The 111,499-nt window shown below is 61.3% G+C and carries 107 protein-coding genes, 1 tRNA gene and 2 pseudogenes (2 of these 110 cut by a window edge); 40 read left to right on the plus strand and 70 right to left on the minus strand.

Going from position 1 to position 111,499, the window contains the following annotated elements; genetic code table 11:
* The 3 genes from AC3WTO_RS16905 to AC3WTO_RS16915 all read right to left on the minus strand — a co-directional run.
* Positions 1 to 1,214 carry the 5' portion of a type I secretion system permease/ATPase gene (locus AC3WTO_RS16905; RefSeq protein WP_492461901.1) on the minus strand. Its footprint begins 991 nt before the window's first position, so 1,214 of the gene's 2,205 nt are visible here — the first part of the coding sequence; the start codon lies at positions 1,212 to 1,214; its stop codon lies off the left edge, out of view.
* A 24-nt stretch (positions 1,215 to 1,238) separates the two neighbouring features.
* The gene (locus AC3WTO_RS16910; protein WP_492461902.1) at positions 1,239 to 3,362 is read right to left on the minus strand and encodes a hypothetical protein; all 2,124 of its coding nucleotides are present in this window, start codon (positions 3,360 to 3,362) and stop codon (positions 1,239 to 1,241) included.
* A 100-nt stretch (positions 3,363 to 3,462) separates the two neighbouring features.
* The gene (locus tag AC3WTO_RS16915) at positions 3,463 to 5,322 is read right to left on the minus strand and encodes a hypothetical protein (RefSeq protein ID WP_492461903.1); all 1,860 of its coding nucleotides are present in this window, start codon (positions 5,320 to 5,322) and stop codon (positions 3,463 to 3,465) included.
* 529 nt (positions 5,323 to 5,851) lie between these two features.
* Between AC3WTO_RS16915 and AC3WTO_RS16920 the strand changes: the two genes are divergently transcribed.
* Complete coding sequence (locus AC3WTO_RS16920; RefSeq protein ID WP_492461904.1) at positions 5,852 to 6,334, plus strand: hypothetical protein; 483 nt, start codon at positions 5,852 to 5,854, stop codon at positions 6,332 to 6,334.
* A 468-nt stretch (positions 6,335 to 6,802) separates the two neighbouring features.
* Here the strand turns inward: AC3WTO_RS16920 and AC3WTO_RS16925 are convergent, their stop codons facing one another.
* Entirely contained in the window at positions 6,803 to 7,729 is a 927-nt protein-coding gene (locus AC3WTO_RS16925) for a DMT family transporter (protein ID WP_492461905.1), read from the minus strand.
* 64 nt (positions 7,730 to 7,793) lie between these two features.
* On the opposite strand from AC3WTO_RS16925, the gene AC3WTO_RS16930 reads away from it, so the two are divergent.
* The gene (locus tag AC3WTO_RS16930; RefSeq protein ID WP_492461906.1) at positions 7,794 to 8,675 is read left to right on the plus strand and encodes a LysR substrate-binding domain-containing protein; all 882 of its coding nucleotides are present in this window, start codon (positions 7,794 to 7,796) and stop codon (positions 8,673 to 8,675) included.
* An 80-nt stretch (positions 8,676 to 8,755) separates the two neighbouring features.
* On the opposite strand, the gene AC3WTO_RS16935 is transcribed toward AC3WTO_RS16930, so the two are convergent.
* The 3 genes from AC3WTO_RS16935 to AC3WTO_RS16945 form a co-directional block, all read right to left on the minus strand.
* Entirely contained in the window at positions 8,756 to 9,085 is a 330-nt protein-coding gene (locus tag AC3WTO_RS16935) for an Lrp/AsnC ligand binding domain-containing protein (protein ID WP_492461908.1), read from the minus strand.
* 309 nt (positions 9,086 to 9,394) lie between these two features.
* Positions 9,395 to 10,174 carry an aldolase gene (locus AC3WTO_RS16940; RefSeq protein WP_492461909.1) on the minus strand — a complete coding sequence of 260 codons (780 nt, stop codon included), beginning with the start codon at positions 10,172 to 10,174 and terminating at the stop codon, positions 9,395 to 9,397.
* 48 nt (positions 10,175 to 10,222) lie between these two features.
* Positions 10,223 to 11,125, minus strand: coding sequence for a dihydrodipicolinate synthase family protein (locus tag AC3WTO_RS16945; protein ID WP_492461910.1), 903 nt, complete (start codon positions 11,123 to 11,125; stop codon positions 10,223 to 10,225).
* A 207-nt stretch (positions 11,126 to 11,332) separates the two neighbouring features.
* Between AC3WTO_RS16945 and pdxR (AC3WTO_RS16950) the strand changes: the two genes are divergently transcribed.
* Positions 11,333 to 12,808, plus strand: a complete 1,476-nt coding sequence (gene pdxR, locus AC3WTO_RS16950; RefSeq protein ID WP_492461911.1) for a MocR-like pyridoxine biosynthesis transcription factor PdxR — start codon at positions 11,333 to 11,335, stop codon at positions 12,806 to 12,808.
* Here pdxR (AC3WTO_RS16950) and AC3WTO_RS16955 read toward each other — a convergent pair.
* From AC3WTO_RS16955 to pdxR (AC3WTO_RS16970), 4 genes are all read right to left on the minus strand, one after another.
* Positions 12,797 to 13,885: an aminotransferase-like domain-containing protein gene (locus AC3WTO_RS16955; protein WP_492461912.1), complete on the minus strand. Its 1,089-nt coding sequence runs from the start codon at positions 13,883 to 13,885 to the stop codon at positions 12,797 to 12,799. The two genes, pdxR (AC3WTO_RS16950) and AC3WTO_RS16955, sit on opposite strands and share 12 nt — an antisense overlap.
* Before the next feature lie 44 nt (positions 13,886 to 13,929).
* Positions 13,930 to 14,928: a D-cysteate sulfo-lyase gene (gene cuyA, locus AC3WTO_RS16960; RefSeq protein WP_492461913.1), complete on the minus strand. Its 999-nt coding sequence runs from the start codon at positions 14,926 to 14,928 to the stop codon at positions 13,930 to 13,932.
* Between the two features lie 28 nt (positions 14,929 to 14,956).
* Entirely contained in the window at positions 14,957 to 15,901 is a 945-nt protein-coding gene (locus tag AC3WTO_RS16965; RefSeq protein WP_492461914.1) for an acetamidase/formamidase family protein, read from the minus strand.
* Positions 15,902 to 16,139: 238 nt separating this feature from the next.
* On the minus strand, positions 16,140 to 17,639 hold the full coding sequence (gene pdxR, locus AC3WTO_RS16970; protein WP_492461915.1) for a MocR-like pyridoxine biosynthesis transcription factor PdxR: 1,500 nt from the start codon (positions 17,637 to 17,639) through the stop codon (positions 16,140 to 16,142).
* Positions 17,640 to 18,013: 374 nt separating this feature from the next.
* Here pdxR (AC3WTO_RS16970) and AC3WTO_RS16975 point away from each other — a divergent pair, with 374 nt between their 5' ends.
* Positions 18,014 to 19,090 carry a D-alanine--D-alanine ligase family protein gene (locus AC3WTO_RS16975; protein ID WP_492461916.1) on the plus strand — a complete coding sequence of 359 codons (1,077 nt, stop codon included), beginning with the start codon at positions 18,014 to 18,016 and terminating at the stop codon, positions 19,088 to 19,090.
* Positions 19,091 to 19,736: 646 nt separating this feature from the next.
* Here the strand turns inward: AC3WTO_RS16975 and AC3WTO_RS16980 are convergent.
* Complete coding sequence (locus AC3WTO_RS16980) at positions 19,737 to 20,498, minus strand: LysR family transcriptional regulator (RefSeq protein WP_492461917.1); 762 nt, start codon at positions 20,496 to 20,498, stop codon at positions 19,737 to 19,739.
* A 113-nt stretch (positions 20,499 to 20,611) separates the two neighbouring features.
* On the opposite strand from AC3WTO_RS16980, the gene AC3WTO_RS16985 reads away from it, so the two are divergent.
* Positions 20,612 to 21,358: a sulfite exporter TauE/SafE family protein gene (locus AC3WTO_RS16985; protein ID WP_492461918.1), complete on the plus strand. Its 747-nt coding sequence runs from the start codon at positions 20,612 to 20,614 to the stop codon at positions 21,356 to 21,358.
* A gap of 902 nt (positions 21,359 to 22,260) precedes the next feature.
* Here AC3WTO_RS16985 and AC3WTO_RS16990 read toward each other — a convergent pair.
* Both AC3WTO_RS16990 and AC3WTO_RS16995 read right to left on the minus strand, forming a co-directional pair.
* Positions 22,261 to 22,915: pseudogene (locus tag AC3WTO_RS16990) on the minus strand (peptidoglycan L,D-endopeptidase MepK); the annotation flags it as partial.
* Positions 22,916 to 23,335: 420 nt separating this feature from the next.
* Positions 23,336 to 23,411, minus strand: a tRNA-Ile gene (locus AC3WTO_RS16995).
* 131 nt (positions 23,412 to 23,542) lie between these two features.
* Between AC3WTO_RS16995 and AC3WTO_RS17000 the strand changes: the two genes are divergently transcribed.
* A complete protein-coding gene (locus AC3WTO_RS17000; protein ID WP_492461919.1) occupies positions 23,543 to 24,253 on the plus strand; it encodes an SIMPL domain-containing protein in 711 nt (236 codons plus the stop codon).
* 103 nt (positions 24,254 to 24,356) lie between these two features.
* Here the strand turns inward: AC3WTO_RS17000 and AC3WTO_RS17005 are convergent, their stop codons facing one another.
* Both AC3WTO_RS17005 and AC3WTO_RS17010 read right to left on the minus strand, forming a co-directional pair.
* Entirely contained in the window at positions 24,357 to 24,755 is a 399-nt protein-coding gene (locus AC3WTO_RS17005; RefSeq protein WP_129413949.1) for a hypothetical protein, read from the minus strand.
* 193 nt (positions 24,756 to 24,948) lie between these two features.
* Positions 24,949 to 25,398, minus strand: coding sequence for a YcgN family cysteine cluster protein (locus tag AC3WTO_RS17010; protein ID WP_492461920.1), 450 nt, complete (start codon positions 25,396 to 25,398; stop codon positions 24,949 to 24,951).
* A gap of 158 nt (positions 25,399 to 25,556) precedes the next feature.
* Here AC3WTO_RS17010 and AC3WTO_RS17015 point away from each other — a divergent pair, with 158 nt between their 5' ends.
* Together AC3WTO_RS17015 and AC3WTO_RS17020 are read left to right on the plus strand one after the other, a co-directional pair.
* Positions 25,557 to 27,824: an OmpA family protein gene (locus tag AC3WTO_RS17015; RefSeq protein WP_492461921.1), complete on the plus strand. Its 2,268-nt coding sequence runs from the start codon at positions 25,557 to 25,559 to the stop codon at positions 27,822 to 27,824.
* Positions 27,825 to 28,178: 354 nt separating this feature from the next.
* Positions 28,179 to 28,700, plus strand: a complete 522-nt coding sequence (locus AC3WTO_RS17020; protein WP_492461922.1) for a TIGR00645 family protein — start codon at positions 28,179 to 28,181, stop codon at positions 28,698 to 28,700.
* Between the two features lie 39 nt (positions 28,701 to 28,739).
* Here AC3WTO_RS17020 and AC3WTO_RS17025 read toward each other — a convergent pair whose 3' ends face one another.
* The 3 genes from AC3WTO_RS17025 to AC3WTO_RS17035 form a co-directional block, all read right to left on the minus strand.
* Positions 28,740 to 29,606 (minus strand): SDR family oxidoreductase, encoded by an 867-nt coding sequence (locus tag AC3WTO_RS17025; protein WP_492461923.1) that lies wholly within the window; start codon positions 29,604 to 29,606, stop codon positions 28,740 to 28,742.
* 193 nt (positions 29,607 to 29,799) lie between these two features.
* Positions 29,800 to 30,387: a helix-turn-helix transcriptional regulator gene (locus AC3WTO_RS17030; RefSeq protein ID WP_492461924.1), complete on the minus strand. Its 588-nt coding sequence runs from the start codon at positions 30,385 to 30,387 to the stop codon at positions 29,800 to 29,802.
* 8 nt (positions 30,388 to 30,395) lie between these two features.
* Entirely contained in the window at positions 30,396 to 31,265 is an 870-nt protein-coding gene (locus tag AC3WTO_RS17035; protein ID WP_492461925.1) for a S1C family serine protease, read from the minus strand.
* Positions 31,266 to 31,434: 169 nt separating this feature from the next.
* On the opposite strand from AC3WTO_RS17035, the gene AC3WTO_RS17040 reads away from it, so the two are divergent.
* Positions 31,435 to 32,388, plus strand: a complete 954-nt coding sequence (locus AC3WTO_RS17040) for a S1C family serine protease (RefSeq protein WP_492461926.1) — start codon at positions 31,435 to 31,437, stop codon at positions 32,386 to 32,388.
* Between the two features lie 2 nt (positions 32,389 to 32,390).
* Here AC3WTO_RS17040 and AC3WTO_RS17045 read toward each other — a convergent pair whose 3' ends face one another.
* On the minus strand, positions 32,391 to 33,404 hold the full coding sequence (locus tag AC3WTO_RS17045) for a zinc-binding alcohol dehydrogenase family protein (RefSeq protein WP_492461927.1): 1,014 nt from the start codon (positions 33,402 to 33,404) through the stop codon (positions 32,391 to 32,393).
* Between the two features lie 87 nt (positions 33,405 to 33,491).
* Between AC3WTO_RS17045 and AC3WTO_RS17050 the strand changes: the two genes are divergently transcribed.
* Entirely contained in the window at positions 33,492 to 33,875 is a 384-nt protein-coding gene (locus AC3WTO_RS17050; protein ID WP_492461928.1) for a winged helix-turn-helix transcriptional regulator, read from the plus strand.
* Here the strand turns inward: AC3WTO_RS17050 and AC3WTO_RS17055 are convergent.
* Positions 33,872 to 34,807, minus strand: coding sequence for an arginase family protein (locus tag AC3WTO_RS17055; protein WP_492461929.1), 936 nt, complete (start codon positions 34,805 to 34,807; stop codon positions 33,872 to 33,874). The two genes, AC3WTO_RS17050 and AC3WTO_RS17055, sit on opposite strands and share 4 nt — an antisense overlap.
* 110 nt (positions 34,808 to 34,917) lie before the next feature.
* The gene (locus AC3WTO_RS17060) at positions 34,918 to 35,343 is read right to left on the minus strand and encodes a VOC family protein (RefSeq protein WP_492461930.1); all 426 of its coding nucleotides are present in this window, start codon (positions 35,341 to 35,343) and stop codon (positions 34,918 to 34,920) included.
* A gap of 68 nt (positions 35,344 to 35,411) precedes the next feature.
* Between AC3WTO_RS17060 and AC3WTO_RS17065 the strand changes: the two genes are divergently transcribed.
* A complete protein-coding gene (locus tag AC3WTO_RS17065; protein ID WP_492461931.1) occupies positions 35,412 to 36,014 on the plus strand; it encodes a TetR/AcrR family transcriptional regulator in 603 nt (200 codons plus the stop codon).
* Here AC3WTO_RS17065 and AC3WTO_RS17070 read toward each other — a convergent pair.
* Positions 35,957 to 36,958 carry a LysR family transcriptional regulator gene (locus tag AC3WTO_RS17070; protein ID WP_492461932.1) on the minus strand — a complete coding sequence of 334 codons (1,002 nt, stop codon included), beginning with the start codon at positions 36,956 to 36,958 and terminating at the stop codon, positions 35,957 to 35,959. The two genes, AC3WTO_RS17065 and AC3WTO_RS17070, sit on opposite strands and share 58 nt — an antisense overlap.
* Positions 36,959 to 37,078: 120 nt before the next feature.
* Here AC3WTO_RS17070 and AC3WTO_RS17075 point away from each other — a divergent pair, with 120 nt between their 5' ends.
* Positions 37,079 to 37,726, plus strand: coding sequence for an FMN-dependent NADH-azoreductase (locus AC3WTO_RS17075; RefSeq protein ID WP_492461933.1), 648 nt, complete (start codon positions 37,079 to 37,081; stop codon positions 37,724 to 37,726).
* 72 nt (positions 37,727 to 37,798) lie between these two features.
* Here AC3WTO_RS17075 and AC3WTO_RS17080 read toward each other — a convergent pair whose 3' ends face one another.
* On the minus strand, positions 37,799 to 38,095 hold the full coding sequence (locus tag AC3WTO_RS17080) for an HlyU family transcriptional regulator (RefSeq protein ID WP_492461934.1): 297 nt from the start codon (positions 38,093 to 38,095) through the stop codon (positions 37,799 to 37,801).
* A 143-nt stretch (positions 38,096 to 38,238) separates the two neighbouring features.
* Positions 38,239 to 38,895 carry a PadR family transcriptional regulator gene (locus AC3WTO_RS17085; protein ID WP_492461935.1) on the minus strand — a complete coding sequence of 219 codons (657 nt, stop codon included), beginning with the start codon at positions 38,893 to 38,895 and terminating at the stop codon, positions 38,239 to 38,241.
* Between the two features lie 264 nt (positions 38,896 to 39,159).
* On the opposite strand from AC3WTO_RS17085, the gene AC3WTO_RS17090 reads away from it, so the two are divergent.
* The gene (locus tag AC3WTO_RS17090; protein WP_492461936.1) at positions 39,160 to 39,423 is read left to right on the plus strand and encodes a DUF2798 domain-containing protein; all 264 of its coding nucleotides are present in this window, start codon (positions 39,160 to 39,162) and stop codon (positions 39,421 to 39,423) included.
* A 60-nt stretch (positions 39,424 to 39,483) separates the two neighbouring features.
* On the opposite strand, the gene AC3WTO_RS17095 is transcribed toward AC3WTO_RS17090, so the two are convergent.
* Positions 39,484 to 39,909 carry a secondary thiamine-phosphate synthase enzyme YjbQ gene (locus AC3WTO_RS17095; protein ID WP_492461937.1) on the minus strand — a complete coding sequence of 142 codons (426 nt, stop codon included), beginning with the start codon at positions 39,907 to 39,909 and terminating at the stop codon, positions 39,484 to 39,486.
* A gap of 15 nt (positions 39,910 to 39,924) precedes the next feature.
* Positions 39,925 to 40,539 carry a LysE family translocator gene (locus AC3WTO_RS17100; RefSeq protein WP_492461938.1) on the minus strand — a complete coding sequence of 205 codons (615 nt, stop codon included), beginning with the start codon at positions 40,537 to 40,539 and terminating at the stop codon, positions 39,925 to 39,927.
* Positions 40,540 to 40,919: 380 nt separating this feature from the next.
* Between AC3WTO_RS17100 and AC3WTO_RS17105 the strand changes: the two genes are divergently transcribed.
* A complete protein-coding gene (locus tag AC3WTO_RS17105; RefSeq protein WP_492461939.1) occupies positions 40,920 to 41,651 on the plus strand; it encodes a DUF930 domain-containing protein in 732 nt (243 codons plus the stop codon).
* Between the two features lie 166 nt (positions 41,652 to 41,817).
* Entirely contained in the window at positions 41,818 to 43,989 is a 2,172-nt protein-coding gene (locus tag AC3WTO_RS17110) for a right-handed parallel beta-helix repeat-containing protein (RefSeq protein ID WP_492461940.1), read from the plus strand.
* A gap of 127 nt (positions 43,990 to 44,116) precedes the next feature.
* On the opposite strand, the gene AC3WTO_RS17115 is transcribed toward AC3WTO_RS17110, so the two are convergent.
* The 4 genes from AC3WTO_RS17115 to AC3WTO_RS17130 all read right to left on the minus strand — a co-directional run bounded on the left by AC3WTO_RS17115 (position 44,117) and on the right by AC3WTO_RS17130 (position 49,348).
* On the minus strand, positions 44,117 to 44,368 hold the full coding sequence (locus AC3WTO_RS17115) for a putative hemolysin (protein WP_492461941.1): 252 nt from the start codon (positions 44,366 to 44,368) through the stop codon (positions 44,117 to 44,119).
* Positions 44,369 to 44,509: 141 nt separating this feature from the next.
* On the minus strand, positions 44,510 to 46,534 hold the full coding sequence (gene rpoD / locus AC3WTO_RS17120; RefSeq protein WP_492461942.1) for an RNA polymerase sigma factor RpoD: 2,025 nt from the start codon (positions 46,532 to 46,534) through the stop codon (positions 44,510 to 44,512).
* A 299-nt stretch (positions 46,535 to 46,833) separates the two neighbouring features.
* Positions 46,834 to 48,774, minus strand: coding sequence for a DNA primase (gene dnaG, locus AC3WTO_RS17125; protein WP_492462122.1), 1,941 nt, complete (start codon positions 48,772 to 48,774; stop codon positions 46,834 to 46,836).
* Positions 48,775 to 48,919: 145 nt separating this feature from the next.
* Positions 48,920 to 49,348 carry an RcnB family protein gene (locus AC3WTO_RS17130; protein WP_492461943.1) on the minus strand — a complete coding sequence of 143 codons (429 nt, stop codon included), beginning with the start codon at positions 49,346 to 49,348 and terminating at the stop codon, positions 48,920 to 48,922.
* Positions 49,349 to 49,797: 449 nt separating this feature from the next.
* On the opposite strand from AC3WTO_RS17130, the gene AC3WTO_RS17135 reads away from it, so the two are divergent.
* Complete coding sequence (locus tag AC3WTO_RS17135) at positions 49,798 to 51,462, plus strand: Na/Pi cotransporter family protein (RefSeq protein ID WP_492461944.1); 1,665 nt, start codon at positions 49,798 to 49,800, stop codon at positions 51,460 to 51,462.
* Between the two features lie 108 nt (positions 51,463 to 51,570).
* On the plus strand, positions 51,571 to 52,758 hold the full coding sequence (locus AC3WTO_RS17140) for an MFS transporter (RefSeq protein ID WP_492461945.1): 1,188 nt from the start codon (positions 51,571 to 51,573) through the stop codon (positions 52,756 to 52,758).
* 12 nt (positions 52,759 to 52,770) lie between these two features.
* Here AC3WTO_RS17140 and AC3WTO_RS17145 read toward each other — a convergent pair whose 3' ends face one another.
* The 4 genes from AC3WTO_RS17145 to AC3WTO_RS17160 all read right to left on the minus strand — a co-directional run bounded on the left by AC3WTO_RS17145 (position 52,771) and on the right by AC3WTO_RS17160 (position 56,599).
* On the minus strand, positions 52,771 to 54,210 hold the full coding sequence (locus AC3WTO_RS17145) for a TRAP transporter large permease (protein ID WP_492461946.1): 1,440 nt from the start codon (positions 54,208 to 54,210) through the stop codon (positions 52,771 to 52,773).
* Positions 54,207 to 54,710, minus strand: a complete 504-nt coding sequence (locus AC3WTO_RS17150; RefSeq protein ID WP_492461947.1) for a TRAP transporter small permease — start codon at positions 54,708 to 54,710, stop codon at positions 54,207 to 54,209. Before AC3WTO_RS17150 ends, AC3WTO_RS17145 begins: the two co-directional genes overlap by 4 nt.
* A 52-nt stretch (positions 54,711 to 54,762) precedes the next feature.
* Complete coding sequence (locus AC3WTO_RS17155) at positions 54,763 to 55,818, minus strand: TRAP transporter substrate-binding protein (protein ID WP_492461948.1); 1,056 nt, start codon at positions 55,816 to 55,818, stop codon at positions 54,763 to 54,765.
* Between the two features lie 298 nt (positions 55,819 to 56,116).
* Positions 56,117 to 56,599, minus strand: coding sequence for a GNAT family N-acetyltransferase (locus AC3WTO_RS17160; protein WP_492461949.1), 483 nt, complete (start codon positions 56,597 to 56,599; stop codon positions 56,117 to 56,119).
* A gap of 88 nt (positions 56,600 to 56,687) precedes the next feature.
* Here AC3WTO_RS17160 and AC3WTO_RS17165 point away from each other — a divergent pair, with 88 nt between their 5' ends.
* Positions 56,688 to 57,692: a polysaccharide deacetylase family protein gene (locus AC3WTO_RS17165; RefSeq protein WP_492461950.1), complete on the plus strand. Its 1,005-nt coding sequence runs from the start codon at positions 56,688 to 56,690 to the stop codon at positions 57,690 to 57,692.
* On the opposite strand, the gene AC3WTO_RS17170 is transcribed toward AC3WTO_RS17165, so the two are convergent.
* The 3 genes from AC3WTO_RS17170 to AC3WTO_RS17180 form a co-directional block, all read right to left on the minus strand.
* Positions 57,693 to 58,931, minus strand: a complete 1,239-nt coding sequence (locus AC3WTO_RS17170) for an RNA polymerase sigma factor (RefSeq protein ID WP_492461951.1) — start codon at positions 58,929 to 58,931, stop codon at positions 57,693 to 57,695. It lies immediately after the preceding gene.
* Between the two features lie 7 nt (positions 58,932 to 58,938).
* Entirely contained in the window at positions 58,939 to 59,313 is a 375-nt protein-coding gene (locus AC3WTO_RS17175) for a YciI family protein (RefSeq protein WP_492461953.1), read from the minus strand.
* A 141-nt stretch (positions 59,314 to 59,454) separates the two neighbouring features.
* Positions 59,455 to 59,904, minus strand: coding sequence for a GatB/YqeY domain-containing protein (locus tag AC3WTO_RS17180; protein WP_492461954.1), 450 nt, complete (start codon positions 59,902 to 59,904; stop codon positions 59,455 to 59,457).
* Between the two features lie 242 nt (positions 59,905 to 60,146).
* Here AC3WTO_RS17180 and carA point away from each other — a divergent pair, with 242 nt between their 5' ends.
* Entirely contained in the window at positions 60,147 to 61,349 is a 1,203-nt protein-coding gene (gene carA, locus AC3WTO_RS17185; RefSeq protein ID WP_492461955.1) for a glutamine-hydrolyzing carbamoyl-phosphate synthase small subunit, read from the plus strand.
* Between the two features lie 51 nt (positions 61,350 to 61,400).
* Here carA and AC3WTO_RS17190 read toward each other — a convergent pair whose 3' ends face one another.
* From AC3WTO_RS17190 to ypfJ, 3 genes are all read right to left on the minus strand, one after another.
* The gene (locus AC3WTO_RS17190) at positions 61,401 to 62,669 is read right to left on the minus strand and encodes a TCR/Tet family MFS transporter (protein WP_492461956.1); all 1,269 of its coding nucleotides are present in this window, start codon (positions 62,667 to 62,669) and stop codon (positions 61,401 to 61,403) included.
* A 179-nt stretch (positions 62,670 to 62,848) separates the two neighbouring features.
* A complete protein-coding gene (locus tag AC3WTO_RS17195; RefSeq protein ID WP_492461957.1) occupies positions 62,849 to 63,766 on the minus strand; it encodes an aldo/keto reductase in 918 nt (305 codons plus the stop codon).
* A 13-nt stretch (positions 63,767 to 63,779) separates the two neighbouring features.
* On the minus strand, positions 63,780 to 64,709 hold the full coding sequence (gene ypfJ / locus AC3WTO_RS17200) for a KPN_02809 family neutral zinc metallopeptidase (protein WP_492461958.1): 930 nt from the start codon (positions 64,707 to 64,709) through the stop codon (positions 63,780 to 63,782).
* A gap of 225 nt (positions 64,710 to 64,934) precedes the next feature.
* Here ypfJ and AC3WTO_RS17205 point away from each other — a divergent pair, with 225 nt between their 5' ends.
* Positions 64,935 to 65,825 carry a polysaccharide deacetylase family protein gene (locus AC3WTO_RS17205; protein WP_492461959.1) on the plus strand — a complete coding sequence of 297 codons (891 nt, stop codon included), beginning with the start codon at positions 64,935 to 64,937 and terminating at the stop codon, positions 65,823 to 65,825.
* A gap of 31 nt (positions 65,826 to 65,856) precedes the next feature.
* On the opposite strand, the gene AC3WTO_RS17210 is transcribed toward AC3WTO_RS17205, so the two are convergent.
* From AC3WTO_RS17210 to mntR, 3 genes are all read right to left on the minus strand, one after another.
* A complete protein-coding gene (locus tag AC3WTO_RS17210; protein ID WP_492461960.1) occupies positions 65,857 to 67,074 on the minus strand; it encodes an MFS transporter in 1,218 nt (405 codons plus the stop codon).
* Positions 67,075 to 67,168: 94 nt separating this feature from the next.
* Positions 67,169 to 68,437 (minus strand): low temperature requirement protein A, encoded by a 1,269-nt coding sequence (locus AC3WTO_RS17215; RefSeq protein ID WP_492461961.1) that lies wholly within the window; start codon positions 68,435 to 68,437, stop codon positions 67,169 to 67,171.
* An 82-nt stretch (positions 68,438 to 68,519) separates the two neighbouring features.
* Complete coding sequence (mntR, locus tag AC3WTO_RS17220) at positions 68,520 to 68,975, minus strand: manganese-binding transcriptional regulator MntR (protein WP_379067905.1); 456 nt, start codon at positions 68,973 to 68,975, stop codon at positions 68,520 to 68,522.
* Positions 68,976 to 69,240: 265 nt separating this feature from the next.
* Here mntR and AC3WTO_RS17225 point away from each other — a divergent pair, with 265 nt between their 5' ends.
* Positions 69,241 to 70,608, plus strand: coding sequence for an Nramp family divalent metal transporter (locus tag AC3WTO_RS17225; protein ID WP_492461962.1), 1,368 nt, complete (start codon positions 69,241 to 69,243; stop codon positions 70,606 to 70,608).
* On the opposite strand, the gene AC3WTO_RS17230 is transcribed toward AC3WTO_RS17225, so the two are convergent.
* A complete protein-coding gene (locus AC3WTO_RS17230; RefSeq protein WP_492461963.1) occupies positions 70,581 to 70,796 on the minus strand; it encodes a hypothetical protein in 216 nt (71 codons plus the stop codon). The two genes, AC3WTO_RS17225 and AC3WTO_RS17230, sit on opposite strands and share 28 nt — an antisense overlap.
* On the opposite strand from AC3WTO_RS17230, the gene AC3WTO_RS17235 reads away from it, so the two are divergent.
* Positions 70,795 to 71,661, plus strand: coding sequence for a protein-L-isoaspartate O-methyltransferase family protein (locus tag AC3WTO_RS17235; protein ID WP_492461964.1), 867 nt, complete (start codon positions 70,795 to 70,797; stop codon positions 71,659 to 71,661). The two genes, AC3WTO_RS17230 and AC3WTO_RS17235, sit on opposite strands and share 2 nt — an antisense overlap.
* Before the next feature lie 2 nt (positions 71,662 to 71,663).
* Here AC3WTO_RS17235 and AC3WTO_RS17240 read toward each other — a convergent pair whose 3' ends face one another.
* Positions 71,664 to 72,839 carry an MFS transporter gene (locus tag AC3WTO_RS17240; protein ID WP_492461965.1) on the minus strand — a complete coding sequence of 392 codons (1,176 nt, stop codon included), beginning with the start codon at positions 72,837 to 72,839 and terminating at the stop codon, positions 71,664 to 71,666.
* Positions 72,840 to 73,070: 231 nt separating this feature from the next.
* On the opposite strand from AC3WTO_RS17240, the gene AC3WTO_RS17245 reads away from it, so the two are divergent.
* Positions 73,071 to 73,424, plus strand: coding sequence for an ArsR/SmtB family transcription factor (locus tag AC3WTO_RS17245; protein ID WP_492461966.1), 354 nt, complete (start codon positions 73,071 to 73,073; stop codon positions 73,422 to 73,424).
* A 26-nt stretch (positions 73,425 to 73,450) separates the two neighbouring features.
* On the opposite strand, the gene AC3WTO_RS17250 is transcribed toward AC3WTO_RS17245, so the two are convergent.
* Positions 73,451 to 74,497 (minus strand): ABC transporter substrate-binding protein, encoded by a 1,047-nt coding sequence (locus tag AC3WTO_RS17250; protein ID WP_492461967.1) that lies wholly within the window; start codon positions 74,495 to 74,497, stop codon positions 73,451 to 73,453.
* Positions 74,498 to 74,656: 159 nt separating this feature from the next.
* Between AC3WTO_RS17250 and AC3WTO_RS17255 the strand changes: the two are divergent.
* Positions 74,657 to 75,121 (plus strand): annotated as a pseudogene (locus AC3WTO_RS17255) (2'-5' RNA ligase family protein); the annotation flags it as partial.
* A gap of 114 nt (positions 75,122 to 75,235) precedes the next feature.
* Here AC3WTO_RS17255 and AC3WTO_RS17260 read toward each other — a convergent pair.
* The 3 genes from AC3WTO_RS17260 to AC3WTO_RS17270 all read right to left on the minus strand — a co-directional run bounded on the left by AC3WTO_RS17260 (position 75,236) and on the right by AC3WTO_RS17270 (position 77,062).
* Complete coding sequence (locus AC3WTO_RS17260) at positions 75,236 to 75,433, minus strand: hypothetical protein (protein WP_492461968.1); 198 nt, start codon at positions 75,431 to 75,433, stop codon at positions 75,236 to 75,238.
* A 63-nt stretch (positions 75,434 to 75,496) separates the two neighbouring features.
* The gene (locus AC3WTO_RS17265; protein ID WP_492461970.1) at positions 75,497 to 75,952 is read right to left on the minus strand and encodes a DUF5662 family protein; all 456 of its coding nucleotides are present in this window, start codon (positions 75,950 to 75,952) and stop codon (positions 75,497 to 75,499) included.
* 3 nt (positions 75,953 to 75,955) lie between these two features.
* Entirely contained in the window at positions 75,956 to 77,062 is a 1,107-nt protein-coding gene (locus tag AC3WTO_RS17270) for an OmpA family protein (protein WP_492461971.1), read from the minus strand.
* A 171-nt stretch (positions 77,063 to 77,233) separates the two neighbouring features.
* Between AC3WTO_RS17270 and AC3WTO_RS17275 the strand changes: the two genes are divergently transcribed.
* Positions 77,234 to 78,100 carry a protein-L-isoaspartate O-methyltransferase family protein gene (locus AC3WTO_RS17275; RefSeq protein WP_492461972.1) on the plus strand — a complete coding sequence of 289 codons (867 nt, stop codon included), beginning with the start codon at positions 77,234 to 77,236 and terminating at the stop codon, positions 78,098 to 78,100.
* Positions 78,101 to 78,133: 33 nt separating this feature from the next.
* Here AC3WTO_RS17275 and AC3WTO_RS17280 read toward each other — a convergent pair whose 3' ends face one another.
* Positions 78,134 to 78,499 (minus strand): hypothetical protein, encoded by a 366-nt coding sequence (locus AC3WTO_RS17280; protein ID WP_492461973.1) that lies wholly within the window; start codon positions 78,497 to 78,499, stop codon positions 78,134 to 78,136.
* A 229-nt stretch (positions 78,500 to 78,728) separates the two neighbouring features.
* On the opposite strand from AC3WTO_RS17280, the gene AC3WTO_RS17285 reads away from it, so the two are divergent.
* The 4 genes from AC3WTO_RS17285 (at position 78,729) to AC3WTO_RS17300 (ending at position 81,789) form a co-directional block, all read left to right on the plus strand.
* Positions 78,729 to 79,802, plus strand: coding sequence for an ABC transporter substrate-binding protein (locus AC3WTO_RS17285; RefSeq protein ID WP_492461974.1), 1,074 nt, complete (start codon positions 78,729 to 78,731; stop codon positions 79,800 to 79,802).
* Positions 79,803 to 80,008: 206 nt separating this feature from the next.
* Entirely contained in the window at positions 80,009 to 80,659 is a 651-nt protein-coding gene (locus AC3WTO_RS17290) for a hypothetical protein (RefSeq protein ID WP_492558423.1), read from the plus strand.
* Between the two features lie 20 nt (positions 80,660 to 80,679).
* Positions 80,680 to 81,315, plus strand: a complete 636-nt coding sequence (locus tag AC3WTO_RS17295; RefSeq protein WP_492461976.1) for a hypothetical protein — start codon at positions 80,680 to 80,682, stop codon at positions 81,313 to 81,315.
* 177 nt (positions 81,316 to 81,492) lie between these two features.
* Entirely contained in the window at positions 81,493 to 81,789 is a 297-nt protein-coding gene (locus AC3WTO_RS17300; protein WP_492461977.1) for a hypothetical protein, read from the plus strand.
* A 217-nt stretch (positions 81,790 to 82,006) separates the two neighbouring features.
* Here AC3WTO_RS17300 and AC3WTO_RS17305 read toward each other — a convergent pair whose 3' ends face one another.
* The 4 genes from AC3WTO_RS17305 to AC3WTO_RS17320 all read right to left on the minus strand — a co-directional run bounded on the left by AC3WTO_RS17305 (position 82,007) and on the right by AC3WTO_RS17320 (position 83,833).
* Positions 82,007 to 82,258, minus strand: a complete 252-nt coding sequence (locus AC3WTO_RS17305) for a hypothetical protein (protein WP_492461978.1) — start codon at positions 82,256 to 82,258, stop codon at positions 82,007 to 82,009.
* A 36-nt stretch (positions 82,259 to 82,294) separates the two neighbouring features.
* A complete protein-coding gene (locus AC3WTO_RS17310) occupies positions 82,295 to 82,567 on the minus strand; it encodes a DUF982 domain-containing protein (RefSeq protein ID WP_492461979.1) in 273 nt (90 codons plus the stop codon).
* A 121-nt stretch (positions 82,568 to 82,688) separates the two neighbouring features.
* Positions 82,689 to 83,129, minus strand: a complete 441-nt coding sequence (locus tag AC3WTO_RS17315) for a hypothetical protein (protein WP_492461980.1) — start codon at positions 83,127 to 83,129, stop codon at positions 82,689 to 82,691.
* Between the two features lie 113 nt (positions 83,130 to 83,242).
* Positions 83,243 to 83,833 carry a TetR/AcrR family transcriptional regulator gene (locus AC3WTO_RS17320; protein WP_492461981.1) on the minus strand — a complete coding sequence of 197 codons (591 nt, stop codon included), beginning with the start codon at positions 83,831 to 83,833 and terminating at the stop codon, positions 83,243 to 83,245.
* Between the two features lie 125 nt (positions 83,834 to 83,958).
* On the opposite strand from AC3WTO_RS17320, the gene AC3WTO_RS17325 reads away from it, so the two are divergent.
* From AC3WTO_RS17325 to AC3WTO_RS17335, 3 genes are all read left to right on the plus strand, one after another.
* Positions 83,959 to 84,969: an NADP-dependent oxidoreductase gene (locus AC3WTO_RS17325; RefSeq protein WP_492461982.1), complete on the plus strand. Its 1,011-nt coding sequence runs from the start codon at positions 83,959 to 83,961 to the stop codon at positions 84,967 to 84,969.
* A 143-nt stretch (positions 84,970 to 85,112) separates the two neighbouring features.
* Positions 85,113 to 85,775 (plus strand): dihydrofolate reductase family protein, encoded by a 663-nt coding sequence (locus AC3WTO_RS17330; protein WP_492461983.1) that lies wholly within the window; start codon positions 85,113 to 85,115, stop codon positions 85,773 to 85,775.
* A gap of 166 nt (positions 85,776 to 85,941) precedes the next feature.
* Positions 85,942 to 87,252 (plus strand): tetratricopeptide repeat protein, encoded by a 1,311-nt coding sequence (locus AC3WTO_RS17335; RefSeq protein ID WP_492461984.1) that lies wholly within the window; start codon positions 85,942 to 85,944, stop codon positions 87,250 to 87,252.
* Positions 87,253 to 87,262: 10 nt separating this feature from the next.
* Here the strand turns inward: AC3WTO_RS17335 and AC3WTO_RS17340 are convergent, their stop codons facing one another.
* Complete coding sequence (locus AC3WTO_RS17340; protein ID WP_492461986.1) at positions 87,263 to 87,529, minus strand: hypothetical protein; 267 nt, start codon at positions 87,527 to 87,529, stop codon at positions 87,263 to 87,265.
* Between the two features lie 91 nt (positions 87,530 to 87,620).
* The gene (locus AC3WTO_RS17345) at positions 87,621 to 88,949 is read right to left on the minus strand and encodes a S8 family serine peptidase (RefSeq protein ID WP_492461987.1); all 1,329 of its coding nucleotides are present in this window, start codon (positions 88,947 to 88,949) and stop codon (positions 87,621 to 87,623) included.
* Positions 88,950 to 89,310: 361 nt separating this feature from the next.
* Between AC3WTO_RS17345 and carB the strand changes: the two genes are divergently transcribed.
* Complete coding sequence (gene carB, locus AC3WTO_RS17350; protein WP_492461988.1) at positions 89,311 to 92,799, plus strand: carbamoyl-phosphate synthase large subunit; 3,489 nt, start codon at positions 89,311 to 89,313, stop codon at positions 92,797 to 92,799.
* Between the two features lie 55 nt (positions 92,800 to 92,854).
* Here carB and AC3WTO_RS17355 read toward each other — a convergent pair whose 3' ends face one another.
* The 3 genes from AC3WTO_RS17355 to AC3WTO_RS17365 form a co-directional block, all read right to left on the minus strand.
* Complete coding sequence (locus AC3WTO_RS17355) at positions 92,855 to 93,307, minus strand: GFA family protein (RefSeq protein ID WP_492461989.1); 453 nt, start codon at positions 93,305 to 93,307, stop codon at positions 92,855 to 92,857.
* Between the two features lie 228 nt (positions 93,308 to 93,535).
* A complete protein-coding gene (locus AC3WTO_RS17360; RefSeq protein ID WP_492461990.1) occupies positions 93,536 to 94,027 on the minus strand; it encodes a GNAT family N-acetyltransferase in 492 nt (163 codons plus the stop codon).
* Between the two features lie 31 nt (positions 94,028 to 94,058).
* Positions 94,059 to 95,216, minus strand: coding sequence for a transglycosylase SLT domain-containing protein (locus tag AC3WTO_RS17365; protein ID WP_492461991.1), 1,158 nt, complete (start codon positions 95,214 to 95,216; stop codon positions 94,059 to 94,061).
* Between the two features lie 184 nt (positions 95,217 to 95,400).
* On the opposite strand from AC3WTO_RS17365, the gene AC3WTO_RS17370 reads away from it, so the two are divergent.
* Positions 95,401 to 96,006 carry a methylated-DNA--[protein]-cysteine S-methyltransferase gene (locus tag AC3WTO_RS17370; protein WP_492461992.1) on the plus strand — a complete coding sequence of 202 codons (606 nt, stop codon included), beginning with the start codon at positions 95,401 to 95,403 and terminating at the stop codon, positions 96,004 to 96,006.
* A 253-nt stretch (positions 96,007 to 96,259) separates the two neighbouring features.
* Here the strand turns inward: AC3WTO_RS17370 and AC3WTO_RS17375 are convergent, their stop codons facing one another.
* A complete protein-coding gene (locus tag AC3WTO_RS17375; RefSeq protein ID WP_492461994.1) occupies positions 96,260 to 96,586 on the minus strand; it encodes a hypothetical protein in 327 nt (108 codons plus the stop codon).
* 270 nt (positions 96,587 to 96,856) lie between these two features.
* Here AC3WTO_RS17375 and AC3WTO_RS17380 point away from each other — a divergent pair, with 270 nt between their 5' ends.
* On the plus strand, positions 96,857 to 97,066 hold the full coding sequence (locus AC3WTO_RS17380) for a cold-shock protein (protein WP_024925349.1): 210 nt from the start codon (positions 96,857 to 96,859) through the stop codon (positions 97,064 to 97,066).
* A gap of 232 nt (positions 97,067 to 97,298) precedes the next feature.
* Here AC3WTO_RS17380 and AC3WTO_RS17385 read toward each other — a convergent pair whose 3' ends face one another.
* The 3 genes from AC3WTO_RS17385 to AC3WTO_RS17395 form a co-directional block, all read right to left on the minus strand.
* On the minus strand, positions 97,299 to 97,925 hold the full coding sequence (locus AC3WTO_RS17385) for a glutathione S-transferase family protein (protein ID WP_492461995.1): 627 nt from the start codon (positions 97,923 to 97,925) through the stop codon (positions 97,299 to 97,301).
* A gap of 146 nt (positions 97,926 to 98,071) precedes the next feature.
* A complete protein-coding gene (locus AC3WTO_RS17390) occupies positions 98,072 to 98,683 on the minus strand; it encodes a glutathione S-transferase family protein (protein ID WP_492461996.1) in 612 nt (203 codons plus the stop codon).
* A 237-nt stretch (positions 98,684 to 98,920) separates the two neighbouring features.
* Positions 98,921 to 99,820 (minus strand): EAL domain-containing protein, encoded by a 900-nt coding sequence (locus tag AC3WTO_RS17395; protein WP_492461998.1) that lies wholly within the window; start codon positions 99,818 to 99,820, stop codon positions 98,921 to 98,923.
* Positions 99,821 to 100,017: 197 nt separating this feature from the next.
* Here AC3WTO_RS17395 and AC3WTO_RS17400 point away from each other — a divergent pair, with 197 nt between their 5' ends.
* Positions 100,018 to 101,220, plus strand: coding sequence for a pyridoxal phosphate-dependent aminotransferase (locus tag AC3WTO_RS17400; protein WP_492461999.1), 1,203 nt, complete (start codon positions 100,018 to 100,020; stop codon positions 101,218 to 101,220).
* Positions 101,221 to 101,291: 71 nt separating this feature from the next.
* On the opposite strand, the gene AC3WTO_RS17405 is transcribed toward AC3WTO_RS17400, so the two are convergent.
* On the minus strand, positions 101,292 to 101,687 hold the full coding sequence (locus AC3WTO_RS17405; RefSeq protein ID WP_492462000.1) for a (R)-mandelonitrile lyase: 396 nt from the start codon (positions 101,685 to 101,687) through the stop codon (positions 101,292 to 101,294).
* Positions 101,688 to 101,870: 183 nt separating this feature from the next.
* Here AC3WTO_RS17405 and AC3WTO_RS17410 point away from each other — a divergent pair, with 183 nt between their 5' ends.
* Both AC3WTO_RS17410 and AC3WTO_RS17415 read left to right on the plus strand, forming a co-directional pair.
* Positions 101,871 to 103,922, plus strand: a complete 2,052-nt coding sequence (locus AC3WTO_RS17410) for an elongation factor G (RefSeq protein WP_492462001.1) — start codon at positions 101,871 to 101,873, stop codon at positions 103,920 to 103,922.
* Positions 103,923 to 104,916: 994 nt separating this feature from the next.
* On the plus strand, positions 104,917 to 105,420 hold the full coding sequence (locus tag AC3WTO_RS17415) for a methyltransferase family protein (protein WP_492462002.1): 504 nt from the start codon (positions 104,917 to 104,919) through the stop codon (positions 105,418 to 105,420).
* 27 nt (positions 105,421 to 105,447) lie between these two features.
* Here AC3WTO_RS17415 and AC3WTO_RS17420 read toward each other — a convergent pair whose 3' ends face one another.
* Both AC3WTO_RS17420 and trxB read right to left on the minus strand, forming a co-directional pair.
* Positions 105,448 to 106,344: a LysR family transcriptional regulator gene (locus tag AC3WTO_RS17420; RefSeq protein WP_101937785.1), complete on the minus strand. Its 897-nt coding sequence runs from the start codon at positions 106,342 to 106,344 to the stop codon at positions 105,448 to 105,450.
* A gap of 54 nt (positions 106,345 to 106,398) precedes the next feature.
* On the minus strand, positions 106,399 to 107,373 hold the full coding sequence (gene trxB, locus AC3WTO_RS17425) for a thioredoxin-disulfide reductase (RefSeq protein ID WP_492462003.1): 975 nt from the start codon (positions 107,371 to 107,373) through the stop codon (positions 106,399 to 106,401).
* A gap of 261 nt (positions 107,374 to 107,634) precedes the next feature.
* Here trxB and AC3WTO_RS17430 point away from each other — a divergent pair, with 261 nt between their 5' ends.
* Both AC3WTO_RS17430 and AC3WTO_RS17435 read left to right on the plus strand, forming a co-directional pair.
* Positions 107,635 to 108,126, plus strand: coding sequence for an Lrp/AsnC family transcriptional regulator (locus AC3WTO_RS17430; protein ID WP_492462004.1), 492 nt, complete (start codon positions 107,635 to 107,637; stop codon positions 108,124 to 108,126).
* Between the two features lie 46 nt (positions 108,127 to 108,172).
* Positions 108,173 to 108,991 (plus strand): glycosyltransferase family 2 protein, encoded by an 819-nt coding sequence (locus AC3WTO_RS17435; RefSeq protein WP_492462005.1) that lies wholly within the window; start codon positions 108,173 to 108,175, stop codon positions 108,989 to 108,991.
* Here AC3WTO_RS17435 and AC3WTO_RS17440 read toward each other — a convergent pair.
* The 3 genes in view from AC3WTO_RS17440 to rfaE1 are tightly spaced (at most 8 nt apart) and all read right to left on the minus strand, a layout consistent with a single transcriptional unit that may run on beyond the window.
* Positions 108,975 to 109,568 (minus strand): D-glycero-alpha-D-manno-heptose-1,7-bisphosphate 7-phosphatase, encoded by a 594-nt coding sequence (locus AC3WTO_RS17440; RefSeq protein WP_492462006.1) that lies wholly within the window; start codon positions 109,566 to 109,568, stop codon positions 108,975 to 108,977. The two genes, AC3WTO_RS17435 and AC3WTO_RS17440, sit on opposite strands and share 17 nt — an antisense overlap.
* An 8-nt stretch (positions 109,569 to 109,576) precedes the next feature.
* The gene (locus AC3WTO_RS17445; RefSeq protein ID WP_492462007.1) at positions 109,577 to 110,158 is read right to left on the minus strand and encodes a D-sedoheptulose-7-phosphate isomerase; all 582 of its coding nucleotides are present in this window, start codon (positions 110,156 to 110,158) and stop codon (positions 109,577 to 109,579) included.
* A gap of 7 nt (positions 110,159 to 110,165) precedes the next feature.
* Positions 110,166 to 111,499: the 3' portion of a D-glycero-beta-D-manno-heptose-7-phosphate kinase gene (rfaE1, locus tag AC3WTO_RS17450; RefSeq protein ID WP_492462008.1), read on the minus strand. The gene runs 154 nt beyond the window's last position; 1,334 of the gene's 1,488 nt are visible here — the last part of the coding sequence; its start codon lies off the right edge, out of view; it ends in the stop codon at positions 110,166 to 110,168.

A 111,499-nucleotide genomic window follows, 5' to 3' on the forward strand; every position in this document is an offset into this window, starting at 1 on the left:
CGTATTCCCTTGGAGATGGAGGCGGAAATGACGTTGCGGTCCTGCGCGAGTACCTGTGCCTTCAGGGATCCCGCGGTATCCTGGCCCCAGATCTTCACCGCCTCCGGGATCATCGCGAGCGCGTTGATGATCTGGGAATTGCGCGACATGGAATCGAGATGCAGGTTCGCCCTGCTCTGGAAATTGTTGGCTTCATGGAATGACGCGGCGGTCATCCGTTGATTGATGAATGCAATCACCAAAAGCAGAATGGCGGCGACCACCGTGATGAAGCCGAGGTGGGGATGCACCAGAAATACCGCCACCATGAACAGCGGCGTCAACGGCGCGTCGAGAAAGGCAAGGAGCGTGCCTGAAACGAGGAACGATCGCAATTGCTGCAGATCCCCGAGCGTTTGATATTCACGCCCGTTGCTATGAAGGGAGGCGCGCGCGGCGGCCCCAAGAATGGGGGCACCGAGCTGGACCGCAACCTCGACCGCCGTTCGCATCAGGATGAAACGGCGGATGGCGTCGAGCAAGGCATTCAGGACGACAGCGCCTGCGATCAATATTGTCAGCATCACCAGCGTGTCGATCGAACGGCTGGTCAGCACGCGATCGGAAATCTGGAAGAGATAGACCGGGATCGCTAGAACCAGGACGTTGGTCGCCACGGTGAACGCCATGACCACGGCGAGGTTGCGGCGGACGGCACGTACTCCAGCCTTCAGATTGTCGGCGAGATTGATTGGCCCGAGACGGCGATGGAACACGTCGGCAGTTCCGGCGCCCGCACTTGCGGCGTGCTTTTTCGGCGTTTTGGAACCAGAGAGAAGTGCCTCCGCTCGTATTGGAGCATTGTCGGCATCTATCAATTTGAGGTTGCCGGCAGCTGTATCTCGCTCCCCTTGCTGCCCAGAACGGCGGTCTCGCCCGGATCCCGGTTCGTCCATTTCCTCCGCCTGGTTCTTATCCTCGCCTCCCGGATCGTCTCGATCGGATGCCCGCGCCGCTTCGTCGTCATTGGCCGGACGAAACCAGATCGAATTTACCTTATTCCTCCTCAGCTCCGCGGCCGCCCGATCGACCTCCGCCATGAAGACTGTGAAGCGCAGGTCCAGCTTGTCCTCGGCATCCGACGGCGTGGCGCCGGTTCCAGCATCTTCGCCAAAATCAGATTCGACAGCAGGCGCAGCCGTCATTTCCGAATGATGTCCCGAACGCTCGTCCATGGCTCCCTCGACAAGTTGTTGGCCTTAGGAAACTACGGACTGCATGATGTCGCTGTGCCCGGGATGCACATCGAGTGGGTCCCTCAGATGCGAAACCGGGTCGCCTTGGACCTGGCCGGCCATATCGTCGCTCAGGAACACCACTGCCTCATTGACAAGATAGTCGGCGTTCCGTGTTTCCATCAGATGGTCGGTGCGGATAACATCGGTCTGAACCAGCAATTCATCCGTGTAGTGGTCGCCGCCGACATAGATCCTGCTGCCTGGATCGACATCGACGATCTGGGCCGAATTGACCAGAACATTGGAACCGGTGGTTATCGACCAATTGGCGTCCATGGCCTGACGGGCAGTGCCCATCGCCAGCGCGACTTCGTCGGCGTCGCCGAGCACATTGGTCTGATGGATGTATTGCAGGTCGTAGATGTTGCCCGAGATATAAAGAACTTTGAGGCCAGGCAGGCCGAGGAAGGCGCTGTCGTTCAACACGTCTGGAGAAAGCGTCTTGTTGCCGTTGGCAAATTCCTGGATCGCGTGCAGGAAGCTGTTCGGCAATCCCTCTGCTGCAGCGGTGCCGATTGAAGTGATGCTGGCGCTGTTCCACAAAAGGTTGTCACCGGTCATCACCGAGCCATGACCGAAAGTGTGAAACCCGGCCACCGCTCCCACGATGTCGTCGTCAAGAAGCACGTTCGTCTGGGATATTATGTTCGCGTCGTAGTAGTTTCCGCCGATCAGCACGAGGTCGTAGCTTCTGCCGATATCGGTGATCGAGAGGCCGTTGAACGCCTGGTTCCCACCGGTGCCGACCTGTGTCGTTACTCCGAAGGAAGCGGAAACGACTGCGGTGTCGTGATCTAGGACGAAATTGAGTTGCTGTATCCAGTTCAGGGAAATGAAGTCACCGCTGATCTCGGTGACAACCCAACTGCGTGGAAATCCAGCGGCTGCGTGATCGTCAGCCCCGACTTCAGTTCCAGCGTCGATACGCACCATCTCGGCGATGTTATAGGCTGAGGTGACCGCCTGATGCGCTGCGGCGTTCCAGCCGTTCACGCTCGACCCGATCGCATCGGAGTCACTCCACGCATTGATCTGGATGATGGCATCGAGCGAAAAATGATTGCCGGCCACCGCAAAGACCCCACCGGTGAGCGCGGCGTTGATCACTGTTGCGGAATTGACCAGGGCGTTGCCGCCGGTGCTGAGCTCTACCGAGGGAACTGCCGGCAATAGTCCCTCTCCGTAGACGGTGCCGCCGGTGACTGTCGACCCGATATTGCCGCCATTCGCATCGCTGGTGGACACAGTCCCCGCCGATTCATGGAGAAGTGGGGATGCCGCAGGAAGCTTGTCATCCAGTTCCGGCTTTTCCGCCACCTGCCCGTTGACATATGTCCCGCCTCCAACCGGGTCGGTGACGACCGAGACATGCGCGTAGACCGAAATGCCGTCGGCATCATCAGGGGCGTTGCCCGACGTGTCCGGGGCAGGTTCCTGCGCCATCTTGCTGGCTGCCTCGGCAAAGCGGTTGAGCGACGCCGCCGTGTCGGTGATGAACGTACCGATGTCCGCGGGGTTGTCCAACGATAGCGGCTGGATCGGAAGCAATTGCAGTGCGTCGTGATGCAGCGTTTCGAGAACGAGGTTCGGCGAACCGATCGGATGGAAATCGATGCTTCCGGCACCGACATTGACGAAATCATTGTCGAAAAGGGTGTTGATCTGCGCGACATGCACAGCGACCGATCCGACGGGTTGGAGCTTGAAGGCCGAAGCGCCGGAATGGGCCGTGTGATGCGCCGCGAGAGAAAGGTGCGGTGCAAGCGCAAGGTAATCCGGATAAACCACCGGCGGCACCTCGGCACCGATCGGGATCCCCATCCGGACGTAAGCCAGGTGGGTGAGCATGGACTGCGTTTCGAGCTCCGGGCCCGCTGGAACATAGTGCAGACCCGGATCGGGGTTGTTGAAATCATAGTGAGATCGAAATGCGATCGGCAGATGTTCGTCCGGCTGCGCCGGATCCGATGGCACCTGCCGGGCTTTGAACTCAAGGTAATTGTCGCGCAAACGCGCCTGTTCCGCTGCAATGTGGAACAACCCTACGAAGTGGGCGATCGCCTCGCTTATCCTATCCAAATACACGGAGCCGTCCTTCCAACTTCCGCCACGTCCTCCCCGCCGACAGGCGGTTGGCGGCTACGCGGCAGAAGCCGCGTAGCCGCCGTTCGTGCTTGCACCGTACTCAGGAATCGTCGCCGCTATTCATGCTGTCGTAGTTCCCGCCGACAATCGTCTGGCTGAGCAGGTTTTCCATCAGATTGGCGCCCGTGACGATACTCTGGTTGAAGGCGCTGGTGTCGACGGCGGCATCAGCGTGGGCTTGCGACAGGCCGTTGACATAGCTGTCATGGCCGTTGTTGGACCCCCACATGCCGCCATCACCACCATCACCGCCGGCTCCGTTCGTTACGATACCGCCTGCGCCGCCGGCGCCGCCATTGCCGCCGGTCGCAGCGCCACCGGTGCCGTCGCCGCCGGTCGGCACCACGATCGTGTCACCGCCCCAGGCGAAACCGCCAATCCCACCGGCGCCGCCGAGACCAGCGCCGATGCCTGATCCAGAGCCATGACCGGCACCGAGGCCGAGCGCAGACGCGTCGCCGCCGTCGCCGGCAGTGCCACCCATGCCGCCATCGCCGCTATTACCGCCAATGCCAGTACCCAGTCCAAGCGAGTAGGCGCCACCGCCATCACCCGAATTCGCATTGCCGCTATCGCCGCCAAGGCCGCCGCCGAGGCCCAGACCGCTCGCATCGCCGCTGTCGCCACCCGAGGCATTGCCGCTGTCACCACCAGTGCCTGTAGCAGAGCCGCTACCTGAACCAGTGCCACTACCACCTGAACCTCCTGCAGCATCCGCGGCATCGCCGGCAATTCCGACGCCTATACCGAGCAAGCCCAGCCCGAGACCGCCGGCGTCACCACCGGTGCTGGCGGCATCACCACCACCACCACCGGTACCCGCGCCGGAGCCGGTACCCGTGCCTGAACCATCACCGGCGTCGCCGCTGTTGCCGTTGCCGGCATTGCCGCTGCCGGCTGCGCCAAAGCCAAGACCCGCCGCATCGCCACCATCGCCCGAATCCGCATTACCGCTGTTCCCGGCTGTCGCCGTGGAGGCACCCGAACCGGAACCGGAACCACCATTGCCATTGGAATCGCCACCGTCGGCGTTTCCGCCTGCAGCACCTGCCGCACCGGCGAGCCCCAACCCGACGCCGAGCCCGAGTCCAAGGCCGAAGCCAGTTCCGGAACCGCCGGATCCGCCAGCGCCGCCAGCCGCGTCACCGCCGCGTGCCACAGCGGCCGCATCGCCGCCGAAACCGAAACCACCGAGATTGTGGCCGTTGCCGCCATCGCCGCCATTGGCGTGGCCGGAGCCGCCGCCACCACCGCCGCCACCACCAGCCGTGAGGCCATCACCAGACCGGGCGTTGCCGCCAGTGGCGTCGCCATTCTGCTCGAAGGTACCGGTATTCGAAACCGATGCGCTTTCGATCGAGTCGTCGTCGCTCAGATTGTTGACCTGGGCGAGCGAAACTGCGGTGTCGTTGCCTTCGCCGTTGAGCGAGCCGTTCAGGAAATCGTTGAACGAGGCGCCGTCGCCTGGATTGTAGAAGATCTGGCCATCGTGATTGACCAACAGCTTGTCGATCTGTGCGCCCCTGTCGAGCTTGATATCGGCAAAATCATCGTCGCTCGGCCGATAGCCGGAAAGGTCCAGTCCCACATCCACGTTCACATGCGTGGTGCTCGTGTTGGTGTTCGAGTTCGTGTTGGTACTCGAATTCGAATTGGTGTTCGTGCTTTCGTTGATGGCTTTGTTCAGATTGGCATTGCCATTCAGGTTGAGATTTCCATTTCCATTGCCATTGCCGTTTTCATTGCTGGAATAGCTGGATTGATGCTGGCCTTGACCCTGGCCTTGCCCTTGAGCTTCTGCCTGAAGCTGGGCTTGAGCTTCGCTCTGTTCCTGGTCCTGTTCCTGACTGGGATCGAGCGGGAAAAACGTCGAGTGTTGGGAAGAGTTTCTGGGAGCCATGGTTCCATCTCGTGGGTTAGGCCGATCCAGCGTGACCCCGCTCATCTTTCAAGAGGTCTTAGGCCGCATCGGCGGTTGCAGATCAGGGCAGTCGCACCTCCAGTACTCGGAACAAAGCAGTCGCCACGGATCAAAACGCTCTGGAAGCAAGACCCCCCTCGGAAACGGCATCATCCTCATTCAGCGAAATGGAAGATCAGGCTGAACATCGTTCGGGAGCTTCGACGCTAAAAACAGGAAAGCCGTGCCCCTGACATTTCGAGGCGCGGACAGTCTGTGACCGCAGCGAACCGGCGCCTAGATATGCGTTGGAGCTAATTCACGGCGCCAAATTGATGAAAAACCCACGCCTGGCCGGCGATATTCAACCAGGCACACAGCCTATTGGTCGATCCCGTACCGCCAAGGGGGAGACCTCGATCACCTCCATCGACCACACCTTCCGGAGGAGGACGCAGCGTGGTTGAACAGGACAGGAGCATGATGCACAGAATAGTGGTGTCGAAAGGCGATGACGCGGGGATCGAGAATGGACGACTTCCAGCGAATACTACTTCTGATTGGGCGTCTGAATTACACATGGACGAACACGGAAAGCCTGCTCATCCACCTGATCGCCGGCTTGGCGAAGGTGGACAAGGAGACTGCCATCGTCATATTCCTGACGCTCAACACGACGCGTGCAAGGATCGATCTCGTCGAGCGGCTTACGAAGATGAAGAAAACCCCCAGCAAACATCGGGAAGAAATTCTTCCACTTCTCCAGCGGCTCAATGAGCAATCCAAATTGCGGAACAAATACAATCACTGCATCTATTCCTTCGACAGCAAGGGAGATATCTCCCATACGCATCTGATGCGCATCTTTGATGGCAAAGATTCAATAAAATACGGGAAAATCGAAGCGATGAACGATACGGAAATCGCCAGAATTTCCGAGTGTATCGACGATGTTGCTGAGGTGAACAAGGGGATATGGGACGTCGTGCGCACCAATGGATTCCCGCAGTAAGTTCCCTCCCCTGAGCCTAGGCCCCTGTAAACAGACCAGCCAATCCTGTCCGACTATTTCATCAGAACTCCGTCGCCAACTGCTCCCATTGAGATGTGTCGTTTCATCGTCTGCCGATAGACATAGCGCGTCAGATGCGTGCTCACGCGTACGAACCGTACTCGGCAAATTCCGCGTACGTTCAAGGCACGGCCAGTTGCGGGTCGAAACGAGTTCCCACTCGTGTATGCACTGTTTCAAATACGGTGGATCTTGGCGAACCGCCCTCTAGCGACTGGAAAAAACGATAATGGTGGGCCCGGAGGGTGTCGCTTGGGCAAGAAAATCAATGGTTTGGTGGCTGGTTAGGCAGCCCGTATCCTTCATACGATCTCGTATGGTTAGGCGAACCAAAGGATCAAAACCGGGAATGACTTCGAATTGATGGCAGCCGAACTGGTGGCGGAGGAGCCGCCACATGTTTGAAGGCTACTTGCCGGAACCCGGAGATGGTTCGCCTATCGCTGCCCTGAACGCCAAGTCTTTCTTCTTGCCGCGCTTGTTAACGATGAAGACGCCCACAAGGATGAGCAAACCACCAAGCATCGTGCTTGTTTGGGGTGCTTCGGATGCGACAACCCAAGAAATCAACATCGCCAGTGGAGCGACCAGGTAGAGAAAATTTCCGGCACGCGCGACGCCAAAATGCCCAAGTGCGTAGGCCCAGCACACCAAGCCGATGGCCGTTGGAAAGACGCCAAGAAAAACAATCCAGGCGCGTATTTCTATCGAGGCACTGCTCGTCTGTATCAACGCCTCGGGTAGCCATGGAATCAAGGTGACCGCTGCAGCGATGAATGTGATTGCGGTCACGTGAAGAGCTCCGTAGCGCGCGACCAGTCCGCGTTGCAGAGTGAAACCGCTCGCCGAGCACAATGCGGCTGCGAGCACAAAAGTGGCTCCCTGACTCCAGCTCAAGCCTCCGGACTGCGCGCTTGCGATCAGCGCAATCCCAAGAATGCACAATATGGTCCCGGCCCAAGCCAGGAGCGGAAATTTCTCCTTGAGCAGCAGTACAGCGAATGTGGCCATCCAAAGGGATTCAGTCTTGATCAGAAAACTTGCGGCACCCGCCGCGACAGTTTGTTCGCCGAAGTTCAGAAGAACACTGTAGCCAACCCCGATTATGCCGCAGATGGCGCAAATCAAAGTGTCTTTGAAGGGCATGCGTGTTGGGCGCCTCCAGATCAGCCAGAGCACCGCCAGCAGCGCGGCGATGGCATAGCGTATCGACGCGAGCGGCAACGGCTGCAATTGCGTCAACGCAAGCTTGATTGCCGGAAATGCAGTCGCCCAGACGAATATCGTCGCAGAGACAGCAAGCGAAGGCATGAATGAGGTGCGGGGCTGGGTCATGGCAAGGATATTAAGACGGATGGAAGCCTTGACATAGAACGCTGAAATATCATGAGCTGTGAAAATGGATCACACCTTTCCATCATTCGATGCTCTGCAAACCGTTCTGTCGGCTAGCCGCACAGGCTCATTTTCAAGCGCCGCAGAAGACCTCGATATTACACACGGGGCCGTCAGCCGACGCGTTACATCGGTGGAAGAGTGGGCAGGAACGCCTCTATTTGAGCGACACGGGCGAGGTGTCCGTCTGACAGTCGAAGGCCAGCGTCTCGTTCGGTTGTTCGAACAAGCGTTCGAGCTGCTTGAGAGCGGCGCGGCCGAATGGCGGGAAAACCGGGGACCGGAGACGATCAGGATCAGCGTCCTACCGTCTTTCGCTCGTCTCTGGATCCTGCCAAATCTGCCAGCCCTAGAGGGCATCGAGATGCGACTGGAACTGGAGCTCGATCGCCGCTTTGCACAACTGACCGAGGTGGATATCGCCATTCGCTACGGCCGAGGAGACTGGAAAGATGGCGTGTCAGCGCCGCTTTTTGACGAGCTTCTCATTCCGGCCGCTTCGCCAGAGATCGCCAATGCGCTTGGTGAAGACCCGACAGTCGCTTCGATCCTCGGATGTCCGCTGCTTCACGATGCATATCCGGACTCCTGGCGCCTTTGGCTCGGCGAGCGAGGGCATCGCTACAGGCCACGTGTGCAGGACAGACGATTTCCAGATTATGACCTCTGCCTGCATGCCGCTGCCGCGGGTGGCGGTTTAGTTCTCTTGCGACGGCCCTATGGGGAAGTGTTTGTACGAGAAGGACGGCTGGTTCCACTATCCAATGACGCCACGATCAGCCCGATGAGGTTCTATGCAGTAACCGAGCGAGGTCCTAAACGTCACGCGGTTCGATTGCTGATCCACCGCCTTATGGCTTTGTCTAGGCTGGATACCAGAAGTTGATCACACATCCTGGCACCTGGGTACGGCCATACGTGCTCACCAAACAAGGAACGGATCTGGTCAAACGATGCTGCCGAAGGTCAAAAAACTTTGACGTTCCGCAGCGAAACGGTTGACCTAATTCTTTTCATTCTTGGCAGCCTGGTAATTACATCCCTGTGTATGCGTGTGAAATCCTCGAACGATTTAGACACGACAACCAGCATGTAGTGGGCGGCTCCCGATATCGCGTAGCATTGATGGATTTCCGCATGGGAGTTAACTGCACACTCAAATCTGGCGACACTAGGCTCTGAGAGATCCATCAGAGTGACTTCTACAAAGGTGGCAGCGACCTCCAGCCGGTTTTCTGCGAGCGAGGATTGGCTGTTTGTCGCAAGGAAACCTTGTTTTGTTCGACGTTTTTCCATGCGCTTTCAGCTGGTTTCAGCGGGGACGAGCGTTGCGCAAAAATGACCGAGCAGCTGCATGTTCCCATGAACGCATGCAGATGTCAGCGTATCACATACCTTGAAGGCGGCCTGCTCGTTCAATGAAGGCAGGTCGATGCTGGCGTCAGCCGCAAAAGTCTGAAGCCAACACAAAGCTCGCGATTTTATCACGGGCGTTGCCGTCAGAGCGTCTGGCGGCACACGGCACGGCAGATGCTTAGACATCCGCTTCAAGCGTAGCTGTCAGATACGCTTGCCTTCGTTTGATGCGATGGCCCTTCCGCCAAATTAGGCAGAGATTGAGACTGACATCGCGCGTGTCTGACGGCACCAATATTCAAAGGTCGCATTTACGATCGAGGGCTTCAACAAATAGTCATGCGCTTCGCGAGCAAGCGCATCATCCACCTGGGTAAGTGGACCAAATGCCCGCGCCCGCACTTGCATACGGGCGGCGCGCTCGAGATAGACCGACAGATAAGTGGCCTCCTCGACCGACTTACCTGCTGTCAGATAGCCGTGATGCGCAAGGATGATCGCACGCTTGTTGCCGAGGGCCTCCGAGATGATGACGCCTTCTTGGTCGGCAATCGGAACACCTGGCCAATCGGCAAGAAACGCACAGTCGTCGTGCAAGGGCGTCATATCCATCTGAGAGATCACCAGGGGTTGGCGCGCTGCAGCCAATGCCGACGCCCAGGGCGAGTGAGTGTGTATGATCGAGTTTACATCCGGGCGCGCGTCATAAACCCAAAGGTGGAACCGGGTGGCAGGATTGGGCATGCCATTTCCGGTCAAGGTATTAAGATCGGCATCGACCTCGATGAAATCGTCCGGCGTCGCTTCATCGAAGCCCAATCCGAACCGGAGTGTCCAATAGGCCTTCGGCCGCTCCGAACGGGCTGTAAGCTGCCCAGCGAGGCCTGCTTCCTGCTCTGTCAGGGCCAGAATTCGCGCCGAATATGCGAGCGTTTCCTGTATGCTACGCTTGCTGCCCTGGAGATGCTTCTTCATCTCCCGGGTCGCACGATCGTCGAAATACTTCTTATCCCTAAGCTGCTGTGTCACGCTTGATGCTCCAGAACAATTCGTTTCGATTTTAAAAGGGGTTGCCCGCTATCGCGCGATGTCCGCCGGCAGTTGTGCGAGCACTTCGTGCAGGCGCTTTGTTGCTATGTCCGACAACCCTTGAAGCGGCTTCGGAAGAGGTGTTCGGTTCACGCCGATATGCTCAGCAATCGCGTAGACGGTTCGGACACTCGAAAATTCTTTGAAGAGGTCGAATAGGGGAGAGAGCACCTTCGCCAGTTGGCGCCCTTCCTCAACATCACCGCCCTGTATCGCCTTGACGAGCCGCAAGCATGCGTCGGGAAAGATGCCAGCGAGCACGCTGTGCCAGATATCAGCTCCGGCAATCAACGCCTCCGTTGTGCTCCAGTCGCCGCTGTATCCGAGAGAAAAGCCCTGAGGAACAACCTTGCGCAAAGAAGCAAGGTGGCCCGCAATCTCCGATGGAGATTGCGCCGGGCTTTTGAGCGCGACGACACCATCGACCTCTGCGAGGCGACGGACGAGATCCACCGTAAAACGGAAATGGGTCGTGCCCGGATTATCATAGATGCAGATCGGAAGACCGCTTTCACGCGCTACCGTCGCGTAGTGATCGAACACTTCGTCTTCGGTCAAAGGTTGATATGAAACGGGCGCAAGCAGCCCGGCTCTAGCCCCCATCGCTTCAGCGTCCTGCGCCAGCTTTACCACTTGATCGGTACGGAGAGCACCAATCCCGACCATGATTGGGACTTGCGATCCGACCTCATCAAACGCTGCCTCAATAGCCCGCCGCCGCTCCTCACGAGTCAGATAGGCGTAGCTGCCCGTACTGCCCAGGACGGTGATTGAACCAACCCGCGCATCGCGAAGGCGACCAATCAAAGATCGGAACGCGGCTGCATCGACAGTCCCGGACTCGTCCATGGGCGTTATGGGGTACGCCGAAAGCCCTTGCGGCAGTATCATTTCTACAAATTCCTCATTTACGACCAAATAAACTTCACATTGGTCTGGATAGACCGTCAAATCCCCAGCAGATACTGAAATGCGATCCTACTTGATCCGGAAGACAGCATCATTTACTCGCGCGATCATTGACTTGCTTCGCGAACATATTACGCTACTGGATGATACAAAACGTCCAGTTTTGACAATTCATAACAGGCCAGTTTGATGAAACGCGATGCGCGAGCGGGCGCAATGGGTGCCCGGAAAATCTACGAAGCCCTTCGGGATCAAATCGTAAGCGGCGTCTATGGTTATGATGGACTTCTGCCATCCTCGCGGGCTCTCGCCGCTGAGCTCGCCGTATCCAGAACAACCGTCACAGCCGCGTATGAACAATTGAGTGCTGAAGGCTTCATCGATGTCCGCCAGGGTGCGCGGCCGTGTGTAGCGCCAGCGGTAGTCGACAAAGGTGACGCAGTACAACTGAGCCGGGCGGGTGGTCCGACACGCCTGTCAAACTATGGCGACAGGCTGAAGAGCATCGTACCGCGCTATCAGGAGCGACGGCCTAACCTGATTGTCGACTTTAAGTATGGCGACCTGGCGCTCAGCGACTTACCTGCCCTGGCATGGAAACGAGTCGTGATTGCCACGATGGCAAGCTCTCCTGACCGCCTGAGTTACAGTGACCCCAAAGGTTCGCGACGCCTGCGCATCGCGCTCCAGGGATATTTGTGGCGTGCAAGGATGCTGCGCTGTGACCCGGAACAAATCATCATCGTGAACGGCTCGCAGCAAGGGCTGGATATCTGCGCCAGGCTTCTGCTCAACGAGGAGGACAGCTTTGTCGTCGAGAACCCATGCTACACCAGTGCCCGATATGTGTTCAGCGCGACCGGAGCAAAACTTATTGCGATAAACGTTGACAAGGACGGTCTGGAAACACAGCTCCTCGCGGGCCAGGACGCCAGGCTTGCCTACGTTACCCCATCGCATCAGTATCCGCTGGGCGGCGTCATGCCAATCGGCCGGCGTCACCACCTGCTCTCCTGGGCCCGCAAGCAGGACGCATACATCATCGAAGACGACTACGACGGTGAATATCGCTATGATATCAACCCGGTGCCGCCACTGTACGGCCTGGAGAGCGACGAAAACGTCATCTATCTGGGCACGATTTCCAAGACCCTTTCACCCGCCCTGCGTCTTGGCTATCTAGTTGTGCCGTCCCAGTTGCAAGATGCGTTTGCCCTGGCGAAGCAGCTTACCGACAGACATACCCCGACGATGGAACAGGAAGCTCTCGCCGCTTTGATGGAAAGTGGTGGCTATGAGGCTCACGTTCGGCGTGTCCGCCGGAGAAATGGCGAGCGCCGGGAGGTTCTTTTGAATGCCCTGCGTGCAAACTTTGGCGACCGTATCATCATTGAAGGTGCCGATGCCGGGTTGCACATCGTTGTGTGGTTCCGCGACTTCCAAAGTTCATTGGAGGATGACTTGGTCGAAGCCGCCCTGGAGCGATCCGTGGGCGTTTATTCCGTGACCTCGTTGTACCAGCCTGACCATTTCACCGCACGTCCAGATCACGCAGGCCTCGTTCTGGGATATGCTGCGCTCAATACGAACCGGATAGAGCGTGGCATTCGGTTGATGGGTCAAGCTTTCGACGTGGTTCGCAAGCGCAAGGGTTTATCGACGTAGGCCCACCGCGCGTTCCAGCGCGCTGAAAATCCGGGGATCCTTCAACAGTGCAGCATTGAAACGAAGGAAGTTGCCTGCGGTCTGGGAACTGCTGAAGGCGTTTCCAGGCGCCAGGATAACCGCCTCCTCTGCGCATTTGCTTGCTATCAGGGTTGAATCGCATCCGTCCGGGAGGCGGCACCACAAAAAGAACCCGCCCGTTGGAATGCACCATGGGACAATGCCGAGCGGCGCAAGCCGAGAAATAGCGGCTTCCCTGTCCAAGGCCAAGCGGTCGCGCAGGACAGACATGTACCTCCAGTAGGCTGCGTTTGAGAGTACGTCGGAAACAACCTCAGCAGCAACGGGACATGCACCAAGGGCGCCGGTTGCAGCCTGGAGATTGAGGAGGCTTTCGATCCAATGTTTCCTGGCAGCAATATAGCCGCAACGGACGGATGGCGAGATGGTTTTCGAAAAGCTTCCGACACGAATGACTCCCTGCAAGCCATCCAGGGCAGCCAGACGAGGCGAGCGTTTCAGTTCGAAGTCGGCAAAAACATCATTCTCAACGATCAAGACATCATGCGCTGCGGCCAGACTGACGACTTTGTGCGCAACACGTGGCGAGAGGCTTGCGCCCGTTGGATTATGGATCGCCGTGTTGGTGATATAGATTTTTGGCTTCTCGGAAATCAACGTTGCTTGGAAAGCAACCGTATCGGGGCCTACGGGAGTATATGGAACTCCTACTATTCGAACCTGATGCGTTCGAAGCAGCGGGAGAAGACTGCGGCAGCAAGGATCATCAACAAGGACAGTGTCGCCAGGATCGAGGAGATGGCGGCATAGAAAATCCAGGGCCTGCATGCAGGATCCCGTCAGTATGACTTGGTCAAGAACCGCCTCAACACCTTCCCTGCTCAAACGGGCCAGCAGGATTTTCCGGAGTGTCGCCGACCCGTAGCCATCTTCCTGACGGGCGTGAATGCCATCGCCTGCACACCTGATGTTTTGGGCCGCACGTCTCAGTGCGTGAACTGGCATGGTTTCGACTGGCAACCAGCCAGAGCCCGAATCGAGAGGCATTGGAAACATTTTACAGCAATATCAAAATGATAATCTCATCCTGCTATGTGCTCTTACCTACCCATTATTTCTTCATAACCAAACAGCGAGGCGGCTCCGCCGGTGTGAAGAAACACGATCCTGTCCTCACGTCTGAAGCGGCCACGCCGACAATAATCGATCAGTCCAGCGGCACTCTTTCCCGAGTACACCGGATCCAATATCACCCCTTCAAGCTGAGCAAACATCCGCAGGGCCTCCAGCGTGTCTTCGCCGGGTACGCCATAACCGGGACCTACGTAATTGCTGTCGGTCACCACGTCATTGCGCGTCAGCGCATCTGACTCTCCGACCAAACGCGAGGTCTCGACTGCGAGATTGAACACATTCTCCTGCTGCACAGTCCTGGCCTGCTTCACGCTTATTCCGGTTACGCGAATTCCGGCACTTGCAGCCTTGAATCCCACAATCAGTCCCGCCTGAGTTCCACAACTTCCGGTAGCCATGACCAGATTGTCGATCGACAACTGCCGATCGCGTGCTTGCAAGACAAGTTCCAATGCACAGTCGACATAGCCTAATGCACCCAGCGCGTTCGAACCGCCCACTGGGATGGCAAAAACCTTGCGCCCTTGCTTTGCGAGCCTTTCCGACAATGCAGTCAGCTCGACATGGATATCGGCTTCGGGAGCACAATACTCGACGGTCGCGCCAAGAAGGTGGTTCAAAAGCACGTTTCCGTTGCTGTGGTAGACTGTGCCTTGCAACCCCGTTCGATCTTGAAGGAGGATATGACAGCCCATCCCCAGTTTGGAGGCAAAGGCCGCAGTCTGCCGCACATGGTTCGACTGGATGCCGCCGCAGGTGACTACCGTGTCGGCCTGCACGGCTTGCGCTTCCGCCATCAGAAATTCCAGCTTCCGGGTCTTGTTGCCGCCGGTGGAGAGACCCGTACAGTCATCACGCTTGATCCAGATTTCGGGACCGCCCAGTTCCCTTGAAAGGCGGTCCAGTCGCTCCAATGGGGTGGGCAAATGAGCAAGCGAGATACGAGGAAAGCCGAACAGATTCATCGCGGAACTCCCAAATCGGACCTGGGCCTCAGCGGAATACGATGCGAGGAAAGTAGAACGACACCACCCAGTTCGGTCGGTTCACGACTGCGCTCACGCGAAGGTCACCACAGACAGAACACAACATGTATGCGTCCATTGGATTGAGACCGTGCTGAGCAGCCAACAGATCGATCATCCGCATAACCGCTTCGCGAGCGCCGACCATCAAGTCAGGGCCGATACCAGTGGTGATCTCGTAACCCTCGGCATCAAGATGCCGCGTCACCGGTCCGGGCGTCACACACCGCGGTGCCTGGAGCTTCGCTCCCTTGACGACATTTATCCGGATTTCGACATCCATTTGGGTTTCGATCGCGGATCCGGCAATTTCCCCATCACCTTGTGCCGCATGCGTGTCTCCGATGGACAGCAGGGCACCATCCACTTCGACTGGCAGGTATAGAGTGGCTCCTGCCGTGAGATCGCGAATGTCGATGTTGCCCCCGACATTGCGGGGAGGAACAACGGAGTGGACCCCAGATTCGGATGGCGCGACACCAACCGTGCCAGCAAAGGCCTTGAGCGGAACTTTACCGCCAGGCCCATAAGCACAAGGCTTCATGCTGACCGCATCGTAGTTCCAGAAATAGAGCGCTGGATCCTTGAATTGATCCGAAAGCAAACCAAAGCCCGGGATGTTACCACTCCAGCCTCTTCCCGAAGGATGATACTTAAGGAAAGTGACTTCCAGGGCGTCGCCAGGTTCCGCGCCTTCGACGTAGACTGGTCCAGTCAATGGGTTGATTTTGCTGAAATCAAAACTGGCGATAGTGTCCACGGTTGAATCAGCGTTTATCAATCCACCGGACGAGTCCAAACACTGGAATAAAATGGTTTCTCCCGGCTTCGCTATCAATTCAGGAGCGTGATCGCGACACCAACCAAAATTATACTGATGCCTATGTATCGTATGAGTGCACGATATACACATGCCACACCCCTCCAGAGCAAAATCAAAGAACAGAGAAAGTAACGGCACGCGGAAATTGTTTATCCGTAATTTGCCGCCCGATATTTGATTAGACCATAGTCATCAACTGGAGCAGAGATAAGGTCCAGTTTTCGATCATTTTGCCAAGCCAGTTCATAGGCAGGCACCGCAAAGCTCTGGTCCGGAGCGGCAGTCGTGTTCAGCAGCCGGCCAATCATTTTCAGGGGCCGGGCCGGTGCTAGACGGCAGACCATCTGCCATTCTTGAATACGTCGGCCAAAAGCTTCGTCCCCAGATCGGCTTCCCTTTCAGAAAGCCCCGAAAATCCCAACATCAGCCTTGAGGTGTCGGAAGATGCGACATTCATTCGGGAAAGGGGCATGACAACAACGCCTTTTCCCAACGCAGCTTTTGATATCTCGGTATCGTTGCTCCAAGTCCCGGTACTGAACGCGGTCAGATTGATACCCTGATCGGGGAGCACGACAGCCAGATGTTCGCTGGTGCGTTCGGCCAAAAAGCCAGCAAGCAAGTCCCGGCAAGCCCGCAGCCGCTCCCTGAGCCGGCGCAGATGCGCCGGAAAATATCCTTCGTTGAGAAAATCCGCGACCACCCGCTGCTGGAATGTCGGTGGGCATCGGTCGAGCGCAGGACGTATCGCCCTGAACACCGGAACGAGGTCTATCGGGACAACGAGATACCCAAGACGCAGGCTTGGCAACAAGGCTTTGCTGAAAGTGCCTGAGTAAAGTACTCGATTGGCCTGATCGAGGCCCTGCAGCGATGCGATCGGATGTCCGTCATAGCGAAATTCGCTGTCGTAATCGTCCTCTACAATCCAGCAGCCATGTTCCCGAGCATAAGAAAGAAGCTCCAGTCGTCGCGGTAGCGAAAGAACGGAACCAACTGGATACTGGTTCGAGGGTGTCACGTAGAACAATGCTGGCGGTCGCAAAGCCCCGTCAGTCAGCTTCTCCAACACGATCCCTTCGCGATCCACGGGAAGACCGACGATCTTTGCACCATTGAGGTTTAAGCATTGTCGGGCTGGCGGATAACAGGGATCCTCAACGATGGCGGTATCATCAGGCGACGCAAGCACACGAAATGCGAGATCGAGCGCCTGTTGCGTCCCAGCCGTGACAAACACCTGTTCAGCCGTGCACTTTACGCCTCGCGAAACCGCAAGATGGGCAACGATAGCGCTTCGGAGTTTCGGTTCACCCTGAATGTCTCCGTAGCCTTCGAAAGCATAGTTTCTATGTCTGCTGGCAATTCGGTTCAGCAATCCCGCTGTCCGCTCGTCATGAGCAATTCGGCCAGTGACAAAGGGCAGTGTCTTCTGCGGCTCCAGACTGGGCCCGGAAGTAAGGACCCTGGTGACAGCTCTGGAAAGGACGCGGGTTGTCGAGCAGGATGTCGGCTCGTTGTACTCGCCAGTTTTCGGCTGTCCGTCGGGAACGCCCGCTGAAATGTAGGTTCCTGACCCATGGCGGGCCGTGGCATACCCTTCCGCGATCAGTATTTCGTATGCCTCAGAAATCGTACCTCGAGACAGTTTCCATTCCAGGGATGCCAGGCGGGTAGAAGGCAGCCTCTGGCCTGCATTCAATCGCCCATCGGCAATTGCCTTGCGCAGAGCAACGTAAAGCTGCCGCGCCAGCGGAGCTGTTGAAGACGGCTCAATGTCCGGTTGGAAAACGGCCGACGGGGCTTCCCCTCGCCTTTTCATATGCATCGTCGCTTCGTCCAAGTGGCTTATGGCGAACTTTTACAGTGGCTCTTTAAAATGAATCAATGATGATCTTTTAGTGGGCCACTTACAGATTCACCGCCAACGACCTCGCGGAAAGCAGAATGGAATGCCGTCCGCCAAAGCATCATTTTCAACCCTCCGGAAACCCTCGGCACCACTCCCCCTTGTTATGTTCTGAAGGTTGAGAAAGGCCCCTCACGGAGGCGCCAAAAACCTTCCGGTCATACCCGATCTCAACCGTGCAGTGGCCGAATTGCCAGCAAAAACATGCTGCCATTCACCGTCTGCGACAGCCCGGCAATCCCCGGTTCGCCATTGGTCTTCGACCTCCTTTCAAAACAGCCTTTGGAGTTTCAATGCCTATCTCCTCAACAAGACTGCGGATCGCCGTGCTTTTCGGCGGACGCTCCAGCGAGCACGATATTTCCGTGCTTTCGGCAACCAATGTCATGAGGGCTTTGGCTCCTGCGAAGTACAATCCCATTCCCATCTTCGTTACCCGCGAAGGACGATGGCTGCTGAGCCGTTTCGAGGGCGGGGTCCTCGCGACGCCGGAAAGTGGCACAGAGATTTCTCTCCTTCCTGGCGGCCGCGGTCGAATGATCGCGATTGAAGCCGATGGCAGAATGGCTCCGGCCGAAACGATCGACATACTGTTTCCCATGTTGCACGGGCTCCACGGCGAAGATGGTTCGGTGCAGGGACTTGCGGAAGTCGCACGCGTACCGCTTGCGGGCTGTGGCATTCTTGGCTCCGCCGCAGCACTGGACAAAGTTGTGGCCAAACAATTGCTGCGAGCCGCCGGCATTCCTGTCGCTCGAGCGGTGACGATTACCCCCGAGACGGAACCCGACCCCGTGGCACTGGAGGGTGAACTGGGACTTCCGATCTTCATCAAACCCAGCCGACAGGGATCCTCGGTCGGCGTCAGGAAAGTCCTCGAACGCCAGGAGTTGGTGGCAGCATTGGCCGAGGGTTTTAAACATGACCGCTGCGTGCTCGCCGAGGAATTCATTCCTGGACGCGAGATTGAGTTCAGCGTGCTGGAGGACACATCCGGTGAGGTATTCGTTTCCTGTCCTGGAGAGATTGTTCCGGCCACGAGCCACGGTTTCTACAGCTTCGACGCAAAATACATCGACAAGGATGGCGCAGCACAGAAGGTACCTGCCGAACTGCCAGACGAGATCGAAGCGGAGATGCGGGAAATGGCAGCCAGGGCCTTCCGGGCAGTCGGCTGCGACAGCATGGCACGCGTCGACTTTTTTCTAACCCCGGACATGAAGTTCATTGTGAACGAGGTAAACACCATTCCGGGCTTCACCGACATCAGTATGTATTCAAAGGCTCTGGTAGCGAGCGGGATCAGCTATCCCGAGATTATCGACTGTATCGTTGCCCACGGCTTCACCCGGGCTGGCCGGGCAGCCTGAAGCTGCCCGCAACAAAGACTCGGGCGAGGATTGCTCATCGAGCGTTGTGACGTGAGACCGCACGATATCGAAACGTGAGGCCCCCAGCGGCGATCTTTGCTCGACATCGTAGTTTTGGCGATTTCCAGATAAAGAGGCAGGACATTCATTCCATGGAAAATGAGACAAAGCTCCCCAAAGGGCGAAGAACATCCGCCTATGTCACAGGAGTGGGCCTTATCGCTGGGGTCGTGGCAAGTGCAATGACTGGGCAATGGTGGCTTGTAGCCGTCGGCCTTGTTCTGGGGGCTGGCATCGGACAGGCTCTCAAACGATAACTGAACGTCGAGGCACATCGTTCTACGCTCATGCCTTACATCTGACCGCCACATTTCTGCGTTCGGGTCTCCATGGAACGATAGACGTCGTCCTCGGAGCTAAGCCAATCGCCATAGCGCACTCGCGCGGAAGGTACACGCAATCCCTCTGCTGGACGCAACGGACAACAACTTGAACTTCCGAGGCGACTGCGCCCGTCGCGCGAAAGTTAAGGTCAAACTTTTCCCTTGCTTTCCAGATGATCCAGCAGACCCTGTGCCAACGGGGTAAGGCCGTCCTCCGCTTTTGTGCAAAGTGACAGTCGCCGCATCGCCCAGTTTTCTGAAAGTCAGATAATCACGATCGCTGCCGCCTGCCGATAACGGCGGGCTGCAGATTCTGGGACGATGCCAACCCCAACGCCACGGCCCGCCATGTGGCAGATATCTGCGAAACTGTGCAGTCCAATGCGCGTTCTCAGGTGCAAACCGATCCTCGCGGCCTGCATGCCAAGATGTTCCCGCAACGCCCCGCTGGCCAAGGCGATGAAGGGCTCGCCTGCCAGATCGGCAAGTCGTATCTGCCGCACGCGAGCAAGAGTATGACCCCTCGCTGCCACCACTACCAGTCTGTCAGACGCGAAGGGGCGCAATAGCAGGCCTGCCGTTTCGACAGAATCTGAAAGCACGCCTATTTCCGCAAAGCCTAGGGTAACGCTGCGAGCGATGTCGGCGCTCTGGCGTTCCTTCAATTCGATATCCGCCTGCGGATGTGCGGCCAACCATGGCGCAAGACGAGAGGGCAAGACCTCAGTGATCGCCGCTGTGTTGGCCATCAGACGGATCTTGGTACGGACACCTTTGGCAAATTGACCTATTTCACCGCGCATCAGTTCCATCTGATGCAAGATCAGACGGGCGTGATGCAGAAGGGTTAGCCCAGCTTCCGAAGGCTTGACGCCGCGCCGATTTCGTTCGAGCAAACGTGCTCCGCTCACGTCCTCCATCTCGCGCAACCGTTCACTGGCGGCAGCAAGCGACAGGCCAACAGCCGCCGCACCGTGGGTGATGCTGCCAGCTTCAGCCACCGCAAGGTAGAGCCGCAGATCCATGTGGTCGAATCTCATCAGGAGAGAGTAACGCCGAATCAGCCTTCGGAATAGCCAAAGGCAAACATGGGAACTTCCGCATTGCGCAGCGGCCGCGACAGGCTAGCGTGGCAGACATGAGTGCCTTTTCTCTATCTCTCGTTCTTGCCGTAACCACGACCTTTTTCGCCGCCGGGATTGTCAAAGGTCTAACGGGCATGGGCTTGCCTACGGTTGCAATGGGAGTCTTGGGGGCGTTCATTTCGCCGCTGACGGCCGCCACCCTGTTGATCATGCCCTCATTCGTCACCAACCTGTGGCAGTTGATCGCCGGGCCTGCTTTCGGGACGGTTTCGCGCAGGCTTTGGTCGATGATGCTGGCTATCTGCGCAGGTACCGTACTGGGCGCAACCTGGCTGGCGAATAACGACACCGGAGCGACCACTGCCCTGGGGTTAGCGCTGGTATTTTATGCCGGGTACACGCTATTCGGACGACAGCTCCACATTCCCAAACGGGCTGAGCCATGGCTTTCGCCTCTGATCGGCGCGATGACCGGTGTCGTAACCGGTTGCACAGGAGTTTTTGTCATTCCGGCGGTGCCATACCTGCAAGCTCTCGGATTTTCGCGGGACGATCTGGTTCAGGCGCTGGGATTGTCGTTCACCGTCTCGACGGTTGCCTTAGCCGTAGGGCTCGGGAGTCATGGCGCATTTGAACTAGAGGTAATGGGTTTCTCGCTATTGGCCCTTGTTCCCGCATTGATTGGAATGTGGGTGGGCCAAAACCTCCGCAGCCGGATCAGCCCGGCTTCGTTTCGCAGAGTGTTTCTCTGGTGCCTCTTACTTCTGGGCACCGAGATGATTTTTCGGCCGCTTTTCTAGGCGCTAGATCGCGAGCATTGATCGGACGTAGCTCTATCGGACTGAGAAGATGTGACGACGCGATCATATCCCAGATTAGAACGGAAACGCCTCCTTAGGGGGATATTGTCTCCAGACGGCTACGCGTCCAGCCCTTCTTCTGGGCTATGCGGGCATTCCGCCAAATGACATAAAGAAGCCGGTGAAGCGCCTAAGCACAGTGTTTCAGCAGGCCAGGGTTACCAGTTGACAGGTCGCGTGCTGGGGCCTTGATCTTCAGCTTTCTCGCCCGCCCGTCGTTCGCTTGTCGCCGCTGAGCGGAGAGATCTCGACGGCGGGAGCAAGAATGATCACGAGCACTCAACCGTCCGACCAGAAGTCACCATCAAGCGGCTTCTGCGGGTCGGCAGGTGTGTTGTTCGATCCCGGTGGACTGCGAACCTCCTCAATGCTTGCCACGGCACTCCGCAGGCCAGCCGGAAGGCGCATCCGATTCAGTTCCTTGGCGGTCGCAAACGCCCACGCAAGGAGCGCGGCATCCGAAATCGCCCATTGCGCTTGCACGCCAGCCGATCCTGAAGCAGCGAGCTGGGACTCCATTGAATTTGGCTGCCGCAGGAAACCCGTCTTGTGCGCGCGAATGAACGATGCGGAAGGAACAAAGGCAGTCATACTCAGCGGACGCACGTTGTCAGCGGCAGTGGATCGGAATGTCGGGATCGGCGCGCCAATCGCCGCGAGATCAATGAAAGAGGGCTCCGAGGTAGCCTTGACACCGGCGATCTGCAAGGCGGCAGCCTCAAGCGCACGGCTCTTGCGGGTTGGCAGCATGGCGGTGAGCAGCGTGCCTCTGGACGGCGACGCGTCGTCTGTCGATTTCGGTTTTCCTGCGGTGCTGGCGGCTATAGCAGGCCCCGCTTTGATGCGCCGCCTGTAGTCCGCCATCGCAAGATCATAGGCTGGCAACGCCTTGCCATCGGCGGGTAGATGCAATGTCCGACCATTCGGGAAAATGCGCGCGAGTTCCTGGCGCGACATGCGCGGCCAGGCGCGCACGTTCCCCACGTCGAGGTGGACGAAGGGGGATCCTGAGGTCGGATAGTAGCCGACGCCACCGATCTGCAACTGCATGGCGATCTCCCGCAGCCGCGAAAGCTTGACGCCGGGAATATAGAAATCCATCGCCTTGCCCAGCATATGCTGGCTGTTCTTTGCGACCCCGCTGCCGCGAGAGCGGCCGCGCAGCATGTTGTTGGTGGCCGGCGAGCGATAGGCTGAAACGATGTTGATGTAGTCCCTCGCTCCGGCGCGCTGATAGACTTCCCACACCAGGTCGAGCAGCCGCGGGTCCATGCGAGCGGGCTCGTTGCGACGCCAATCACGCAGGAGGCGATTGACCTGTGCGAGCCCTTTCGCGTCATATTTGCCGTTGCGTTTGTAAATGATCGTCTCGCGTTCACCGGTATGAGTGAAGAACAGCTTGAGCGAACGAACCTCCGCGAGGGCTGTCGACGCAGCAGAGATCGAAGCAAAAGCGGCCATCGCAGCAATCACACCTGCCCGGGCGGCACCGTGCATGACCTTTCCAAGCCCTCTTATATGCGCCCGAGACAGAGGCGATAAACACTCGAACACAACACGTTCCGATCAAGCAGGTAGAGCCATTGACAAAGGGAGGCGGCGCCTGAGGCTCGCCAGACTTTATGGTCAACGAAGGGTTAACAAGCCGTTGCTAGGGGAAAGGCAATGGCCGGCATTGGCCCGGGCTCGCAAAATGCTACGGCTGCGCAGATGTGAAGCCGAAGCCTCGACCAGGCAGCTCACGGATGCGCTGGGCCACGATGATATCGATCACGCTGAACTCTATTCGCCTGAAGCATCTCAGGTTCGTCTTGCGAAACAGGGAGTGGACCGGATTGTGCGTCTGGTGACGCGCAAACCGCTGTCTGGCGAACCTTTTGGCGACCCGCCCTCCAGGCAATCGATGAACAGCGATATTGGTGGGCCCGGAGGGACTCGAACCCCCAACCAAGCGGTTATGAGCCGCCGGCTCTAACCATTGAGCTACAGGCCCCACGCGGGCTGGATAGTGTTTTTCCTGTCCCCGCACAAGGCTTTACGAGCGCTCTCGCCAACATCGCCCAAATCAATCCATATTCGACGCTTAATCGGGCCATCGCCACGTGGCGAACAACGGAGTTTTCGATGACCAGAGCCTTTTTGCCCCTCGCCCTTGCCGCCGCCGTCGCACTGCCCTCGATCGCCAGCGCAGCCGAAGCCCCTCAGCCGCCGCGCATCATCGTGTCCGGTGAAGGCGAAGCCACCGTCGCGCCCGATCTCGCTTTGTTGTCGCTCAGCGTCATGCGCGAAGCCAAGACGGCGCGCGAAGCGCTCAACGCCAACAACGATGCCATGGCAGCTGTGATTGCGGCCATGAAGGCCGCCGGCATCGCCGAGCGCGACCTGCAGACGGCAGGCATCCAGATCAGCCCACGCTACAACTACACCAACAAGCCTGACGGCAACCAGGAAGCGGAACTCATCGCCTACCAGGTCACCAACACGCTGTCGGTGCGCGTGCGCGACATCTCCAAGACCGGCGAGATTCTCGACAAGGCCGTCTCGCTCGGCGTCAACCAGGGTGGCGGTATCTCCTTCACCAACGAGAACCCGGCCACCGTCGTCAATGAGGCGCGCAAGAAGGCTGTGGCCGACGCGATTGCCAAGGCCAAGACGCTTGCCGAGGCTGCCGGCGTCAGCGTCGGCAAGGTCGTGGAGATCACCGACCAGAACTATGCGCCTCCGCCCATGCCGATGAATGCCAAGGCTTTCGATGCTGCCGGCGCTTCCGTGCCGGTGCAGGCGGGTGAGAACGCCTACAAGGTCATGGTCAACGTCACCTTCGAACTGAAATAGTGCCGTACGGAGACCGGACGCCGGCCTCCTTTTTCGGACCACGCAAAGGAAAACCCCGCAGGATCGCTCCTGCGGGGTTTTCTTTTGAAGCCTTGGTCGCAGCTTAACGGTAAAGCACCGGGCAACCACGCTCGCGGCCGAACACGACCATGGTGCGTTCGCCATCCTGGCGGCCGGCAACCTTGATCACGCGACGGTTCACGTCGACGATGCGGGCGCGCCAGATGCCCATCCGCTCGGCCTTGTTCAGCGCCCATTCCGGCGAACAGCCGGGACGATCGCGATCCCAGCCACGGTCGCGGCGATCCCAGCCCCGCTCGCGATCCCAGCGATCGCGACGCCAGTCGCGCTGGTCACGATCGCCGGCATAGACACCGAAGCGCGGCTCACCGCTGCCGAGGTTCAGGTAGATGCCGTCGGCCTGCGCCGTGGCGGGGACAGCGGCGAGAGCGCCAAAAGCGACGAAAGCTGAAAGCGCGGCAGCCTTGATCTTGGTCAACATGATCTTCTCCTTGGAAGCGTGTTTGCTTTGAACCCTGTTCGCCGAAGCGATGATCAAACCATAGAGGGAGCAGGCTGAACCGAACGGGAACCGCTCGTTCATGCGAGGTTCATTTCGCTGATGGCTTTAGTCGGGCATGGAAAATGAACGGTGGTGTCACCGCGCACATGCCTGTTCGACGGCACGCCCGGTCTCAGGGCTCCTCGTCGAGCACGTAGTCGAAATAGTCTTCCGGTTCGGCAAGATCGGTTTCGCTCGCGCGCACGCGTCCGCGCATCGAAATGCCGGCTTGATGCACCGTCTCGGCGCTGCCGGAAACCAGCCGATGCCACCAGTAGAGGTCATGCCCTTCGGCAACGAGCCTATAGGCGCAGGTCGAGGGCAACCAGCTGATGGTCCGCACATTCTGCGGCGTGAGGCCAACGCAGTCGGGCACCTTGGCCAACCTGTTGGCGTAGTCATGACACCGACAGGTGCCGGCATCGAAAAGACGGCAAGCGACGCTTGTCCAGTAAATGTCGCCGGTGTCCTCGTCCTCAAGCTTCGACATGCAGCATTTGCCACAGCCGTCGCACAGCGATTCCCATTCAGCCGGAGACATTTCCTCCAGCGTCTTGGTCTTCCAGAACGGTTCGCTTTCCATTCGGCGCATGTGGCGCGCTATGGCGGCCGCGTCAAGCACCTCCCGTCGGCGTCATCAAAACGCCCGTTCGATTCCTCTATTCTCACCGCTGCGGCTCTTGCCGGCCGACCCGGCCGCGCATACGGGCCTCAGCAGCGTCCCCGCAAAGGAGATTCGATATGAAACGCCAACAACGGATTCTGACAGGAACCGCTCTCGGCCTGCTGATGGCCTCGACGCCTCTCGCTGCCCTGCCACTCAAGAACGACCCGACGGCTGGCGTGCCATCCTCGCTGATCCTGGCACAGGCAGAAGGTGACGGTTCGGCCGAAAACGGCCAGCCGCCAGCGGAACAGGCTGCTCCGGAGCCGCAGTCCGAGCCCGTTGCCGCACCTGAACCGCCGCCGCCCCCTGCGCCTGAACCACAACCAGTTGCCGCCCCCGAGCCGGTGGCGGCCCCTGAACCCGCGCCGGCTGTTGAGCAGCCCCCGGAACCAGTACAGGCCCAGCAGCAACCGGAAGCGGCCGAGCCGCCGGCGGAACCTGAACAACCACGCAAGAAACGCAAGCAGAGCGAAGAACAGGCCGAACCGGCGCCCGCAGAGCAGCCCGCGCCAGCTGAAGCCACTCCCGCACAGCCGGAAGCCCCTGCCGCCGAACCGGAACAGCCACGCAAGAAGCGCAAGAGCGAGGAACAGCCTGCGCCGGCAGAGCAGCCTGCACCGGCTGAAGTCACTCCCGCGCAGCCGGAAGCCCCGGCCGTCGAACCGGAACAGCCGCACAAGAAGGGTAAGAAGGAGCAGACCGAGCCTGCGGCCGAGCAGCCGGCTGAAAAGGCGCCTGAGGCCAAGCCTGCCGAACCCGAGCAGAAAGCCGTCGAGCCTGAGCAGAAGCCTGCTGAAAAGCCTGCCAAGGAAGAGCCGGCGGCCAAGCCTGCGGAAGAGCCGACACAGGCGAAACCAGCCGAAAAGCCAGCTGAGCCCGAAGCAAAACCAGCGGACAAGCCGGCAGAACAGCCTGCTGCCAAACCGGCAGAGCAGCCAGCGCAGGGTGGCGACAAGCCTGCCGCGGAGCAATCCAAGCCCGCAGAACCTGCAAAGGATGGCGAGAAGCCAGCGACCGGCGAAAAACCGGCCGATCCAAACGGCACGGCAACCAAGCCCGCCGAGCAGCCTGGCGAACAGCCGAAACCCGGCGAGCCAACGCAGGGTGGACAGCAACCGGCGCCAACCGGTCAGCAACCAGCGACCGGAGAACAGAAGCCGGGCGGACAAACAACCGATGCGCCGGCCGATCCCAATGCCGCGCCGATCTTCGACAGCCAGAAGGAAACCCAGCCTGCGGTCGAGGGACAGAAGGGCGGCAGCACCCAGCCGCAGCAGCCTGGCCAGCCTCCAGCCGGACAACCGGCGACACAGCCTGCGCAGCCGGTTCAGCAGCCGGCGGAAAAGGCGCCGCCGCCCAAGGACGACAAGGCGGCACAGGTGACAATCCAGCCGGAGAAAATCGCTCCAGTGACGGAGGAGAAAGGCACACGGCTTGAACGCGCGCCTGATTTCGACGGACGCCGGCGCCCGCGTCCGGAAGGGGCAGATATCGTCAAGAACTACGGCGACCGCACGATCATCCAGTTCAACAACCAGATCATCGTCGAAAGCAACGACCGTCCCCGCATCACCCGTGACGCGCAGGACGTCTACTATGAAGACCTGCCGCGCGGGCGTACCCGCGAAACGATCGTGCGCGACAACGGCAACCAGATCATCACCATCCGCAACCGCAATGGCGATATCATCAGGCGGTCACGCATCACACCGGACGGTCGCGAATATGTGCTGAGCTACGTCGATGAGCGTTATTATGAAGACATCAGCGAGTGGCGTGACCCAGGCGACGAACTGCCGCCGATCTACATCGACATTCCGCGCCGGGAATACATCCTGGAGTCGGAATACGTCCAAAGCCCCGACGACTATTATGTCTTCCTGGAACGGCCGCCGGTGGAAAAGGTCAAGCGTCTGTATTCGATCGATGAGGTCAAGCGCTCGGCACGCGTCCGCGACATCGCCCGCCGCATCGATCTCGACACGCTGAACTTCGAGTTCGGTTCGGCAACCATTCCCGAAAGCGAGGTCGAGAAGCTGCAAGGCGTCGCCGAGGCCATGCAGAAGCTGCTGGCCAAGAATCCGGCAGAGACCTTCCTGATCGAAGGCCACACCGACGCCGTCGGCTCTGACGTCGCCAACCTGGCGCTGTCCGACCGCCGCGCCGAGGCGGTCGCCAATGCACTGAGCAGCGTCTTCGACGTCCCGCCGGAGAACCTGAGCACGCAAGGCTATGGCGAACGTTACCTCAAGGTGAAAACGCAGAAGCCGGAGCGCGAGAACCGGCGCGTCGCCATCCGCCGCATCACCCCGCTGGTGGCGCCGGTGGCGAGTGCAAAATAGGCACCGTGTCGATACAGCGGTCCGCCGCCGGCGGACCGCTGTATCCTCCTGTTTGTTGCAATGAGCCGCTGCTCACTTTTCCTGGGATTACGCGATCTTCTGCCGGACGCAATTCCGCACGAAAAACCGCTACGGCATTGATTCGCCACATTGGGAGTCCCAGATATTAACGGGGTTCCCTGCCCCGTCCCGTCCTGAACGGGACGTCAAGAGGCCCGGCCGGCTTACTCCACCGACCGGGTCTTTTGTTAGGATCAATTGGCATCGACGGATTCGGCTTGGCGCATTTCGCGTCTTGCCAAGACCGCACCGCCCACTACAAGACCACGCCGACTGGAAGCACGGACGCATCTTATGAAACGCCTCGAACTCGCCATCGAATCCATCATTCTGGCTTCGCGCTGGCTATTGGTGGTCTTCTATCTCGGGCTCGGCCTGGCGCTCGCCATCTATGCACTCTCCTTCGGGAAGAAACTCTACGAGTTCGTGAGCACCGTTATGGTGCTGGGCGATACGGACACGATCCTGAAGATCCTCGGGCTCATCGATGCTGCCCTGGTCGCCTCGCTGGTCGTGATGGTCATCATCTCCGGCTACGAGAACTTCGTCAGCCGTTTCGACGAGCATGAAGGCAAGGTGCACTGGCTGGGCACGATCGATGTCGGCTCGCTGAAGGTCAAGGTCGCCTCGACCATCGTGGCGATCTCATCGATCCATCTGCTGCAGGTGTTCCTGAACTCCTCATCCTATTCCACCGAGCAGTTGATGTGGCTGACCATCATCCACCTCACCTTCGTGCTGTCGGCACTGATGCTGGCCTATATCGACCGGCTGATGGGTCATGGAAAAGGCGACAAGAGCGAGGCGCCAGACTGAGCTGGAGCGTTTCCGTCTTTACCGGAAACGCCTCGATTCTCAGAACAGCCCCGTCACATTGGTGTCCGTCCTGGCGAACACGTCGTCCGGCACGAAGAAATCGCCGGCGAGCGCTCCCTTGGCACCAGGCGCATATTTCGAGAAATCGCTGACACCTTCAGCGCGCAGCACCTCTTCGTCGATGTAGAAATTACCGGTCGCCTCGCGCGACGGCCGCGTCAGGATCGCATGCGCCGCATCGGCCATGATCTCGGGCGAACGGCTCATCGCCGCGACCGTTTCGCCACCGAGAAGATTGCGCACTGCTGCCGTGTCGATCGCCGTCAACGGCCACAGCGAATTGACCGCAATGCCCGCCGAAGCAAACTCCGCACTCATGCCCAGCGTGCACATCGACATGCCGAACTTCGCCATGGTGTAGGCAACGTGGCCCTTGAACCATTTGGCTTTCATGTCGAGCGGCGGCGCCAGATTCAAAATATGAGGGTTCGACGCTAACTTCAGATGCGGAATGCACATTTTGGAAACGAGAAACGTGCCCCGCGTATTGATCTGATGCATCAGATCATAGCGTTTCATGTCGGTCTCGAGCGTACCGGTGAGCTGGATGGCGCTGGCATTGTTGATGCAGATGTCGATGCCGCCGAAACGCTCCATCGTGCGGGCCACCGCTTCCGCGACCTGTGCTTCTTCACGAATGTCGCACAACACTGGAAGCCCCTTGCCACCCGCCTTTTCAATCTCCTCTACCGCAGTGTGGATGGTACCGGGCAGCTTAGGATGTGGCGTATCGGTCTTGGCAGCGATGGTGACATTGGCGCCATCGCGCGCTGCACGCAGCGCGATCGCCAGCCCAATGCCGCGCGACCCACCGGAGATGAACAATGTTTTTCCCTTGAGCGACATGCATCGGCCTCCCTGCAACGAGGCTCGATCCTTGCCCGACCAGGACAAGGATGCAAGGCGCAAGACCGCCGCCGATGCTGACGCTGGGGAGTGTCCAAGCAACTCCAGAAAAAGTGTGTTTCTGTTCGGAATGGCGAAAAACAAAGACTGAGAGCGTTCCCGCATTTCCGTGAAAAACGGAAACACTCTATCACTAAACCAAAACCAACCCCTGTCGCATGGCGATCGCGATCGCGTCGGTGCGATTGGCGGCTCCAAGCTTGGTCAGGATCGCCGCGACGTGGAACTTGGCGGTGTGCACGGAAATATCCAGCCTGCGGGCGATCACCTTGTTGGGCGCGCCTTCGGCAAGCAGCGCCAGCACCTCTGCCTCGCGCGGCGACAATGACGGCCGCGTCGCGGCCTCGTCGTCGCTAGGGTGGTCTCTTGCCTCAGCCGGGAAGTCGGCCGCATCCAAGGCCTCTTCGTCGCGCACTGCATGATATCCGGCCGCCGCCAGTCGCGCCGCGGCGGCGATCAGCCCATCCTCGGCATTCAGCGGCAAAACGGCAAAGACACGGCCCGCATTGCCATTGACGGCGGCGACGGGGCGGGACGACAGGAGCACCAGCGGGATGTCGAGCTGGAGGGCGACGTTGTCGACGATGGCCACGTCGATGCCTGCCACACTGCCGGCCGGAACGGGCATCAGCTCCTCGCCGGCAGCCAGCGACGCGGACAGCCGTTCAGCCCGCCCGGCATCGCCGAGCGCGATCAGCACCGTCAGTTGTCTGCCTGCCATCGATCCTCTCAGTTCAGCGGTTTTTCGCCGATCGTCACCGCGACCTCGCTGCGGCTGCCACCGCGCAGGATGCCGAACGTGACCTCAGCGCCGGCACTGTCCGGGCCCAGCCGGCGCATCAAACCACGCGGCCCTTCCACCGGCTCGCCGTTCCAGGCCACGATGATGTCGCCGACATGCAAGCCGGCAGCCTTGGCCGGACCATTGTCGTCCAATCCCATCACCATGGCACCGACGGTATCGCCATCACGGGCGGGATGCAGGGCAGCTCCCAGATAACCGCGCACGACATGGCCCTTTTCCTTGAGCACAGCCACAGTACGCTCGATCGTCTCGAACGGGATCACCAGCGCGCGACGACGAGGCCCGAACAGAAGCATGCCGATCAGCCCGCCTCTGGCATCCAGCACTGGGCCGCCTTCGAAACGGCCGCCGGCGCCGATAGCCAGATTGATACGCCGGTCGATGGTGCCGCCACGCATCGAACGCCAGGCGGGGCCGACCTCACCGACCGTTCCAAGCACGGCAAGGGCAGCGCCTTCGCTGTTGCCTACTGCAACAGCGACATTGCCAGGCCGCACCGCCCCAGCTTGCGTCAGCACCGGCAGACCGGCGCGGTCTGTCTTCAACAACGCGATGCCCGTCGATGGGTCGCGACCGGCGAGTGTCGCCTTGGCGCGTTCGCCGGAGCTCAATGTCAATTCGATCTCTTCGTCGGCATCGAGTATCTCCTCAGCTGCTACGAAATAACCGGCGCTCCAGTGAAAAGCTGAAGCCGTGCGACCATGATGCACATTGAGACCGGCAAGGGCTGGTGCCGCGCCTTGCGCGATATCTGCGACTGCGTCCGAGAAGGCGCCAAGATTGAAGTCGTTCATGATGACCTCCAGGATTGTTGGTTCCCCAGATATCGCTGGCTGGCATCGGCAATGATACTCGCCTGACGGCTAGGAACACCGGCTGCTGGCCATCTGGTCAGGTCGCGATGAAAGCTCGTGCTCCGCACATATATGCATCGATCCGCTCTTTCACATGGGGAGACCTGTCATGGCGTTGCCAGCTCTCGATTCCACCTCGGCCGATGACAATTTGCTCGATACATATTCCGTCACGGTCGCCGACGCCGTCGACCGCATCGGCCCTGCCGTCTGCCGCATCGAGCGGATCGGCGGACGCGGCGGGCATGGCTCGGGTTTCGTCATTTCACCGGACGGCCTGATCGTCACCAATTTCCATGTCGTCGGCGACGCAAGGGCTGTACGCGTTGCGATGCCTGACGGCAGCGTCGACGAAGGCCGTGTGCTCGGCTCCGACCCGGACACCGACATCGCATTGGTGCGCGCGGGCGGCTCTTTCGCCAATGTCGCGCCGCTCGGCGATTCCAAGCGGCTGCGGCGCGGTCAGATCGCGATCGCCATCGGCAATCCGCTGGGGTTTGAATGGACGGTCACTGCCGGGGTGGTCTCGGCGCTCGGCCGCTCCATGCGCGCCACCACCGGCCGCCTGATCGATGACGTCATCCAGACCGACGCCGCGCTCAATCCCGGCAATTCCGGCGGACCACTCGTGTCTTCCGCCGGCGAGGTCATCGGCGTCAACACCGCCATGATCCCGGGCGCACAAGGCATCGCCTTCGCAGTGGCTTCCAACACGGCCAATTTTGTCATCTCCGAAATCATCCGCTTCGGTCGCGTGCGCCGCGCCTTCATCGGTATTTCCGCCGACACCACCAACCTGCCGCGCCGCGCCGCGCTGCTCTCCCAGGTCACCAGCAGCACCGCGGTGCGACTGCGCAGCATCGAGCCCGGCGGTCCTGCTGCGAAGGCCGGCTTGCAGGAAGGCGATATCATTGCCGCCATCGACGGACGGCCGGTGACCGGCGTCGACGATCTGGTCCGGATGCTCGATGCCGAACGCATCGGCCGCGAGACGGTCTGCACCGTGCTGCGGCGCACCGGCATCAGCCGCATCGCGGTAACGCCGGTGGCCAGGGCTGGTTGAGTTTACCAGCCCGCCAACACGATCTTGCCCAGCGTCGTGCCGGATTCGATCTGGGCATGCGCGCGCTTCAAGTTCGCCGCCGAGATTTTTCCGTAGTTGTCGGTGATGGTCGAGTTGACCTTGCCGGCATCGACCAGTCCGGCAACCTTGGTCAGAAGCTCGTGCTGCCGGATCACATCCGCGGTCTGGTGCACAGGCCGCGCAAACATCATTTCCCAGTGCAGAGACAGCGCCTTCGATTTGAACAGCATGATGTCGAAGGATTTCGGGTCATCGATCAAAGCCACCCTGCCCTGTGGCGCGATCAGCTTGGCGATCTCGGCTGCATGCGCATCGCTGTGGGTCAGAGAAAACACGAAAGCAGGTGCCCCGATCCCAAGTGCCGCCACCTGATCCGCCATCGCCTTGTTGTGGTCGATCACATGATGAGCGCCGCGCGCTTTCACCCATTCGACCGTCTCTGGCCGCGATGCGGTGGCGATGACCGTCAGGTCGGTCAGCGCGCGCAGAAGCTGAATGGCGATCGAGCCGACCCCGCCGGCAGCGCCGACGATAACGATGGCGTTGGCCGCGCCGGCGACCAGCCGGGTTACATCGAGACGATCGAACAGCGCCTCATAGGCCGTGATCGTCGTCAACGGCAGGGCCGCAGCTGCAGCGAAGTCGAGGGAGCGGGGTTTCAGCGCCGCGATGCGCTCGTCGACGAGATGGAACTCGGCATTCGAGCCCTGCCGGTTGATGGCTCCGGCGTAAAAGACCTCGTCGCCGGGTTTGAACAAGCTGACCTCAGGACCGGTTTCAACGACAACGCCGGCGGCATCCCAGCCAAGCACCCTGTGCTGTCCGTCGGTGGGTTGCGCGTTAGCGCGGATCTTGGTGTCGACCGGATTGACCGAAACGGCCTTGACCTCGACCAGTATGTCTCTGCCCGCAGCCTTGGGGCGTGGCAGTTCGATGTCGACAAGGGATGAAGGGGCCGAAATCGGCTGCGGTTCCAGATACCCGATGGCACGCATGGCATGTCTCCTGTTTTGCGTACATGCCAGATGTGCTCTATGTGCGATTGTCGCAAGAATGCACATTTAATGCATATAGTGTCGAAAATGATACCGTGGAGTAATCCCGTGGGCCGCATCCGTCATCAAGATCTGCGCAATTCACCCGCATGCCCTGTGGAGGGCACGTTGGAACTCATCGGCGGCAAGTGGAAAGGCGTCATCCTCTACCACCTCATCCAGCAGGGCACGCTGCGCTTCAACGAATTGCGCCGCAAGATGACCGTCACCCAGCGCATGCTGACCAATCAGTTGCGCGAACTGGAGACGAGCGGCCTCATCGACCGCAAGGTCTATGCGGAGGTGCCGCCGAAGGTCGAATATTCGCTGACCGAGCGCGGACGATCACTGGAGCCGATCATCCTCGCGCTGAAGCGCTGGGGCGACGACAACATCCTCGCCGACGGTTATGTCGCGCCAGGTAGTTGCTAGCGATCTTGTGCTCCTGCGGGCGCGTTGAATCCGTCGAACACGCGACGCAGGAAATCCACCAGCCAGACCGCCAGTTCACCGGTCGGATCCAGGTCCGGATCGAAGATCGTCACATTCATGCCGATGCAACCCGGCCTGGCGACCAGCGCGGCCAGGATGGCGACGAGCTCATCCGGATCGATGCCCGGGCTTCCAGGGGAATCGACAGCCGGCATCACCGTCTGATCGAGCGCGTCGACGTCGAAATGCAGCCAGTGACGACCGCTGCGCGCGAGCGCGGGCTCGGCTTTGCGGAGCACCCCTGCCGCGCCAATCTCCCGTGCGCTGAAGACATCGATCCGTGTGATCTCCGTAGCTTCGATGTCATGCCAGGCATAGTCGGCATCGCGGTTCTCGCGTTCGCCGATCTGGACGACATGATTGTCCTGCAGCAGCGGCCCTTCTATGCCGGGCCACTGTGTGACCAGGGCTTCACCACGGCCGGTCGCAGCCGCCAGGTCCATGCCGGCGGCCGATCCAAGCGGCAGGTCGTCATCGTCATTGCCGGGGTGACGGAAATCACTGTGGCCGTCGACATGAACCAGCGACAACGGCCCTGAACGCCGTGCACCGGCCAGAGCGCCGAGCAGGATCGTGCAATCGCCGCCGATGATCAGCGGAAACGCTCCTCGGCCAACCATATCCGCGACGATATCGGCCAGTCGCAGGTTGAAGCTCCGGAGCGCCGGACCATTGCGCAGCGTCGTGCCTGGCTGCGGTTCGGCGCTGTAGACAGGTCTTTCCAGATCGACGACCCGCAGGGGTACCAACGCTTCGACCAACCCAGCCTCCGTCAGCGCCTGCGGCGCCCGCCAGGTACCGGGCTCATGGCCGGGCCGCAGTGGACGCAAACCGAGATTGAAAGGAGCTCGGATAAGAATGACATCGCGCATGGAAAGGGCCCGGTTCAACGGGCTCAGCATAGGTTGCGCGTGATGCCGGCGCCATTGCGGGCGGGCAGCCTTCCGGATCACTACCGACAGCTTCTGTCAGTTGACCTGCCTTATGCCCCGACAGCCTCCGGCGCGAACTGCGCCAGGAACTCCTCGCTCGGCGGGATCGGCTTGATCACGTCGATCAGAACGCCGTTCGGATCGCGGGTGATGAAGTGGCGCTGGCCGAACGGCTCGTCGCGCAGCGAACGCAGGATCGGCAAGCCGGCCGACGCAATCCGCTCGTGCACGGCATCGACATCCTTCACCTCGAAGTTGATGAGCAAGCCGGAAGCGCGTCCCCTTCCCTCCGCCGGGATGGTCTCGTGATCACCCTGCACGATGCCGAGGTTGACGCGTTTGTCCTCGGACGACTGCAGATGCACATACCAATCGCTTTCGAACAGCGGCTTGAAGCGGAAATGCTCGACATAGAAGGCAGTGGTGCCGGCGACATCACCGGTCATGAGGACGGGATAATAGCTGGTGGTTTTCATGGCTTTCTTTCCTCTCGAAATAAACATACAGTCTGCATGTAGATTGAATTAACATACAGGCTGCATGTATGCAAGAGACGAATTCGCGTCGGTCCAACCGTGACCGCACCGAGGCTACGCGCGGCGATCTGATCGCCGCCGCACGGCGGCTTTTCACCGAAAAATCCTATGCGGAGACCGGTACCCCTGAAATCGTGGCCGCAGCCGGCGTCACGCGCGGCGCGCTCTATCATCACTTCGCAGACAAGCAGGCGCTGTTCCGCGCCGTGGTTGAGGCCGAGGCGGCAGCGGTCGCGGAAGCGATCGAACGGGCCGCGCCGCGCGCACTTTCCGCACGCGACGCGCTGCTGTCCGGCGGGGAGGCTTATGTCACGGCCATGCGCCTCCCCGGCCGCAGCCGGCTGCTGCTGCTCGACGGACCGGCCGTGCTTGGCCGCGTCGAAATGGACGCCATCGATGGCCGGCACGGCAACCGCACCCTGCGCGAGGGGCTGGCGGCAACGATGCGGGCAGGTGATTTGCCCAAGCTGCCGTTGGAAGCGCTGACATCGCTTTTGGGAGCGGCATTCGATCGCGCTGCGCTCGCGGTCGACGCTGGCGCGCCGGCCGAGGACTATCGCGCCGTGCTTGCCGCCGTCATCGACGGGTTGCTGAGCAAGGACCGTTCCTGATCTTCTCTTCTGCGCGCTTCGTCGGTCATGTGCTCGAGTTTCGAACAGACATTCGGCAGTTCCTGACTGAACCGCTCGATCAGCCAGGCGCCAGCCGGCCCGGGCGGTGAATCCGCCCTGTAAAAGGCATGCAAGGGGTAAGGCCGTTCCGGATAAGGTTCGAGATCGAGCACCTTCAAGCGCCCCAGCCGAACATCTTCAAGGATCATCCATGTCGGCAGGCCGCCCCAGCCGAGACCCGACAGGATAAGGTCCCTTTTGGTCGACATGTCCGTCATGCGCCAGGTACGATAGGCAAAGACACTGAATTCCTTGCCCTCGGTGACCTTGCTGACATCGGAGACGACGAGCTGGATATGCTCGCGCACGAAGGCCAGCGGAACCCGACCCTTGTAGGTTGCCAATGGATGGTCAGGGGCAGCAACCGGCACCATTGAAGCCTCGCCGATCCGTACCGACACCAATTCGTCGCCCAGATCATGCGTTTGCCCGCCGAAGCTCAGATCGCTGAGCCGCTGTGCCAGTTGGTCCCAGATCACGCCAAGGGCACCGATATTCAGCTTCAGCGACACGGATGGGAATTCTGCTTCAAAGGCAGCCAGCGTCCTGACCAGCGCGGGCGAAGGCACCGTCACATCGACGGCAATCGTCACTTCTGCCTCCAGGCCGCGTTTCAGCCCGTCAGCACGGGCACGGATATCCTGCAATACACTGACCATGCGGCGCGCGTCCGCCAGCATCGCCTTGCCTTCGACGGTCAGCATCGGCTCGCGCGTGCCCTCACGGGTGAAGAGCCTGAGTTCGAGTTGCGCCTCCAGATTGGCGATGGTGTAGCTGATCACCGACTGCGCGCGATTGAGATGCCGTGCAGCAGCCGAGAAACTGCCGGTTTCCGCCACCGCCAGGAACACCTGCAACTGGTCGAGGGTCGGGTTAGCCAGCATGACCTATCCAATCAATAGATATATTCGATAGATATTTTCCCAATTTTTTAGATCAATGTCGAGCGCTATCTGTTTCTCCGAAAGTAGGCGGTTGCCCGCCAACACCAACGGAGAGCTGAAATGTCCAACATCCTTCTCGTTACCTCGAGCCCACGCGGCGAGGCCTCGCATTCCACGCGGGTCGCGACCGACCTGGCCAGCAAGCTGCAGGCAGCCCTACCCGGCTCCACGCTGACCAGGCGTGACCTCGTCGGCAATCCCCTGCCGCATATCGAACCGGACTACGCCACCGGTATCTACACGCCTGCCGAAGCTCGCACGCCGCGCCAGACCGATCTGGTCGGTGTCTCTGATGCTGCCGTCGACGAACTGTTTGCGGCTGACCACATCGTGCTCGCCACCGGCTTCATCAACTTTTCGATTTCCTCGACCTTGAAGTCCTGGATCGACCACATCTCGCGTTCGGGCAGGACTTTCTCCTACAGTGCAAACGGTCCGAAGGGCCTGGTCACCGGCAAGAAGGTCTATGTCGTGCTGGCCTCCGGCGGCATCTATTCCGAAGGCCCCGCCTCGGTGATGGATTTTGCCGTGCCCTACCTGAAGAGCGTGCTCGCTTTCAACGGCATGACCGATGTGGAAGTCATTCGCGTCGAGGGTGTCGGTATGGGTGAGGACGCTTTGAACGCCGCGCTCGCCAAGGCCGGAAAACAGGTCGACACGCTTGCCGCCTCGGTGGCCGGATCAGCTCTCCAGGCTGCCGCGGCCTGACACGGTCGACCAAAAGCAACAGCCGCCGTGTCGCCACGGCGGCTGTTGTGTTTTTGAAGCCAGAACGGCAGGTCAGCTGAAAATGCGCTCACCTTGTTCGTCGATGAGCTGGACGCCCTTCTTCAACGTGATGTCGACAGCATCATCAAGCCCGGCAAAACGGTCGGCGCGGATGAAACGATGTTCCTTCACGACGCCGTCAATCTCTTTCGAAATGATGCCACAGGTCTGGTACTGACCGTCCGCCTTGTAGGGCGTCGCCGCGATGACGAAGCCCTTATGTTCGATCTCCTTGACCGGCTTGGCCTTGCCGGGCGTTTCCGGCTCACTGCCACCGCCACCACCGAAGAGACGTTTCAGAAAGGACATGGGCGACCTCCACCGGTTCGAGGATGCGACAACTCAAAGCAGTCGGCGCAACTTCCATCCGTTCAGTAGCCGTCCTGAAGACGACGGGCAAGCATGGCGGGGTTCCGCCAACCTGCCCGACTTTTTTGAAAGGCTGACGGGAGTCAGCGCTTGACCAGCGTTTCCAGGGCGTCGGCGGCATCCTTCAGAATGCTGGCGGCCTCGGCCTGCTTGTCTGCCGGTGCTTCAAGGATCTCGGCAAGCGCGGCACGCAGGCGGCGTCGAAGCAGCTTCAGTTCCGGATTGCGACGGTCGTCGCGGTCATGCCGCCGATCGCGATCGTCATCCCAGCCAAACCACTCGCGTGCCTTGGCCATCTTGGCGCTGACTCGCTCGAGGTGTTCGAGCGCGCGCTCGACCATATCGCGGTTTTCCTCCAGATGCGCCTCGCCGGTCTCCGTGATGGAAAACACCTTCTTGGCGCCTTCGGTGGACGAGACCGCATAACCGGCCTCCTCCAGGAAGGTCAGCGTCGGATAAACCACACCCGGGCTTGGGCTGTAGATGCCCGAAGACCGTTCCTCCAGCGCCTTGATGATGTCGTAGCCGTGGCGCGGCGCGTCCGACAGCAGGGAAAGAACGATCAGCTTGAGGTCGCCGTCGCCGAACATGCGACCGGCCCTCAGCATTTCGCCGGGGCCGCCGTGGCCGCGCCGGCCGTGACCGAAGGGGCCCTGACCGCCACGCCCGCCGCCGAAACGGCCGGCCATATGCCAGAACGCGCGCTCGGCGCGCTCCCCGAATGAATGATGTCTGTGCATTGATAACTCCTTACGTTATGTCTTACGATATATCTTAATTAGGAGCGAGCCCTCGACGAGTCAAGATATATCTTACGATGCATCTTATGCGATTTGAAGCGGATGTTGATTTACAGGCGCGCCGCCGCTATATGGGCGGCGAAGGCAATCGCCTCTCCGTAAGCGTCTGACGTCAAGCAACGCATCCAATCCCGGTTCATCCGGGCTGGGCCCATGAGGCCAAGGATGCCCTGCCATGAACCGGACCTTTTTCGGAAAATGTCCATGACAACCTCAAATGCCGCCACGCAGAGCAGGAAGCTTCCTGCGCGCTACGCTTCCGTCATCAGCCCACTCGTTCTTTCGCTGCTGATGACCTTCATCGTTTCATTGATCTCGACGCTGAAGAGCCTCGGTTTCCATCCATCCATGCCAGGTATCTGGATGGTTGCCTGGGGACTGTCCTGGCTGGTCGCCTTCCCGACCCTGCTCGTCGTTCTGCCGGTCGTGCGTCGCATCGTCGGCGTGATCTGCGAGCCCGCACGCTGAGTGGAGGTGCTTCGGCACCTCCGTTTTTTCAGGCCCCTCCCATTTCAGGCCCCTCCTTTTTCAAGCAAGGTGAAGCAACACATCCCGCCGGTGCGGGAGGCTGCGATGCTCGAAGAGATAGATGCCTTGCCATGTGCCGAGCCCGAGCCGGCCACCGACGACCGGGATCGATATCGAGACCAGCGTCAGCGCACTCTTGATGTGCGCCGGCATGTCGTCCGCCCCCTCGAAGCGATGGACAAGATAGTCCATCGCGGGATCATCCGCCGGCGGCACCAGCCTGTGAAAGAAAGCTTCCAGGTCGCGCCTCACATCCGGGTCGGCATTCTCCTGGACGATGAGCGAGCAGGACGTGTGCTGCACGAAAGGGGTCAGCAATCCCGTGTCCATTCCCGAAGCTGCGACGAAGCGCGCAGCCTGGTCCGTGAATTCGTAGAGCCCTGGACCGCTGGTCGCGATGGTGAGTTGTTTCTGCGTACCCGCCACAGTGTCTCGATGCCTCTATTGCTGCGTGGTCAGGGCCAGCTTTGCGCTGAGCGCCACAAAGGCAGCGGCGAAGCTGCGCCGCAGCCAGGTCATCACACGCACGCTACCGATGATGCGATCACGCACCGAAGCCGCGCACAGGCCATAGATGGCGAAGATGATGAAGGTTGCAGCCATGAACACGCCCGACAGTTCCAGCATGCGCGCCAGCACATTGGGTTCGTTGGGGGCGATGAACTGCGGCAGGAAGGCCACGAAGAAGATCGACAGCTTCGGATTGAGCAGGTTGATGAGCACGCCATCGATCAGGACCTGGCGGACGCTGCGTGCATCCGGCTTCGCCTCCACCTTCAGCGCGCCATGCTCGCGCAGGCTCTGCCAGGCCATGTAGAGCAGATAGGCAACGCCGGCATATTTCACGATCTCGAAGGCGATGGCGCTGGCATGCAACAGAGCCGCCAGTCCGGTCAATGCGGCGACCAGATGTGGCACGATGCCCAGCGTGCAGGCGAACGCCGCCAGCACACTCGCCCGACCGCCGCGCGAAAGCCCGGCGGCAAGCGTGTAGACGACGCCGGTGCCCGGCGAGGCGACGATGATCAAAGTGGTGAGCAGGAATTCGGGCGACATGAGCGGGCTCCGGCCGATCGGGTGAGTAGCGCTATCACAGGAGAGACGCCGTGCCTATGCGGCGGCCTCAATGGGTTGCAGTCAGTTCAATGATATCCAAGATTTCCGGCCATCGCATCAAGCGATGCGCCGACGACAACTCCAAGCAATCTTTTCGGCAGCGGACACGGCCGACCAAAAGAAAACCCGGCCAATGACTTGGCCGGGTTTTCCGAATCTGTTCCCCAGCGTGTTGAATCAATTTCTCTAACCTGGTTGCGGCCGTTCCGGCAGAACGTTCCATGCCCTGCAAAGCATCGCTTCCATTCATCACCAAACCGCCGCAGTGTTGCCCTTGGGTCTTGGGTGTCGTTGTCCTCGTGTTTTGACGAACCACTCCCTTGCGCCCTCCATTTGTCACGATCGAGCCAACCGCTGATACCCGAAAAGCTGCTGCCGTCCCTTTCTCGGCGTCGTCGCTGGGCATGAATGCCGAGTTGCGCCTGAGCGTCGGCGCATCCTGCCTGCTGCATCTGCTGCTGTTGGCCGGCCTGATGCTGCTCCCGATCCCGCTGCCACTGCGGTTGCCGCCAATCGAAAGCATCAAGGTCGAGTTCGTGCCGCCGCAGCCGCCTGAACCAGCCCGGCAACGCGAAGCTGCGGCAACGGCCGCGCCGAGCGCTCCGGTAACGCAACCGGTTACCCAGTCGCCGCGCACAGCACCCGCCCCGCCGCCGATGGTCAAGGCCGAGAAACTCTATTCCGCGCAGGTTCTCGCCGATCCCCGCAGCCGTGGCGCGCGCAAGGCCCTGCCCCAATTGGCGCCGCAGGAGCGGATCATCCAACTGTGCAACATAGAGGCCCTTGCACAACTGCGCCGACAGGGAACCGGTTTCCAGCCCGACATGGTCGTTCCATACGCGATGAAAGACATGAAGGTGACAGGCTATGCGCTTGAGGCGAAAGGCGCGGCAATGCGCAGCAGAAAGCATTGGTACGGGCTCGCTTTCAACTGCGAGGTGGCTGAGGATCTGACGTCCGTCGTCGCCTTCGAATTCCTTCTCGGCGCGGAGATCCCGCAAGATCAATGGGTCGACCACAATCTGATCCTGGACGACGGCCCCGACGATTGAGCCAAGTGCGGCCCTTCCTGGGCTAACGGTGGTCGATCCGACAACCCGTTGAATCGGCGATGAAAACGGGCACCGACATTGGCTTTGTATATCTTCGGATATAACTAGACTCTTTTAATCATGTATAATATCCGGACGCCGTTCAATCGGAATCCAAAAGCCTATCATGAAGTTCCCAAGTCTGTTCGCAGCGGCGCTGGTCACCGGCACCGCCCTCTCCAGCCATGCCTTTTCGCAAGTCCAGCAACCGATCCTGGAAGTCGACGGCAACCTTGCTTATGGCAGGGGAACCGGTGGCATCGGCCTGTTCCTGCCCTGGCAGATCGACAACGGCAACGCGGCCTTCTTCGATGCCAGCGGCAGTTTCGTCGAAGGCTCGGCGCGCCAGGGCTCCTTCGGCCTCGGCTATCGCCATCGCGCCGCGAATGACTGGGTCTATGGGGCCTACGGCTATTTCGACAGCTTCAACAGCGAATACGGGCACAACTTCAAGCAGCTGTCCTTCGGCGCGGAAGCGCTCGGACCACTCAAAGAAGCCCGCGCAAACATCTACCTGCCGCTGACAGACGAGAAGGCCATCGCCGGCCTCAGCCGTGTCTTCGTCACCGGTGACGAGTTGAAATTCCGCGCCGGCGGCGAAATCGCCCGTGGCGGTTTCGATGCGGAAGCGGGTGTCCGGTTGCCGTTGTTCCCGGAGGACATGGCCGCCCAGATGAAGGTCTTCGGCGGCACCTACTGGTATGGCGGCAAGGGCGCGATCGATGACACGCTCGGCGTCAAGGCACGGGCAGAGCTGAGCTTCGCCGGTCTCCCCGGTGTTTCAGGCTCGACCCTGGCGCTCGGCGCTTCCGTATCCTACGACAAGCAGGATCGCACCGAGTTCGCCTTCACCGCCCGCCTGCGTGTTCCGCTCGGCGGATCGAGCCGTGTCGGCCAGGCCGCCTTCGACCCGATGTACCAGCATGTCGAACGCGCCGATCTCATCCGCACCTATGCCGGCGCGACCGGAGCCGTGGAAGCGGCCGAATTCGCCTCTGATGGCCGCAAGATCGGCAAGGTGGTGGCGGTCTCCGCCGCAAGCGGCGATGCCAACGCCATCAACACGGCATTGGCGACCGCAGGCAAGGATGCGCTTGTGCTGGCCAGTGGCGACATCTCGCTCGGGCAGACCCTGCAACTTGGCACCGGGCAATATATGCTCGGCGGTGGCGGCGTCATCGGGGTGCGTGGCACCACCAGCCGCTTCGAGGCGGCCTTCCGCAACGATGGCACAGCAGCACGCCTGAGCGGCTCAAACCCACTCGCCAACGTGGTCGCCATGGCCTCAGGCAGCACGATCGATCATCTCGCCATCAGCGGCGGGCTGAGCGCCATCGCCAGCAGTGGCGCGACCGGGATCACGGTTCGCGACGTCCAGATCAGCAAGACCGCCGGCGACGGCATCCGCCTCGACAATGTCACGGGTGCGCTCATCGAAAAGACATCGATCCGCGATCTCTACATCTGCAGCAACAATTCGGACTGCGAGTTCGCGGTCGGCAACCCGAACCGCGCGCCTCATGCTGCAATCAGCGCACTTGGCACCAGCGGGTTGACCGTGCGCGACACGACCATCGACAGCGTCACTTACGGCATCTTCGCCGGCAGCCGCATTGACGACAACGACTGGCCACCGGTCATTACCCATGCCGCCAGCGGCATCACGCTCGACAATGTGACAATCAGCAAGTCACGCCGGGAAGGCGTTCTGCTGGTCGCAGCGAGGGACGTGACCATGAACAAGCTGACGGTCGACAACTCCGCGCAGGGGCTCGACATGGACCTGGTGGTGCTGCAAGGCACGTCGAACGTTGCCATCACCGATATGACGCTCAAAGGCGGTATCAACGGCCTGATGCTGGTCACGGCATCGACCCTGCCCGAGGAAGCCAAGACCACCAATGTGCGCGTCAACGGATTGACGGTCGACAGCACCCGCAATGCCGGCATCTTCTTCAACCCGGTCTCCGACATTCATTTCAAGGACGTCCTGATCACCAATGCCGGCACCTACGGCGCCTTCATCTATGGCAGCGACTGGGACTTCCTCGGCGGGCCGGTAAAGAACATCACTTTTAAGAACACGCGCATCGAGAATGCCGCGAAAGCCGGTCTTTATTTCATGGGACCTGCCATCGACGTCGGCGGCGATGTCGCGATCAAGGGTACGCCACGCAATTGCCTGGTGTCGAGCTTCGGATCCTATGTGAACGGGTCGCTGACCCAGTCGCCGGGCACTTCGCTGCTCCTCAACGGCCGCGAACTTAACGCCGGCAATTTCAAGGCCAATTGTCTTTGAGACCCACAGCGTTTCCGTTTTTGGCGGAAACGCTCCAACTTTGGTTTTTAGGCAACTCCGGACGGAAAACCGCTACGCACTTTTCCTGGAATTGCTCTCGTGATCCCCGTGCTTTCCGGCGCGGGGATCAGCCTTTCGGCCTGACGCACTTCTTGTCGCGGAACAGCGCCCATTCCTCGCAGATGCGGCCGTCGGGAAGGTGGCAATAGCCGGTCTGGTTGCCGCTGGCATCGGTGCGGATCCTGGATTTGCCGCCGATCTTCACACAATGAACCGAAGCCGGATTGGCCATGCCGATCTTCTTGGCAGCTTGTGCATTCCCGATTGCCATAAAAGGCAAGGCCGCAACACAGACCGCTGTCATGAGGATAGTGCGCATTGGTGACCTCCGGAGCATTTCCGCTTCTGTCGGAAACGCGGAAGCACTCTAACTCTACGCCATTCCCAGTGCAAAGGCGCTGCTCACGGTTGCTGGGAGGCTCCAAAGAAAAAGCCCGGGACGTGCCCGGGCTTGGTTGTCTTAGCTGTCGAGGAAGCTTCTCAGCTTGCGGCTGCGGCTCGGATGCTTGAGCTTGCGCAGCGCCTTCGCCTCGATCTGGCGGATACGTTCACGCGTCACCGAAAACTGCTGGCCGACTTCTTCCAGCGTATGGTCGGTGTTCATGCCGATGCCGAAGCGCATGCGCAGCACGCGCTCTTCGCGCGGCGTCAGCGAAGCCAGCACCCGCGTGGTGGTCTCGCGCAGGTTAGCCTGAATTGCGGCATCGATCGGCAGGATCGCGCCCTTGTCCTCGATGAAGTCGCCGAGATGCGAATCCTCCTCGTCGCCGACCGGCGTTTCGAGCGAGATCGGCTCCTTGGCGATCTTCAGCACCTTGCGTACCTTTTCCAGCGGCATGGCCAGCTTTTCGGCCAGCTCTTCCGGGGTCGGCTCGCGACCGATCTCATGCAGCATCTGGCGCGAGGTGCGCACAATCTTGTTGATCGTCTCGATCATGTGCACCGGGATACGGATCGTGCGGGCCTGGTCGGCGATCGAACGTGTGATCGCCTGCCGGATCCACCAGGTGGCATAGGTCGAGAACTTGTAACCGCGGCGGTACTCGAACTTGTCGACCGCCTTCATCAGGCCGATGTTGCCTTCCTGAATCAGATCCAGGAACTGCAGGCCGCGGTTCGTGTACTTTTTTGCGATCGAGATGACGAGACGAAGGTTCGCTTCGACCATCTCCTTCTTGGCGATCGCTGCCTCGCGCTCGCCCTTCTGCACCTGGTTCACGATCTTGCGGAATTCCAGGATCGAGATCGCCGTCTCGGTGGCAAGGTTCTGGATCTCGGAGCGCAGGTCCAGGATCGCATTCTGCTCGTTCTTGGTGAATTCCTTCCAGCCGCGCGTCGTCAGGTTGGCGATGTTGCGGATCCAGTTCGGGTCGAGCTCGGAACCCTGATACTCCTTGAGGAACTCCTCACGGCGCACGCCGTAGCTTTCGGCGAGACGAAGCAACTTGCCTTCATTCTGCACCAGGCGCTTGTTGATGTCGTAGAGCTGCTCGACCAGTGCCTCGATGCGGGCCTGGTTGAGCGACAGCGACTTCACCGCCGTGATCAGCTCGTCCTTGAGCTCCTTCAGGCGACGGTCCTGGCTCGGCGAAAGCGTGCCGGCAGCGGCGAGACGGTTCTCGACCTGCTGATCCTGCAGCTTGCGCAGCTTCTTGTAGGTGTCTGCGATGACGTCGAGCGTCTCCATCACCTGCGGACGAAGCTCGGCTTCCATCGCCGCCAGCGACAGGCTCGCCTCGTCCTCGTCCTCTTCATCCTCTTCGAGGCCGCGGGTATCGCCGCCGACATTGGTGATGTCGTCCTCGTCGTCGCCACGACGGCGCCCAGCCTTGGGCTCGTCCTTCGGCTTGGCGTCTTCCTCGACGCGCTCGACGACCGGCGCCTGCTTGCCCTCGGGGCCGGCATAAGTGGCTTCGAGATCGATGATCTCGCGCAGCAGGATCTTGGCTTCGTTGAGTTCGTCGCGCCAGATGATGATGGCCTGGAAGGTCAGCGGGCTTTCGCACAGGCCCGCAATCATGGTCTCGCGGCCAGCCTCGATGCGCTTGGCGATGGCGATTTCGCCTTCGCGCGACAGCAGTTCCACCGAACCCATCTCGCGCAGATACATGCGCACAGGATCATCGGTGCGGTCGGTCGGCTCCTTCTTGGCGACGGCGGCGACGGCCGTGCCGGTCTGCTCGGCGAGCTCGTTGGCATCATCTTCCGACGAATCGGCGCTCTCGCCTTCAGCGTCGTCGCTCTGCTCGTCGTCCTCGACAACGTTGATGCCCATGTCGCTGAGCATCGCGTTGATGTCTTCGATGCGATCGGGATCCGTCTCTTCGGACGGCAGCACCGCATTCAGCTCGTCGAGAGTGACATAGCCGCGCTTCTTCGCGGCCTTGATCATCTTCTTGACAGCATCATCGGAAAGGTCGAGCAACGGGCCGTCAGTCGTGCCCTCGCGTTCGGTTTCGACCTCTTCCTTTTCCTTAGTCGCCATTCTAAGTCTTCTCCAGACGGCCATCCAAAGGGCCGCTTCGCTGCTGACAAATCAGTTGCGCTCGTTCACAAACGCGCCAGTCATGCCAGTACCTGCTTCTCACTTAAGTCCAGATTAACCCTGATATCTGTGGCGGGTTTCCCTTCCCGTCCAGTGCATACATCGTCTTTTAACGCCGATGCTGGGCATGGGTTAACGTTTCGAATCGTCCTGATTCCGTCATTCTGCCAGAAGGTCAAGCGCCTCTCGCATGATTCGCCTTAAAAAAGCGAATCAATTAGGCGCGCCTGATTGATTGGCTATGCCCTGCCCACCCGGCCGGAGGATACGCCAAACCCTTCGATCAATGCCTCTGTTGCCTGCACGTCGCGGAACTGCGCCTGGATTTCGACCAGATGCCGGTAGTTCTCATCCGTGGGATCGCTGGCGAGCGCCGCTTCGGCCTGCTTCAGTTCCCTATGTAATGTGCGTTGGCTGCGGTGCAAGTGCAACACCTGGTTGAAGGCGTCGCGTGCATCGTCGATCGCCGCGCTTTCCAGCGCCGGCCACTGTCTGGTGCGGCGGATCAGCGCCACGGCGCGCTCCCACACCTCTCGACAGCCGATACGGTCGATCGCCTCGATGATGGTGTCGCGATCGCTGGCCTGCTCGTGCGCGAGCGCATCCAGCAGCGCGGCGTGCAGCCGGCGCAGGTCGCTGTTGGCAAGGTCAAGGAACTCGACATGCTCGAAATTCTCGTCGATCAGCGCCGGATGGTTGACCAGCGCCACCATGACGGTCGCCTCGCGAACCGACATCACCTCACCGGCGCGCTTCACCAGCGCCGAGCGGCCGAGGCTCTCGGTAATGGCATTGCGTCCGGCAGCGGCAGCCCCGCGCGACCATTGGCCACCCTGCCTGCCGCCCTGGCCGCGTTCACCACGTTCGCCAGGCCGTGACGGACGCGAGCCACGCTGCGGCGCAAAGAAGCTTTGCACGCGTTCGCGCATTTCCTGCTGGTAGTGATAACGGACGCTTTCGTCGCGGATGCGGCTGGTGATCTCGCGCAGCGTCTTCTCCAGTTCGGCGCGGCGTTCCGGCGTCTCGAACACATTGCCGGCGGTCTCTCGTGTCCAGATCAGGTCCGCCAGCGGCCGCGCCTCGGCAAGCACGGCACGGAAGGCGTCCGGCCCGTCGGCCTTGACCAGGTCGTCGGGGTCTTTGCCCTCGGGCAAAAGCGCAAAGCGTGCGGTACGCCCCGGCTGGATCGAAGGCAGGATAAGATCGGCCGCGCGCCATGCGGCCTTGAGTCCGGCGGCATCGCCGTCGAAACACAGGACAGGTTCCCCCGACAAGCGCCACAGCAATTCCATCTGGTTTTCGGTGAGCGCCGTGCCGAGCGGCGCCACAGCGTTCTCGAAACCGGCCTGCGCCAGGGCGATCACGTCCATATAGCCTTCGACTGCGATCACCGTCCCGCCACGCGCCACATCCTTGCGGGCACGCGCGAAATTGTAGAGCACATTGCCCTTGTGGAAGAGCTCGGTCTCTGGAGAATTGAGGTACTTCGCCGAAACGTCCGCCGACATCGCGCGACCGCCAAAGGCGATGATGCGCCCTCGCGAATCCGGGATCGGAAACATGATGCGGTCACGGAAACGGTCGTAGGAGACCGGGATATCGTCGCCGAACACCACCAGTCCGCAGGCCTCGATCTGCGCTTTCTCGGCACCTCTTGAGGCCAGGAATTCCTTCAGTGCATTGCGGCTATCCGGCGCGAAACCCAGCCGGAACGACTGCTGTGTCGCCGGCGTCAGGCCGCGCTCACGCAGATAGGCGCGCGCCCTGGCTCCGTCGGAACCCTGCAGTCGCTCCTGGAAGAACACCGTCGCCATTTCCATGACATCGGTCAGGCTGGCGCGCTGTCTTTCACGCTGCTCCGCCTGTTCGTCGCGCGCCGGCATCGGCACGCCGGCCATGTCAGCGACGCGTTCGACCGCCTCCGGGAAACTCATGCCGTCGAGTTCCGTCAGAAAGCGGAAATGGTCGCCCGAAACGCCGCAGCCAAAACAATGGTAGCGACCCTTCTTGTCCTCGCAGTGGAACGATGGCGTCTTCTCGCCATGGAACGGACAGCACCCCCAATAGTCGCCGCGCGGCGCATTGGTCTTCTTCCTGTCCCATGCAACGCGTTGGCCGATCAGCGAGGAGATCGGCACGCGGTCGCGTATCTCATCGAGGAAGGTCGGGGGAAAGCGCATGGCGATCATATAAGCACGGCCGCCTGAACTGGCTATCGCAATCGCCGGCAATGCCCGATTTTCACAGAGGGCCCCGTTTTTCACAAACGGCAATGCAAAGAGGCGGCCCTGCCGGACCGCCTCTCACTTTTGCTAGACCTTTGGCCTAGCGCGCGGCAAGCACGCCCGCGATCAGGCCCGTGGCGATGCCGACAAGCAGATACTCGTCGCCGACGCGGATCCATTGCTGGCCGGCACTTGGGCGACGCAGGCCGTAGCGATGATAATCGCGAATGCCCTGGTAACGTTTCCATTCCCGGTAACGCTGGCCTTTCTTCCAGTGTGGCTCGCGCACCACTTCCTTGCGGATGATCACCCGCTTCTCAACGCTGCGACGGTCGTAACGATTGTCGTAGCGCCGGTCGCCGTGACGCCGCTCTTCATAGCGGCGGTCCTTGCGGATCGGCTCCTGCCACTGGACAGTGGTGACATTCGACTGCGGAACGCTGATCGCAGCGACCGGCGCAGCAAAGCCCTGCAAGGTCGACGCCGCCAGCATCGATACGGCCATGGCCGAAAGAACAAGACGTTTCATGGGTGACTCCTCGTTTATACACACGATGGAAATAGAGTTCACAACATGAACCAAAACTGAATGTTCTCATTACAATTTCGTAATGAACACGGATGGTTAGAGGCGTTTTTGCACCTTCAAGGACGAGGCAACTCGTCCTCTCGCGCAGACGCAAAAGCCCACATTTGCAACGGGTGTCCGGCTTGCGCGTTACATGCCGCACAGTGACGACAGCAGTTTCGCTCATGTCCAAATCCGACACCGGCCGCCGCTTGTCGGAGCACGACGACATCAACAGCAGATTATTATCCGGCTAATGTCAGAATCGCCCGATTTGCCCTATATGTAACGTTCATGATCAACGCCGTTTCAAATCAGGCCGACGCCAGTTTGACGCCACCGGCCACGTTTCCATCCACAAATCCTGACGGATTGGGGCACGCCGCACGTCGTGTATCGAGGATACAGGCATGAGCGGCTCGGTCGTGCTCCTGCATCTGGCCGGTGCCGTGGCGCTGATGCTGTTTGCCACCCGCATGGTGAAGACCGGTGTCGAGCGCGCCTATGGCGACGTGCTGCGGCTGAAGCTGCGCGGCACGATGAAGAACCCGTTGCTGGCGGTGCTGGCAGGCACCGCGCTGGCAATCGCATTGCAGAGCTCCACCGCAGTCACGCTGCTGGTCGGCTCCTTCGCCGGTGCAGGCATTGTGTCCGGCATGGCTGGACAGCTCGCCGTGCGCGGCGCCGAAATCGGCTCGGCGCTGGTCGTCAAGCTGCTCACCTTCGATCTGACGCTGATCGTCCCGATCTGCCTGATCACCGGCACGATCATGTTCATGGCGACCGAGCGACGCGACTGGCGCCAGATCGGCCGTATCCTGATCGGCGTCGGCCTTCTGCTGCTGTCGCTGGAGATGATCGGCCAAGCTTCCGAGCCGCTGCGCGAAAGCCAGCTGCTGCCCGTCATCATCGACTATTTCAAAGGCGATCCCGTCACTGCCTATCTGCTCGCGGCCGTCGCTACCTGGCTGTTCCAGTCGAGCATTGCCGCAGTGCTCCTGATGACCACGCTCGCCGGGCGCGGCTTCATCCCGCCGGAGCTCGGCATCGTGCTGGTGCTGGGCGTCAACCTCGGCTCCTCGATCATCGCGCCGCTGCTCACCCGCAACGCCGAGCCTGCCGTGCGTGTCGTTCCGGTCGGCAACCTTCTGATGCGCGGGCTCGGCTCGCTGGTGATGCTCACATTGTTCCTGGCCTTTAAGCCGCCGGTGACATTCCTCGGCAGCACCGGGCCGGACCAGATCGTCAACGCGCACATCCTGTTCAACGTCATCATCCTGCTCGCCGGTTTGCCTTTGGCCGGCCTTGTCTACAGGGTCTCGCAGAAGATCGTCGCAATGGGCGCCAAGGAAGCTCCCGCGGATGCCTTCCAGGTGACGGAGCTCTCGGCATTGAACGAAGCCGCGCTCAACACGCCCGCGCAGGCGCTCGGTAACGCTACCCGCGAGGTCGTGCGCGTCTGCGAAACCGTCGAGATCATGCTGAAGCGTGTCATCGACCTCTACGAGCAGGCCGACGAAGACAAGATCAAGGCGCTTGCGGCACTCGACGACCGGGTCGATCAGAAACATGCCGCCATCAAACTCTACCTCGCCAAGGTCACCAAGAATTCCCTGACCGAAGATGAGGCCTTGCGCTGCCAGGAATTGATCGGCGCCTGCGTCAAGCTGGAGCAGGTCGGCGACATCATCGTGCGCAACATGCTGCCGATGGTGCGCAAGAAGATGGAGCGCGGACTGGAATTCACGCCTGAGGGTTGGCGTGAACTGACCGCCTTCCACGCCTCCGTGCTTGCCAATGCGCGGCTCGCTTTCAACGTGCTGGTTTCCAGCGACGCCGAAACCGCACGCCAGATCGTCGAGGAAAAGGACCGGCTGCGCGACCGCGAGAAGCAGACGAGCCAGGCACATTTCCTGCGCCTGCGCGATGGCTCGCCCAACTCGATCGAGACCAGCACCATCCATCTCGACACAATCCGCGACCTGAAGCAGATCAACTCACTGCTCGCCTCGATCGCCTATCCGGTGCTCGAAAAGCGTGGCCTGCTCAGCGATTCCCGCTTGCGCGCCAGCTGATCGCCAGGATGGCTATCCAGAAAAACTAAACCCCGGTCCACGATTTCTGGATTGCCTGTCAGGTCCAATCGTGTTCAGAGGCCGTTCATAAGCCCTTTGAGCATTGCCATGCCACTTCCCCTGATTGCGCTTTTCCTTGCCGCCTTCGCTTTCGGCACGACCGAATTCGTCATTGCGGGTGTGCTGCCGCAGGTCGCGGAAGGCTTGAGCGTCTCCATCCCGAGTGCCGGCTATCTCGTCTCCGGCTATGCGCTCGGCATCGCGATCGGCGGCCCGTTGCTGACACTCGCCACATCCAGAGTACCGCGCAAGACGCTGCTGATCGCTCTCGCGATTGCTTTCACCATTGGTCAGGTTGCCTGCGCCGTGGCACCAGACTTCCTGTCGATGCTGGCGCTGCGCGTTGCGGTTGCCGTCGCGCACGGCGCCTATTTCGGCGTCGCCATGGTGGTCGCCGTCGGCCTGGTCCGGCCAGAACAGCGTGGCATGGCGATCGCGCTTGTGCTGTCCGGCCTTACCGTCTCCAATATCATCGGCGTGCCGGTCGGCACCGCGGTCGGCAATCTCTGGGGTTGGCGCGCCACTTTCTGGGTCATGAGCCTGCTGGGTGTCGCCTCCCTTCTAGCCATGGCGCTGCTCATTCCCCGCGCCACCGGAACCTCCGCAAGACCTGCCGGGCTCGCTCGTGAAGTGCGTGCGCTTGGCCGTCAGCAGGTCTGGACCTCGCTTATCCTGATGCTGATGCTGATGATGGGCCAGATGACACTCTACACCTACATCACTCCCTTCCTTGAGGAAGTGACAGATCTGACCAAGGCGCAAGTGCCGTGGGTGCTGCTGCTCAATGGCGTCGGCGCGACCATCGGTGTGTTCGTCGGCGGCCGGTTGGCGGACTGGAAGCTGATGCCGTCGCTCATCACCATGCTCGCGCTGCAGGCGGTGATGCTGACGATCGTCTATCTGGTCAGCCCCTACCCGCTGCCGATGGTCGTCGCGATCACACTGTGGGGCGCACTCAACTTCTCCATCGGCGCGCCAATCCAGGCCCGTATTCTGTCCTGGACGGCCGATGCTTCAAACCTTGCTTCATCGCTGATCCCGTCAGGCTTCAACATCGGCATTGCGCTCGCCTCTTCGATCGGCGCCATGGTGCTCAGCGCGGGCTACGGTTATCGCATCCTGCCTGTGCTCGGTATCATTGCGATGGTCGTGGCTTTTGCCGTAGCCGTCATCTCTTACGCCGCCGAGCGCCGCAGCGGCCTGCGCCCGCCTTTGCCCGCGGGTGCAGCCGAGTAAACGATCTTCGCCTCAGTTGAGAACGCGTACCAGCCATAGCGACAGCACCGGCAAGGCCGTCAGCAGCGCCAGCCGAATTACGTCGGCGATCACGAAGGGCATCACTCCGCGATAGGTGCGGGTGATCGGCACGTCGCCGGCAATCTTGTTGATGATGAAGACGTTGAGGCCGATCGGCGGCGCAGCAAGACCGATACCAACCACCACCAGCACGAGGATGCCGAACCAGATCGCCACATCCTCCGCACCCATGCCGAAATCCAGCGCCAGCACGATCGGTACGAAGACCGGCAGGGTCAGAAGGATCATTGCCAGCTCATCCATGACCGCGCCCAGCACGATGTAGACCAGCAGCATGCCGATCAGCACCGCATAGGGCGCCATCCCGGAGTTGCCGATCATCTCCGCAACGGTGGAAGGCATGCGCGTCAGCGCCAGGAAGGCACCGAAAACTTCCGCTCCGAGCAGGATGAGGAAGATCATGCCGGACGTCTCCGCCGTCTGCAGCAGCGCCTCGCGCATGTTGCCGACATTCAGTTTGCGCTGCGCGAGTCCGAAAACCAGCATGACGATGACACCGACCGCCGCCCCTTCCGTCGGGGTAAAGACACCGCCATAAATGCCGCCTACGACAATGACCGCGACGGCGGCCGCAGGCACCAGTGCGAAATCTGCAACCAACAGCACCAGTCCGATGATCGCTGCCAGCACCGCGACCGTGACGCTGACCAGCCCGAAGTAGCCGGCGCCGATGGCAGCCAATGCGACAAGACCGCCGATGGGCCGCGCCCAAGCAGGTTGTGGCAGGCGTTCGACCTCACGCTCGACCGGCGGAGCAAGTTCCGGTCGCCGCCGCACGACGACGGCAATCGCAATGCAATAGAACGCAGCAGCGAGCAGGCCGGGAATGAGTGCTGCCTGGAACAGCTTGGCGATGTTCTGCTCGGCGGTGATGGCGTAGATCACCAGGATGACCGAAGGCGGAATGAGAATGCCCAGCGTCCCGCCTGCCGCAATCGTACCTGTGGCGAGGCCGAGATCGACCTTGGCGCGGCGCAGCTCCGGCATGGCCGCGCGCCCGAACGTCGCGGTGGTCGCGACCGAGGAGCCGCAGATGGCGCCGAAGCCCGTGCAGGCGAGGATGACCGCCATCGGCAGGCCGCCGCGCGTCTTGCCCAGCCGCCGCTCAGCCGCCTGGAACAGCGTCGCTGCCATACCGGACCGTTCTGCCAGCGCGCCCATCAGGATGAACAGCGGGATGACCGAAAGCGTATAGGAGGCGAATTGCCGGTAGGTATTGGTCTGCAGGTAGTAGAACAGCGCGTTCCAGCCAGAAAGATAAGCGTAGCCGCCTGCCCCCACCACCAGCATGGCAAGTGCGATCGGCATGCGGATCGCGATCAGGACCAGCATCACCGCGAAACCAAGAAGGGCTAGTTCGACGCCGCTCACGCGCGGCCTCCGAATTTCAGGATGGCAACTGCCAATGCCCCCAGGAAAGCCACCGCCGAAAGAGCCGCGCAAATGGCGTAGACCGGCCAGATTGGCCAGGAAATCTGGACCATGGTTTCGTTGTATTGGAAGGATTCCTGTGCGCCCGATACGAGTCCCCAAGCAAAGAAACCGAGGAAAGCGGCGAGCACGAGATCCCATGCTGCATCGATTGTGGCGTTCGTCCTCGCCGGCAGGCGCTGCGTGAAGGTATCGACCGCGATGTGGCCGTTGCGCATCTGCGTGTAAGGCAGGAACGCGAAAACGGCGACACCGATGCCGATCTCGACGAATTCATAGTCGGCCGGGATCGGCTTGTTGAAAAGCCAGCGGCCAACCACGCTCGTGGTGACAATTCCGGCCACGATCAGGATCAGGATACCGCCGGCAATCGCCACGGCCGCCGTTGTCGCCTCCACAGCCCGGGCGAAGCGCCCCGGCGATCCCGATTGCGCCTCCATCAGACCTCCCTCACCCGGATCCGCGCAAAGACGCAACCGACTCTAGCGGACATCAAGCCGCGCTGTACTTGGTGATCAGCGCCTTGGCCTGCTCGAGCAGCGCGGCACCATCAAGGCCCTTGCCTTTCATGTCCTCGACCCATTTGTCGCGTACGGGTTTCGTCGCCTCGACCCAGCGGGCCTTTTCTCCTTCGCTGATCTCAGAGACCGTATTCTTGCCGCTGGCCTTCACCTTGTCGGCCACTTGCGAGCCGACATCGTCCCACATCTTGCCGGCGAGCTTGGCAAAGGTCATCCCCGAATTCTTGTCGAGCACCGCCTTTAGCTCGTCCGGCAAGCTGGCGTAGCGGTCCTTGTTCATGGCCAGGAAGAAGGTCGCGGTGTAGAGCGTCGGGGTGCCCGGAACAGAAGTATGATAGCGGGTCAATTCATCGACCTTGATGGAAGGTACAACTTCCCACGGGATCACGGCGCCATCGATCACCTTCTGCGCCAAGGCTTCCGGAGTCTGCGGAACAGGCATCGATACCGAGACCGCGCCCAGTGCCGAAAGCGCTTCACCGGCCAGCCGCGTCGGGTTGCGCAGCTTGAGACCGGCCAGATCCTCCATCTTGGCGATCGGCTTGTTGGTGTGGATCAGGCCTTGGTCATGCGCCCAGAACGACAGCAGTTTGACGTCCGCGGTCTCCTTGGCGAGGTTGGCTTCACCATACTCCTGTGCCGCCGGCGCATTGGCGGTAGCCTTGGATGCCGCGACGAAGGGCAGTTCGAACACTTCGGTCGACGGGAAGCGTCCCGGCGTATTGCCAGGCAAGGTCCAGACGATATCGACGACACCATTGCGTGCCTGATCGTAAAGCTGCGGCGGCTTACCGCCGAGTTGCATGGCGGGATAAATCTCGATCTTCAGCTTGTCGCCGCTGTCGGCGGCCACCTGCTTTGCCCATGGCTCCAACAGCTTGGAATGCACGTTGGAGACCGGCGGCAGGAAGTGATGCAGTTTGAGCGTCACGGTCTCCTGGGCGCGGGCGCCCGTTGTACCGAGCAGTGCCGGCGCCGCCAGAAGCGAAGCGGAACCCTGCATGAATTTCCGACGCGAAATGGCCATTCCCATCCTCCCTGGAACAGTCGATAGTTAACGCGTTATTTAGAGCGCGGAACTTGTGGGCTGGACCGAGGCTTGTCAAGCAGATGTGCTCCGAACCGCCGTCCAAAATTTCGCAATGTGAAATTGGTAGCGTCCTTCTTCGCATAAGCCAATGCCGTCTCGAGCGTTTCGAACGGCCAACTGACACGAGAGCCTTCCGTTTTCACGGAAACTCTGAAACACTCCAACTCGTTGTTTTCACGCCATTCCGGACAGAAGACCGTTGCGAACTTTTCCTGAAATTGCTCTGGCGTATGCGTCAGTCCCTTAACCCCAGCACCATGACCAACGCCTTGCCCAGCAAGGTCTCGGTCTCTCCCACCAGTTCGAAACCGCAACGGCGGTAGAAGCCTTCCACTTCCAGCGCAGCCACGACCTTCAGCGAGACAGCGCCGGAGATTTGTGCGTGTCGCCTGGCAGCCTCGACCAACGCCTTGCCGACACTCCTGCCTGCCACTTTCGGCTCGACGAACAGTCCGTCGAGCTCCGATACTCCGTCGCCGATCGGCAGCACGATGGCAAACCCCGCGATATTGCCGTCGACTTCGGCCACGATGGCGCGTCCATCGTCCAGGTGCTCCGCAGGCAGATGCACGATGTTACGATCCCCGAGCAAGGCATCACGATAAGCCGGATGCACCAGCGAGGCCCGCCACTGCAATTCTTCAAGGGCCAGACGCTCGCTCTGACGGGCATCACGCAAAACGATGGACGCAGGTTCCAGTGCTGTTTTCTCTTCCATGAAGCTGCTGCCAATTCTTCAGCGCAATGCAGGCGCAATGAACATGCTCGAACACAGCACAGGATGCCCACAGCAACTCGATGCGGAAATGACCCAGACCAGAAAGACCATTGCCCAGGGCAGGCTTGCAGCAGTTGCCGCAATCCTTGTCGGCTTTGCGCTGTTTTCCCAATGTGGCCCCGGTGGATTGCAGGCAGCTGAATCGGCCGCAGACCGGACGGTCGCGATCACTTTCGACGACCTGCCGCACGTCAATGCGGCCGACCCCGAAGCGCCGCGGCCGCCGACTTTCGATGCCGTTCGGCAGGTGAATCGCGATATTCTCGGTACACTGAAATCGCATGCAGCCCCTGCGACGGGCTTCGTCGTTGAAAAACGCGTGGAACAGCTTGGAGCGATCGGCAAGGAGGTCTTGGCAGACTGGATTGCCGCCGGACTTGAACTCGGCAACCACACCTACTCCCATGCCGACAGCAACGGGCTCGATATCGACGCTATCGAGAAAGAAATCGTCGACGGCGAACGCAGCATCGGCCCACTCCCGGTCCGCTCTGCGGTCTCAAAACCGCGCTTCTTGCGCTTTCCCTACAACCATGTCGGCAACACGCCGGAGAAACAGCAAGCGATTGCTGCACTTGCTGCGAAACACGGTTACACGCTGGCCGCTTCGACCATCGACACATCCGACTATCTGTTCGACCGGGCTTATGAAAAGGCGCTCGCGGCGAAGGACCCCGCCAAGGCCGAGCGCATCGTCGCTGCCTATCTCGAGCACAGCAGGGAACAGATCGCCTACTATGCCGATCTCAACCGCCAGGTACTGGGATACGAACCGCCGGCGATCATGCTCTTGCATGTGAACAGCCTGAACGCCGCCACTCTTGATCGCATCCTGGTCCTGTTTGAAGAAGCCGGATACCGCTTCGTCACGCTGGAAACGGCACAGGCCGATCCCATCTACGGCAAACCGCTGACCGCAGCGACCAAGTTCGGCCCGATGTGGGGATATCGCTGGGCGCGGCAATACAACGTCAAGGTCAATGGCAGCGCCGAAAAGGAACCCGCGGACTGGGTCGTGCAGTACGGGCAGTAGTCAGCCGCGGTCGATCTCGGCCAGCCGCGCTTCCAGAAAACGCCGCTCGGCGGGTTGCCTGACAAGTTCCAGCGCACGTCGATAGGAGATCCTGGCGGCATCCCCCTGCCCCAGCCTGCGCTGCATGTCGGCGCGGGCAGCGTGCGCAAGATGATAACCCTCGAGCCCGCCCGAGCCTAACGCCATCTCAATCGCCGCCAGTCCAGCCGCCGGCCCATCCCGCATGCCGATCGCTGCAGCACGGTTGAGCGAAGCCACTGGGGAAGGATCGACACGCAGCAGCGTGTCGTAGAGACCAACAATCTGCGCCCAATCGGTGTTCTCAATGCTGGGTGCGCTGGCATGGACAGACGCGATCGCCGCCTGCAGCAGACAAGGTCCGGCCCTGCGCATGGCAAACCCGCGTTCGACAAGGCCAAGGGCCTCAGCGATCAGATTCCTGTCCCATAAGGAGCGGTCCTGGTTTTCCAGCAGCACAAGGTCTCCGGCTGCGTCGACACGTGCCGTCCGCCGGGACTCATGCAGCAGCATCAGAGCGAGAAGACCGATCGGCTCCGGTTCCTCGAGCAGTCCCATCACCAGTCGCCCGAGACGCATTGCCTCGGCACCCAGATCGGTCCGGGTCAGTTGCGGCCCTTCGGTCGCGGCATAAGCTTCGTTGAAGACGAGATAGATCACCTTCAGCACGCTTTCGATACGAGCCGGCAGTTCGGCACGGCCAGGCACCTCATAGGGAATCGCATCGTCGCGGATCTTCGCCTTGGCGCGCACGATGCGCTGCGCGATCGTCGGCGCCGGCGCCAGATAGGCGCGGGCGATTTCTTCCGTCGTCAGTCCGCCAACCTCCCGCAATGTCAGCGCGATGCGTGCGTCCGGCGCCAATGCCGGGTGGCAACAGGTGAAGATCAGCCGCAGCTCATCATCGTGGATCGTTTCCGGAAACACGGTTTCGGCTGTCGTATCGGCCAGGGCGATAAGTTCCGGCACGGCAGCGGTGAGCCTGGCCTGCCTGCGCCAGCGGTCGATGGTCTTGAAACGACCCGTCGAAACCAGCCAGGAATAGGGATTGGCTGGAACGCCTTCGACCGGCCAGCGCTGCGCGGCGGCGGCAAAAGCCTCATGCAGGGCCTCTTCCGCCGCCTCGAATCCGCCGAGCAGACGGATCAGCGTTGCCAGCACGCGCCGCTTTTCGCTGCGGTAGACCGCCTCGACGGCAGCGCGTGCCTCGGCTTCGGTCACCGTCGCCTCAAAGATCGGCCAGCGTGGGAGGTGGCGTCGAGAAATCCACCGCCGGCCGCACTTCGATCGAACCGATACGTGCCAGCGGATGGGTGCTGGCGACACGCGCTGCTTCGTTGAGGTCGCGGGCGTCGATGACGATGATGCCGCCCAGCATCTCGCGGGTTTCCAGGAACGGTCCGTCGGTGGACGACATCTTGCCGTCGCGCACTTGCACCGTCATAGCGGTGGACGGCAGTTCGAGTGCCTCCCCGGCGACGAAATGGCCGCTTTCCTTCAGCTTTTCGTCATGGTCCGCGCATTCGGCGAGCGCAGCGTTGGATTCGGCACTGCCATCGAACAGCTTCTTGGCATCGTAGTAGATCAGGCAGATATAGCGCACGGGTCATCTCCTTGCGGTGCGTTGTTGACGCCCTTTGTCGAACGGCCGGATCCGGATTCGACATCGCCCGAAAATTTTTTCGAAAAGTTCCAGCCTCTTTGGAAGGCGCGCCCGAACCGCCGCCTTCTCTGAAACGGGAGGCTAGCCCAAAAGCGCTTTCACCACGCCGCTGGCTTTGCCGAAATCCATCTGCCCCGCGAACTTCTCACGAAGCGCTGCCATCACCTTGCCCATGTCCTTGACCCCGGCAGCTCCGGTTTCGGCGATCACGGCGCGGATCGCCGCCTCGGTCTCGGCGGCATCCATCTGCGTCGGCAGGAAATCGCGAATGATCGTGATCTCGGCACGCTCATTGGCAGCGAGCTCTGGCCGGCCGCCATCCTCGAAGGCCTTGGCCGATTCCTCGCGCTGCTTCACCATCTTGGCCAGGATCTGCAGGATCTCGTCGTCGCTGGCGGCGTCCTTGCCATTACCGCGGTTGGCGATGTCGCGATCCTTGATCGCCGACTGGATCAGCCGAAGCGTTGTGAGCCGCGGCTTGTCGCCGGCTTTCATGGCTGCCTTGACCTCTTCGGTGACCTTCTCGCGCATCGTCCTGCTCCTTGGTTTCGACCTGATAAATGGCATTTCAGTCGAAATCACAAGCTTGCGGTACGAATCCTGTCCTGCCGCACCTTGCAGCGATTGACCCTGCCCGCCCCTTCACTTAAGGGAGGGCCTTGCAACCAAACTGGTTACATGGATTGGCGTGGGCAAAGCTGCCCGGCGCTTCTTGGCGCGCAATCTGGGACCGGCATGGTTGCCATTTGTTCGTCTCTTGATGGAGAGCCGCCATGGCCGCGACCGCCCCCTGGACCACCGAAACGCCAACCGCCGTTCTGGTGCTGGCCGATGGCACGGTCATCGAAGGGCGCGGCCTCGGCGCCACCGGCTCTGCCGTTGCCGAAGTCTGCTTCAACACCGCGCTCACCGGTTATGAGGAAATCCTCACCGACCCTTCCTATGCCGGCCAGATCGTCACCTTCACCTTCCCGCATATCGGCAATGTCGGCACCAATGATGAAGACATTGAGGACCTGAACCCGGCCGTGCGTGCCGGGGCCGTCGGCGCCATCTTCAAGGCCGATGTCACCGACCCGTCCAGTTTCCGCGCCGCCGGACACCTCGACCAGTGGCTGAAGCGTCGCGGCATCGTTGCCCTGTCCGGCATCGACACGCGTGCGCTCACCGCACTGATCCGCGAAAAGGGTATGCCCAACGCCGTCATAGCACATGCTCCTGACGGCAAGTTCGACATCGATGATCTCAAGCGCCGCGCCGCCGCATGGTCGGGCCTCGTCGGCCTCGACCTCGCCAAGGACGTGACATCCGGCCAGTCCTCAGTCTGGAAGGAAACTCCCTGGGCCTGGAACGAAGGCTATGGCGAACAGGCAGAACCGACCATGCACGTGGTGGCGATCGACTATGGCGTGAAGCGCAACATCCTGCGCCTGCTCGCCGGCCTCGGCGCCAAGGTCACCGTGGTCCCGGCCAAGACAGGCGCCGACGAGATCCTGGCCATGAAGCCGGATGGCATCTTCCTGTCCAACGGCCCCGGCGATCCCGCTGCCACCGGTGAATATGCGGTTCCGGTCATCCGTGACCTGCTCAAGACCGACATCCCGGTCTTCGGCATCTGCCTTGGCCACCAGATGCTGGCACTGGCGCTCGGCGGCAAAACCGAGAAGATGCACCAGGGTCATCACGGCGCCAACCATCCGGTCAAGGATCACACCACCGGCAAGGTTGAGATCGTGTCGATGAACCACGGCTTCGCGGTTGACTCCAAGTCGCTGCCCGAAGATGTTGAAGAGACTCACGTTTCACTGTTCGACGGTTCGAACTGCGGCATCACGCTGAAGGGCCGTCCGGTGTTCTCCGTGCAGCATCATCCCGAAGCTTCGCCCGGACCGCAGGATTCACACTATCTGTTCCGCCGCTTCGCCAATCTGATCCGCGCAAAGAAGGGCGAGCCAGCGCTGACCGAACGGGCTTGACGACAAGATTTCAGGGACAAAAAAAGGCGGCCTAGGCCGCCTTTTTAATTCTCAGTGACCGCCGGCCGCGCCTTCCTGCGTGTGCATCTGCTCGACCTCCTTCGGTGTCGGTTTTGCCACCTTGGTAACAAAGACGAGTACCGACATGGCCAGGAAGAACGCCGCCAGCAGATAAGGCGCACCGCCGAACGTTATCGGCGCATCCGGTCCGGTGAACCACGAGAAGATTGCCGTATAGAGCAGCGGCGTGATGATCGAGGTGATCGAGAAGATCGACGTCATCGCCCCCTGCAATTCACCTTGCGCCGACGGTGGTACCTTGGCGGCGGCAAGGCTGCGCAGCGGCGGATCCGCAAGTGCTTCCAGGCAGCCAGCCACGACGACGGCATAGATCATCCAGCCCTGCATCGCGAACGCATAGCCGATAGCGCTTGCCGCCGTGAACGACAGTCCGATTGCCGCCGTTTTCCACTCGCCTAGCGCGGGAATGACACGCGGGAGGATCGTCGCCATGACGATCGCGCCACACAGACCGAAGGCACCGAGCGAAAAGCCGATCTGCTGTTCGCTCCAGCCGTAACGATAGGTGGAAACAAACGACCACACAGCCGGGTAGACCATGTGGCCAAGCGTCATAAGAAAGAACGCCAGGCCGATCCAGCCGATGCCGTCATAGTTGCGCATCTGCATGAGCGTGCCGACTGGGTTCGCCCGCTTCCATTCGAAGCGGCGACGGTGCTTCTTGTCCAGCGTTTCCGGCAGCAGGAAGTACCCGATGATGAAATTGAGCAAGGCGAGCCCAGCCGCGAAATAGAACGGTACGCGCGGCCCGAACGTGCCTAGCAGGCCGCCGAGCACCGGACCGATGACGAAGCCGACGCCAAAGGCGATGCCGAGCAGGCCGAAATTCTTGGCCCGGTTCTCGTCGGTGGAGATATCGGCGATGAAGGCCGACGTGGTCGAGTAGCTGGCGCCGGAAATGCCGGCAAGCACACGCCCGATGAACAGCATCGGATAGGACCAGGCGATGGCGCAGATCAGATTGTCGATGGAGAAGGTCAGCACAGAGGCGAGCAACACCGGCCGACGGCCGAAGCGGTCGCTAAGGCCACCGATGATCGGCGCGAACACGAATTGCATGGCTGCATAGACGAAGAACAGCCAGCCGCCCTCGATCGCGGCTTCGGAAACACCGACGCCAGTCAACTCCTGCAGATAGGCCGGCAGCACCGGCATGATGATGCCGAAACCGATAATATCGAGCAAAAGCGTGGTGAAGACGAGGATCAGGCCTCGTCTGGCGGTCTTGGCTTCCAGCATGGTGGCTCATCCCTCATCCGCCGGTCTGCAGCGGGACGGCCCTTATAGGGGAAGCTTGCGATAAGAACAATGAAAGAACGGCTTCTCGGCCTGTCTCCTGACAGTAGCCGTCACCAGACATGGCATTTGCGAATGTAATTCGGCGAACATGGATCGATAGGACCGCAGACTGTTGCCCGTTAAGGCACAGGTCTGCCTTCGCTGGCTTCGAGGATCGCGAACCAATGCTGGCGGTCGAGTTCGATGTCGAGCGCCTTGGACATTTGGGCAAGCCGTTCCGGTTTCATCGTGCCGAGCACTGGGATCAGCCTGGCGGGGTGACGCAACAGCCAGGCAATCGAGATTGCCGAAATGTCGCCGGTGCCATGCGCCTCCGCCGCCTTCGCCAGCGCCCGCCGTACCCGATCCTCGCGATCGCTGTCACCGGTGAACAACGACCCGCCCCCGAGAGGCGACCAGATCATCGGGGCGTAACGCAGACGCTGCGCGTGATCGAGCCGGCCATCATAGAGCGCGGAAGTCTCCAGAACGGAATGCTCGATCTGGTTGGTGACGATCGGGAACGGCAGCCGCGAGGCGAGCAGATCGATCTGCGAAGGCGTGAAATTGGAAACGCCGATCGCACGCACCTTGCCGGCGCCCACCACGTTTTCCAGGCCGCGAGCCGTGTCGTCGGCATCCATCAGCGGGTCCGGTCGGTGCAGCAGCAGGAGATCGAGATAGTCGGTGCCGAGGTTTGCCAGCGAGCGCTCCACCGAGGCCTCGATATGGGCCGCACCGGTGTTGTAATGCGTAACCCAATTGCGCGGACGGTTTTGCGAGACCAGCATGATATCGCATTTGGTGACAATCTGGATGTCCTGTCGCCGGCCCTTCCAGGCTGCCAGGCCAGCGCCGAATGCCGCCTCGACGCCGTGGTCGCCATAGATATCGGCATGGTCGAAGCTCGTCAGACCAAGATCGACCGCCGTACCGATAAGACGCGCTACACTCTGTGCGTCGGGACGCTCTGCCGTGTCGAGCAGCCGCCACGCCCCAAAGACCAGGCGTGACAGTGAAAGCTGCGCGTCGAGCCTGATACGCTTGTCGACCGCCATCGCAAGGCGGCCGTCAGATCGGGTTGTTGAAAGTGTCGCAGGACGACAGCTTGCCCGAGTCGAAACCGGCCTTGAACCAGCGCTGGCGCTGCGCCGAAGTGCCATGATTGAAGCTTTCCGGCACGACGTAGCCCTGCATCTTCTTCTGCAGCGTGTCATCACCGATCTGCTTGGCAGCATTCAGCGCTTCTTCCAGGTCACCCTGCTCCAGAATGCCCTTTTGCGCAGTGAAGCGTCCCCACACGCCGGCGAAACAGTCGGCCTGCAGTTCGACCCGCATCGACATCTGGTTGGCGTCGGCCTCGCTCATGCGCTGCCGCATCTGGTTGAACTTGGGCAGCACGCCAGTGAGATTTTGCACATGGTGGCCGACCTCGTGCGCGATCACATATGCCTCGGCGAAATCGCCGGAAGCGCCGAACTGCCGTGAAAGCTGGTCGAAGAAGGCGGTGTCCAGATAGACCTTGTGGTCGCCCGGGCAATAGAACGGGCCTGATGCCGAGCTGGCAAAACCGCAGGCCGAGCGGATCTGGCCGGTGAACAGGACCAGCTTCGGCTGTTCATAGGTCAGGCCGTTGGCCTGGAAGATACCGGTCCAGACATCCTCTGTTTCGGCCAGGATGGTCGCGACGAACTGCTTCATCTCGTCATTGGCCTGCGCGCTCTGGCCTGGCTGGTCGGACTGGGTGATCTGGCTGTTGTCACCCGGCATCAACCCGCCGCCACCGCCCAGGACCTGCATAGGATCGATGCCGAGGAACTTCAGCCCGAAATAGAGCACCACCAGGATGATGATGGTCGACAGCCCGCCGCCACCGGCGCGTCCACCGATCGGGATACGAAACTGGCCGGGGCCGCCGCCGAGACCGCCGGGCAGACCACCGCCACCGTCACTGCGGTTATCCTCGATGTTGTCACTCTGCCGGCGACCCTTCCAGAGCATGGCAACTCCTCGCATGAACTCGTTTCGACCGTCAGGCCGAACCCCATTAGTGTTATCGCAACGGTTGCGGCAAGTCACAGTATTTTTCGTTCTGCGAGCGGACGCCCTGGACCATCAAAACGCGCTCCGTGACCGCTCAAACACCTCCCCTAACGACCCTTTGTAAACCATTCAGTAACCATAATCGCAATAAAACACACGCATTCTCAAAGGGATAGCTTGGCTGTGGTTTGGTCTGGGTGCCGTCTGGCGCGTATCTTCACTTTTGGCTTCATCGCTGTAACCAGCGCTGCCTGTGGCACCGCCAGGCACAACATGGCGGGCAATGAAACCAAGCTTGCCTTTGCCGCCGAACCAGCACATGCAGCAGGCAAGGAAGCCGGCAGTGCTCCATCCCTGTCCTTCGGCGACCTTGCCGGTCGCACGGTGACGGTGAACAACGTCTCTGACCTCAGGCTGCGCAAGCACGAAGTGGCCCTGGCCTTCGACGATGGTCCCGTACCCGGTCGCACGCCGGCTGTGCTCGACGCACTCGACAAGGCAGGCGTGAAGGCGACTTTCCTGATGGTCGGCCAGATGGCGCGCTCCTACCCGGGACTGGTGCGCGAGGTGGCCATGCGCGGTCACACCATCGGCACCCATTCGCAGAGCCATGCCAATCTCACCCAGATCAGCACGGCAAATGCCGAAACGCAGATCAACAGCGGCATGAAGAATGTCTCGGATGCGCTGGTGCCGACGCGCTATCGCGCTGCTCCCTTCTTCCGCTTCCCCTATCTGGCCTCGACACCGGCGCTGCGCCGGCAACTGGCAGCCCGCGGCATCACCGTCATCGACGCCGACATCGATTCCAAGGACTACTTCCAGTCGAGTCCCGAACAGGTGCGCCAGCGCACCCTCGCCCGCGTCGAGGCACGCGGCTCCGGCATCATCCTGATGCATGACATCCATGCCCGCACCGGCAAGATGCTGCCGGCCCTGCTGGCCGATCTCAAAGAGCGTGGCTACAAGGTGGTTCGTCTGGTGCCGAACAGCCGGGCCGAAAACCTTCTGGTGTCGTCGCTTAGCCATCGCGCGAACGCCGGCTACCCTGTGCCGGAGACCATGAGGAACTAGCGCAATTCGCAGCGGTTCTACATGCGGAACATCAAACGCCCTGGTGTCGTTCAGCTGCCACAGCAGCCGATGGCCGACGGCTCCTGAGCAGGATCAGGCTTGCCAGTGCTATCGTCGAGCATATCGCCGTCAAGGCAAGCACCGCATTGCCGCCGAAGCGGCTGAGAAGCGCCGCCAGGATCGGCGGAGATGACGCCGAAAGCAGATTGAGTGGCAATGCGATGCGCGATGCCGCTCGTGCGTAGGCACCTTTGTCGTAGAAGACCAGGGGGATGGTCGCTCGCGCCACCGCGAGCGCGCCGCTGGCCAAGCCATAGAGAACCACGAAAGCGACGAGCCCCGCGTACCCATCACCGCCGGCGATCAGCAAAACCATCGCCAATGGCAGTGCGGCCCCGGCAACGATGGCGGTGGTGATGCCGTCCCAGCGTCCGCCGCCCATGAAATCCAGCCCACGCGCCAGAACCTGGATGACACCCAGCATCGACCCGAGGCCGACAGCTTGCGCCAATGTCAGCCCGCGCGCCTTGAACAGTTCGATCAGGATCGCCGACAGGCCGTAGGTGACAAAGGCATTCAGCGCGATCGCGGACGCAATGAGATAGAAGGTGGCCCCTCCGACGGCCGAATGGCCAACGCCCGGCACCGCCGGCTCCAGCGCGTCAGCGCCGGACGATCGGGCAGGCAGACCAACGCCGTAAAGCGGCAGGCAGACGAAAACCATGACACCGGCAAAAGCCAGGCAACTCGAACGCCAGCCTAGATGTTCGACCAGGAATGCCGTCAGCGGCCAGAAGATGCTGCTGGACAAGCCGGTCATCAGCATCAGGGCGCTGATCGCGCTTTTGGCTTGCCGTCCCAGCACTTCATTGAGGTAGATGTAGGCTGCGGTCGACAGCGTCGCCGCGCCCGCGACACCAAGGACCGCCCAGGCGGCAAAATAGGCGACCGGGCCTTGCGAAAAGCCGAGGACAACGAAACCGGGCGCAGCAAGCATCGACCCGGAAATCATTATCCTGCGCGCACCGAAGCGCGTGAAAACCGGACCGAGAATCGGTCCGCAAAGTCCCATCAGCACGTAGAGAACCGAGGTTCCCGCGAAGATGACGGGCAGACTCAGTTGCAGTCCGGCGGCCATCGCCGAACCGGCGACGGCCGGCAATCCAACGGTGCCCCAGCCGGCGATCTGAGCAATGGCCAGCACGGCAAGCAGCCGAAAATTGCGTCTTGAAGGGTGACGGAAACGCATGCGCGATCTGGACGGTTAGGTCCCTCGCTTACCCGTCTTCGATTTCAGATCGATGACGGGTACGAAATCCGCCGGCTCCGCGGTTCTTCCGAGCTCAATGAGACGCCCGGTTTTCGTCGCCGGCCAGCGCATCCGCCTGATGACGATGCCCGAGCACTTCATAGCCCACGACCGTGACGACCGGCGCCAGCATGACGATGATCAGGCAAGTGGCCATGCCGATGCCTGAAGCTGCTGCTGCGATGGCCACGGCCATCACGCCGACGCTGGCAAGCAGCAGCCAGAAATGGAGTGAATCGAAGCGGCGCACGAGATAGTAGTAGAGCGCGTAGACCGAGATTATGAAGATCGACACGGGAACCGCCGTGGCAAGCACCGTCGCCAGGGGACCGATCTGGGATTTGCCGTCGATAAAGGCTGCCGCCACGTCCAGTCCTGCACCGGTAGCGACAATGGCGGCGATGATCGCCACATGGGCATAACCCCACACGAAACAGCGTTCGCGGTGGACATGAAGCACCTGTGCGGAAGGCAGCAGGTAATAGATCCACCACAGCCCAAATGTGAGGCCCATGCCTGCCACACAGATCAGTGCCGCATCCAGACTCCAGCCCTGTTTCTCGACGACGGCGGACAGCGTCGCCACCGTACCCACCACGCCCTCGCCCAACGCGATGATGGCGAAAAGACTGTAGCGTTCCGCGATATGATGGGCATGCCAAGGCGTGCCACCATCCTTGCGTTCGGCCAGAATGGGTCCCGATAGCTCGACAAGTCCCAGTACGGCGGCCAATACGATGCTGATGCCGACAGGAAAATCCGCGATGATCTGGATGATCCAGCCCACTTGCGCGATCGAGATCGCAATGGCGTAGGTCAGGCAGGCTCGGCGCCGGGCCGGATCCTGGTTCGCGGCGCGCAGCCATTGCGTGAGCATGGCGAGGCGCATGATCACGTAACCCAACACCATGACCGAATTGTCGAGATGTTGTCCGTGCTCGATCGAGGCGAACATGCGTGGCAGGCCGATTGCCAGCACCAGCACGCCGATCATCTGCACCATGGTGACAATGCGGAAGATCCAGTCGTCGGTATCGTAGGCCGAGGCGAACCAGGAGAAATTGATCCAGGCCCAGCAGATCGCGAAGGTCGCGAAGCCGAAGCCGATCAGCGCAACGGCGTAGTGCCCCGCCGCCAATGCGTGCGCAAACTGCGCCGCCGCCTGCCCAAAGGCCAAAACGAAGGTGAGATCAAACAAGAGCTCCAGCGGTGTAGCGACGCGATGCTGTTCGTGCGGGTCACGCCCTGTCATCTTCCGACGATGATGATGAAGTGTTTCAGCGCTGGACTGCGTATGGCTCATTCATGTCCCCTCGGTATCGGACGCTTGCGGCGACCTTCACGAGCAGGACATCAGCAATTGCTGCGTCAAGTCAATGCGACCGCTACAGCCCTTTGGCCATGGCGCGCTGTATTGCTTCTAGCGTTTCGGCGCTGACATGGTGCTCGATGCCTTCCGCATCGATGCGTGCGGTTTCGGCACTGACACCGAGCGCACGCAGGAACGCTTCCACGGTCTGGTGGCGGATCCGGCTTTCGTCGGCCACCTTGCGCCCCGCTTCCGTCAGGAACACGCCGCGATACGGCTTGCGCGACACCAGCCCGTCGGCGCACAGCCGGGTCAGCATCTTGGCGACCGTCGGCTGCGCCACGCCGAGCCGTGCGGCGATATCGACCTGGCGCGCTTCATTGCCGTCTTCGATCAGGTCGGCGATCAATTCGACATAGTCCTCCACCAGCGCGCTGCGGCGCGCTTCGCGGGTGTGCCGGAACCCTTCCGAATGCACTTCGGCATCCGGCAGCGGCTCGTCGCGCGGGACGGATCTCGGTCTCGACGCCAATCGCTTCTCCTTGATGTCGGCAGCCGGCTGATCCGGCCTTTGGCATTTATAGCACAGGCTCTGATTTTTCAGTGCCTGTTATGTTTTCAGCCGGCAATTCGGCCTTCTTGGCGCTTTTCGCATTCGGTTGAAGCAGCCTTCGTCGCCTTTAAGCGAGAATCGGCGGCTGATCAAAAAGCCAAGACAATGAAATATAGCATATTGCATAATGTTGAGCAGCGGCATAAGTTCTGCATGCAACTTCCAGACTCCAGCAGGACTTCGCATGCAAGACGCGGGCGCCACCGAAACGATGCCTTCCGAAAGGGCTTTCTTCCGGCCCATGGGCGACGGGCGGCCGAGCCTGCCGGAGGTCAATTCCACCATCGCCGTGCCGACGACCGGAACATGGTTGCGGCGCCTGTTCGCCTTCATGGGCCCCGGCTACATGGTGTCGGTCGGCTATATGGACCCCGGCAACTGGGCCACCGACCTCGCTGGCGGCGCCCAGTTCGGCTACACGCTGCTCTTCGTCATCATGCTGTCCAACCTGATGGCGATCCTTCTGCAGGCCCTTGCCGCGCGGCTCGGTATCGCCACCGGCCGCGACCTCGCCCAGGCCTGCCGGGCCTACTATCCCAAGCCCGTCGCCTATGCGCTTTGGGTGGCCTGCGAACTCGCCATCATCGCCTGTGACCTCGCCGAAGTGATCGGCACCGCCATCGCGCTCAATCTTCTGTTCGGCATCCCGCTCATCGGCGGCGCGCTCATCACAGCGCTCGACGCCTTCCTGGTGCTTCTGTTGATGAACAAGGGCTTCCGTTATCTCGAAGCCTTCGTCGTCGCCTTGCTCGTCATCATCTTTGGCTGCTTTGCCATCCAGATCTTCGCGGCAGCACCCGAACCCGGCTCAATCCTGCATGGCCTGTTCGTGCCCTCGCCCGAGATCGTCACCAATCCGGCCATGCTTTACATCGCCATGGGCATCATTGGCGCGACCGTGATGCCGCACAACCTCTATCTGCACTCCTCCATCGTTCAGACCCGCGCCTATCCGCGCACCGAACCCGGCAAGCGCGATGCCATCAAATGGGCGACGCTGGATTCCACCATCGCCCTGATGCTGGCGCTGTTCGTCAACGCCGCCATTCTCATCGTCTCGGCGGTCGCCTTCCATGGCAGCGGCAGCCAGAATGTCGCCGAGATCGGCCAGGCCTACGAACTGCTGTCGCCGCTGCTTGGCCTCGGCATCGCCTCGACGCTGTTCGCCATTGCGCTGCTCGCTTCGGGTCTCAACTCGACGGTGACAGCGACACTGGCCGGCCAGATCGTGATGGAAGGTTTCCTGCATCTGCGCATTCCGCAATGGGCACGCCGGCTGCTTACCCGCGGTCTCGCCATCATCCCGGTGGTGGTCGTCACTGCGCTCTACGGCGAAAAGGGCACCGCGGAACTCCTGGTGCTCAGCCAGGTGATACTGTCGATGCAGCTTCCCTTCGCCGTTATCCCGTTGGTTCACTTTGTGTCTGACCGCAACAAGATGGGCTCGTTCGCCATCTCCCGGTGGGTCGCGGTTCTTGCGTGGATCGTCGCGGCGCTGATCCTGTCGCTCAACTTCAAGCTGCTCTACGACACTTTTACCGGCCTCGCCTGAGGCGGCCGCAATACGGCGATCTCGAAAATAGGATAAGCTTGCGGCGGCATGGCATAGAGCAATTCCAGCAAATGCGCAGCGATTTTGCGTCCGGAATTGCGTAAAACAAAAGCCAGAGCGTTTCCGCGTTTCCGTGAAAAACGGAAACGCTCTAATGCCAGCGCCGCTGCAAGGTTTTCAAGAGACATGACCTCTGTTGCCGAAGCCCGCCATTTCTATGCCCGCCTGCTTGCCGCGCATGCCGGCGCGCAGGATCCGCGCCTTGAGGAGGCCTTTGCCGAAATCCCGCGCGAAGACTTTCTGGGCCCCGGCCCCTGGACGGTGATCGTCACGCCCTGGACTTCCGGCCGTCATGCCATCGAAACACCCAGCGCCGACCCGGTCCACCTTTACCAGAACCATCTCGTGGCGCTGGACCGCGACAAGGGCATCAACAATGGCGAACCCTTGCTGCATGCCATGTGGATGACAAAGGCAGCGCCGAAGCCCGGCGAGCAAGTCACCCATATCGGCGCCGGCACCGGCTACTACAGCGCCATCCTATCCCGGCTTGTGGCTCCCGGCGGCAAGGTAACGGCCTATGAATATGAGGAGCATCTCGCAGCCCGCGCGATCGAAAACCTCGCCGGCTTCGACACTGTGAGCGTGGTTCACGATGATGCCGTGCATGCCGAATTGCCGCCGTCGGATCTCATCTATGTCAATGCCGGGGTCGTTGCCCCACCCGCATCCTGGCTACAGGCACTGAAACTGGGAGGCCGGCTGGTTTTCCCGTGGCGGCCGGCAGAAACGATCGGTCTTGCCGTCATGGTAACGCGGTTTGAGAAAGGCTTTGCCTGCCAGCCCTTCATGCGCTCCTGGTTCATTCCCTGCGTCGGCGCTTCGCAGGCCGGACCAGATAGCTCGCCCATCAAGATACCGACTTCCGACGGGGCCAAGCGCAGCCGTTCTGTCTTCATCACAGAAGAAAAGGCTCCCGACGCAACCGCCACCGCCATTTTCGGCGATGTCTGGTTCTCGTCCCGGAGCCTTGATGGAAAGAGGCCGGCCTGAGCTTATTCGGCCGGCATCGTTGATGGCCGTGAAACGCGCAGGCTGAGAAACAGCAAAGCAAGCCCAGCGAGCGGGAACAGGGCAGCGGCAATGCCGAGATCGACCGTGCCGCCATATTGCAACACCACGCCGCCGACCACCGCTCCCAGCGCCACGCCGAGATAGAGCGCGGAGGCGTTGAGCGAAAGCACGATCGGCGCGGCTTCCGGAGCCAGCTTCACGATGCGGCTGGCCTGGGCCGGCGGGAAAGCCCAGCCGATCAGGCCCCAGGCCGCGATCAACACGAACAGCGCAGGCCCGGCGAGCGGACGCGGCAGAACCGGCACCGCAGAGATCAGCGCCAGAACGATCGTGACCAGCCCGAACGACCATGCAACGGTGCGCGTGGCGCCAAAACGATCCGCCATCTGGCCGCCCGTGATGTTGCCGAGGACGGCGCCGACGCCGAAGGCAAGCAGCAGGCCCGGCACGGCGATTTCGGTTAGCCCCGCCCCTTCGACCGCCAGCGGCGCGATGTAGGCGAAGACCGTGAACGCCCCCGTCAGGATCAACAGGGTCTGGGCGAGGATCGGCAACACGCCGGGGCGCAGCGCTGCCTTCAGCCGCTCGCTGAGCGGCAACCGGATCCCGACCAGGCCACGCGGCAAGCGCCATGCCAGAACGAGCGCTGCCAGCGTGCCGAGCGCCGCGACCGCAAAGAAGGTACCGCGCCAGCCGGCGAAGGTGCCCAGCAGCGCACCCAATGGTGCTCCCACTGCCACCGCGACGGTGGTGCCACCGACGACCACGGAAATGGCGCGGGCACGGTGATGCGCATCGACCAGCGCCACCGCCGTTGCCTGCGCGGTCGCGGCAAACAGTCCGGACGCCAGAGCCATGACGATGCGCGCCGCGAGCAGCACGGCGAAGGACGAAGAGAGCCCGGCCACGACGTTGCCCAGCACGAAGAAGACCAGCGTCGACAAGATGATACGGCGGCGATCCCAGTCACCTGTCAGCGTCGCCAGCACCGGCGCGCCAACGGCATAGGCCAGCGCGAAAGCGGTAATCAGCACGCCCGCCACCGGCACCGAGATGCCGGCATCCGCTGCAATCTCCGGCAGCAGGGCGGAAATGACGAAGCCCTCGGTCGAAATGGTGAACGAGCCGAGCGCGAGCCAGTAGAGGCGCTTGTCCATGGGATATCCTTGGTTCAAAGATTATTGAACAATTGAACCTGACCCGACGATTTGTCAATCACTCGCGCCAGGCTTTGTTCAAAAAACATTGAATATTTGAACAAGGCTTGGCGGTTTTTCAATTCCATGGCACAAGGCTCCTGCCAGCATCATGTCAGCGGATGATCCAGGCGTGCGGTTTGCCGGCGCATTGAATCAGCCCGAAAACGCCCCTACCTTGAGCGCATGTCGATGACCCTGCCCCACCCGACCGCCGATCAGATCAGCCTGCCGCTGGTGCTTTCCGTGCTGGGGGATCCGACAAGGCTGGCCATCGTCGCGCACCTCGCGCGCTGCCAGGATGGCAAGGGGCGGATGAACTGCAGCCGCTTCCTGGCATTGGGTTCGAAGACCAATCTCAGCTACCACCTGGCCAAGCTGCGCGAAGCCGGCGTCACCCGTACCGAAGCGGTCGGCACGCAGCGCTTTCTCACGCTGCGGCGCGAGGAACTCGACCAGCGCTTCCCAGGCCTGCTCGACAGCATCATCGCCGGGGCCGAAAGCGCTGGGATCCCCAAACTTGAGGACACGCTCGAAGTGGCGTAGCCGCGGGCGCCCGGCAGAACGCCGAGCTAAGCCTTGAACAGTTCGTTGTAGATGCCGACCCATTTTGCCAGCGGCTCGCCGGCATCCGCAGGCGTCATCATCCTGTACTTGAAGCCCGCCGTAACCGGGCTGGTTCCGGGCTCCTTCGGCGGGACGCGCGGGTCGGCGGGCGGATAACCCGCCTCGCGCACCAGCGCCTGCCCTTCCGGCGAGCAGAGATATTCGATGAACAGCCTGGCGGCGTTCGGATGCGGCGCATTCTTGGCAAGGAAGATCGCGCCGAGATGGCCGACAAACGGCTCGGTCCGCGCAGCTTTCACCGGCGCTCCCTTGGCGCGGCTGATGTAGGTCTGATGATTGTAGATCATCAGACCGATCGGATATTGGCCGGCGATGACGTTATCCAGAACCACACGCTGGTTGCCGGCGACGTTGACGATCCTCTGCTTCGACAGGCGCTTCAGATAGTCCATGCCTTTTTCGTCGCCCATGACGTCCAGCACATTGGCGATGAAGCCGGCAGGTCCCGACAATGCGGGCGTATCTGCCCAGGCCATTTTGCCCTCCCACTTCGGATCGAGCAGGTCCTCATACTTCTTGGGTGCTTCGTCTTCGCTGACCAGGTCCGTGTTGTAGCCCGTGGTCAGATAGATCGAATAAATGGCAGTGTAGTAGCCGTCCTTGTCTTTCATATCCGGCGAAAACGAAGCGGCATTTGAGGGCTGGAACTGACCGACAAGCCCGGAGGCCCGCAGCGGCGGAAACACCGCGCCAGAGGAATCGAACAGGTCGGCCAGGTTCAGGCCGGCATTGGCCTCGCTGCGCATGCGCAGCACGGTCTCCGCTTCGGTGACCGAGGTAAATCGCACATCGATGCCGTAGCGCTGCTTGAAACCAGCCGCCACCGGCCGCACCAGCTGATTGACCACGATGCCGGTGTACCAGGTGATGCTGCCTTCTTCGCGGGCCCGAGCGATCAGAGCCTCGTCTGGCTCCGCGAAGGCCACCCCGCCCAGCGCACCAACCGTCAGCGCCGAAGTCGCCGTAACCAGCAATTCGCGTCTCGTGAGCATCGCAATCCCCCCTCTTGTATTGGCGTGGTGCCTGCGGGAATTGTCGGTCCGGCGAATTTGTCTCGTCAAAGGAGTTTAGCTGGCGATGGCGGTGAGATTTACTCATCCCGCCCGGCTTGATTTCGGCACATTCAACCATGGCGGAGATTTGCCATGCCGATGGCCATCAGCCTGGCAATCGACAATGCGACGGCGGCACCGATCCATCGCCTCTGGGACGGCTTCGGCGCATACGAGCATGCGCCGTCGCAACGCGGGCTGGGCTATCATCCGCACCTGACCCTGGCGATCTACCAGGGCAACGACGTTTCCGAACAGCAGGCGATCGCGGCAACCCGCGCCGCCATCGGCGCGCAAGTCGTCCGCTGCAGCTTCGATCATATCGCGACATTCGAGGGCGATCCGTTGGTCTTCTGGCTCGCCCCCGCACCAAACACGGACCTGTTGCGCCTGCACGCCCTGATCCATGCGGCGATCGATCCCGCGCTCTGCCATCCTTACTACCGGCCGGACGCATGGACGCCGCATGTGACACTGGCATCCGACATCAGGCCTGATGCCGAGCAGCAGGCCAGGTCATTCGCGGAACGTTTCACCGGCACCATCCACGCGACGTTCGATCGCCTCGACTGCATCGCGTTTCAGCCGGTGCGCATCGCGGAAAGCCTGCGACTTGCGGATCATCAGGACGAGAGGTGATCTCTTCCAGCTCGGGAAATGGATTGACCACAAGGCAGTCTATTTGGCGACAGCCAGCACGATGGCGATGACGACAAGAAGTGGGCCCATCCACTTGAAATGTCCGATCAGGTGTTCCCACCATCCCGACTGACTGCGACTGGCCTGGAGAGGGAACGCGAGCAGCCCAAACCCTATTCCGGACATCCAGATCCCGGCGCAGAACATGATGAACTGGTCGATGTAGTCGGCGACCATGTTTGAACTCCTGCTCCGGCCCATTTCCCGATGCGGGGTGGCTCGAGGTCAGCTTACCCCAGGCTACCTGCCCTGAAAGCGGCTGGCGGTATTTCGAAGAATGGATGCAAGCTGCGGTTCGACGCCATATCTGGCGATAGCCGGCTCGACGTCGAAAATGGTAGCGCCGCCCCTCTCGCTCGCGGCCTTCCAGTCGAAAAACATCTCGACGAGATCGATCAGATCCATGCCAGCCACACCATCCGTATAGTGCTCGGGATGATGCGAATTGTTGGCGTGATGGTGCGCGAGCATCGGTGCAATCAGGTTGAGACGGCGCTCATACTCCTCGGAACCGAATTCCGCAGGCCCCTCCCGCTCGATCATCTCTTCCCAGGCTTCTATCAGATCCATTTCGATCGGATCGAACTTGCTAGCGTCATGCTTGTCGCCGCGCCGGATCATTTCGATGGCGAACCCACCCAAAAGCTCACGCACCCGCGCGATATGCCGGTGCGTGGAAATCTGCCCGCTGCTCATCGGTCAGTTCGCCTTGACCAGAACAACACGACGGTTCTTGGCACGGCCTTCGTCATTGTCGTTGGAAGCGATCGGCGCCATCATGCCGGCACCGGCGGCTGTAAGCCGCTTTTCGTCAATTTCGTATTTCGCCGCCAACGCCGCCTTGACCGCTTGCGCGCGACGCGACGACAGGTCGACGTTGTGATCGAAGCTGCCCTGGTTGTCGGTGTGGCCAACCACGAGCACGGCCATTTTCGGATCGTTCTTCAGCAGCTTGGCGATCTCCGCCAAAGTCGGGTCGGACTCCGGCTTGATGTCTGCCTTGTCGGTGTCGAAATAGATGCCGTAGAGCGAAATCGATCCCGTCGCCGACAGCGACTCGTTCATCTTCGCAGCCTCGACGAGGACCATCTTCTTGTCACGCGCCTTGGGCTCCAGCACCTGGACCACAGCTGCCGTGCGGCCGTTCAGTTCCTTGCAGTAGAGGTCATCAAGCATGGTGTAGGTCTGCACCGCGACATAGGCGTCACCGCCATCTTCCGGCACCTTGGCCGTGAAATAGCGCTGGTCGCTGATCGTCGACGCGAGCGCGCATTTGCCATTGCTGAAGTCGGCGTCCTTCAGGTCGCTGTCGTAGAAAAAGAACATCGTCAGGCTCATATCGTTGCCGCCGCCGCCGGAAGCGCGATCGGCAGCGCCGCCGCATTCTTCCTTCTTGCATTCGAACAGCACCTCGCCGCCCTTCTGGGCGATCACATCCTGATAATTGCGCAGCACTTCGAGCGGCGAGCGGTCCGGCGGCAGGACATACGCGATGCGCGTGAGCGCGCCTTCGACCTCGACCTTTTTTTCGGGTGCGAATTTCCGGTTGTTGTTCTTGTCGCGGGCATCCGGGTCTTCACTTGGCTTCAGCGCCGAGAGCGGCAAGGTGAAATCGGTGTAGGCGAGCTTCTCGTAGGAAACGATGAAGGAGCCGTCATATCGTTTGACCAGCGCGTTGTCGGCAGCGCCGTCAATATCGGCCGTCGGATTGGTGGCATCGGCAAGGCCTGGAGTGACAATGACGATGAGAGCTGAGAATGCGGCAATGGATATGGCGGCAATGCGAGCGAAGATCCGGGTGTTCATGCTTCCCCCAAAACGATGAAAACGGTCCATGGTCAGGAAATCACACCTGGCAGCGACCGACAAGCAACGCGGTTTGATGAGACTTCGCCGCAATGGAAGCCGTCGGTCTACAAATGACCTCATCCCGGCCTTACGAACAGGAGAAGCCCTTCATTGGAGTGAGTTCCGCAGATGACACCCGACGAATTGAAGATCGTGCGACGAGCTTATGCGAAGCAGATCACGGCGGCTGTCAGGGTTGTCGACGAGCGTGTTGAAAGGGCCTTTGCAGAGGTTCCCAGGGAGGATTTCCTTGGGCCTGGACCCTGGCCGATCTTCCGGATGCGGAAAGCCTATGTTCCGACACCGTCCGCCGACCCGGTCTACCTCTATACGGATGACATTGTCGGTATCATGCCGGAGCACCACGTCAACAATGGGCAGCCTTCGCTTCATGCCTTCCTGCTTTCGCAGGCCGCCACGCGCGCAGGCGAGCACGTCGTGCATGTTGGTGCCGGTGCCGGCTATTATTCTGCGATCATGGCGAACCTCGTTGCCGCATCCGGCAGGGTGACGGCGATCGAGATCGAGCCGCAGCTTGCTGTGCTTGCGAGAGCAAATCTCGCTGCCTATCCAAACGTTTCCGTCATGCAGGCAGATGGCAGTTCCGCTGCTTTCGATACGGCCGATGTGATCTATGTGAATGCTGGCGCAACCCGACCGGCGGATATCTGGCTGGACCAGCTCAAGGATGGCGGAAGGCTGATCCTGCCGCTTACGACAGATCTTGGATTTACCAGCAGCAATTGGAGCAACATGCACCTTCGCGGTGCGGTGTTTCTCGTCACGCGCAGGGACCAGGAATTTTATGCGCGATGGATTTCGCCAGTGGCCATCTTCCCCTGTGAAGGAATGCGTGACGAGGAATCGGAAAGGGCGCTGGTTAGGGCATTCGAGAGCGGGGAGCACAAGAGGGTGACGCGTCTTTACCGTAGTGATGAGCTGCCGGCCGAGCGATGTTGGGTTCGCGCTCCCGGTTGGTGTCTGGCTTACACCTAGGCCATCATCCGGTACGGTCGCGGATGTTACACCCTAGTACTGGGCGATGTTCTTGAGCATCGGCACCACGAAGATCGACACCGCGGCCAGCCCGAAGACCCACAAGGCGATCGGCCCGAAGAACGCCACCGGCATCAGGATGGCCCAGGGGGCGTGGGGCATGATTTTCTTGCGCAGCGCATAGGCGGACAAGATCAGGCTGTAGGCCCCGCCGATCGTGGTTGTGAGGGCAACGAAGGAGACGATTGCCGCCAGCAATCGCGCCAGCACCCCATATTCCAATATCTCCGGGCTCCACGCGAACACCGTCACGGCCGTGCACAATGCCGTCCAGGTAAATACGGTCAGCCCCGTTCTCAGGAAATCCAGATAGTCCTTGGCGACTTCGTCCTTGGTCATGGGTCCGCTCACTGCTTCCGACGATTCCACCAGATGCCGAAACAGCTCACGGCTGGCAAGGAAAAGCGCGAACCACAGTCCAGGACCGTGTGCCCGTCACGCAGAGATCCGAATGCCGGGGAACATCGATCTGGAGCCTACTGTATCGGCCGGCACACCCATACAGATTGTTGAACTTGTACTGCACCGTCCCTGTTCCGACCCACGGCAATTCCGTTAGAGACAGCCCATGAACACGACTGATGGGTCCACTATCCAGATCGGCGTCCTCGCTCCGCTAAGCCCGCCGGGCTGGATCCAGGCAGGCCGGCATCTGCTCGCCGGACTGGAACTGGCTACCGACGAAGTCAACGAAGCCGGCGGCATTGCCGGAAGGCCGCTGCAACTGGTGGTGCGTGACACCGCGGCCGATCCCCGGAAAGCCGCTGCGGCGGCGGATGAACTGGCGAGCCTTGGCGTGGTTGCCCTGGCGGGAGAATACCACAGCGTCGTTGCCCGAGCGGCCGCTGCCAGGGCCGACGCCCTTCGCCTGCCGTTCCTCTGCTCGTCGGCAGTTCTGGACACGCTGACCGAGCAGCCGACGCAGTGGGTTGCGCGACTGGCCTCACCGCAGTCGCGCGGCTGGCAAATCTATGCGGACTTCCTGCTCGCCACCGGCCACAGCCGGATCGCATTGGCGCTCGATCAAAGCGTCTACTGGGCTTCAGGTGCCCGCATTCTGCGCGACAGCCTTGACCGGCATGGCGGAACGGTCATCGAACTCGACGCGCGCGCCCTCTCCCCTCTTGCGCTCTGCGACGAACTCGCCAGCCATCGCGCGACTGCCCTGCTGCTGCTGGTCGGCTATCCGGAGCCGGCGGTGTCCCTTGTCAGGATTGTGCGCGAGCGCCTGCCGCAGGTCATGATCGGTGCGCCCGCCGGGCAGCCGGAACTTGCCGACCTGGCGACGCTGCCCGGTGGTACGGGGATTCCGTTCCTGCGCTACCTGCCCGAGCGCCTGAGCCCGCTCGGCGTACGCGTTGAAAGGCACCTGCGCAGGCGTTTGCCGGAAACACCTTCCTTCGTCGCCTTCGAGGGCTATGACACCATCGCCGTCCTCGCCGAGATGCTGCGTTCTCACGGTACGGATCGCGATCGGATAGCCGAAGCCTGGCCACATGTTGCGGTCGAAGGCTCACGCGGCCTGATCCGGTTTTCCCGCACGCCGGGCATCAGCGTCTGGCAGTGGACCTGGCCACCGATCCAGGTGGCGGACCGGGACCCGGCGGACCCTGACCATTTCCGGATCCTCAAGGCAGACTGAGTCCTGCTGCCTCATGCAACGTTACAGGCTGCATCACGAAGTGCTCAGCCGCCCACGATCCCGCCCTCCCTTCGCCCGAAACCGGACATAGGTGACGTTTCCATGACTGTTTTGCGACAGGGAGAGGAACCGTGGCGACAAGTCTCCATGACCGGCATTCGGCAAACGTCGATGTTCCCCCCGGGATGGATCAATCCGGACTGTTGATGTCGGCGTTTCTGATCGTCGGCGTCGTGACGGCAATTGCGGCCCTCGTCGCCGTCGAAGTGCCGGATCTTCGTCCCTTGCTGCTGCAGGAAGACGGCATCGTCGAGATGGCCACCGCGGTCTTCTTCGCGCTGGCCGCGTTCGGCGCCGCAGCTTGCCTGGCCATGTGGGGACTGCGACTGCCCTTGCTGCTGGCCGGGCTGATCGGCTTCGCCGAACTGATGGACGAAACCAGCTTCGGCTCGCGGCTGTTCGGCTTTGAACCGCCACCGCTTTATGGCGGCGGGCAGTTGGACGGCTTTCACGACCTGCTGATCGTCGCCTTTCGCCTTGCACGCGACCTGAGTCCGATCCTTGCGTGGCTCCTGCTGGGATTTTTGCTTGCAGCCTCGATCGCGCTGGCGGGTTTTGTTGCCATGCAACTGCTCAAGGCATTCCGGAGCGAACCGAGACACCTCTCGGCCCACACGCTGTTCTTTGCGCATGTCGCCTTCATCGGGCTGGCGCAGGTTATCGACATCTCCGCATCGTCCTCGCATGCACTTTCAGCGATGGAAGAGGTGTTCGAACTTGACGCGGCGATCCTGCTTGCCTTCTACGTGGTGCAGCAGGCCCGTGAGGCATCGATTGCCAATCGTGGACGCCTGTAATCCGAAACGCGGGAAACACGATGCTTTCGAATGCTGTTCGTTTGTGCACGCTGACTGCCGGCATCGGTCTGGCATTGTCGGGCGCGTTGTCGACCAGCCCGGCCGGCGCGGCCGAAACCGTCGAGACCATCGTCCTGATCCGCCATGGCGAAAAGCCGCCGCAGGGCCTGGGCCAGCTCAATTGCCAGGGCCTCAACCGATCCTTGCGGCTGCCTGGCGTGATCAAGGCGCGTTTCGGGGTTCCCGCCGCCATTTTTGCGCCCAACCCGGCAGAGCAAAAAACCGACAAGGGCACCGCCTATGACTATGTCAGGCCGCTGGCCACGGTCGAACCGATGGCGATCGCGTTCGGGCTGCCCGTCAACGCCGGCATCGGCGTCGAGCACATTTCCAAGCTCAAGGACAAGCTCGAGGACAAGTCCTACGCCAACGCGCTCGTCGTCGTCGCCTGGGAGCATAAGCAGCTGGTCAAGCTGGCGCGCAAGATCCTGAAGGATAACGACGGTGATCCCGATGCCGTGCCGAAATGGCAGGGCGACGATTTCGACGGCATCTATGTCGTGCGGCTCACCCGCAAGGACGGCTCCACCACCGCCTCGTTCCAGACCGCCCAGCAGGGCCTGAACGGCCTGCCCGAGACCTGCCCGGACCGCTAGGCCGGTACGATCGCCTTACCCCTCCGCCGATCCGCCATCGCCTCGACCGTGAAGCGGTTCACATCCCGCCTGTCGGGCTTGCTGTAGAGAAAGCATGCCCTGGCGGGCGTGGGCCGTGTTCCCTGCATGAGCACAGTGGTCCGGGGTCGGGATGAGAGAGGATTGCGGAGGCGGACCATGGAACCGATGTTCTTGATTGCGGGAACCGCGATCCTTCTCATCCCGTTTGCCGGCACGCTGGCGATGCGGAACTGGCTGACCAGCCTGCTTGCCGTCGCCGTCCTGGCCTTCGTGATCTCGTGTTTCTGGATTTGGCAGGAATACCGCTATAGCAGTGATGGCGCCGCGCAAGGCCTTGCAAGAATCGTCACCGGCATCTGGCTTGCCGGGCTCGCCGCGGGTTTTTCACTCAACATCGGCCTGCTGTGGTTGCGCCACCGCAAGCGCGGCGCCCCGCTGGCCCGTATCCGCTGAAGTATCGCGATAACACCTCATGATTATCGTCTGGAGGGAACCTGTTACCAGGTAACCACCATGACCGTCGCAAGGCTCATGCCGACCACCAGGCAGCTGGTGTAGAGTGTCCAGTAGAGTTTGACAGGCATTGTCATGTTCCCCTTGTGAGAAGGGTGAACGACAAATGCCGGTTGCCGTTCCAAAAATTGCCGCCACCGCCTTTCGAAGGTTCCGGTCAGGCATCGGACAACACGTCCTCGACCTCCGGTGTCACCGGGGCATTGACCGGCTTGTAGGTGTTTGAGGTGATATCGCTGGAGGAGCGGATGAGAATGCCGTCATCCCGCAGCCGTTCGAACGTCGCCCGCGACAGCCGCATCGCCTTGCCGTTGCCGTCCACGGCTTTCACCGTGTTCGTCCACGGGAAATGGGTGACCTTGTGCACGCGCTTGAGAAAGCGCAGCTCCTTGTCCGTCAGCTCGATCATTGGCGTATCTCCATCGCACCGCGGCGATCGATACCGTCAGCGCTGCCCGCGCGAACGCAACGCGCTGCCGGCCGTATCATCCACCAGGATGCGATTGTTGTGCGCAAAGCGCTGGAAGGCCTGTCGGGCTTCCTTTCCGGTGCGCTGGCCGTTGAGTGCCTTGCGGCAGACTGCGATGGCACCGGTATGATCGAGGTCCGGGATGCCTTGCCAATGGGTCAGGACGTCGTAGGCGTCCCGTGCGTTTTGCACATCGCGCGGATCATCGATGCGGATGGGCACGGGACGGTCGAATTTAGGGTTCACCATTATAGAAGTTCCTCAAGTGGTATTTCATTCCACTATGAGAAACGGGCGAGAACTGGTTTGCCGTCGTCACAAATGAAGAACCGGCATCAGAGTTCGTGAGGAAGCGAACCCGAAAACATTTCTACGCCTGCAAGGCACGATCCAGCTCGTAGACCGTATATCCCTTCTCCTTGCCCTTTTCGCGGAAGCCGAGGATCCGGAACCATTTCGCGATCTCGGGGCGATCGGACCAACTGAACGAATCGATCGGCAGATTGCCGCAGAGCGCCTGGATACGCCGGATGTGCGCCTTGCAAAACCGGACGCTGCCTCGCGAGAAAAAGCTTTCATGGGCCGCAAAGGCCGTTTGCGCGGTATCGCCGGTTTCCCGCCACGCAATGATGGCAACAGGGTTTCCGCTATCCAGCAAAGTGTGGGCCCTGCCCTCCTTGAGGCTCATCAGGAATTCATCCTTGGCGTCTTCGATGTTGAGCCCGGCCGCAGTGTACTGGTCGGCCATGCGCAGGGAGAGATTGCGAAAGATCTCGGCAAGATCGGCAGGGGTCGCTGTTCGATAATCCATTGCTCACTCCTTCTGGGAGCGGCGACGCTAGCCGCCAGGGTGTCGCCGGGCAACTCACAATTGCCCGTTGCCGCGATGGTTGGCTGATCTCGCAGACGTTCAGCCAGACCGGGTCAGGCCGACTTTTTTTCGTAGGGCTTGAGCGTCACCGAAAAAATGCGCGTCAGCGCCGCCACGGCTTCCTCGCGTGTCAGGCGCCCGGTCGCGGCTTCCTGCGCCAGCGATTCCGCGGCTCCGAGCAGCCCTTTGTAGAGCGCGCCGGCCATTGCCGGATCAAGCTCGATCAGCCCGCTGAAGGCGCGGCGATAGCGTTCGACATAACCATCGCGCAAAGCCTGGCGGAAGGCAGCGGTCTCTTCCGTCGCGGCAAGAGCGGCGAAAGTGGCTCCCATCTCGGGGCCCATGTCGAGCACGCAGCCGACATAGGTCGAGGCGAAGATCTGCGCCACCGCGTCCACGGAAGCGCCGCCGGCGTCCAGCACCCTGCCCTGCGCCTCTAGCTGCCGGTCGTTGTATTCGTCGCACAGCGCGATCAGCAACCCGGCACGCGTCCCGAAGTGCTCGTAGGCAATCGGCTTGGAAACACCGGCGCGCTCAGCCAGATGGCCAAGCGTCAGCGCCTCGGTGCCTTCCTTGCCAATGACGTTACGCGCCGTCTCCAGCAATTGCTGCCGGCGGTCGGCTTTGGCCAGCCTCTTCGTCACACCCTGGTTCATATCCTGCACCGAATTTCTTTTCGCCAGCCGCTTGAACGGCACAGCGCACCGCATATGTTACCAACAGTAAGTTACGTACAGTAGCTTGCTGTTGGATATATAGGAGAGACACGATGTCTGTTGTAGCCCAGGAAATTCTCTTGAACAGCCGTCCCACCGGCGCGCCCACCCTCGATACGTTCCGTACGGCCACGCGCTCGCTGCCCACCATTGGCGACGGCCAGCTGCTCGTCCGGACATTGTGGATGTCGGTCGACCCTTACATGCGCGGCCGCATGCGTGACCAGCCGAGCTATATCGCGCCTTTCCAGATCGGCGAACCACTCGAAGGTGCAGCCGTCGGCGTGGTCGAAGAATCGCGAGCCGATGGTTTCGCCAAGGGCGACGTGGTGAGCCATTTCTCCGGCTGGCGCGACCATGCCCTGATCGACGCGCAGACCGCCACCACGATCGACCTCGCAGCCGCACCCGCCCAAGCCTGGCTCGGGCCGCTCGGCGTCCCCGGCTTCACCGCCTTTGTCGGGCTCGAGCGTTTTGGTGCGCTGAAATCAGGAGACACCGTCTTCATCTCCGCCGCAGCCGGCGCGGTCGGCTCGATGGCCGTCCAGATCGCCAAGGCCAAGGGCGCTCGCGTGATTGCCTCGGCAGGCAGCGACGACAAGGTCGCCTGGGTGCGCGAGCTCGGCGCCGATGAGGTCATCAACTACAAGGCGACCAAGGACCTGACCGCTGCGCTGCGCAGGGCCGCCCCCGACGGCATCGACGTCTATTTCGACAACGTCGGCGGTAAACATCTCGATGCCGCGCTGGCCGCTGCAAAGGATTCCGCCCGCATCGTCATCTGCGGCATGATCGCGGGCTACAATGAAGAGCAGCCTTCCGAAACCATGCATAACCTCTCCGCCATCATCATCAAGCGGTTGTCGTTGCGTGGCTTCATCGTGCTCGACCACTACGATCTCTATCCTGAATTCTCCACGGCGATGATCGGCTGGCTGAACGACGGCAAGGTCAAGTCGCGTGACACCATCTATGACGGCCTCGACAACGCGCCGAAGGCCTTCCTAGGCCTGTTCAGCGGAGACAACACAGGCAAGATGCTGGTCAAGCTCGCCGATCGCTAGAGCTTTCGTGCCGTCCGGCGATGTACCGGACGGCATCCCCCATTCATTTGAGATTTTTTTCATCACCATGTCGGAACGTGGCCCACCAGCCCGTCCTAGGGCGGACTTCGGAATTGGCCGAGGAAAAGATCCTGGAGACCATCATGAGAAAGATCATCGTCGCCACCTTCGTCAGCCTCGACGGCATCATGCAGGCTCCCGGCGGCCCGCAGGAAGACCCGACCGGCGGCTTCAAATTCGGCGGCTGGGTCGCCTCGCATTTCGACGAGGAACTGGGAGCGGCGCTCGGCGAAATCTTCGGCCGTCCCTATGACCTTCTGCTCGGCCGCAAGACCTACGACATTTTCGCCGCGCACTGGCCTTTCATCAAGGACGGCCCGGACCAGGCGATCGCCGACAGCTTCAACAACATCACCAAATATGTCGCCTCGCGCTCGACGCCGAAACTCGCCTGGCAGAAGAGCCAGTTGCTCGGTTCCGATGTCGTCGCGGCGCTGAAGAAGCTGAAGGCGGAGGACGGTCCTGACCTGCTGGTGCAGGGTTCCGGCGATTTCCTGCAGACCCTCTGGAAGCACGGCCTGGTCGATGAACTCAGCGTCCTGACCTTCCCGGTCCTGCTCGGCAAGGGCAAGAGACTGTTCGGTGACAGCGTCGCTCCCGCCGGACTGAAGCTGGTGAAGGCGAAGTCTTATCCGAGCGGTGTCATCGTCGCCAACTACGTGCCGGACGGCGAGGTCAAAACCGGCGATTTCTCGCTTGGCGAGCCATCCGAAGCCGAGTTGGAACGCCGCAAGAACCTGAGCTGAGCCCACGGTTCTTCACAAGACGCAACGGAGCGTTTCGCACGAGGCACTCCGTTCGTGCTTTTGTACTAGGTCATCGCGGCAACCGTTCCCGATCTTGATTTTACGATCGTATCCGCGCCTCTTAGCCGGCGCGGTGGGAACGCTGACCAGACGAAAGGTCATAGCGATGACGAAAGCAGGCTTGGCGCTTGTCCTGCTGACGCTCCTGGCCACCCCCGCCCCGGCACAACAGCCGGCGGCCGACCTCGATCGTCAGTTGAGCGAGCAGGAAGCGCGGCTTCGTCTTGATCCCAGCGATCCCGTTGCCCACCAGAACCGTGCGGTGATCTGGTTCCAGAAACGGGAATTCGACAAGGCGATTGCCGATCTCAGCGAAGTTATAAGGCTGACCAAGGGCAGCGCCGTAGCCTATAACAACCGCGCCACCGCCTATCTCAAACTGGGGGAAGTCGGCAAAGCCCTTTCGGACTACAACCGCGCCATCGAGCTCGGCTATCGCAAGGCTTACGCGGATCGCGGCCTCGCCTATGCGCAAACCGGCAAATATGATCTCGCCTTTACGGATTTCGACAGGGCGCTGACGCTCGATCCCAAGTCCTTCGTGGCCTTCGGCAATCGTGCCAAGACCTATGTCCTGCAATCGCGGCTCGACCGTGCCATCGAGGATTTCGACAAGGCGATCGCCCTCAACCCGAATGTGGCAGCGTTGTACAAGGAGCGCGGCGAGGCACGTTTCCTGAACAAGGATTATGGGGACGCTGTCACGGACATGACCAAGGTGATCAGCCTGGAGCCCGGCAACTTCGAGGCGCTGTTCACCCGGGGAAAAAGCTATGCGCAGCTTGGCCGGTTCGAGGAGGCGGTCAGCGACTACACGGCCGCGCTCGACTTGTCCGGAAAGCGCACGAACTACCATGTCCTCATCTATGTCGCGCGTGGAGCCAGCTATCAGCTCACCGGGCAATTCACGGCGGCACTTGCCGACTACGACAAGGCGCTGGCGATCAATCCGGCATCGGCAGCGGCGCTTGCAGACCGTGGCGCCGCCTATCTGAAGCTGAAGCAGTTGAACCGCGGTCTCGCGGATCTGGACAAGGCGATCTTTCTCGAACCCAGCAACGCCGGCTACCACAATGTCCGCGGCGTGGCGTTCGCCGAAACGCGCCAGCTCGACAAGGCGCTCGACGAATTCAGCCGCGCCCTGAACCTCGATCCGAAACTGTCGAAGACCTACCTCAATCGTGGCCAGACCTACGCCATGCAAAAGCGCTTCAATGAAGCGATCAAGGACTATGACGAGGCCGCCAGACTCCGGCCCACCGACGCCGAAGTCTTCTACAGCCGCGGCGTAGCCTACGCGAACAGGAGCGAGGATGCGAAGGCCAGAGCCGACCTGGAAAAGGCGCTGGACCTCAAGCCGGATTACCGGCTGGCGAGGCAGGCACTGGATGCGCTGGAGGCCAGGGGGAAGAAGTAGTCGGGTGCCTCTACTTCCGCGTCGGTCCGAACGGCTCGATGCGGGGATTGGAGAAAGGGCCTTTCACCGGCTGGCTGCCGGCATCCGCAGTGGGCAGCGCCTTGATGGCGGTTTCGTGCACCTGCACGGCATAGAGCCCCTTCTGCGGGTCCAGCACGACGACACCGAAACCTTTGTCCATCTCGGCCGCAGGCACGCCAAGCAGTTCGGCGGCCCGGTCGAGGCCGGGTTCACCTTCAGGACAGGCAATGGTCATGAGCACCATGTCGCGGGACATCACCGCTTTGTCTCTTCGTTTGTCGCGCAGTGCGACTCGCCTGCGATTCCTCTTTCGCGGACCGTCACATCAGCCCTGCTTGAGCGCTGGTCTACAGTCCGAAATGCTCGGCGACCGGCAATGGATCGATGATCCCGGCGCCGTAGTCGTTGTTCCATCCGGACTTCGGCCAAGGCTGTTTCTGCGCCTCGGCCTTTATACGGTCAAATAGGTCGCGCGGCGAGACTTTGCTACTCGGCAGGCCGCTGCGGATCGCCGCGACACAGCCGGCCGCGACCGGGCTCGCCGTCGACGTGCCGGTGTCCGGCGAACCTTCACCGAAGGCCTGCGAACCGAGGAAGTGGCTGTAGCTGGTGAGATCGGGTTTTTCGCGCGCCATGTTGGGTATGGCCGGTCCCTGGCTGGAATAGCCGAGCCGCACTCCATCGACATCGCAGGCCGCCAGGGTAAGCACGTCGGGATGCGCATTGGCGCCGCTGATCGAATGGCGTGTCACACCCTGGCAGCGCCCGCTCGGGCAATCGGCGCCGCAATTGCCGGCGGCAAACAGCACGTCGGCGCCGGCCCGCGCGATCGTGCCGACCATGATGTTGAACGGATGGTTCGGATTGTCTGCGTAGCGGCCGGGATGGCCGGGCGGGAAATCCCAGCTCGGATGGTACATGCCCCAGCTGTTGTTGATGACCAGCGCCTTGTATTTCCAGTCCGGACCGGTGAATTGCTGGTGCAGGTAGGAAAAGGCCAGCAGCGCATCGCTCAGGAAACCGGCCATGACGCTGCCGCCCGGCGTCTCCGACTGCAGGATCGGGAAATCGAGCAGGCTGCAGGCAGGCGCGGCGATCAGCGCGTCATAGGCGCACATGGTGCCGTGGTCGACCGCATAGTCCCCGGGCGTGTTGCGGATGTTGGATGGCGCCCAGGAGATCTTCCTGTCGAGTTTCGGCGACAACCCAAGCGCTTTCAGGTGCCTGACGTTGATGCCGGTGTCCATGATGGCGAGCGCGACATCCTTGCCCTCCAGACCCTTGTCCTTGAGCCGGTCGAGCCTGAGCAGCCGGGCGACGTCTTCATGCGAACCGACCGCATCGACCCCGCAATAAGGGTCCTTGAACATGCCGATCTGCGGATCGGCGAAGATCTGCACGCCGCGGCCTGACGTGCGCACGTCGTCGATGCGGTTGGCCTCGATCGTGCCGCGCACGGCAAAGACCGGCGCCTTCTCGATATGCGATGCAGCCAGTCTCACCTTGCCCGGCGTGCGCGCGGCGATCGGCAGCGGCGGAAAGGCGGGATCGACCAGCAGCCCGCCCTTTTTGGTCGGGGCAGCTATCGGATCGTAGCGTTCTTTCGAAAAGGCAAGCTGGCTGCTCTCCCGCACGAGAGCCTTGGCCGGAAAGGTGACGATGACGGACACGCGCATGACATGGACCTCCTCGTTGCACCGACCCTAACACAGGCCGGCGGGGCGTGGACCAGACTTGGGTTCACATGCTGACACATGCCTGCCATCGAAGAGCATGGCGACGGTCCCAGCGACGGCGTGGCAGACCGGCGTTTGGTATCCATCCGCAAGACAAGTGGACCGACGCGGCAAAACGGCAACCGTATCGTGCATTTTCGGGGTTACATCGGCGAAAACTCTCCCCTATAAGGCCCGCCTAGCCTGATAGAAGAATCCATCCTGCGCACCCTGGCCGGGCCTCTGCGACGCATCGTCATGCGAAACGGAGAATCCCCCGCCCCGGGTCTTCCGCGCAGGCTAGAATGAACGGACCGAGCCCATGCCAAGACGCACCGACATCAAGTCCATCCTGATCATCGGTGCCGGCCCTATCGTCATCGGCCAGGCCTGCGAGTTCGACTATTCCGGCACCCAGGCATGCAAGGCGCTCAGGCAGGAAGGCTACCGCGTCATTCTGGTCAACTCCAACCCGGCCACGATCATGACCGATCCGGAGCTGGCGGACGCCACCTACATCGAGCCGATCACGCCGGAAGTGGTGGCCAAGATCATCGCCAAGGAGCGGCCGGACGCGCTACTGCCGACCATGGGCGGCCAGACCGCGTTGAACACCGCACTGTCACTGCGCCGCATGGGCGTGCTCGACCGCTACAATGTCGAGATGATCGGCGCCGATGCACATGCCATCGACAAGGCCGAGGACCGTTCGCTGTTCCGCGAGGCCATGGCCAAGATCGGTCTGGAGACGCCGCGCTCGATGCTGGCCAACGCCTCCGCCGTCAAGGATGAGGATCGCAAGAAGCACGAGGCCGAGCGCGCTGCACTGAAGGCATCGGGTGCCGACAATCTCGACGCGGCGCTCGATGCACTGGAAACACAGTGGAACCTCGGCGAAGGCGACCGCAAGCAGCGCTACATCAACCACGCGATGGCGATCGGCGCCCAGGCGCTCGACCATGTCGGCCTGCCGGCCATCATTCGCCCCTCCTTCACCATGGGCGGCACCGGCGGCGGCATCGCCTACAACCGCACCGAATTCTTCGAGATCGTCGGCTCCGGCCTCGATGCGTCCCCGACCACCGAAGTTCTGATCGAGGAATCGGTGCTCGGCTGGAAGGAATACGAGATGGAGGTCGTGCGCGACCGCGCCGACAACTGCATCATCGTCTGCTCGATCGAGAACATCGACCCGATGGGCGTGCACACTGGTGACTCCATCACCGTGGCCCCGGCGCTGACCTTGACCGACAAGGAATACCAGATCATGCGCAACGCCTCGATCGCGGTGCTGCGCGAGATCGGCGTCGAAACCGGCGGCTCCAACGTGCAGTTCGCCGTCAACCCGGCCGATGGCCGCCTCGTCGTCATCGAGATGAACCCGCGCGTGTCGCGCTCCTCGGCCCTCGCCTCCAAGGCGACCGGCTTCCCGATCGCCAAGATCGCCGCCAAGCTTGCCGTCGGCTACACGCTGGACGAGCTGGAGAACGACATCACCGGGGGCGCCACGCCCGCCTCCTTCGAGCCGTCGATCGACTATGTCGTCACCAAGATCCCGCGCTTCGCCTTCGAGAAATTCCCCGGCGCCTCGCCGGTGCTGACCACGGCCATGAAGTCGGTCGGTGAAGTGATGGCCATCGGCCGCACCTTCCAGGAATCGCTGCAGAAGGCACTGCGCGGCCTGGAAACCGGCCTCACCGGCCTCGACGAGATCGAGATCCCCGGCCTCGGCGGCAATGGCGGCGCCGACGACAGGAACGCCATCCGCGCAGCACTCGGCACGCCGACGCCGGACCGGCTGCGCATGGTGGCGCAGGCGATCCGCATGGGCACCTCGCTTGAGGAAGTGCACGCCATCTCCAAGATCGACCCGTGGTTCCTCGAACAGATCGGCGGCATCATCGCCATGGAAGCACGGGTACGCGAGCACGGCCTGCCGGAAGACGCCGCCAATCTGCGCATGCTGAAGTCGATGGGCTTTTCCGACTCTCGTCTCGCCTCGCTCACCAGCCAGGATGGCGACGCGGTCGCCAAGCGTCGCGCAGCACTCGGCGTGCATCCGGTCTACAAGCGCATCGACACCTGTGCGGCCGAATTCGCCTCGCCGACGGCCTATATGTATTCGACCTACGAGACGCCTTTCGCCGGCAGCCTCGCCGACGAAGCCAAGGTTTCGGACCGCAAGAAGGTCGTCATCCTCGGCGGCGGCCCCAACCGCATCGGCCAGGGCATCGAGTTCGATTATTGCTGTGTGCACGCCGCCTATGCGCTGCGCGAGGCCGGCTATGAATCGATCATGGTCAACTGCAACCCGGAGACGGTCTCGACCGACTACGACACCTCCGACCGCCTCTATTTCGAGCCGCTGACCGCCGAAGACGTGCTGGAGATCCTGCGTGCCGAAAAGGCGGCCGGCACCTTGCACGGCGTCATTGTGCAGTTCGGCGGCCAGACCCCGCTGAAGCTGGCCGATGCGCTGGAGCGCGCCGGCATCCCGATCCTCGGCACCTCGCCCGACGCCATCGACCTTGCCGAAGACCGCGACCGCTTCCAGAAGCTGCTGCACAAGCTCGACCTGAAGCAGCCGAAGAACGGCATCGCCTATTCGGTCGAGCAGGCCCGCACGGTCGCCGGCGAGCTTGGTTTCCCGCTGGTCGTGCGCCCGTCCTATGTGCTGGGCGGCCGCGCCATGCAGATCATCCACGATGAGGGCATGCTGCAGACCTATCTGCTCGACACGGTGCCGGGCCTGGTTCCCGAAGACATCAAGCAGAAATACCCGAACGACAAGACCGGCCAGATCAACACGCTGCTCGGCAAGAACCCGCTTCTGTTCGACACCTATCTGTCGGGCGCCATCGAGGTCGACGTCGACTGCCTGTGCGACGGCAAGGCCACCTTCGTCTCCGGCATCATGGAGCACATCGAGGAGGCCGGCATCCACTCGGGTGACAGCGCCTGCTCGCTGCCGGTCTATTCGCTGTCGACCGAGCTGGTCGACGAGCTGGAGCGGCAGACATCGGCGCTGGCCAGGGCGCTCAATGTCGGCGGCCTGATGAACGTGCAATACGCCATCAAGGACGGCGTCATCTACGTGCTGGAAGTGAACCCGCGCGCCTCGCGCACCGTGCCGTTCGTCGCCAAGACGGTCGGCAAGCCGATCGCCAAGATTGCCGCGCGCATCATGTCGGGCGAAGATCTCGACGGCGCCTTCGCCCATTACGGCGACAAGCCGGACCCGCGTCGGCCCGGCCATGTCGCGGTCAAGGAAGCGGTGTTCCCGTTTGCCCGCTTCCCCGGCGTCGATATCCTGCTCGGGCCGGAGATGAAGTCGACCGGCGAGGTCATGGGCCTCGACCGCGACTTCGCCATGGCCTTCGCCAAGAGCCAGCTCGGCGCCGGCGTCGACCTGCCGCGCTCGGGCACGCTGTTCGTGTCGGTGCGCGACGAGGACAAGGCCGGCGCGCTGCCGGCGGTGAAGCGCCTGGCCGGCCAGGGTTTCAGGGTGCTTGCCACCTCCGGCACCGCCCGCTACCTCAAGGAAAATGGCGTCGAAGCCGAGAAGATCAACAAGGTTCTGGAAGGCCGCCCGCACATCGAGGACGCCATCCGCAACCGCCAGGTCCAGATCGTCTTCAACACCACCGACGGTCAGAAGGCCGTATCGGACTCCAAGTCGCTGCGCCGCGCCACGCTGATGCAGAAGGTGCCTTATTACACCACACTGGCCGGCATGGGCGCAGTGGCCGAGGCGATTGCGGCGCTACGCGCCGGCTCGCTCGAGGTCAGGCCACTGCAGGAATATTTTTGAGGGCTGGAGTGGTAGGCGTTCAGGCACGCGAGGGAGCTAGGCATGCACTGCCTGCTCACCTCCACTCCCTGTACGCCGTCATCAGCCCCTCATAATCCTCCATCGGCGGCAGAGCCTCATAGCTCTTCACGGCACCGGTTTCGGCGAAATGCAGCTTTTCGCCGACCCAGGTCTCGATATAGGGCGCGAAGTCGCCTGCCTCTTCCAGCAGCGTCGGGCGCACATTGACGAACCAGTCCATGCCTTCGGCCCTGGTGAACATCCACGTCATGCAGCGCGGACAGAAGTAGTGATGCGCGTCGGGCCCATGCAGGCCGCCGACCACCGGCTCGCCTTCGGTCACCGCAAAGCCTTCCGCTGGAATGGCGGCTGACAGCGAATAGGCGGAAGAGCTCATCTTCTGGCAACCCGTGCAGTGGCAGGCCATTGTCACCAGCGGTGCCGCACGCACCTCGATCTTGACCTGTCCGCAGCGGCACGCGCCTTGTCTCGGCAGTTTCCAGTCCATCGCCATCTCCTGTCGTTTGTCGCAGGATAAGCGGGTGACGGCGGCAGACAAGCGCGGCAGCTCGACGCGCCTGAAAGCCAACCAGTCGAAGACACTGCGGTGCGACTTGAAGCCGGGTCTGGATCGCAGCACCTTCGTCTGCGTTCCGGAATGGTTCCCGACACTCTCCGGTCGCTTCGCTCCATGCGAGGTCGAGGATGACGGAGATTGGGCTAGGCGAGCCCACCCTCAGCCGTCCCAGTCGACCTCGACCATGCCATGCCGCCGGTAGAGGCGGATGGCATTGGCGTTTTCGACCACCTTGGTCTTCAGGTCGAGACGGCTGGCGCCGCGCGCCTTGAACACGGCAAAGACATGCAGCAGCAGGGCTTCCGCCAACCCGTTTCGCCGCGCGCTCGGATGCACCGCGAGATATTTGAGGTAGTCGCTGGTCCAGCACAGCGCCACCGCCACCACCTGGCCTTCGGCATTGTCGACGACAAACCACAGGGACGGGTCGAACTCGGAATCACTGGAATGCTGCGCCCACCAGAGGTCGAAGTTCTTTTCTTCCTTCTGCAGGGTCTGGGTCAGCAGCCTGTGTACGGCAGGTGCGTCGGCCGGCCGGAATGCCCGCATCGTGAAGCCGTCGGCCCAGACGGCAGCCGGCAGGTCCCCGACCAGCGAACGCCGCAAACGGATACTGATATCGTCGGCCGGACTGGCCTCGGGCTGCGTCATCGGTGTCCCCCTGCTCCCGGCCGCACCCGGCTCAGGCGTCGGGAGCCGATTTGCGCTTGCGATCGCGGCCGAGCCCGGTTTCCTCGAGCAGGCCCTTGCGCTTGGCGTCGTAATAATAGCCGGTCTGGTAAAGGCGGTCTGCGCGCTTGTAGTCGCCATTGGCCACCAGGAAGGCGCCGCGCAGATATTTCACCGCGTATTTCAGGTTGGTTTCGGCATCGAACAGCCCCTTGGGCGAACCGCCGTAACCCATGCCGCGCGCGGTGGCATGCTTGATCTGCATCAGGCCCCAATGGCCGTTGTTGTAGGCGAGTGGGTTGAAGGTCGACTCGCGTTTGACCACCGAACGCACCAGTTCCACCGGCACTTCGTAGAGCGCGGCATATTTGGTGATCAGGCGATCGACCTCGCCGCGGCCGGCGCTGACCGGCCCCGGCCTTTCGGCCTCCGGCTCGGGGATCATCAGATAGGTCGGAACCGGGCCGGAATAGGCGATGGGCTGAACGCCCGGCAGTGATGCGATCGCCTTCGGAGCGGCAGGAGCCGCCGGGAAAACCAGGCTGGTGGCGGCGGAAGCAACGACCACCGGTTTCGGCTTCGGCGTCGGCAGGTCACCGCCCATGCGGGCCGACAGCGTGCTGACGCGCGCGCCTGTCTCGGTTGTTGTCGCTGCCTGCGGCTGGGCCGCTGCAGCCTGCACTGTCGCTGCCTGGGCGGCGGCGGTCTGTGCGGTCTGCTGTCCCTGGACCACCGGCTGTGCCGTGGTAGCCGGCTGGGTTGTGGTCGCCTTGCCATTGACCGCGACCGCGGCGGGCGCAGTCGCCGTGCCACCCGGCTGTGCCGGAGCCGGCGCGACAAAGGTCGAAGCATTGGCAAGCCGCGCGCTGGTGCCCGGCGTCGTCGCCAGCGTAGCGGGGCTGTCGGCATGCTGCTGCGGCGTCGCACCGGCAAAAGCGTTGCCGGTGGCTTCAGCGGGAAGTGCCGCGAACTGGACCGGCGTCAGCCCGGAGGATTCCGGCAGCACCGAGACGGCATCCGGCAGCGCCAGTGCAAAGCCGGCATCAGCCTCGCTCACCGTGGTCGTGGCGGGAGCCAAGGACGGCTTGACGGCAGTCGTTGAGGTGCAACCGGAGACACCGGCCGCAGCCAGGAGAATGCCGATCGACAGGGTGTGGGTTGTTGTTCGCAAGCCGCGCTCTGTTCGTGCAAATCGTTAAATGCTCCTTACACCAGCACTTTTGGTGGGGCAACATGGCCGATTATCGGTTTTCGGGTGGCGAAAAGCCGCAAAACATGCAGAATCGTTCATGATTTGTACCTGGGAGCACCGTTGGCTTTCCTGGAAACCAGCGCCCGAATGGAAGGAGCCCACCATGCAGACCGCCATTGAAAAGAATGTTGAAAAAAATCTCGGCGTCATGCCGGGCCACACGATTTTCCCCACGGCACTCGGCTTCATGGGCATCGCCTGGAATGAGCGCGGGCTGATCCGCCTGTGCCTGCCGCAATCGAGCGCCGAGAGCCTGGAGCGGCGCCTGCTGCGGCTGGAAAGCGTGCCCGGCAAGCGTTTCGAGGACGGCACCGCCCTCGGCTGGGTCGGGGAGCTGGTCAACGCGATCAAGGCCTATGCCGCCGGCGAAACCGTCGATTTCTCAACCGTGCCGGTCGATCTCGATGGCGTCGACGACTTTCGGCTCGCCATCTACGATGCCGCGCGCAAGCTGGCCTTCGGCGAAACCACCACCTATGGCGAACTCGCCAAGCGTGCCGGCCACACCGGGCTGGCCCGCGAGACGGGCGCCGCCCTCGGCGCCAATCCGGTGCCGCTGGTCATCCCTTGCCACCGCATCACCGCGGTCGGCGGCAAGATAGGCGGCTTCTCGGCGCCCGGCGGCTCGGCGACCAAGGAAAAGATGCTGGCGATGGAAGGCGTTCGGGTCGGCCCGCCTCCCTCGAAGCAGGCCTCATTCGGGTTCTGATGGTCCGCTTTGACGTTTCGGTGCGTCCTTCGGGGCTCGCCCGCATGATTTTTCGCTATCTTTTGAACGCTTTGTGGGCTCGCACCTCAGGATGAGGAACGTTGCGTGAAACGCCATCCGAGCTTCGAAACGTCTCAGAATTTAAGGCCCTCGGCACAACGGCCCTCATCCTGAGGTGCGAGCGAAGCGAGCCTCGAAGGACGCACCCAAAATTCTCTCCCGCCGCTCGAAGAGCCCTCACCCTGTCGGCACTCTAGTCGAATGGCAGGATGAAGCGTCGGCGATCGAAATCGGGGCGCTTGCATCGGTACACCGGGCAGGATCCGGTATCGGCACTCGGCACGGAGGCGCGGCTGCGGACCTCGCCCATGTCGCAGAATTCAACACTTGCAACATAACGGTCATAAAGCGTGAGGCGTGGATTGCGCGGCGACCGATAACGCAGGATCACGGCGCCTTCGCGGTCGACGAGACGCTGCACGCGGTCGCAGCTCATGCGCGTCGGATCGTGGCGTGAAATCGCCTGGGCTTCGGCCGCAACAAGCGAAAGGCATGCGGCAAGCAGGATCGTCTTTTTCATGGTTCCTCCAGCGCGAAGCATCCTTTGATCATAGATTACGCCGACAGTCGGCACCTTGCCAGCCGCGCAGTGTCTCGCGTCAGGATCAAACAACACCGCCTTGTTTTTGGTGAAAAAGTCGCTTATATGCGTTGCGTTGATATTTGGGCCGATTGACCCTACGCCTCGCGATCTTCGCGTTTGCTCCCGTCTTTCTCCAAAATCTCGATACCAAAGGCCGGATAGGGTCCGGTCTGAAGAAAACGCAAGTGAATGTGAAGGAACATTGATATGGCAACTGGAACGGTCAAGTGGTTCAACGCCACCAAGGGCTTCGGTTTCATCCAGCCTGACGCCGGCGGCGCGGACGTTTTCGTCCACATCTCCGCTGTGCAGCGCGCTGGCCTGACCACCCTGGCTGATGGCCAGAAGATCAGCTACGAGATCGAGCAGGACCGCCGCACTGGCAAGTCGTCCGCTGGTTCTCTGTCGGCAGCCTGATTTGGCGCAAGGCGCGCGCCGGGCATCTGTCCGGGGCGCGCGGCAAGTCACGGATGTACTGACGGTCGCGCGACAAGCGCGCCGGAGCGGAAACGGAAGGACCGCCGAAGTGGCAGATTGCCACCGGCACCACCAGAGACGCTCCGGGTCAGGCTAGCAGACTTAACGAAAGGCGGGATTTTTCCCGCCTTTTTGTTTTTTGTTTTGCTTTTGGGATGGTTCACCGTCCAACTCAGGCCGGAGCGACGAATTCCTGCGCGATGGCCTTGAAAACCGGCATCGCTTCCAGCGTCGCCGCATGACGGGCAAGCCTTGGAAACCCGGCCATCTCGGCCAGCCCCGGATGCGCGTCGTTGAGAAAACGCAACGCCGTCGCCACCGCAACGTCGGCGTGACCGATCCGCTCACCGAACCAGAATTCGCCCGGCTGCGCGGCGCGATCCTTCTCCAGCACCTCCAGCACACCGGCAATCTGGGCGCAGCATCGATCGACCCACATGCCGGACATCTCGTCGTGCAGGCGCTGTTCATAGAACAGGCTCACCGCCTTGTCGGCCAAACCGGTGGCAAGGGCCGCAACCTTCAACGCCTTGTGCCGCAATGGCTCAGCGCGCGGAAACATCGCCTGTTCAGGCGCAACCAGGCTGTCGAGATAGTCCAGCATGAGGTGGCTTTCGATCAGCACCTCGCCATCGTCCAGCACCAATGTCGGCACACGGGTCAGCGGGTTGAAGGGACGGATGCTGTCGGCGTTGCCGAAAGTCGACCAAGGCCGATGCTCGAAGGGAATCCCGTACAGGGTCAGCGCGATGCCAACGCGCCTGACGAAGGGGGAATCATACTGCCCGATAAGGATCATGCGTCACCCTGCTGCCCTGTGCACGGACTGTCTGTGAGACTGAGCACTTCCGGCGAAAACAGAATCGCCTTCAATGCTCTCTCTCTTTGTTTTTACGCAATTCCAGGCGCAAAACCGCTGCGCACTTTTGCCGGAATTGCTGCATGTCACGGTAGCCATTCGATCGGCACGTGACCGGGATCTGCTTCCACTCGTTTCAGCCATGCGCCGACCGCCGGGAACGCCTTCAGATCAAAGCCGCCAAGCTCGGCCGTGTGCGTATAGGCATAAAGAGCGATATCGGCGACGCTGTAGGCTTCGCCGGCAAAGAACGGGCTCTGCCCGAGTCTCTGCTGCATGACGCCGAGCGCCCTGTTGCCGCGCTCCAGCGTCATCGCGAGACGTTCCGGCGTCGCATCCTTCGCCCGCTCCGGAAAAGTCAGCAGCGCCTTGCGCACGGCAATGTTGGGCTCGTGGCTGTATTGTTCGAAGAAGAGCCACTGATAGGCCAGAGCCCGCTCGTAGCGGTCGGCGGGCAGGAAACGGGTGCCTTCCGCCAGATAGAGCAGGATGGCGTTGGATTCTGCGATACGGCGGCCGTCGTCCAGCTCCAGCATCGGCACCATGGCGTTCGGATTCTTGGCCACATAGTCCGGAGTGCGCGTTGCCCCGTCATGCGACGACACCTCGACATTGGTGAAGGACCGACCGAGCTTGGCCATCAGCAGGCGCGGCTTGTAGCAATTGCCACTGTCGATCATGCTGTAGAGAATGGTCATCCTGGCTCCCTCGAAGCATCCGTTTGCCCGAGCAGAACCCCGGCAACCAGCGATTTCTTTTTGTGAATATCAATCAACGCCGTTGATGTGTCCCTGCCCCCGGATCATCGAAAGCGTGTCACCGACAATGCGGCCACCCGAAACCGGACGACATGAGCAGCGCCGGTAACGCGACCTGCCTGCCGACCTTTGCAAAACAGTTGCGCGCCGTTGCTGGAACTGCTGGCCGTCAAGCGCTCACTGAATGATGCGCTTGCCGAAAACCCTGGTCGGCCGGGCTGGTTGGGTCGAGATGCCGTCGCCGAGATCACCACTGGCCCGCTGCCCGGGTTCAGGCATGTGCACGGGCCTGGCATAGCTGCGGAAACTGGTCGGCGCGATTTCCGGCTTGGCCAGGACGTAACCCTGCACCATGGACGCCCCGGATTTTTCGGCAAGATCGAGCTGCCAGGTCTCTTCGATGCCTTCGAAAACCGTCCGGATGCCACGACCTTCGAACGCCGCCACCATGGTCATCAGCAAGGCGAAGCCGGCGCCAGATTCCATCAGCTGGGTGATCCAGTGCGCATCGAACTTCACGATGTCCGGCTTCAGCTCCTTGATGCGATTGATGTCGGAATCATCGGCGCCGTAGTCGTCGACGGCGATACGGAACCCGTTAGCCCGCAGCGCGTCGACGAAATCGCCGAGCGCATCCTTGGACGCCGAGCGTTGTTCCGTCACCTCGCAGACGACCCGCTTGGGATCGATACCCGCTTCGTGCAGCACCAGGCGCATCTCGCGCAACGCGTTGTCCGACACCGCACGGTCGATGAAAACGGATGGATCGAAGTTGATGAAGATGCTGGCGTCTTCCGGCAGGCAGGCACCGGCATTGAGCAGGTGCAATGTTCTGGTCAGCGCTTCGATATGCAGCCTGTCGACGGGCGGGCAGGTGGCGAAGAACTGACCCGGCGATTGCGGTTCGCCGTCGCGGAACGGCCGTATCAGCCCTTCGAAGGCCGCGATGGAGAGTTTGCCTTCCTCGAAGGCGAAGATCGGCTGGAACGCGCTCTTCAGGGTGTACAGGCCCCACACCCCGGTCGAGGTGCCATCATCGTGACGGATGATATGAGCGAGCCCTATGCTGCGCGACACTGTCCCTCACTTCGTCGCGTGCGAAAACCAGGCCAATTTACCGGCCAAGGTTTTATCACGCGTTAATGATCCCGAATGGCTCTGGCGAAGCCAAAACTGAGCCTTTGGCTCAGCAAACGAAGCTTGCGCTTGTTTTGCCGATACGACAATAGAGACGCCGCTGCCGCGTTTGGCAGCTCCCTCATGGAGATGATGTCATGGCCTTCCTCGCCGATGCCCTTTCCCGCGTAAAGCCTTCCGCGACCATCGCGGTGACGCAGAAAGCGCGCGAGCTGAAAAACGCCGGCCGCGACATCATCGGCCTCGGCGCCGGCGAGCCCGATTTCGACACGCCCGACAACGTCAAGAACGCGGCGATCGAAGCGATCCGCCGCGGTGAGACCAAATATCCGCCGGTTTCCGGCATTGTCCCGCTGCGCGACGCGATCGCCAGGAAGTTCAAGCGCGAGAACAATCTCGACTACAAGCCGGAGCAGACCATCGTCGGCACCGGGGGCAAGCAGATCCTGTTCAACGCCTTCATGGCGACGCTGAACCCCGGCGACGAAGTGGTCATTCCCCGTCCCTATTGGGTGAGCTACCCAGAGATGGTGGCGATCTGCGGCGGCACGGCGACCTTCGCCGAGACCAGCATCGACAACGGCTTCAAGCTGACGGCCGAAGGCCTGGAGAAGGTCATCACGCCGAAGACGAAATGGCTGGTGATGAACTCGCCATCCAACCCGTCGGGTGCTGCCTACACCGAGACCGAACTCAAGGCGCTTGCCGAGGTGCTGCTGAAACACCCGCAGGTCTGGATCCTGACCGACGACATGTACGAGCACCTCACCTATGGCGATTTCGTCTTCAGGACGATCGCCGAGGTCGAGCCGCGCCTCTATGAGCGCACGCTGACGATGAACGGCGTGTCCAAGGCCTACGCCATGACCGGCTGGCGCATCGGCTACGCAGCCGGACCGCTGCCGCTGATCAAGGCGATGGACATGATCCAGGGCCAGCAGACCTCGGGCGCCTGCACGATCGCACAGTGGGCCTCGGTGGAAGCGCTCAACGGCCCACAGGATTTCGTGAAGAAGAACAAGGCGATCTTCCAGGCGCGCCGCGACCTCGTCGTGTCGATGCTGAACCAGGCCCGTGGCATCTCCTGCCCGTCGCCGGAAGGCGCGTTCTATGTCTATCCATCCTGCGCCGAGCTGATCGGACGAAAGACGCAGGGCGGCAAAATCATCGATTCCGACGAGACCTTCTGCTCGGAACTGCTGGAAGCCGAAGGCGTGGCGGTGGTGTTCGGTTCGGCGTTCGGCCTCGGCCCGAACTTCCGCATCTCCTACGCAACGTCCGAAACGTTGCTGGAAGAAGCCTGCACGCGCATCCAGCGCTTCACGGGCAGCCTCAGCTAAGCCGCCAGGCGGTTCGCACCACTCAAAAAAGCCCGGTCACGACCGGGCTTTTTTTGGCAGGTAGCATCAGGTCAGCCCTGATACTGCTCGTCGCTGACCGGCTCCAGCCAGTCGACCGGCGAACCATTCAACGCTTCCTGCATGGCGATATGGGTCATCGCCGTCTTGCTGGCCGCACCATGCCAGTGCTTCTCGCCAGGCTCGAACCAGACGGTGTCGCCGGCCCTGATCTGCTGGATCGGCCCGCCCCAGCTCTGCGCCAGCCCGGCACCGGAGACGACATGGATGGTCTGGCCGAGCGGATGCGCGTGCCAGTGGGTACGTGCACCCGCCTCGAAACTCACCGAGGTCGCTCTCAGCCGCGCCGGCGCCTCCGCCTCGATGATCGGGTTCTGCGTCACCCTGCCGGTGAAATAGGCGTTCGAGGCGAGAACGGTCGGCACGCTGCCGCAGGCGATGATCTTCATCGAATTCTCCTTCAGGATTTGCAGGGCAGTCTCTTTGTCGACCAAGCATGGCGTCATCTATTTTCCTTGCCCTGCTTTCGAACCCATGTTTCGATGTTTCCAGGTCGCTTGCAAACGCTTTCGACCTGCGACGGCCGACAGGCCGGCCGCCGCTCTCAGCGGAATGCCTGAGTGGAGGTCAGCATGGGTAATCGCGCCGGAGGACGACGCTCGGGACCGAAATGCATCGCCATAGTCGGTCCCTTCGCAAGCGGTAAGACGACACTTCTCGAAGCTATTCTCGCCCGAACGGGCGCCATTCCTCGCCAGAACCCGGTTTCATCCGGCAACACGGTATCGGACCATTCCGCCGAAGCCCGCGCCCATGCCATGAGCGTCGAGGCAACCGTTGCCACCACCGAATTCATGGGCGACGAGTTCACCTTCATCGATTGCCCCGGCTCCATCGAGTTCGCGTTCGAAGCCGAGCCTGTCCTGGCGGGTTGCGACATCGCCGTCGTGGTCGCCGAGGCGGATGAGAAGAAGATCCCGGCCCTGCAGCTCATCATGCGCAAGCTGGACGATCTCGGCGTGCCGCGCATCCTGTTCCTGAACAAGGTCGACAAGGCGATCGCCGGCGTACGCGAGACGCTGAAGATGCTGCAGCCGACAAGTTCCGTGCCGCTGCTGCTGCGCCAGATCCCGCTGCGCAAGGACGGCGTCGTCATCGGCTCGATCGACCTCGCGCTCGAACGTGCCTACATCTACCGCGAATATGCCGAGAGCGAAGTCGCCGAAATCCCCGGCGACGACAAGGCGCGTGAGATCGAGGCGCGGTTCTCGATGCTGGAAACACTCGCCGATCACGACGACCAGCTCATGGAGCAGTTGCTGGAGGAGATCGAACCGCCGAAGGACGCCATCTTCGACGACCTCGCCGCCGATTTGCGCGCGGGCACCGTTACGCCTGTGCTGATCGGCACGGCGGAGAAAGGCAACGGCGTTCTGCGGCTGCTGAAAACGATCCGCCACGATGCACCGGACATCGAGGCGACGCGCAGGCGCCTCGGCACGCCGGATGGCGCAGCGACGGTCGTGCAGGTGATGAAGACCATCCACACGCCGCATGGCGGCAAGCTTTCGGTCTCCCGCATTCTCTCGGGCCAGGTCAACGACGGCACCGAGCTGTTCCTGCCCGACGGCAACAGCACGAAGGTGTCCGGCATCTACCGCATGCTCGGCAAGGACCAGTCGAAGCTGAGCGCGGCGAAGGTCGGCGAGACGGTCGCGCTCGGCAAGCTGGACGAAGTCCGCACCGGCCAGACCCTGACGTCGGCAAAGGGCGGCGTCAAACCACTCGTCGATCTCGCGCCGCCGCAACCGGTTTATGCTTTTGCCCTGCGGCCGAAAGAACGCAAGGACGACGTCAAGATGTCGGCGGCCATTCAGCGCCTCGCCGAGGAGGATCCTTCACTCAGCCTCAGGCACAACCAGGACTCGGCCGAGACCGTGCTGTCCGGCCATGGCGAGATGCATCTGCGCGTGGTGCGCGAACGGCTGGAGGGCAAGAACCAGATCCCTGTCGAAGGACATGCGCCCGCGGTGCCCTATCGCGAAACCATCCGCAAGTCGGTGCAGCAGCGCGGCCGTCACAAGAAGCAGTCGGGCGGTCACGGACAGTTCGGCGATGTCGTGCTGGAGATCAAGCCATTGCCGCGCGGCACCGGCTTCCAGTTCACCGACACCATCACCGGCGGCGTCGTGCCCAAGACCTACATCCAGTCGGTCGAGACGGGCGCACGCGACTATCTGAAATCCGGCCCGCTTGGCTTCCCTGTCGTCGACGTCGCCGTCAATCTTTCCGATGGCTCCTACCATGCGGTCGATTCTTCCGACATGGCGTTCCAGATGGCGGCAAAGCTCGCCATGAAGGAGGGCATGGCGACCTGCTCACCAGTGCTGCTCGAGCCGATCATGAAGGTCGAGATCGTCACCCCTTCCGACGCCACGGCCAGGATCATCGCGCTCATCCCGCAGCGGCGCGGACAGATTCTCGGCTATGACGCCCGCGCCGACTGGCAGGGCTGGGATGTCGTGGAAGCGACCATGCCGCAGGCCGAGATCGGTGACCTGATCATCGAACTCCGGTCCGCGACGGCGGGCGTCGCCAGCTATCGGGCGAGTTTCGACCACATGGCGGAATTGACCGGCCGTCTCGCCGATGACGTGATGAACGCCAACGGCAAGGCCGCCTGAAGATGCCTGACTGAACAGGCTTCCCGGCCCTAGAGCGTTTCCGTTTTTCACGGAAACGCGGAAACGCTCTAAGTTTTTGTTTTCCCCGCATTCTTGTAACGCCAAGTGATTCCACTTGGCTACAAAATGCTCAAGCCGGAAAGCGATTTGGGCGTGAAAGAAAAACGGCGTCCAGCCATGCTGGACGCCGTTTTCGCGGACCGCTTTCTTGGGAGAAAAGACGTCAGGTCCGCCGCATGTATCCAATCCAGGGACCGTTACCTCGACCGGAAGAATAAGGCTGGACGCGGTCGTTGCCAGAGCCTGATCGAGCGTGAGATGCCCCCATCCCTCGAACGAATCTGACCGCGTCCTGACTACGTGTTTACGCGCTAATTCGCGCCCTATGCATGTTACTTGGGGTTACACGTGACCGTTACATGACGAATAACTAACATTCGACAGGTTCGGTGCGACACGCCCCAAGCCTTTCCGAGCGCCCGCTCCGTACGGAGGGATCAGCTCAGTGCCAGAGCCTTGCGGTATTCGATTGCTTCCCTCTTCGGGCAACAAAAAAGCCGGATCACGAAGACCCGGCTAAGTTGAATGGAAGTGCCCGTTAGGGCTAAACCTCCAGAGGGGAACACTCGAGGGCGCTAATGGGAGGAGAACGCGCCCAGGAGATGATTGATATATGGGCGCATCCTGCCCAACAAACAAGCATCTATTTTGCAACGCACACATGCAAAAAGGCATAGGCTGTGGTCCAACGTACATTTCTTGGCCATAGGGCCAGAAACGCAGGCATATTGCTCCCACAGCAGCATGTTGCACCGCAGATCGATGCATTCATAGGCGGAAGAAAGACCAAGGCCTGCCGACAAAACAGGCAACAGGAATAACGACGGTAACGCTGATCGGCTTGCGCATGCCCCCGAAAATCGGAACCGATTTTCGGAAAAGGTCATGTGCCATATCAAAGGTCGCTCTAGCGTGGAACAACTGGGGGATCGCCATGAAGACCAGGACTTCCGCAGTTTTCGGCAGTGCGCTTTTTTTCCTGGCCGCGCCCTGTGTCGTTGCCGGGCTGCTGCCCTGGCTGATCCTCGATCATTACCGCCTCCCCTTCTCGGCGACAGTGCCTGTCGTCGCGATCGGATGGTTGCTGATCCTGGCGGCAATCGTGGTGCTTCTGCATTCCTTTGCCCGCTTCGCCCTGGAAGGGCTCGGCACACCGGCACCGGTCGCCCCGACCGAAAAGCTGGTGGTCGGCGGCATCTATCGCCATGTCCGCAACCCGATGTATGTCGCGGTGCTGTCGATCATCGCCGGCCAGGCTCTGCTTTTCGCAAGCTGGGCGGTCGCCCTCTACGGCCTGGTCATGGGCATCGCAATGGCTTCATTCGTGCACTTCTATGAAGAGCCGACCCTCGCCAGGCGCTATGGCGCCGAGTACGAAAACTATCGCCGCGCTGTTCCCGGCTGGCTGCCGCGACTGACGCCATGGCCTGGCGCCTAGCCAGATGAGAGACCCGGCAGCGCGGGCTCAATAGGACCAGTTGCGGGCCTTGGCAATGATGAAGTCGCGGAAGACGTGCAGCTTGGCCTGGTTCTTCATCGCGTCGGGATAAGCGAAGTAGGTATCGAAGGACGGCACCTCGGTCTCAGGCAGGAGCTGCACCAGGCCCGCATCCTTGCCGACGACATAGTCCGGCAGCATCGCGATGCCGGCGCCGCCCTGCACGGCGCGCTTGATCGACAGGATGTCGTTGATCTGCAGCGTCGGCACGCGCTGACCGCTTTCGAAGTCGCCGACCGTCTCCAGCCAGTTGAGCTCCGACAGATGCGTCGGCACCGGCACGCCGAAGGTGACGATGCGATGGTTCTTCAGTTCAGCCACCGTCGCCGGTTTGCCGAACTTGTTCACATAGGCAGGCGACGCATAGAGGTGGAAGTGCACTGTGAACAGGCGACGCTGGATCAGGTCCGGCTGTTGCGGCTGCCGCAGCCGGATCGCGCAGTCGGCCTGGCGCATGGTCAGGTCCAGCTCCTCATTGGCGAGGATGAGCTGCAGGTGAATCTCCGGATAGAGGTCGATGAATTCCTGGACCCGGTCGGTCAGCCAGCCGGCGCCGAGGCCCACGGTGGTGGTCACACGCAGGATACCCGACGGCCGATCCTTGGATTCAGCGAGCCGGGTCTTGATCGATTCCAGCTTCATCAGCACGTCATGCGCCGTGCGAAACAGCATCTCGCCTTGCTCGGTCAGCACGAGGCCGCGCGCATGGCGATGGAACAGCGGCACGCCGACATCATGTTCCAGCGCGCTGACCTGCCTCGAAATGGCCGACTGCGAAAGATGCAGTGTCTCGGCCGCATGCGTGAACGACCCAGCCTCGGCGGCTGCGTGAAACACGCGAAGTTTGTCCCAATCCAGCGCCATGATTCCCCTCGTTTCGTTTTGGCGTCTGAAGAAAGATTTCGGAGATTTTGCGGCTTACTCCGCCGCTTCCCGATGTACCTCTATCCCAGCAAGATATTTTTCCGCTTCCAGCGCCGCCATGCAGCCCATGCCGGCCGCCGTCACCGCCTGGCGATAGATGTCGTCCGTCACATCGCCGGCAGCGAACACCCCCGGCACATCGGTGCGCGTCGAATCCGCCGCCGTCCACAGATACCCGTTGGGCTTATGCTTGAGCTTGCCCGTGAACAGCTCGACTGCCGGCGCGTGGCCGATCGCCACGAACACGCCATCGACCTTCAGCTGGCTTTCCTGGCCGGTCGCTACGTTGCGCAGCTTCAGTCCTTCGACCGAAGGCGGCAGCGGTGCCTGGCCTGGACGCCCGGTGATCTCGTCAACGACCGTGTCCCAGATGACGCGGACATTGTCCTTCTTCATCAAGCGCTCGCGCAGGATGCGCTCGGACCTGAACTCGCTGCGGCGATGGATCACAGTGACTGACTTGGCCAGGTTGGAGAGGTAGAGCGCCTCTTCAACCGCCGAATTGCCGCCGCCGACTACCGCGACATCCTTGCCGCGATAGAAGAACCCGTCGCAGGTGGCGCAGGCAGAAACACCGAAGCCCATGAAGGTCTGCTCCGAAGGAATGCCCAGCCATTTCGCCTGCGCGCCGGTGGCGATGATCAGCGCATCCGCCGTATAGGTCGTGCCGGAATCGCCCTTGGCCTTGAACGGACGGACGTCGAGGTCGACCTCGGTGATGATGTCGTTGATGATGTCGGTACCGACATGTTCAGCCTGCTTCTGCATTTCGCTCATCAGCCACGGGCCCTGCACCGGCTCGCCGAAGCCGGGATAGTTTTCGACATCCGTGGTTATCATCAGCTGGCCACCCTGCTGCAAACCCGCCACCAGCATGGGCTTCAGCATGGCGCGGGCGGCATAGATGGCCGCCGTATAACCGGCAGGGCCGGAGCCGATGATGAGGACGGGCGCGTGCTTGACGGTCATGGAATGGCCTTTACGAAAGACAGCCGCACCAAGCGGCCCGAAACGAGCGGCAACTGTTGCGCGCAATGTAAGTGCTGCCCTCTCTGCCAGCAAGGACGTGCGACAAGTGTCCCCATAATGCTTGTGCCGCGGGTCGAACCCGCGACCACATGGTTAATCACCGGTGAATGCTGAAAATTCCCCGCTTCTAGGGATGGCGTGGCCCGCAAACTCGTTTAATGACGTGTTTGCGAAAGATTCTTGCGCGACAGGCGGACAACCATGCCGATTAAGGCCGATCTCGACGCCATTGACTGGAAGATCCTGCGGGAATTGCAGCGCGACGGACGCATGACCAATGTCGAGCTTTCGCGCCGCGTCGGCATATCCGCGCCACCTTGTCTGCGCCGCGTCAAACGGCTCGAGGAAACCGGCATCATCCGCGGCTATCGCGCCCTGCTCAACGCGCCGGCGCTCGGCATGGACGTGGTGGCGTTCTGCCTGATCGGCCTGCATCACCAGGCAGACGCGGAATTGAAGGCCTTCGCCGAGCGCACCCGCAACTGGCCAATCGTGCGCGATGCCTGGATGGTGTCGGGCGAGTCCGACTTCCTGCTGCATTGCGTGACCAGGGATCTGGCGACGTTCCAGAGCTTCGTCATCGAAGAACTGACGTCCACGCCGAATGTCGATACGGTGCGCACCGCATTGACGATCCGCAAGGTAAAAGATGAAGGCCTAGTTGAAATCAGCGCCTTGAACCAAACACAGTAAAGGCGCATGGCTGGACACAGCTCGTCCCGCTACTAATTTCCTCCCCATGTCTCAGTTCAACACGCCGGTTTCCGCTCTCATCATCTGCAGGAATGAAGTCGACATGATTGCCGACTGCCTGGAGAGCGTCGACTTCTGCGCCGATATCGTGGTGGTGGATTCCGGCTCGACCGACGGCACCCTCGAGTGCATTCAGGAATTTATCGCCAAGGGCTATCCGATCCGCCTCTTCCACAATGACTGGCCCGGTTTCGCCAGGCAGCGGCTTTTTGCGCTGGAACGGGCCAGCCAGCCCTGGTGCCTCTGCATCGAGGCAGATGAGCGCGCCGACGCCGAGTTGAAGCAGTCCATCATCGAAATCACACAATCGGGCGAAACCGGCATTGACGGCTGGTTCGTGCGCCGCCGCGACTACCTGAAGGGCTATGGCTATGCCCATCGCGGGGTGGCGCACAACCGCATCTTCCGCCTGTTCCGCCGCGACAAGGCGACGATGGACGTTGCGCAGCGCGTGCATGAATCCTTCAGGGTGCCGGGCAAGACGGCGATCGTTGCAAAAGGCATGTTGCTGCATCGGCGGGCAACGTCGCTGACCGATGAATTGAAACGCACGAATTCCTATTCGTCGCTCAAGGTCGAAGCGCAGTTGGAGCAAGGCGCAAAGCCCAGCATGTCGCGCCTTATGTTCTCACCCTGGATCAATTTCCTGAAATTCTATGTCGGCAAGCGTTATTTCCTGTGCGGCCGCCATGGCTATGTCCACTCGGCGATGGTTTTCCTCTATTCCTACGTGACCGAGGCGAAGCTGTTCGAGGCGCGCGACGCGCATCGCGCCGGCCAGAGCGAATTCAAGGCTGGCGAATAGACCGGATTTCAGTCGCCGCCGCGTGCTCGGCTGCGGCATCCCCGTCTCTCACCAGGAACAATCGCGACAACCCTGCGCGGCGCCCAGCCTCGACATCGGCATGCTTGTCGCCGACCATGATTGATCCGGGGATGTCGGCTCCCAGTATCTTAGCCGCCCTCAACAACATGCCGGGGTTGGGCTTGCGCATTGGATGATCTCCTGCGCCGAACACACCGGTGCCTGCTTCGTGGTAGGCGCAGGCAAGAACCATGTCGACGGAACAGCTTTTCTCGCCCAGGAGTTCCAGAACGCGGTAATTCACGGCCGCAAAGACGTCCCAGCCGAAATAGCCGCGTGCGATACCGGATTGATTGGTGACGATCACCACCGGCCAGCCGGCTTGGTTGGCAGCCTGGATGGCTGGGATGATCTCATCGCGCAGCACCACCTGCTCAGGGTCGCTTGGATAGCCGGTGTCGACGTTGATGGTGCCGTCCCGGTCGAGGAAGAGCACTGGACACCCCTCGGGAAAGGCCTTCTCGCCAATCCGCTCGACCCAAAGCCCCGGCTCCTCAAGCGGATGCGGAGCCTTCATTTTCGGCATCAGGCAGCGGGGCCGTTGCTCAGCCGGCTTTCTACCTCTTCGCAGAGATAGTGGTACAGGCAGATATGGCCCTGCTGGATGATCGGCGTGGAACTGGACGGTACGTTGAGCAGGACATCGCACAACGGCTTCAATTTGCCGCCGCTGTCTCCTGTCAGGCCGATCACCGTCATGCCCATCGCGCGTGCCTGTTCCGCAGCTGCAAGGATGGAAGGGGAATTGCCGCTGGTCGAGATCGCCAGCAGCACCGCACCGTCGGCGCCATGCGCCTCCACCTGCCGGGAAAACACGGTGTCGAAACCGTAGTCATTGCCCCAGGCCGTCAGAACCGCCGTATTGGCGGGCAGCGCGATGACGTTGTAGGCCTTGCGCTCCTTCAGGAAGCGCCCGACCAGTTCGCCTGCGATATGGATGGCATCGCTTGCCGAACCACCATTGCCACAGATCAGAAAGGCCTTGCCTGCAGACAATGCCGCCACGACAGCATCGGTCGCCCGCTGCATTTCGCCCGTCAGGTCGCGTTCGACCATGGTCGTGATCGCGTCAGCCGAGCGGACAAGATAGTCGTTCAGTTTGGACATGGATTTTTCAGTTTCCGCTACCGGCACGCAATTTGCCAATGGTGCCGGTGGTGCTTTTCCCGGCAACGAGATCGACGAGGACCACACGGCCACCGGCCTTTTGCACCACGTCGGCGCCGACGACCTGGTCGACGGTGTAGTCCGCGCCCTTGACCAGAATATCGGGCTGCAGCGCCTCGATCAGTTTCAGTGGCGTATCCTCTTCGAACACCACCACGGCATCGATGGACGCGAGTGCCGACAGCACGCAGGCACGGTCGTGCTGGTCATTGACCGGCCGCTCAGGGCCTTTGAGCCGCCGGACGGAAGCGTCGCTGTTCAGCCCCAGCACCAGCCTGTCGCACTGGCTGCGCGCGGCATTGAGCAGGCTGACGTGGCCGGCATGCAGGATGTCGAAGCAACCGTTGGTAAAGCCGACCGTCAGGCCTTCGTCTTTCCAGGTCGTCACAAGGCGCTGCGCGGTCGCCATGTCGAGGATGGCATCCTTGTGGACAGCACCATGCGAACGGAACAATGCACCGGTCAGTTCATCGTCCGTCAGCCGTGCCGTGCCGCGCTTGCCGACGACGACGCCGCCGGCGGCATTGGCGATGGCTGCGGCCGCGGCACGGTCGGCACCTGCCGCATGAGCCAGAGCAAACGAGGCGATCACCGTGTCGCCGGCGCCTGAAACGTCGAACACTTCACGCGCCTGGGTCGCGATGTGACGTGCCGATTGCGCATCGACCACGCTCATGCCCTTTTCGCTGCGGGTTGCCACGACGAAATCGAAGTCGTTTGCAGCGATCAATTCACGTCCGGCGGCGACGATATCGTCGTCGGCGAAAACCGAACGCCCGACCGCTTCGCCCAGTTCCTTGCGGTTGGGCGTCACCGCCGTGGCGCCGCGATAGCGTGCATAATCCCGCCCCTTCGGGTCGACGAGAACCGGCTTGCCGGCTTCGCGGCAGACCGCGATCAATTCGGCGGCCACACCATCGAGCAGGATGCCTTTGCCGTAGTCGGACAGGATGACTATGTCGGCCCTGGAAAGGGCCTCACGGAAATCCGCAAGCAGCTTTGCGCGTTCCGCTGTGTCCAGCGCGCGGATTTCCTCTTCGTCGAAGCGCAGCACCTGCTGGTTGAGCGCGCTGAAACGCGACTTCGAGGACGTCATGCGATCCCGCGACTGGCCGACGCCGCTGGTATCGACGCCGAGTTCGGCGAACATGCGCATGATGTTGCGAGCAGCGGCATCATCGCCGAGCGCCGAGACCGGGATTGCCTTGCCGCCCAGCGAGACGATGTTGGAAACCACGTTGCCGGCGCCGCCGATTGCCAGCGTTTCGCCGCGGCCATGCA

The organism is Mesorhizobium sp. EU05-FHT14A09, assembly GCF_058790995.1.

Coding starts and splice junctions, on each gene's coding strand:
- dnaG (WP_492462122.1), bottom strand. CDS start 48,774: ATGCGCTTTCCCCCGACCTTCCTCGATGAGATACGCGACCGCGTGCCG.
- AC3WTO_RS17100 (WP_492461938.1), bottom strand. CDS start 40,539: ATGTCGCCCGAATTCCTGCTCACCACTTTGATCATCGTCGCCTCGCCG.
- AC3WTO_RS17045 (WP_492461927.1), bottom strand. CDS start 33,404: ATGCGTGCCATCGGGTATCTGGAACCGCAGCCGATTTCGGCCCCTTCA.
- AC3WTO_RS17110 (WP_492461940.1), top strand. CDS start 41,818: ATGAAGTTCCCAAGTCTGTTCGCAGCGGCGCTGGTCACCGGCACCGCC.
- AC3WTO_RS17060 (WP_492461930.1), bottom strand. CDS start 35,343: ATGAAAACCACCAGCTATTATCCCGTCCTCATGACCGGTGATGTCGCC.
- AC3WTO_RS16945 (WP_492461910.1), bottom strand. CDS start 11,125: ATGATACTGCCGCAAGGGCTTTCGGCGTACCCCATAACGCCCATGGAC.
- AC3WTO_RS17070 (WP_492461932.1), bottom strand. CDS start 36,958: ATGCTGGCTAACCCGACCCTCGACCAGTTGCAGGTGTTCCTGGCGGTG.
- AC3WTO_RS17340 (WP_492461986.1), bottom strand. CDS start 87,529: ATGTCCCGCGACATGGTGCTCATGACCATTGCCTGTCCTGAAGGTGAA.
- AC3WTO_RS17375 (WP_492461994.1), bottom strand. CDS start 96,586: ATGAAAAAGACGATCCTGCTTGCCGCATGCCTTTCGCTTGTTGCGGCC.
- AC3WTO_RS17295 (WP_492461976.1), top strand. CDS start 80,680: ATGCTTTCGAATGCTGTTCGTTTGTGCACGCTGACTGCCGGCATCGGT.
- AC3WTO_RS17210 (WP_492461960.1), bottom strand. CDS start 67,074: ATGCGTTTCCGTCACCCTTCAAGACGCAATTTTCGGCTGCTTGCCGTG.
- AC3WTO_RS17290 (WP_492558423.1), top strand. CDS start 80,009: ATGTCGGCGTTTCTGATCGTCGGCGTCGTGACGGCAATTGCGGCCCTC.
- AC3WTO_RS17025 (WP_492461923.1), bottom strand. CDS start 29,606: ATGTCGCTCAAGGGAAAAACATTGTTCATCTCCGGTGGGTCGCGCGGC.
- AC3WTO_RS16980 (WP_492461917.1), bottom strand. CDS start 20,498: ATGGATCTGCGGCTCTACCTTGCGGTGGCTGAAGCTGGCAGCATCACC.
- AC3WTO_RS17380 (WP_024925349.1), top strand. CDS start 96,857: ATGGCAACTGGAACGGTCAAGTGGTTCAACGCCACCAAGGGCTTCGGT.
- AC3WTO_RS16915 (WP_492461903.1), bottom strand. CDS start 5,322: ATGGCTCCCAGAAACTCTTCCCAACACTCGACGTTTTTCCCGCTCGAT.
- AC3WTO_RS17435 (WP_492462005.1), top strand. CDS start 108,173: ATGTCTCAGTTCAACACGCCGGTTTCCGCTCTCATCATCTGCAGGAAT.
- carA (WP_492461955.1), top strand. CDS start 60,147: ATGGCCGCGACCGCCCCCTGGACCACCGAAACGCCAACCGCCGTTCTG.
- AC3WTO_RS17165 (WP_492461950.1), top strand. CDS start 56,688: ATGACCCAGACCAGAAAGACCATTGCCCAGGGCAGGCTTGCAGCAGTT.
- AC3WTO_RS16935 (WP_492461908.1), bottom strand. CDS start 9,085: ATGGAAAAACGTCGAACAAAACAAGGTTTCCTTGCGACAAACAGCCAA.
- AC3WTO_RS17305 (WP_492461978.1), bottom strand. CDS start 82,258: ATGATCGAGCTGACGGACAAGGAGCTGCGCTTTCTCAAGCGCGTGCAC.
- AC3WTO_RS17400 (WP_492461999.1), top strand. CDS start 100,018: ATGGCCTTCCTCGCCGATGCCCTTTCCCGCGTAAAGCCTTCCGCGACC.
- AC3WTO_RS17075 (WP_492461933.1), top strand. CDS start 37,079: ATGTCCAACATCCTTCTCGTTACCTCGAGCCCACGCGGCGAGGCCTCG.
- AC3WTO_RS17155 (WP_492461948.1), bottom strand. CDS start 55,818: ATGGCCATTTCGCGTCGGAAATTCATGCAGGGTTCCGCTTCGCTTCTG.
- AC3WTO_RS17190 (WP_492461956.1), bottom strand. CDS start 62,669: ATGCTGGAAGCCAAGACCGCCAGACGAGGCCTGATCCTCGTCTTCACC.
- AC3WTO_RS17215 (WP_492461961.1), bottom strand. CDS start 68,437: ATGAGCCATACGCAGTCCAGCGCTGAAACACTTCATCATCATCGTCGG.
- AC3WTO_RS17430 (WP_492462004.1), top strand. CDS start 107,635: ATGCCGATTAAGGCCGATCTCGACGCCATTGACTGGAAGATCCTGCGG.
- AC3WTO_RS17020 (WP_492461922.1), top strand. CDS start 28,179: ATGAAACGCCTCGAACTCGCCATCGAATCCATCATTCTGGCTTCGCGC.
- AC3WTO_RS17355 (WP_492461989.1), bottom strand. CDS start 93,307: ATGGACTGGAAACTGCCGAGACAAGGCGCGTGCCGCTGCGGACAGGTC.
- AC3WTO_RS17195 (WP_492461957.1), bottom strand. CDS start 63,766: ATGGCGGTCGACAAGCGTATCAGGCTCGACGCGCAGCTTTCACTGTCA.
- AC3WTO_RS17405 (WP_492462000.1), bottom strand. CDS start 101,687: ATGAAGATCATCGCCTGCGGCAGCGTGCCGACCGTTCTCGCCTCGAAC.
- AC3WTO_RS17385 (WP_492461995.1), bottom strand. CDS start 97,925: ATGATCCTTATCGGGCAGTATGATTCCCCCTTCGTCAGGCGCGTTGGC.
- AC3WTO_RS17160 (WP_492461949.1), bottom strand. CDS start 56,599: ATGGAAGAGAAAACAGCACTGGAACCTGCGTCCATCGTTTTGCGTGAT.
- AC3WTO_RS17275 (WP_492461972.1), top strand. CDS start 77,234: ATGACACCCGACGAATTGAAGATCGTGCGACGAGCTTATGCGAAGCAG.
- AC3WTO_RS17310 (WP_492461979.1), bottom strand. CDS start 82,567: ATGGTGAACCCTAAATTCGACCGTCCCGTGCCCATCCGCATCGATGAT.
- AC3WTO_RS17240 (WP_492461965.1), bottom strand. CDS start 72,839: ATGGACAAGCGCCTCTACTGGCTCGCGCTCGGCTCGTTCACCATTTCG.
- AC3WTO_RS16975 (WP_492461916.1), top strand. CDS start 18,014: ATGCCTATCTCCTCAACAAGACTGCGGATCGCCGTGCTTTTCGGCGGA.
- AC3WTO_RS16985 (WP_492461918.1), top strand. CDS start 20,612: ATGAGTGCCTTTTCTCTATCTCTCGTTCTTGCCGTAACCACGACCTTT.
- AC3WTO_RS17235 (WP_492461964.1), top strand. CDS start 70,795: ATGACCTCTGTTGCCGAAGCCCGCCATTTCTATGCCCGCCTGCTTGCC.
- AC3WTO_RS17265 (WP_492461970.1), bottom strand. CDS start 75,952: ATGAGCAGCGGGCAGATTTCCACGCACCGGCATATCGCGCGGGTGCGT.
- AC3WTO_RS17015 (WP_492461921.1), top strand. CDS start 25,557: ATGAAACGCCAACAACGGATTCTGACAGGAACCGCTCTCGGCCTGCTG.
- AC3WTO_RS16925 (WP_492461905.1), bottom strand. CDS start 7,729: ATGACCCAGCCCCGCACCTCATTCATGCCTTCGCTTGCTGTCTCTGCG.
- AC3WTO_RS17080 (WP_492461934.1), bottom strand. CDS start 38,095: ATGTCCTTTCTGAAACGTCTCTTCGGTGGTGGCGGTGGCAGTGAGCCG.
- AC3WTO_RS17440 (WP_492462006.1), bottom strand. CDS start 109,568: ATGAAGGCTCCGCATCCGCTTGAGGAGCCGGGGCTTTGGGTCGAGCGG.
- AC3WTO_RS17135 (WP_492461944.1), top strand. CDS start 49,798: ATGAGCGGCTCGGTCGTGCTCCTGCATCTGGCCGGTGCCGTGGCGCTG.
- AC3WTO_RS17115 (WP_492461941.1), bottom strand. CDS start 44,368: ATGCGCACTATCCTCATGACAGCGGTCTGTGTTGCGGCCTTGCCTTTT.
- AC3WTO_RS17130 (WP_492461943.1), bottom strand. CDS start 49,348: ATGAAACGTCTTGTTCTTTCGGCCATGGCCGTATCGATGCTGGCGGCG.
- AC3WTO_RS17140 (WP_492461945.1), top strand. CDS start 51,571: ATGCCACTTCCCCTGATTGCGCTTTTCCTTGCCGCCTTCGCTTTCGGC.
- rpoD (WP_492461942.1), bottom strand. CDS start 46,534: ATGGCGACTAAGGAAAAGGAAGAGGTCGAAACCGAACGCGAGGGCACG.
- carB (WP_492461988.1), top strand. CDS start 89,311: ATGCCAAGACGCACCGACATCAAGTCCATCCTGATCATCGGTGCCGGC.
- AC3WTO_RS17335 (WP_492461984.1), top strand. CDS start 85,942: ATGACGAAAGCAGGCTTGGCGCTTGTCCTGCTGACGCTCCTGGCCACC.
- cuyA (WP_492461913.1), bottom strand. CDS start 14,928: ATGAATCTGTTCGGCTTTCCTCGTATCTCGCTTGCTCATTTGCCCACC.
- AC3WTO_RS17285 (WP_492461974.1), top strand. CDS start 78,729: ATGAACACGACTGATGGGTCCACTATCCAGATCGGCGTCCTCGCTCCG.
- AC3WTO_RS17040 (WP_492461926.1), top strand. CDS start 31,435: ATGGCGTTGCCAGCTCTCGATTCCACCTCGGCCGATGACAATTTGCTC.
- AC3WTO_RS17245 (WP_492461966.1), top strand. CDS start 73,071: ATGACCCTGCCCCACCCGACCGCCGATCAGATCAGCCTGCCGCTGGTG.
- AC3WTO_RS17260 (WP_492461968.1), bottom strand. CDS start 75,433: ATGGTCGCCGACTACATCGACCAGTTCATCATGTTCTGCGCCGGGATC.
- pdxR (WP_492461911.1), top strand. CDS start 11,333: ATGAAACGCGATGCGCGAGCGGGCGCAATGGGTGCCCGGAAAATCTAC.
- AC3WTO_RS17325 (WP_492461982.1), top strand. CDS start 83,959: ATGTCTGTTGTAGCCCAGGAAATTCTCTTGAACAGCCGTCCCACCGGC.
- AC3WTO_RS17085 (WP_492461935.1), bottom strand. CDS start 38,895: ATGCACAGACATCATTCATTCGGGGAGCGCGCCGAGCGCGCGTTCTGG.
- pdxR (WP_492461915.1), bottom strand. CDS start 17,639: ATGCATATGAAAAGGCGAGGGGAAGCCCCGTCGGCCGTTTTCCAACCG.
- AC3WTO_RS17090 (WP_492461936.1), top strand. CDS start 39,160: ATGACAACCTCAAATGCCGCCACGCAGAGCAGGAAGCTTCCTGCGCGC.
- AC3WTO_RS17035 (WP_492461925.1), bottom strand. CDS start 31,265: ATGAACGACTTCAATCTTGGCGCCTTCTCGGACGCAGTCGCAGATATC.
- AC3WTO_RS17345 (WP_492461987.1), bottom strand. CDS start 88,949: ATGCGCGTGTCCGTCATCGTCACCTTTCCGGCCAAGGCTCTCGTGCGG.
- AC3WTO_RS17370 (WP_492461992.1), top strand. CDS start 95,401: ATGCAGACCGCCATTGAAAAGAATGTTGAAAAAAATCTCGGCGTCATG.
- AC3WTO_RS17360 (WP_492461990.1), bottom strand. CDS start 94,027: ATGACGCAGCCCGAGGCCAGTCCGGCCGACGATATCAGTATCCGTTTG.
- AC3WTO_RS17270 (WP_492461971.1), bottom strand. CDS start 77,062: ATGAACACCCGGATCTTCGCTCGCATTGCCGCCATATCCATTGCCGCA.
- AC3WTO_RS16930 (WP_492461906.1), top strand. CDS start 7,794: ATGGATCACACCTTTCCATCATTCGATGCTCTGCAAACCGTTCTGTCG.
- AC3WTO_RS16965 (WP_492461914.1), bottom strand. CDS start 15,901: ATGTGTATATCGTGCACTCATACGATACATAGGCATCAGTATAATTTT.
- AC3WTO_RS17050 (WP_492461928.1), top strand. CDS start 33,492: ATGATACCGTGGAGTAATCCCGTGGGCCGCATCCGTCATCAAGATCTG.
- AC3WTO_RS17315 (WP_492461980.1), bottom strand. CDS start 83,129: ATGGATTATCGAACAGCGACCCCTGCCGATCTTGCCGAGATCTTTCGC.
- AC3WTO_RS17225 (WP_492461962.1), top strand. CDS start 69,241: ATGCAAGACGCGGGCGCCACCGAAACGATGCCTTCCGAAAGGGCTTTC.
- AC3WTO_RS17030 (WP_492461924.1), bottom strand. CDS start 30,387: ATGGCAGGCAGACAACTGACGGTGCTGATCGCGCTCGGCGATGCCGGG.
- AC3WTO_RS17250 (WP_492461967.1), bottom strand. CDS start 74,497: ATGCTCACGAGACGCGAATTGCTGGTTACGGCGACTTCGGCGCTGACG.
- AC3WTO_RS17010 (WP_492461920.1), bottom strand. CDS start 25,398: ATGGAAAGCGAACCGTTCTGGAAGACCAAGACGCTGGAGGAAATGTCT.
- AC3WTO_RS16920 (WP_492461904.1), top strand. CDS start 5,852: ATGGACGACTTCCAGCGAATACTACTTCTGATTGGGCGTCTGAATTAC.
- AC3WTO_RS17300 (WP_492461977.1), top strand. CDS start 81,493: ATGGAACCGATGTTCTTGATTGCGGGAACCGCGATCCTTCTCATCCCG.
- trxB (WP_492462003.1), bottom strand. CDS start 107,373: ATGACCGTCAAGCACGCGCCCGTCCTCATCATCGGCTCCGGCCCTGCC.
- ypfJ (WP_492461958.1), bottom strand. CDS start 64,709: ATGCTCTGGAAGGGTCGCCGGCAGAGTGACAACATCGAGGATAACCGC.
- AC3WTO_RS17280 (WP_492461973.1), bottom strand. CDS start 78,499: ATGACCAAGGACGAAGTCGCCAAGGACTATCTGGATTTCCTGAGAACG.
- AC3WTO_RS17150 (WP_492461947.1), bottom strand. CDS start 54,710: ATGGAGGCGCAATCGGGATCGCCGGGGCGCTTCGCCCGGGCTGTGGAG.
- AC3WTO_RS17180 (WP_492461954.1), bottom strand. CDS start 59,904: ATGCGCGAGAAGGTCACCGAAGAGGTCAAGGCAGCCATGAAAGCCGGC.
- AC3WTO_RS17230 (WP_492461963.1), bottom strand. CDS start 70,796: ATGTCTCTTGAAAACCTTGCAGCGGCGCTGGCATTAGAGCGTTTCCGT.
- AC3WTO_RS17445 (WP_492462007.1), bottom strand. CDS start 110,158: ATGTCCAAACTGAACGACTATCTTGTCCGCTCGGCTGACGCGATCACG.
- AC3WTO_RS16955 (WP_492461912.1), bottom strand. CDS start 13,885: ATGTTTCCAATGCCTCTCGATTCGGGCTCTGGCTGGTTGCCAGTCGAA.
- AC3WTO_RS17330 (WP_492461983.1), top strand. CDS start 85,113: ATGAGAAAGATCATCGTCGCCACCTTCGTCAGCCTCGACGGCATCATG.
- AC3WTO_RS17005 (WP_129413949.1), bottom strand. CDS start 24,755: ATGTTGACCAAGATCAAGGCTGCCGCGCTTTCAGCTTTCGTCGCTTTT.
- AC3WTO_RS17000 (WP_492461919.1), top strand. CDS start 23,543: ATGACCAGAGCCTTTTTGCCCCTCGCCCTTGCCGCCGCCGTCGCACTG.
- AC3WTO_RS17415 (WP_492462002.1), top strand. CDS start 104,917: ATGAAGACCAGGACTTCCGCAGTTTTCGGCAGTGCGCTTTTTTTCCTG.
- AC3WTO_RS17390 (WP_492461996.1), bottom strand. CDS start 98,683: ATGACCATTCTCTACAGCATGATCGACAGTGGCAATTGCTACAAGCCG.
- AC3WTO_RS17065 (WP_492461931.1), top strand. CDS start 35,412: ATGCAAGAGACGAATTCGCGTCGGTCCAACCGTGACCGCACCGAGGCT.
- AC3WTO_RS17410 (WP_492462001.1), top strand. CDS start 101,871: ATGGGTAATCGCGCCGGAGGACGACGCTCGGGACCGAAATGCATCGCC.
- AC3WTO_RS17055 (WP_492461929.1), bottom strand. CDS start 34,807: ATGCGCGATGTCATTCTTATCCGAGCTCCTTTCAATCTCGGTTTGCGT.
- AC3WTO_RS17420 (WP_101937785.1), bottom strand. CDS start 106,344: ATGGCGCTGGATTGGGACAAACTTCGCGTGTTTCACGCAGCCGCCGAG.